Below are 83038 nucleotides of genomic sequence, written 5' to 3'. Positions count from 1 at the left end.
GCACGCTGTTGAGTTCTCAAGGAACGGACGCTTCCTTCGTACTCACCCTCTCGGGCTTTCCTCCGGGCGCTTCCCTTCGGTCTTTCGTGTTTCCAACCTTACCAGATCCTTTTTCCGTTCCGTTCCCGGTTCGGATTTTGTTTCCGGTGGCCGTTGGGGGCCTTTTGCCTTTCGGCTGCCTTTCGGCTTTTCCGACTTTATCAGAAGTTCTGAGTCAGAATTTCCATCCCGCCCGGGTGGACCCGTCCGCGCACATGACTGCGCTGGGTTCCCGTTGCGGTGGAGATGTAAACGTACTGGAGCGGGGCGCCACGATGCAAATCGAGGCGCCCCGCTCCCTGTTGGCTCCTCGTCAGACCTCGACGACGACCGGAAGGATCATCGGGCGGCGGCGGTAGGTGTCCGACACCCACTTGCCGATCGTCCGGCGGATCAGCTGCTGGAGCTGGTGGGGCTCCACCACGCCGTCCTGAGCCGAGCGGTTCAGGGACTCCTCGACCTTGGGGACCACCGCGTTGAACGCGGAGTCCTCAATGCCGGAGCCGCGGGCGTGGATGTACGGACCGCCGACGATCTTGCCGCTCGTGGAGTCGACGACGACGAAGACCGAGATGATGCCCTCGTCGCCGAGGATGCGGCGGTCCTTGAGCGAGGCCTCGGTGACGTCGCCGACCGAGAGGCCGTCGACGTACACGTAACCCGCCTGGACCTTGCCGACGATCCTGGCCTTGCCGTCGACCAGGTCGACGACGACGCCGTCCTCGGCGATGACGATGTGGTCCTTGGGGACGCCCGTCAGCGCGCCGAGCTCGGCGTTGGCGCGCAGGTGGCGCCATTCGCCGTGGACCGGCATCAGGTTCTTCGGCTTGCAGATGTTGTAGAAGTACAGGAGCTCGCCGGCCGAGGCGTGGCCGGAGACGTGCACCTTGGCGTTGCCCTTGTGGACGACGTTGGCGCCCCAGCGGGTCAGGCCGTTGATCACGCGGTAGACCGCGTTCTCGTTGCCCGGGATGAGGGAGGACGCCAGGATCACCGTGTCGCCCTGGACGATACGGATCTGGTGGTCGCGGTTGGCCATACGGGAGAGGGCCGCCATCGGCTCGCCCTGGGATCCCGTACAGACCAGGACGACCTCTTCGTCCGGCAGGTCGTCCAGCGTCCTGACGTCGACGACCAGGCCGGCCGGGACGCGGAGGTAGCCCAGGTCCCGGGCAATGCCCATGTTGCGGACCATGGAGCGGCCGACGAAGGCGACCCGGCGGCCGTACTCGTGGGCGGCGTCCAGGATCTGCTGGATGCGGTGGACGTGGCTGGCGAAGCTGGCCACGATGATGCGCTTCTGGGCGTTCGCGAAGACGTTGCGCAGGACGTTGGAGATGTCCTTCTCCGGCGGGACGAAGCCCGGGACCTCGGCGTTCGTCGAGTCGGACAGCAGGAGGTCGATGCCCTCCTCGCTGAGTCGCGCGAAGGCGTGGAGATCGGTGAGGCGCCCGTCCATCGGGAGCTGGTCCATCTTGAAGTCGCCGGTGTGGACGGCCATGCCCGCGGGGGTGCGGATGGCGACGGCCAGGGCGTCGGGGATGGAGTGGTTGACCGCGATGAACTCACAGTCGAAGGGGCCGAGCAGCTCGCGCTGTCCCTCGGCCACCTCGAGGGTGTACGGACGGATGCGGTGCTCCTGGAGCTTCGCCTCGATGAGGGCCAGCGTCAGCTTGGAGCCGATCAGCGGGATGTCCGGCTTCAGGCGGAGCAGATAGGGGACGGCACCGATGTGGTCCTCGTGGCCGTGGGTCAGGACGATGCCCTCGACCTGGTCGAGGCGGTCCCTGATGGTGGTGAAGTCCGGCAGGATGAGGTCGATGCCGGGCTGCTCCTCCTCGGGGAAGAGCACGCCGCAGTCGACGATCAGCAGACGGCCGTCGAACTCGAAGACCGTCATGTTCCGGCCGATCTCACCGAGCCCGCCGAGCGGGGTGACGCGCAGGCCGCCCTTGGGCAGCTTCGGCGGGGCGCCGAGTTCAGGATGCGGATGACTCAAAAGACTCTCCTCACCACACACGCCACGTACCGCTTGGGCACGTGGCGCGCGTGACATTCGTGCACTTGCTGTTGTCAGTTATTGATCTCTAGTTGTTGATCTCTTACGAAGATCTTTTATTCAGTTGTGAAGTCTGTTGGCTAGAGCTGTACCCCGCCTGCGGCGAGATCCAGCTTGAGCTGGGCGGTTTCCTCGGGGGAAAGCTCGACCAGGGGCAGGCGCAGGGGGCCGGCCGGGAGGCCCTGAAGGGCGAGGGCGGCCTTGGTGGTCATGACGCCCTGGGTACGGAACATGCCGGTGTAGACCGGGAGCAGCTTCTGGTGGATCTCGGTGGCCTTCTGGACGTCGCCGGCCAGGTGTGCCTCGAGGAGGGCGCGGAGCTCCGGGGTGACGACATGGCCGACGACGGAGACGAAGCCACAGGCGCCCACGGAGAGCAGCGGCAGGTTGAGCATGTCGTCGCCGGAGTACCAGGCCAGGCCGCTGCGGGCGATCGCCCAGCTGGCGCGGCCGAGGTCACCCTTGGCGTCCTTGTTGGCGACGATGCGGGGATGCTCGGCCAGCCGGACGATGGTCTCGGTGTCGATCGGGACGCCGCTGCGGCCGGGGATGTCGTAGAGCATCACGGGCAGCTCGGTGGCGTCGGCGATGGCCGAGAAGTGCCGGTACAGGCCCTCCTGCGGGGGCTTGTTGTAGTACGGCGTGACGGCGAGGAGGCCGTGTGCGCCGTCGCGCTCGGCGGTACGGGCCAGCTCGATGGAGTGGTGCGTGTCGTTGGTGCCGATCCCGGCGACCACATGGGCCCGGTCGCCCACCGCTTCCAGGACGGCGCGTACGAGCTCCGATTTCTCCGCGTCGCTGGTGGTGGGGGACTCGCCGGTGGTGCCGTTGATGATCAGGCCGTCGTTGCCTGCGTCCACCAGGTGGGCGGCGAGTCGCTGGGCACCGTCGAGGTCGAGTGCGCCGTCCGCCGTGAACGGCGTGACCATGGCGGTGAGGACCCGCCCGAAGGGGGTCTGCGGAGTGGAGATCGGAGCCATGGGTAACACGCTACTCGCTGCTCAGGGCCCGGTGCCCCCTCGGGGGATGTGGAGAAAGGGATCCCGGCACTGCCTGCTCGGGGGTTCAAGCAGTGCCGGGTCCGTTTGATCAGCCTAGATGAACTTCACGAAACGTCGCAATACGGACACTTCACTCCGCTCACCCGTACATCTGTCCGTACATTTGTGCCTTATGGGGCCACACGGCCGTTCTTGTTGAAGGCCGCATGGGTGAGAGGCATGAGCCGCGCCCAGTGCTCCTCCATCTTCTCGCCGACCATCTCGATCTCACGCTGTGGGAAGGACGGGACCGTCGCGAGCTCGTGCTGGGTGCGCAGGCCGAGGAAGTGCATCAGCGAGCGAGCGTTGCACGTGGCGTACATCGAGGAGAACAGACCCACCGGCAGCACGGCCCGGGCCACCTCGCGGGCGACGCCCGCGGCCAGCATCTCCTGGTACTTCTCGTACGCCTGGACGTAGGAGTCCTCCATCGTGCGCTCGACGAGCTTGTGCTGCTCCTCGGTGCCGCCGACGAAGACGTACTTGCCCGGGCGGCCCTCCTGGACCAGCTTGCGGTCGGCGCCGGGGACGTAGAAGACCGGCTCGAGCTCCCTGTACCGGCCCGACTCCTCGTTGTACGACCAGCCCACGCGGTGCCGCATGAACTCGCGGAAGACGAAGATCGGGGCGCTGATGAAGAACGTCATCGAGTTGTGCTCGAAGGGGCTGCCGTGGCGGTCCCGCATCAGGAAGTTGATCAGGCCCTTGGAACGCTCCGGGTCCTTCGACAGCTCGTCGAGCGACTGCTCACCCGCGGTCGAGACGCGGGCGGCCCACAGCACGTCGGAGTCGCCGGCGCTGTGCTTCACCAGCTCCACCGTCACATCGCTGCGGAAGCTGGGCTTGAGGTCTTCGGCGGGGGTGTCGGTCACCGCGGGTCCTTCCAATTGCATCGCTCAGGGCGGCGCCCACTCTACGGGGAGCCACTGACAGCGCGGCCTTCGCACAAGCCGTCACGGTCTTCTTCGGCCAATCCGGGGAAAAGGGGCACCAATGAGCGCTGCCATGCGTCTGTACCAATAACAGCCATCCATCACGGAGTCAGGGAGAGTGACCCATGTTCAGCCGGCGAGAGGCCGTCCCGTTCTCGTTCGTCGCCGAGGCCGACCGCTTCCGCAGTAACGTCACTCCCCCGCCGCGCGAGCGCCTCAAGGCATCCCAGCTCGCGGGCCATACGCTGATCGGGCTGACCGTCGTGGCCGGTCTCGTCGGCTCGCTGCTGTTCGGTATGCCGGCGATGGGCGCCGGCCAGTCGCCCGCCCATCAGCAGCAGCAGTCCGAGGCGTCCGACGGGCGGTGAGCCGGACGGACCCCCTGGGGTGGCCCGGTGGGGGACCGCTGGGTAGCCTCACCGGGCACAGCCCGATCGAGTGTGCTTGTGAGTGAGGATCAGTCGTGCCCCTGCCCTTTCTGACGGCCGACCGCGCTTTTGACGCGCACCCCGATGATGTCGCCCTGCCCTTCGACGACCACGACCACTGGCGCCGGCCCTACCGGCCGGGACCCTGGCGGGTGGGGGCGGCGGCGCTCGTCCTGCTGCTCGCGTCGTTCGTCCTGCTGGCCGCCGTGATCATCGCCGCCGCGGGTGCCCTGCCCGGCGCCGGAGTCTGCTTCGGGGTCGCCGTGCTCCTGATCGCCGGCGCGCTGCGGATGCTGCGCGTGGGCGTCTGGGTGAGCGCGCGAGGCCTGCGCCGGGTGGGCTTCCTCACCACCACGACCCATGCGTGGGCGCAGGTGGCGAGCGTACGGACGGTGCAGCAGCCGGTGCGCTGGCTCGGTCTGCCCCGGACGGTGCAGGGGCAGGCGCTCGTGCTCGTACGCCAGGGGGCCGAGCAGCTGCCGCTGTTCACCGACCACAGCGCGGACTTCCTGGCGCGGACCGAGGCGTTCGACCGCGCGGCCGACACGGTCGAGGCGTGGAACGCCGAGTACGGCGTCGTGCCGGCCTGATCCGGCCCGTGGATCACGGGCCGGACAGTTATGCGCCGGCCTGTCGGCCCTCGTGGAGGGCGATCGCCCGCTGCATCGCCTTACGGGCGCGGGGGGTGTCGCGGGCGTCCTGGTAGGCGACCGCGAGCCGGAACCAGCAGCGCCAGTCGTCCGGCGCGTCCTCGGTCTCGGCCTTGCGCTTGGCGAAGACCGCGTCGGCCGAGTCACGGTCGATACGGCCGCTCGGAGTGCGGACCAACTCGTCGACGGGCAGGCCGCCTTCGGCGTCGAGCTGGGCGGCGAGCTTGTTGGCCTTGGTCACGAACCGGGTGTTCGCCCAGAGGAACCAGATGCCGATCAGCGGCAGGACGAGCACCGCGGCGCCCATCGTGACGGTGATCGCGGTGCCCTGTTCGATGAGCATCACGCCACGGCTGCCGACCAGGACGAAGTAGACGACCAGGACGGCTGCCGTGACGAAATAGGTGAGCTTGGCGCGCATCAGCCGAGGTCCAGGAAGTGTTCCAGGCCGAAGGTGAGACCGGGGGTGGTGACCACCCGGCGGGCGCCGAGCAGGATGCCCGGCATGAAGCTGCTGTGGTGCAGCGAGTCATGACGGATCGTGAGGGTCTCGCCCTCGCCGCCGAGCAGGACCTCCTGGTGGGCCAGCAGGCCGCGCAGCCGGACGGCGTGGACCGGGACTCCGTCGACGTCCGCGCCGCGCGCGCCGTCGAGGGCGGTGGTCGTGGCGTCGGGCTGCGGAGCGCAGCCTGCCTTCGACCGGGCCTCGGCGATGAGCTGGGCGGTGCGGGTGGCGGTGCCGGAAGGAGCGTCGACCTTGTTCGGGTGGTGGAGCTCGATGACCTCCACGGACTCGAAGTAGCGGGCGGCCTGCGCCGCGAACTTCATGGTGAGGACCGCGCCGATGGAGAAGTTCGGCGCGATGAGCACACCCGTCTCCGGGGAGGCGTCGAGCCAGCCGGTGAGCTGCGCGAGGCGGTCCTCGGTCCAGCCGGTGGTGCCGACGACCGCGTGGATGCCGTGGCGTACGCAGAAGTCGAGGTTGCCCATCACCGAGGCGGGGGTGGTCAGTTCGACCGCGACCTGGGCGCCCGTCTCGGCGAGGGTCTCCAGCTTGTCGCCCCGGCCGAGCGCGGCGACCAGTTCCATGTCGTCGGCGGCCTCCACGGCCCGTACCGCCTCGGAGCCGATGCGGCCCTGGGCTCCGAGGACCGCCACGCGCAGCTTGCTCATTGCTCTGACTCTCTCTTCAGGCTCTTCAGGAGACGGATTCGTGCAGGCGGTCGGCCTGCTTGTCCTTGAGCGGGCCGATCACCGACAGCGAGGGGCGCTGCCCGAGGACGTCGCGGGCGACGGCCCGTACCTCGTCGGGGGTGACCGCCGCTATCTGGGCGAGCATGTCGTCGACGGACATCTGCTCGCCCCAGCACAGCTCGCTCTTGCCGATGCGGTTCATCAGGGCGCCGGTGTCCTCCAGGCCGAGGACGGTCGAGCCGGAGAGCTGGCCGATGGCACGGCCGATCTCCTCGTCGCTCAGGCCCTCGGAGGCAACCAGGTCCAGTTCGTCACGGCAGATCTTGAGGACGTCGTGGACCTGGCTGGGACGGCAGCCCGCGTAGACCCCGAACAGGCCGCAGTCGGCGAAGCCCGAGGTGTACGAGTACACGCTGTAGGCGAGGCCGCGCTTCTCGCGGACCTCCTGGAACAGGCGTGAGGACATGCCGCCGCCGAGCGCGGTGTTGAGCACGCCGAGGGCCCAGCGGCGCTCGTCGGTGCGGGCCAGGCCGGGCATGCCGAGGACGACATGGGCCTGCTCGGTCTTGCGGTTCAGCAGCTCGACGCGGCCGGCGCTGCGGATGGTGCGGTGGCCGTGGCGGGGGGCGACGGGGACCGCGTCCGTCCGGCTCAGGGCGCCGGCCCGGTCGAAGGCCTTGCGGACCTGGCGGACCACCGTTGCGTGGTCGACGTTGCCGGCAGCGGCAACGACCAGGTGTGTCGGGTCGTAGTGCTTCTTGTAGAAGCGGGCGATCTGGCCGCGGGTGAGCGCGTTGATCGTGTCGACGGTGCCGAGGACCGGGCGGCCTAGGGGGGTGTCGCCGAGCATCGTGTGCGCGAACAGGTCGTGCACGCAGTCGCCGGGGTCGTCCTCGGTCATGGCGATCTCTTCGAGGATGACGCCGCGCTCGGCGTCGATGTCCTCTTCGAGGATCAGGGAGCCCGTGAGCATGTCACAGACGACGTCGATGGCCAGCGGCAGATCGGTGTCCAGGACCCGGGCGTAGTAGCAGGTGTACTCCTTCGCCGTGAAGGCGTTCATCTCGCCGCCGACCGCGTCGATCGCGGACGAGATGTCGAGGGCGCTCCTGCGCTTGGTGCCCTTGAAGAGGAGGTGCTCCAGGTAGTGCGTGGCGCCGTTGAGCGAGGGGGTCTCGTCTCGGGAGCCGACATGCGCCCAGATACCGAAGGTGGCGGAGCGTACGGAGGGCAGGGTCTCGGTGACGATGCGCAGGCCCCCGGGGAGGGTGGTCTTGCGGACCGTGCCGATGCCGTCCTTGCCCTTGAGAAGCGTTTGGGTACGGGCGACGGCCCGCGCCTCCGAGGAGGTGCGGGCCGTCGTCCTGGAACTACGGGACGTCACTGGTCGGTGTCGTCCTTCTTGTCCTCAGCGGCGTTCTCCTCGTCCGCCATGACGGGGACGAGGGAGAGCTTGCCGCGCTGGTCGATCTCGGCGATCTCGACCTGGACCTTGGCGCCCACCGCGAGCACGTCCTCGACGTTCTCCACGCGCTTGCCACCGGCGAGCTTGCGGATCTGCGAGATGTGCAGCAGACCGTCCTTGCCGGGCATGAGGGAGACGAAGGCACCGAAGGTGGTGGTCTTGACGACCGTACCCAGGTAGCGCTCGCCGACCTCCGGCATGGTCGGGTTGGCGATGCCGTTGATCGTGGCGCGGGCGGCCTCGGCGGCCGGGCCGTCGGCAGCACCGATGTAGATGGTGCCGTCGTCCTCGATCGTGATCTCGGCGCCGGTGTCCTCCTGGATCTGGTTGATCATCTTGCCCTTGGGGCCGATGACCTCACCGATCTTGTCCACCGGGATCTTGACGGTGATGATCCGCGGGGCGTTCGGGGACATCTCGTCCGGGGTGTCGATCGCTTCCATCATCACGTCGAGGATGTGGAGGCGGGCGTCACGGGCCTGCTTGAGGGCCGCGGCCAGGACGGAGGCCGGGATGCCGTCCAGCTTGGTGTCGAGCTGGAGGGCGGTGACGAACTCCTTCGTACCGGCGACCTTGAAGTCCATGTCGCCGAAGGCGTCCTCCGCACCGAGGATGTCGGTGAGGGTGACGTAGTGCGTCTCGCCGTCGATCTCCTGGGAGATCAGACCCATGGCGATACCGGCGACGGGGGCCTTGAGCGGCACACCGGCGTTCAGCAGCGACATGGTGGAGGCGCAGACGGAGCCCATGGACGTCGAGCCGTTGGAGCCGAGGGCCTCGGACACCTGACGGATCGCGTACGGGAACTCCTCGCGGGTCGGCAGCACCGGCATGAGCGCGCGCTCGGCCAGGGCGCCGTGGCCGATCTCGCGGCGCTTGGGGGAGCCGACGCGGCCGGTCTCGCCGGTGGAGTACGGCGGGAAGTTGTAGTTGTGCATGTAGCGCTTGCGGGTCACCGGGGAGAGGGTGTCCAGCTGCTGCTCCATGCGGAGCATGTTGAGGGTGGTGACGCCCAGGATCTGGGTCTCGCCACGCTCGAACAGCGCGGAGCCGTGCACCCGCGGGATGGCCTCGACCTCGGCGGCGAGCGTACGGATGTCCGTGACGCCACGGCCGTCGATGCGGACCTTGTCCTTGATGACGCGCTCGCGCACCAGGGCCTTGGTCAGGCTGCGGTAGGCGGCGGAGATCTCCTTCTCGCGGCCCTCGAAGGCCGGGAGCAGCTTCTCGCCCGCGAGGACCTTGACGCGGTCCAGCTCGGTCTCGCGCTCCTGCTTGCCGGCGATGGTGAGCGCCTGGGCCAGCTCGCTCTTGACCGCGTCGGACAGGGCGGCGTAGACGTCGTCCTCGTAGTCGAGGAAGACCGGGAACTCGCCCTCGGGCTTGGCGGCCTTGGCGGCGAGGTCGGACTGCGCCTTGCAGAGGACCTTGATGAACGGCTTCGCGGCCTCGAGGCCGGCGGCCACGATCTCCTCGGTCGGCGCCTCGGCGCCGCCCTTGACGAGCTCGATGGTCTTCTCGGTGGCCTCGGCCTCGACCATCATGATCGCGACGTCGCCGTCCTCCAGGACGCGACCGGCGACGACCATGTCGAAGACGGCGTCCTCGAGCTCGGTGTGCGTCGGGAAGGCGACCCACTGGCCCTTGATCAGGGCGACACGGGTGCCGCCGATCGGGCCGGAGAAGGGCAGGCCGGCCAGCTGCGTGGAGCAGGAGGCGGCGTTGATCGCGACCACGTCGTACAGGTGGTCGGGGTTGAGCGCCATGATCGTCTCGACGATCTGGATCTCGTTGCGCAGGCCCTTCTTGAAGGAGGGGCGCAGCGGCCGGTCGATCAGGCGGCAGGTGAGGATGGCGTCCTCGGAGGGGCGGCCTTCCCGGCGGAAGAAGGAGCCGGGGATCTTGCCGGCCGCGTACATCCGCTCCTCGACGTCGACCGTCAGGGGGAAGAAGTCGAGCTGGTCCTTGGGCTTCTTGGAGGCGGTGGTGGCCGACAGCACCATGGTGTCGTCGTCCAGGTACGCCACGGCGGAGCCGGCGGCCTGCTTGGCCAGGCGGCCCGTCTCAAAGCGGATGGTGCGGGTGCCGAATGCGCCGTTGTCGATGACGGCCTCGGCGTAGTGGGTCTCGTTCTCCACTAGCGATTTCTCCTACGTTTCGTCTTTTCGTCCGCGCGCCCGTGTGGCGGGCGGACGGGCGGAGAAGCGCCTGTGTGCGGGCCGGTCTTCGATCGAAGCACCCGGGGTTTGGTTCCGGGGGCCACTACCGAGGACCGGCGGCGAGCCGGCGGCTTCTCGCTCGGTTGGTGTGACGTTGTGCGACCAGACTAAGTGCCGGTCGGCACATCGCGCACGTACAGCAAAGGGAGCGGCCCCCTAAAAGTGGGAACCGCTCCCTTCACGGCGTCTTACTTGGCACCGCCGGCCGCACCGCGGCGGATGCCCAGGCGGTCGACCAGCGTACGGAAGCGCTGGATGTCCTTCTTGGCCAGGTACTGCAGCAGGCGGCGGCGCTGACCGACGAGGATCAGCAGACCACGACGGGAGTGGTGGTCGTGCTTGTGGGTCTTGAGGTGCTCGGTCAGGTCCGAGATACGGCGGGAGAGCATCGCGACCTGGACCTCGGGGGAGCCGGTGTCGCCCTCCTTGGTGCCGAACTCGGCCATGATCTGCTTCTTCGTAGCGGCGTCGAGAGACACTCGGTACTCCTCAGTGATGTTCGATGCGCCCACGAGTGCCCCTGGTCTTGGTCTCAGGGGAGCTTCCGTGACTCGGAGGCGAAGGCGCGATGGGCGCTGCTCCCAGAGATTTCCGGGAGCGCGTACACAAACGGCCGTCACACAGCGTACCAGCCCGCCCGCCGCGCCTGTCCCGCGGGCTAGCTGGTCAGCGCGCGGGCTGCGGAGAAGACGTCCAGGACGGCCAGGCAGAGCGGCACGAGGGAGAGCAGGACGGCGCTCTCGGCGAGGTCGAGCAGGCGGCCCCAGAAGGGTGAGAGGCCCTTCTTCGGGATGACCAGGCCGATGGCGGTGATCAGGGCGGCGCCGGCGGCGACGGAGGCGGTGAGCCAGATCGTACGGATGTCCAGGCCGCCGCGGTCGCCGTACATCAGCAGGTCCTGGACGAGGTCGGCCGGCGGGTTCAGGGAGAGGCCGAGGACGAGCAGCGCGATGGCGGCGATGCCGGCCACCAGGACGCAGGCGACCTGCGAGGTGTAGCGGAAGAGCCGGGCCCGCAGCAGCATCGCGAGGCCGGCGGCGAGGGCCAGGAGCTGGCCCCAGACGTTGCCGGCGAAGCCGAGGACGGCGGCGGAGCCGACGACGACCGCGGCGCAGCCGCCGACCAGGCCGAGGAGCATCTCGTGGCCGCGGCGGGCCTGCATCGCGATGCGCTCGGCGTCGACGGGCTGGGCCTCGGGGGTCTCGTTCGGGTCGGCGTGGAAGTCGTCGGCGGCGCCGCGCGGGGCGGCGTAGCCGATGGGGAGCCGGGCGAAGCGGGCGGAGAGGCCGGGCAGGAAGGCGACCAGGCCGATGGCGACGGGGGCGCAGACGGCGGCGGTCGAGGTGGCGGAGGCCTCGGTGAGGATGGCCAGGAAGGTGGCGAGGGTGCCGACGACGGCCAGGAAGGTGGCGGCGACGAAGGGGGCGTCCCCGCTGGGGGTGAGCGCGACCAGGGTGACGGAGGCGACCAGGACGGTCACGCAGCCGAGCAGGAACTGCAGGCGGCCGGGGCCGTGCCCGGCGTCCGGGCCGATGATGCCGGAGCCCGCGATGAGCAGCAGCGGGAGCGCGCCGAGGCCGAGGGCGACGGCGGTGGCCCGGTCTCCGTACACCCGGGCCCGTACGCCGGCGAAGGCGGTCAGCAGGACGCCGGCGGCGCCCGCGACGACTCCGGGGAGGCTGTGCATGTCGTGGCGGACCGGGTCGGCGAACCAGAGCACGAAGCCCATGAGGACGAGCAGCAGGACGCCGCCGACGAGGCCGGCGCCGCGGAGCAGGTCGTCGCTCCACAGGTGGCGGTCGCGGGTGACGGCGGAGGCGACGGCGTCGGAGACGTCGTCGAAGACGGCCGGGGGCAGGGACTGCGCGAAGGGGCGCAGGGAGAGCACCTCGCCGTCGAGGACCTGCTGGGCGGCGAGGGTGCGGGCGCCGTCGAGGACGGTGCCGTCACGCCGGACGAGGTGGTAGCCGGTGGGGGTGCCGGGGGCCTGCGTCTGGCCGGTGAGCCGGAGGATCTCCGGGTACACGTCGGCGACGGCGATGTCCTCGGGGAGTGCGACATCGATACGGCTGTCCGGCGCCACGACGGTGACGCGGCAGAAGCCGGTCGTTGCGGTCGTACTCACTGTCTGGACCCCCTGATTCGCGGTTGCGCACACTGCGCGCGACACCCTACCGGGAGGCGGTGTCATTGCCTGCAAGTAGGATCACCGTCTCGCGGAGGGAAGTCCGCGAGTTGAGGCAGCCACGGGGGCGCCGCTGCGGAGCCGCCCGCCCGTCTTCCGTCCGTATCGAGGGATTGATGCTCCGGTGAGCCAGATCGTCGTCAAACGCCCGCCGAGGTCCCTGCCGCCGGAAGTACCGGCCGAGCAGCTGGTTCTGGAGTCGCCGCCCGAACTCCCGAGGGGCCAGCAGGAGTCCATGCTGATGCAGCTCCTGCCGATGCTCGGCATGGGTTCGTCGGTGGTGTTCTTCTTCATGCCGAACGCCCATCCCTTCATGCGGATCATGGGCATTCTGATGCTGGTGTCGACCGTCGCGATGGCGATCGCGCAGCTGGTCAGATTCCGTAAGGGTACGCAGGGGCAAATTGCCGATGTCCGGCGGGACTACCTCAAATACCTCGCGCAGACGCGGCGTACGGTCCGCCGGACGGCGCGGGCCCAGCGGGACGCGCAGTTCTATTTGCACCCCTCGCCCGAGCAGCTGTGGTCGGTGGTGGCCGAGGGTTCGCGGCTGTGGGAACGCCGGGTCGGTGACAAGGACTTCGCGCAGGTGCGGGTCGGTCTGGGCGCGCAGCAGCTCGCGACGCCGCTGGTGGCTCCGGACACGGCTCCGGTGGACGAGCTGGAGCCGCTGTGCGCGGGTGCGATGCAGCAGTTCCTGGCGGTGCACGGGTCGTTGGACGGGCTGCCGATGGCGGTCTCGATGCGGGCCTTCTACCACGTGACGGTCTCCGGTGAGCCGGAGTCGGCGCACTCGGCGGCGCGGGCGCTGGTGGCGCAGCTGGTGACGCTGCACTCCCCCGAGGACCTGATGGTCGCGGTGGTCGCGGCGCGTGGCGCGCAGGAGCGCTGGGACTGGACGAAGTGGCTGCCGCACACGCAGGCGCCCGGGCAGGTCGACGGCGCGGGCACGAAGCGGCTGTTCGGCGACGACCTGATCGAGCTGGAGCAGCTGCTGCGCAGCCGGCTCGACGGGCGTCCGCGGTTCAGCCGGGACAATCAGCCGGTCCTCGACCAGCCGCACATCCTGCTGGTGCTCGACGGCGGGATGGTGCCGCCGGACTCGCTGTTCGCGGCGGCCGAGGGGCTGCAGGGTGTGACCATCGTCGAGGTGGTCTCCGGTGAGCTGGACGAGCCGCGTGGCGGACTGTCGGTCGTCGTACGGCCGGGGAAGCTGTGGCTGGAGTCGGGCGGCGGTTTCGGGTACGAGGGTGTGCCGGACGGGATCTCACTGCCGGCCGCCGAGGCGCTGGCCCGGCAGCTGGCGCCGCTGCGGATGGGCGGCGGGGACGACGACGAACCGCTGCTCGCCAACCTGGACTTCACGGATCTGCTGAATCTGGGCGACGCGGCGTCGGTGGACGTGGCGCGCACCTGGCGGCCGCGGTCGACGGCGGAGCGGCTGCGGGTGCCGATCGGTGTCGGCGAGGACGGCATGCCGGTGATGCTGGACCTGAAGGAGGCCGCGCAGGAGGGCATGGGCCCGCACGGGCTGTGTGTCGGCGCGACCGGTTCCGGCAAGTCGGAGCTGCTGCGGACGCTGGTGCTGGGTCTGGCGGTGACGCACTCCTCGGAGACGCTGAACTTCGTGCTCGCGGACTTCAAGGGTGGTGCGACGTTCGCGGGTATGTCGCAGATGCCGCACGTGGCGGCCGTGATCACCAACCTGTCGGACGATCTGACGCTGGTGGACCGGATGGGCGACGCGATCCGCGGTGAGCTGCAGCGCCGTCAGGAGCTGCTGCGTTCGGCGGGCAACTACGCCAACATCCACGACTACGAGAAGGCGCGCGCGGCGGGCGCGGCGCTGGAGCCGCTGGCCTCACTGGTCCTGGTCATCGACGAGTTCAGCGAGCTGCTGACGGCGAAGCCGGACTTCATCGACATGTTCATCCAGATCGGCCGGATCGGCCGTTCGCTGGGTGTGCATCTGCTGCTGGCCTCGCAGCGTCTGGAGGAGGGGCGGCTGCGCGGTCTGGACACGTATCTGTCGTACCGGATCGGTCTGCGGACGTTCTCGGCGGCGGAGTCGCGTACGGCGATCGGTGTGCCGGACGCGTACCACCTGCCGTCGGTGCCGGGTTCGGGTTATCTGAAGTTCGGTACGGACGAGATGACCCGGTTCAAGGCGGCGTACGTCTCCGGTACGTACCGTACGGGCGGGCCGCAGCTGTCGTCCGGGTCGCTGCCGATCGAGCGCCGGCCGGCGCTGTTCACGGCGGCTCCGGTGCCGGTGGTGTACGCGGCGCCGGACCCGGCGTATCTGGCGGCGCAGCGCGAGGAGGAGGACGACGCGCTGGCGGACACCGTCCTCGATGTGATCGTGCGGCGGCTGGAGGGTCAGGGGGTGCCGGCCCATCAGGTGTGGCTGCCGCCGCTGGACCGGGCGCCGTCGCTGGACCAGCTGCTGCCGGGTCTTGCGCAGACCGCGGACCGCGGCCTGACGGCGACCGAGTACACGCGTCCGGGCGGGCTGACCGTGCCGCTGGGGCTCATCGACAAGCCGTTCGAGCAGCGGCGTGAGGTGCTGTACCGCGACTTCTCGGGTGCGGCGGGCCACATGATGGTGGTCGGCGGTCCGCAGTCGGGCAAGTCGACGCTGATGCGGACGCTGATCTCGTCGTTCGCGCTCACCCACACCCCGCACGAAGTGCAGTTCTATGCGCTGGACTTCGGTGGTGGCGGTATGTCGTCGCTGGCGGACCTGCCGCATGTGGGCGGGGTGGCCTCCCGGCTCGACCCCGAGCGGGTGCGGCGTACGGTCGCGGAGGTCCTGGGCGTGCTGAACCGGCGCGAGGAGTTCTTCCGGGCGAACGGCATCGACTCGATCGCGACGTACCGGCGCAAGCGGGCGGCGGGTGAGCTGCCCGGTGAGGCGTGGGGTGACGTCTTCCTGGTCATCGACGGCTGGGGCGGCTTCAGGAACGACTACGACATGCTGGAGCCGGTCGTCTCGGACATCGCGGCGCGGGGTCTGGGCTACGGCATCCATGTGGTGATCACGGCGGCCCGGTACATGGAGGTCCGGGCGGCGCTCAAGGACCAGATGCTGGGCCGACTGGAGCTGCGGCTCGGCGATGTCATGGACTCCGAGTTCGACCGCAAGGTCGCGGCGAACGTGCCGACGGGTGTGCCGGGCCGGGGCCAGGTGCCGGAGAAGCTGCACTTCATGGGTGCGCTGCCGCGGATCGACGGATCGAGCGAGTCGGAGGACCTGTCGGAGGGCACGGCGGCGTTCGTGCAGGCGGTGAAGGCGAACTGGGCGGGTCCGGCGGCTCCGGCCGTACGGCTGCTGCCGCGGATGCTGCCGTCGGAGCAGCTGCCGAAGGGCTTCGAGTTCCCGCAGCACGGTGTCGCGATCGGTATCGACGAGACGAACCTGGAGCCGGTGTTCGTCGACTTCGAGACGGATCCGTTCTTCCTGATCTTCGGTGAGAGCGAGTCCGGCAAGACGGCGCTGCTGCGGCTGATCGCCAAGCAGCTGTGCGAGCGGTACACGCCGGAGCAGGCGCGGATCGTCGTCGGTGACTACCGGCGCACGATGCTGGAGGCGGTCGCGCCGTCGCATCTGCTGGAGTACGCGCCGATGGCGTCCGCGATGCAGATGCACATGGACGCGATCAACACGGTGATGACGAAGCGGGCGCCGAAGCCCGACATCACTCCGCAGCAGCTGCGGGACCGCAGTTGGTGGACGGGGCCGCAGCTGTTCGTCCTCGTCGACGACTACGAGCTGGTCGCCACGAACTCCGGCAATCCCTTGCAGGTGCTGGTGGAGAACCTGCCGTTCGCGCGGGACGTCGGCATCCGCTTCATCGTGGCGCGCAGCGCCGCGGGCGCCTCGCGGGGCAGTTACGAGCCGTTCATGCAGCGGGTCAAGGAGCTTGGCGCACAGGGCGTCGTCCTCTCCGGCGATCCGCAGGAGGGCGACATCATGGGCAACGTCCGGGCCCGTCCGATGCCGCCGGGGCGGGGCACGTTCGTCTCGCGCAAGCGCGGGACGCCGCTGGTGCAGCTGGGCTGGCTGCCGGATCAGTAGACGGGGCAGAGAGATGAATTTCGACGAACTGTGGGGCGAGGTCCGCGGCGCGTCCACGGAGCGGGTGCTCAAGGGCGAGGCGGCCGGGCCGTCGCGCCCAGTTGCGGGCGCCCCCGAGACCGCGCCGGTCGAGGCGAAGATGGACGAGTCCGCGATCGCGGCGGCGCGGGAGGCGGTGCTTGAGCGGCTCGCCGACTTCCGCTCGCGGGCGGTGCTCGTCCCGATGGACTCGGCCGGCGGCCTGTGGACCGCGGACCTCGGCGGGATCGCGTGGATCTGCGCGTTCACCGACGAGGAGAAGCTCGCCCGGTTCGCCGTGGCGCGCGGCGAGGAGACGGGCGAGTGGGCCTACCGCCGGGTGCTCGGCTCGCGGCTGCTCGACGAGGTGGTCCCCGCGCTGGCGTTCCCCTGCGGGGTGGCGCTGGACGCGGGTGGACCCGGCGGGACGGTGTTCCCTCCGGTGCAGGGGATCGTGCCCGACCGGGCGGCGGTCGACGTGGACGTCCATGGGGGTGGTAGGGCATGACGGATCCGGACCTCGCGGCATCGCAGCAGGCGCTGGCGCAGATCACCAAAGGCATCAACGGAACCCTCGCCGAGCTGAAGGAGCTCGGGATGGTCGGCGAGGCGGGCATGGGCCGGGGCTTCTCGGACCTGCAGCTGTCGGGCATGGAGTCGGGTCACGACGGCCTGACCTCCGCGCTGAAGACGTACTGCGAGCGCTGGGAGTGGGGCGTGCGCTCCCTGGTGCAGAAGGGCACGCTGTTCGCCGAGCTGACGGGGCTGTCGGCGGGCACGTTCCACGACCAGGAGCAGTACATCTCGGGCGCGTTCAAGGTGCTGACGAACTCCGCGATGGGCAACCCGTATGCGACGGAGGAGGAGATCACCCAGAAGAGCTGGGGCGATGTCCTGTCCAGCAACCCGGTGACGCACGTGATGAACGCGGACTACAGCGAGAAGTCGTTCGACACGGCGCGGGAGAACAGCAAGCAGGCGTGGAAGGACACGGCCTGGGACGTTTCCACGTCCAAGATGGTGCTCACCAACGGGATCATCGACGCGGCGGGCATGCGGGACGAGATGGACCAGGGGATGCGGGAGGCCTTCGGACCGTCGCCGGAGGAGCGGGCGAAGGCCGCTGAGCAGCAGGGTGGAGGCCAGGGCTGATGGTGGACCTCGGGGGCATAGTCAGCGGGGGCAAGAACCTCCTTGACAGTGGTCTGGAGAAGATCGAGGACGGGGTCGAGGCCGGGAAGAAGGTCATCGGTCACGGCATCGACCGGGGCACCGACATTGTCGGTGAAGGCCTGGAAAAGGTCGGTGCCGACGACTGGGCCGACAAGGTCACCGACTGGGGTGACGACACCGCCTCCGGGCTCGGGGCCAAGGTCGGTGAGCAGCAGCTCGGGCAGACCGAGGAGGCCAACGAGCTCATCCACGGCAAGCCCGACAAGATCCGCGAGGCCGCCAAGCACCTCACGGACTTCCACGCCGCGTTCGACCGGGTCGGCACCGGCATGCGGACGCTGGACTCCAACGGCTGGAAAGGCCAGTCCGGCAACGCCTTCCGCGCCAAGCTCGCCATGGAGCCGAAGAAGTGGCTCGAGGCAGCGGACGCCTGCGAGGCCGTCGGCACCGCCCTGACCCGCTACGCCGACACCGTCACGTGGGCGCAGGACAAGGCCAAGGAGGCGATCGCGCTCTACAAGAAGGGCGTCGAGGACTCCAAGAAGGCCGTCGCCGCCTACAAGACCAAGGCCGACGCCTTCGACGCCGCGGTCAAGGAAGGCCGCGACCCGGGCCCCGACCTCCCGCCGTTCAAGGACCCCGGCGAGGCCGACATCGAGCGCGCCCGCGACCTCCTCGAGGAGGTACGGCGCCAGCGCAACGCGGCCGGCGACGCGGTCCGGCAGGTCATCTCGAAGGCCACCGAGCTCGCCCCCGCCGAACCCCCCGCCTCCAACCGCCTCGCCTCCAACGCGATCGACGCGTACGGCGCGCTGAACATCGAGACACTCCACGTCGCGGGCGGTGTGGTCAAGGGCGTCGCCGGCATCGTCAACTTCGCCCGAGGCCTCAACCCCCTCGACATCTACAACATCACCCATCCCGCCCAGTACGCGCAGAACGTCAACATGACGCTCGCCGGGCTGGTCTCCACCGCCGCGCACCCCGAACGCATCCCCGCCGCGCTCATCGAATCCTTCAAGAAGGACCCCAGCGAGGGCCTCGGCCGGCTGTTGCCCGAGATCTTCGGTACGAAGGGGCTGGGCGGGGTCCGTACGGGCATCCGGGTCGGCGCGAAGGAGGGCGCGGAGGCGGCGCTGGAGAACGCCGGCAAGCACCTCGACGACGTGCCCCAGCAGAAGATCCCGGACCAGCCGAGCCACCCGCCGACGGTCCACGACAAGCTGCACGCGGCCGCGGACCGGTCCGTGGACCCGGACAAGGTCCCCGACCACGCCGTGTGGCGCACGACGGACGAGCCGCTGTGGCGCAACGACGACCGCAGCCCGGACGAGATCTTCCGCGACGGCTTCAAGCCGTGGAACAACCACAACTACGACCTGGACAACTACGTCCTGTCCAACCAGCACTCCGTGTACGTGGCGACCACCCGGGACGAGGCGCTCTCGTGGGGGTCGAAGTATCGTTACGAGGTCGACGCCCCCAACGGTATCGACGTCAACGCCTCCATTCCGAACAACATCCACGCCAGGGAGAGCGAGATCGCTTTCCCGGGCGGCGTCCGTACGGAGAACATCAAGGGCGTCTGGGAGAAGCTGCCCGACGGGTCGAGTCAGTTCACGCCCAATCCGCACTACAACCCGCATGCGGGGGCCGGCGGCGGCCCCGCACCCACCGCACCACCTTCTAGCCTGCTACCCCCTGGATGGACCCAATGAGCGAGACGCTCCTCGGCAGCCGCGACGACGCCACCGCCGTGCGCGGCACGGAGCGGGCACGGTGTGCCCTGCGCTGGTGGCGGGAGGACGGCGCGCCGCTGCCGTACGGGGTGGAGGCGGTCGGGCCCTGGGGGTCCGTCCAGGGCCGGAATCACGACCTGTCGCACGCGCTGGCCGAGGTGCGGCGGCAGCTGGAGGCCGCGGGCTGGCTGCTGGCCGTCAACGGAGCGCGGCCCGACGTACGGCAGAGCGGGATGGTGGCCGGCAGCGGCACCGACCGGGCCTACGTCATCACCCCGGGTGAGCCGACCGATCCGGGGAAGATGGTCGGCCTCTTCGACGACGCCCCGGTCGAGGCCGTGATGACGGTCGCCGATCAGGACGCCGCGTACCGCCGGCTGCTCGACACCCCGATGCGGCGGCCGACCGCGCAGGAGCCCTCGGGGCCGCCCACCCCGCGGCTCACCGACGAGCTGCGGGCGCAGGCCAAGCGAGCGCCCGGGACCTGGCTGTACTCGATCGACCCGATGTACGACCCGGCCGGTCAGGTGCCGCCGTTCGCGATCATCGGGGCGTGGCCGGTCAACAACTACGGGGACCCGGGGCCGTTCACGCACAATCCGAACTACCGCCCCTCCCCCGTGAGCCTGGGGATGCCCGCGCCGACCGATGCGGTGGACGCGGCGCTCCAGCGCGCCGCGACCGGGCACGGTCCGGACGAGGCCGTGGTCGAGGCGCTGGCCGCCGCGACCGTGTACCTGCCCGACGACGGGCCCGACATCGCGGTCTACACGGACGAGCAGGGCGAGTTCGTGCCCGTGCTGACGCATCCGGACCATGCTCCGGCGACGGTGCCGCGGCTGCGGCCCGTGGAGTGCGCGCAGTTGGCGCGGCTGCTGCCGCCGGAGATGGGCCTCAAGCTCAATCCGGGCGGCCGCGTCTCCGTCCGGATCCCGGTCTCGGACGTACGCGCCACGGCGGAGCGTCTCGGCAAGTAGGGTGCCTCACAGGCTCGTTCACAGCACCGGGAAAGGACCGCGCCGATGGCTGACGCCAGCGAGAAGGAACGTCAGAAGGAAGAGCTCTACGCCCTCGACATCTCCGGGGTGGAGTGGCACGGGGCGCCCGGGACCAGTGCGGACGAGGAGCGGGTCGAGATCGCCTATCTGCCCGAGGGGGCGGTGGCGATGCGGTCGTCGCTCGACAAGGACACCGTGCTGCGCTACACGAAGGCCGAGTGGGACGCCTTCGTGCTGGGCGCGCGCGACGGCGAGTTCGATCTGCGGTAGCCCAGGACATGCGTAAGGGGGGTGCCCGCTGGTGCGGGCACCCCCCTTACGCATGGTGGTGCTGGGTCACATCATCATGCGGAAGCGGGCCGCGTTGCCCTTGTCCGTGTCCTGGTAGCCGATGACGGACTCGTCGAGCAGCTGCGCGATGCGCTTCAGGTCGGTGTTCAGGCCGGTCTGGTCGCGGGTCAGGCGGTCCTGGATCTCACGGTAGGCGGTCTTCGCCTCACCGTCCCAGGCGTTCGCGACCCGGTTGACCTCGGCCATGAGGTCCTCGAGCTTCTGGTTGAGCTGGGAGGCGGTCAGACGGACGTCGCCCGCCGCCTGCGTCACCGTGTCGTAATTGACGGCAGTGGTCATGACTACTCCTTGTGGCGGATGTACGCGGAAGTCTCGGAAAGGGGCGACGCTCAGGCCATGCCGAGGATGGCGCTCTGGCCCTGCGTGGTGTCGTCCATCTTCCGGAAGGACTTGATGCGGTCCTCTTCCTCACGCGTGAAGCCGTCGGCGCTCATCCGCATGATCTCCTCGAGCTTCACGAGCTCGACCCGCATGTTCCGCAGACGCAGGTTCAGGTCGTTCTGGACCCGGTCGTACTCCTTGCTGGCCGCGCCCTGCCAGCCCGCCTGAATGCGGTCCACCACGCTGTTGAGCGAGGTGATGCGCGCCTGCAGCTCGTCGTGGAAGTCCTGGATCCGGCCGGCGAGCTTGATCTGTTCGGCACTAGTTACATTCAGGTCTTTCGACATCTTGCCCCTTCTTCGTTCGATGACGGCGGCCGCGTGGCCCCCGTGACCGGTCGTGATGCGGACGGGTATCTCGTGATGCCGCCCCCGTGCTGGATCACTCGCGCAATCCCAGCCGTCACTCTAGCCATTTGATACGACAGTTCCAACTGCAAAGTTCCGTATGGAGACTTGGCTCACCTGGCCCGTTTGCGGCGGCTGTCGCGGATCACCGTGGCGCTGCCCGCGACCACCGCGACGAGGACTCCGCCGATGCCCAGGGCATACGTCGCGAGGCGCTCGGCGCGCTCCTGGGGGGTCTCCGTCATCGCCAGATGCGCGGGCTCCGGGGCCGGCGGCCGGGGCGGTGCGGGGTCGGGGGTGGCGGCCTGCGGCGGACCCGCGTCGCCGTCCAGGGCGCGGACCGGGTCGACGACACCCCAGCCGACGTGGTTGTCATGGCCGTTGATGGAGCGTTCGGCGGTCTGCTCGATCTGGGCGACGACCTCGTGCGCCTTCCACTTGGGGTACTTGGCCCGCACCAGGGCGGCGACCCCGGCGACGTACGGGGCGGAGAAGCTGGTGCCGTTGTCGACGCACTGTCCGTTGCCGGGGACGGTGGAGACCACGTCCACACCGGGTGCGGCGACGCCCACGAAGGTGCCGGACTGGGAGAAGACGGCGCGTTCGTTGTTGCGGTCGGAGGAGGCGACGGCGAGGACCCCGGGGAAGGCGGCGGGGTAGGTGTTCTTCAGCTTGCCGTCCATGCCGTCGTTGCCCGCGGAGGCGACGACGACGATGTCGGCGGCGAGCGCCCGGGCGACGGCCTTGCCGAGGTCCGAGTTCTGGGTCAGCGACTGGGTGGTGTCCTGCGAGATGTTGATCACGCGGGCCTTCTTGGCGATCGCGTGGTCGATCGCCTTGGCCATCGTGTCCGACTTGCCGCTGTTCTTCTCGTCGTTCTGGCGGATCGGGATGATGGTCGCCTCGGGCGCCAGGCCCACGAACCCGGTGCCCTTGCGGGGGCGGGCGGCGATGATTCCGGCGACCTTGGTGCCGTGGCCGACCTCGTCGACGGTGCCGTCGGTCTTGCCCCGCTTGGCGTTCGCCTCGTCGGAGGCGTCCTTCAGCGGCTTGAGGAAGTCGGCCCCGGACTTCGCGTCGACGGCCTTCTTCAGCTGCGGGTTGATGTCGTCGACACCGGTGTCGATGACGGCGACCCGGATGCCCGCGCCCTTGGTGTCCTGCCACAGCTCGTCGAGCAGCACCCGCTGGAGCGGCCAGGGGGTGCCCTCGATCTGCTTCTTCATCGGGAAGGTGCACTCACCGCCGCCGTCGAGCGCGTACGGACCGGGAGCGGCCGGGGACGCGGCGGCGGGCGACGTCAGCAGGGCCGTGAGGGCCGTGGCGGCGGCCAGGACGGCAGGGGTGCGGTACGGCATGGCAGGCACTCCCCCTCACGAACCCTGCGGCTGGCGCGCGCTGTTGGTGTCGAGCCGCGGGCCCTTGGACAGGAACTCCGACCAGGCGATCGGCACGAGCGAGGGGACGACGTTCTGGTAGCCGAGCCGGATCTGCGCCTGGCTGGGCTCGGGGCGGCCGTCCTGCTGCTTCTCCTGCGCGCCCGCGCCGATGTCGGAGCGGGCCGCGTCGCTGTCGCCGTTGGCCTGCACGGCGTACCGCAGCCCGGTGTCGGTGACCAGGAAGAGCGAGCCGTCGGGCTTGGTCTGGGTGCCGCGGACCTGCGTGTAGAGCAGTCCGCTGCCGGGCGTGACGTAGGTGCTGGTGCCGCCGGCCGTGATCTCGGCCGGGTACTTCGTACCGGCCCAGGTGGACAGCGTCGTACGCCCCTTGGAGTCGACCTCGCGCAGCACGCTGCAGACCGTGTCGCGGGCGTCGTCGCCGCCGGTGGCGTTGGCCTGCTCAGCCTTCTTCTGCGGCCAGCGCAGGTCGGAGCCGAAGGTCGTGCCGTCCGGGGTGAAGGAGGCCGCGTCGACGGTGGTGGCCTTGCCGTCCATGTCGAGCAGGTCGGTCTGCGGGGAGTTGATGAGCAGCCAGGCCATGAAGTCGGAGACCGGCTGGACCTTGCCGGGGAGGACCACGTAGTGCTGCGGGCCGGATCCGGTCTGCGCCAGCAGGACCATGCCGACCCGGTCCTCGGTCTTGGTCAGGCCGCCGCCGATGCCGGCGTCGTCGCCGACCTTGCCGGGCACCACGGGGAAGTCGATGGGGCTGCCGGTGTGCAGGGTGTTCAGCCAGTCGTCGGTGACCTGCTGGGGTTCCTTGTTGAGGCCGACGAGGGCGGTGGTCAGACCGGCCGCCTCGGCGGGCTTGCCGCGGACCAGGTACTTCGTCCCCTCGGCGTCGACGAGATAGCGGGGCGAGCCCTTCTGGCCCTTCACGTACAGGACCTGGCCGCCGGTCAGCCGCTCCTTGCCGTCGGTGCGGGAGAAGTCCCGGTCGGCGAAGACGAACGTGGCCTTCTGCACACTGGCGCCCTTGCCGCCGCCGGGCTGCTCGCAGACCGCCCAGCGCTTGGCCTTGGCGGCCTCGGTGTGGGTGGGGAGGCGGTCGGGGGCGTAGGGGATGCCGAGGATCGGGCCGCGCGGCGGCTTGCCGGCGTCGAGGATGGAGTCCTCGACCTGGATCACGGCGAACTGCTGCGGGGTCAGCAGCAGCCGGGCGGAGGCCAGATTGAGCACCGGGTGCAGCAGGGTCTTCTTGTCCTTGCCCTTGCCGGTCTGCAGGACGACGTAGCGGGTGGTGGACTGCTTGCCCACGATGACCTTCGTGCCGGGCGCGTCCCAGCCTTTGGGGGCGTTGGGCTTGAACATCCCCCAGGCGCCGAACCCGGCCACGATCAGCGCGGCGACGATCAGGCTGGGCACCACCGCGCGCAACGGGCGCGGTGCCCCCTCCTCGGTACCCGAGGGTGAGGGTTGGAGGAATGCGGCCACCGTGCGCTTCTTCGCAAAGGTGTACGCGTTGAGCTCATCCCGCCGTGATGCCATGAGTCCCCATCTTCGAAAGGCACAGTCTCCACACGAGGGTCCGGGGAGCATGGCACCCGGGCCCCGGCTGTCGGACCGGCCCCCTACTATGCCTGCTGTCCGGTGGTGCTTGTGGGGCGGGTAGGGTGATCCAGCCGCCAAAGCCCTGGCAGGCCAGGGTGATCGGGACGAATTGGGGGGATTGCCCATCATGGCTTCCGCGACGCAGACGCGGCCTGCCGCGGCCGCGCCGAGCACGGTGCCGTCGCAGGGGACCGCCGCACCTCGCCTCAAGGCCCGTCCCGGGCATTTCGGATCGTTCCGATTGCAACAGCTCGTACTGGTCGAGGTCGCCGCGGCGCTGCTGCTGGTGGCCTGGGTGGTCGAGCCGATGCTGCTGATCCCGGCCGGTGTGGCCGCCACGCTGCTGGTGCTGCTCGCCGTCGTGCGCCGCCACCGCCGGTCCCTGCCGGAGTGGCTCGCCACCGTGCTCGCGCTGCGCGCCCGGACCCGCAAGGCGGCCTCGCAGGTCCCGCCGCCCGGTACGGAGCCGGGGCTCGCACCGGTCGTCGAGTGCGATCCGGCGCTGCGTACGTACACCTTCAGCGACCGCGACCGGCGGCCGGTGGGAATGATCGGCGACGGTACGTTCCTCACGGTCGTCCTCCAGGTCGAGTCGGACGCCACCGCGCTGCGCCCCGACCGCTCGGCGCGCCCGCTGCCGGTCGCGCTCGTACGGGACGTGCTGGAGGTCGACGGCATCCGGCTGGAGTCGGCGCAGATCGTGCAGCACACCCAGCCCGCGCCCGCACCGCATCTGCCCGAGCAGTCGATGGCCGCGCGCAACTACGTGCCGCTGCAGGCCCAGACGGGTTCCCCGGCCGTCCGCATCACATGGATCGCGCTCAAGCTCGACCCCGAACTGTGCCCGGAGGCGGTCGCCGCGCGCGGTGGCGGTCTTCAGGGCGCGCAGAAGTGCGTCGCACGGGCGGCGGACCAGCTGGCGAGCCGGCTGGCCGGGGCCGGTTTCTCCGCCACCGTGCTCACCGAGCAGGAGCTGACCGGCGCGATCGCCACCTCCTCCTGCGCCAATCCGCTGGCCATCGCGCAGGCGGGCCGCTCCCAGGCGCCGGGCCGCCGGACCCAGGAGACCGCCCGGACCTGGCGCTGCGACGACCGGCGGCACACCACGTACTGGGTGGGGCGCTGGCCCCAGCTGGGCGGCGGGGGTGCGCCGATGCCGCAGCTGGTCGCGCTGCTGACCTCGCTGCCGGCGCTGGCGACGACGTTCAGTCTGACCCTGGCCGGAGGGGACCGTCAGGAAGTGACGGTCACCGGTCACGTACGCATCACCGGTCGCAGCGACGAGGAGCTGCTGGCCGCCCGTCATGAACTGGAGCGCGCCGCGCGCGGGGTGAAGACCGGGCTCGTACGGCTCGACCGTGAGCAGCTGCCCGGCGTGCTCGCGACTCTTCCGCTCGGGGGTGCCCGCTGATGTCCGTCTCCTCTCCTTCCTCCGCTTCGTCGGCCCCTTCCGTACGGAGTACGGGTACGGGACGGCAGGGCCGGCCCCGGATCGGCTTCGGCCTGATCGGGCCGCGCCGCGACCGGCACGCCCTGCCACTGGAGCAACTGGACGCGCTGGCGCTGCCCGTCGGTGACGACGGCGTGGTCATCGGTGTCGACGCGGCCGGCCGGCCCGCCGTGCTCGGCATCAACCGCCCTTCGGCGTACGAGATCACGCTCATCGGCGGTCTGTGGACGGCGCAGGTGATGGCGCTGCGGGCGGCCGCGACCGGGGCCCGGGTGGCCGTGGAGACCGGCCGCGCCCACGCCTGGACGACGCTCGCGCAGGCGGCGGGCGGCGGCCAGCCGTGCATCACGCTGCACGACGTCGGACGGGTGCCGCCGCAGGGTGCCTCGGCGGGCAGTCCGGTGGTCGTGGTGCGGGACTGCGGTATGCGCCCGCCGCGCGGCCGTGTGGTCTCGGCGCCCTGGCAGTCGGTGGTGACGCTGCTGCCGTATCTGAGCCCGGTGGCGCCGCGGCTGATGGAGAAGTCGGGTCTGGTCGGGGTGCAGCGCGTCTCCCCGGACGAGGCCGCGCAGATCGGGCGGATCATGAATCTGCCGCAGAGTGAGTCCGAGGCGCTGTCCACGCTCGCGGACGGCGTGACGCTGTGGTGCACGCCCGGCGACCGGCAATTCGTGATGACGCAGGCGACCGACGCGGAGACCGGGCTGCTCGGGGCCGCGCGCCGGATGGACTGACCTGTCCCGTTTCGCCATCTGTTGGCCACCCGCAGGTCGCCTGCGACGGACCAGTCGGACAGCGGTCGACCGGCCGCCCTGCCGTGCGGCCGCGGTTGGCGATTAGGGTGGGAGCGGCGCGGCCAGAACCTGACTGTGGGAGAGCCGCGTCACCAGGGGAGAGCCGGGCGGCCCCGAGACAGGGACGGCCGCCCCGCCCACGACGGCACAAGGGTGCTCGACCACACCAGGAGGCAATAGTGAACGGCGATCGGGACGAGATCCGTGGGGGCTGGGACACGCCCGTCGACGATCAGTCCGACGCGGATCCCGCCGAGATGACGGGTGAGTTCACCATCGACTACACCCCGCCCGCCTGGTACACGCAGAACGCGTCGGGGGATGCTTCGGGGGCGGGGACGCCGGGCGGTGGTGCGACGCCGCCGCCGCCTACCGGTGCCCCCATAGCGGTGCCCGGGCTGCCGGCGGGCAGTGGCTTCGAGCCCAACTGGGCTCCGGCGGCCGGGGCCCCGGTGCCGCCGCCCGCTCCGGTAGAGCCGGCCGCGCCGGCGCCCGCACCCACGCCCACGCCCACGCCCGCTCCGGTAGAGCCGGCCGCGCCGGCGCCGGCGCCCGCACCCACGCCCACGCCCGCTCCGGCGCCCGCCGAGGCGGCCGCGGAGCCCTTCGGCGGCGGCGATGTGGAGAGCGGCGCGACGATGCGGTTCTCGCCCGCGGCGCTGAAGCGTGAGATGGCGAAGATCGCGGAGGCGAAGAAGGCGGAGGAGAACGGCGGCGGGGAGGCTGCCGAGGCGTCCCCCGTGGACCAGACCGGCGAGCCCGGCGACGCCACGGAGGCGCCCGAGGCCGCCGCCGCGGAGGTCCAGGACGAGGCGAAGGAGCCGGCCCCGGCCGGGGACGCCGCCGAGGACCCGGAGCCCGCGGAGGCACCCGCGCCGCCCCAGGCCGAGGCCGAGCCTGAGGCGCAGGCCCAGCCCGAGGCATCGGCGGACGAGCCGTCCGACGCGGCTCCGGCCGACGCCGCCCCCGCCGAGCAGCCGCAGGACGCCACGCCCGCGGCCCAGCCGTGGTCCGCCCCGGCCGCCCCGCAGGGCGGGGCCGGGCTGCCGCCGCTGCCGCCCGCGTTCCAGCCCGCCGCGCCCACGGCCGCGCCGCAGTGGCCCGTCCCGGCGCCCACCGCCGACCAGTCGGCCCCGCCGCAGTCCGCGCAGCCCCCGGCCGCGCCGGTGCCCGCGCCCGCGTGGCCGGCGCAGCCGACACCGGGCGCCGAGGTGGCCGTACCGCAGGGCGTGTACGGACCCCCGCAGCCCGCGGCGACCACTCCCCCGGCGCCGCAGGGCGGCTACGGCTTCCCGCAGCCGGACGCCAACGCGCCTGCCCCGCAGGGTGGTTACGGCTTCCCGCACCCCGGTCAGCCGCAGCCCGCCCCGCAGGGCGGATATGGATTCCCGCACCCCGGCCAGCCGAACCCGGCCCAGCCCGCGCTGCCCGCACCGGCCGCGCCGCTGCCGCCGCAGACCCCGGACGGCCACCAGGGTGGTTACGGCTTCCCCCACCCTGGACAGCCCCAGCCCGCCCAGCCGAACCCGGCCCAGCCCGCGCTGCCCGCGCCCGCCGCGCCCCTGCCGCCGCAGGTGCCGAACGCCGCCGCGCCCGCGATCCCGCTCCCGCCGCCGGCGCCGGACGGGCAGCAGGGCGGCCAGCAGGGCGCGCTGCCGCCGGGCTACCAGGTGCCGTCGGGGCCCGTGCCCGTGCCGCCGCAGGAGCAGCAGCACGCTCCCGTCGATCCGCGCACGGGGGCCGCGTGGCCCACGCCCGTCACACACGATCAGCGCGAGCGCTCGGTGCCGGGCGCCCCGCTCGGGTACACGGCCGCCGTCGAGCTGTCCTCGGACCGGCTGCTGCGCAACAACAAGCAGAAGGCCAAGTCCAGCCGGAATCCCGGTGCCGCCGCCCGTTTCAAGATCGGCGGCAAGAAGGAGGAGGCCGAGCGGCAGCGGAAGCTGGATCTGATCCGCACGCCGGTGCTGTCCTGCTACCGGATCGCCGTGATCTCCCTCAAGGGCGGTGTCGGCAAGACCACGACGACCACCGCGCTCGGCGCGACGCTGGCCACCGAGCGGCAGGACAAGATCCTGGCGATCGACGCCAACCCGGACGCCGGTACGCTCGGCCGCCGGGTGCGCCGCGAGACCGGGGCCACCATCCGTGACCTCGTCCAGGCGATCCCGTACCTCAACTCGTACATGGACATCCGCCGGTTCACCTCGCAGGCGCCGTCCGGTCTGGAGATCATCGCCAACGACGTGGACCCGGCCGTCTCCACGACGTTCAACGACGAGGACTACCGCCGGGCGATCGACGTCCTCGGCAAGCAGTACCCGGTCATCCTCACCGACTCCGGCACCGGTCTGCTCTACAGCGCCATGCGCGGTGTGCTGGACCTGGCCGATCAGCTGATCATCATCTCCACGCCCTCGGTCGACGGCGCCTCCAGCGCGAGCACGACGCTCGACTGGCTCTCCGCGCACGGCTACGCGGATCTGGTGCAGCGCTCGATCACCGTCATCTCGGGGGTCCGCGAGACCGGCAAGATGATCAAGGTGGACGACATCGTCCAGCACTTCGAGACCCGCTGCCGCGGGGTCGTCGTGGTCCCCTTCGACGAGCACCTGGCGGCCGGTGCCGAGGTCGACCTCGACATGATGCGCCCGAAGACCCGCGAGGCGTACTTCAACCTCTCGGCGATGGTCGCGGAGGACTTCGCACGGGCGCAGCAGGCGCAGGGGCTGTGGACCGGCGACGGCCAGGGCGGCCTGCCGCCGCACATGGCCCCGCCGATGCCCGGCCACGCGACGCCCGGCCAGCAGCAGCCCATGCCGGGTCAGCCCGCGCCCGGTCAGCCGTACCCGCAGCAGCCGTACGGGGGCCAGCCCTCGCCCGGCCAGCCGATGCCCGGTCAGCCGATGCCGGGTCAGCCCTATCCGCCGCAGCAGCCGTACGGCGCCCAACCCATGCCCGGCCAGCCCTACCCGCCGCAGCAGGCCCAGGCCGGTGTGCCGCAGCAGTGGCAGCAGCCCGGACAACAGCAGCCCCCGGCGCAGCCGGGACAGCAGCCCGGACAGCAGCCGCAGGCGGAACTCCAGGGTCCGGTTCCCCCGGTCGGCTGGGGCCAGCAGCAGCCTCCGCAGGCGCCGCCAGCCCCTCAGCAGTAAGGCGTCAAGGGCATAGACCAATGAGGGCCCGTACCGGTGTTCCGGTACGGGCCCTCGCTGTATTCCCGCAGTCCACAAGGGGTTTGTGACATCGTTGACGCGGCTGGTCACCGCTGATAAACCTTCGCTTCACCAGTTGGCGCCCCCAAGATCCACGACGCGAGGTCACGTCTCATGGTCACTAAGGTCACGCCCCGCCCGCCCCGGAAACGCCCCCTGATCCGACTGTTCCTCGCCTCCGGTGTCGCCGCCTCCGCTCTGGTGGCCGTACCCGCCCAGGCCGGCCACGCACAGCCCGCCACCGACGACGGCAAGGGCGGGAAGGACGGCAAGAAGGTCCTCACCATCGCCGTCTCGCAGAGCATCGACTCGCTCAGCCCGTTCCTCGCCCAGCGGCTCACCTCGACCACCGTCCACCGTCTGGCCTACGAGTACCTCACCAACTACGACCCCAAGGACGGCCGGCCGATCCCCGGCTTCGCCACCGCCTGGACGGCCTCGCCGGACAAGCTGACGTGGACGTACACGATCCGTACGGACTCCACCTGGTCCGACGGCAGGCAGGCCACGGCCGAGGACGCGGCCTGGACGTTCAACAAGATGATGACGGACCCGAACGCCGCCACCGCCAACGGTTCGTTCACCGCCAACTTCAAGAAGGTCACCGCCCCCGACCCGCGGACGCTGGTCATCGAGCTGAAGAAGCCTCAGGCCACGATGGTGGCGCTCGACGTGCCGATCGTGCCCAAGCACGTGTGGGAGAAGGTCGGCGACTTCTCCAAGTTCAACAACGACCAGAAGTTCCCGATCGTCGGCAACGGTCCCTTCGTCGTCTCCGACTTCAAGGTCGACCAGTACCTCAAGCTCACGCCGAACAAGAAGTTCTGGCGCGGCGCGCCCAAGTTCGACGAGCTGGTCCTCAAGTACTACAAGGACAACGACGCGGCCGTCGCGGCGCTGCGCAAGGGCGAGGTGTCGTTCGTCCCCAACCTCACCCCGGCGCAGGCGGCGTCGCTGAAGAACGCCGAGAACATCAAGGTCAACGACGCTCCGGGGCGGCGCTTCTTCGCGCTCGCCACCAACCCGGGCGCCCGGTCCAAGGACGGCAAGACCTTCGGCAGCGGACACCGGGCGCTGCTCGACCCGGCGGTCCGCAAGGCGCTGTTCCTCTCCGTCGACCGCAGGACCATCGTCGACAAGGTGTTCCAGGGACACGCCGTCGAGGGCGAGGGATACATCCCGCCGCGCTTCGGCTCGTACTTCTGGAAGCCGGCGCCCGCCCAGAAGCTCGCCCATGACCCGGCCAAGGCCGCCCAGATCCTCGACCAGGCCGGCTACAAGAAGGACGGCACGGGCCGGCGGACCGGCAAGGACGGCAAGCCGCTGGACTTCCGGATCCTGTGTCACGCCACCGACCCCAACGACAAGGCGGTCGGCAAATACCTCCAGGAGTGGTGGGGCAAACTCGGCATCGGACTGAAGGTCGACTGCCTCGACAACGTCTCCGACCCGTGGGCCAAGGGCGACTACGACCTGGCCTTCGACGGCTGGTCGGTCAACCCCGACCCGGACTACGTCCTGTCCATCCACACCTGCGGCGCGCTCCCCGCGACGCCGAAGGACACCGGCGCGACCGACAACTTCATCTGCGACCGGCAGTTCGACGAGCTCTACGCGCAGCAGTCGGTGGAATACGACGCCGCCAAGCGGGCGGACCTGGTCAAGCGGATGCAGTCCAGGCTGTACGACACGGGGTACATGAATGTCATGGTGTACCCGAACGCGGTCGAGGCGTACCGCACCGACCAGATCAGGTCGATCACGACCATGCCGGAGGACGGCGGAAACCTCTGGGGCCAGGACGGCTACTGGAGCTGGTGGTCCGCCGTACCGGCCGGTGACGGCGGTACGGGCGCGGGCGGCGGCTCGTCCTCGTCGGCCGGCGTGGTCGTGGGGATCGGCGCGGCCGTGGTGGCCGCCGTCGCGGCCGGGCTGTTCCTGGTGATGCGCCGCCGCTCCACCGCCGACGACCGCGAGTAGGCGATGACCACCGCAAGCACCCCGGCCGAGGTGGTGCGGCCCCGTGAGGTCCGCACCACCGAGGGGGCCTCGCGCACCACGGTCGCGTATCTGCGCCATGCGGCGGGCAAGCTGGGCGGCGCGGCCGTCTCGCTGCTCGCCGTGCTCGTCACCAGCTTCTTCCTCTTCCGGATCCTGCCCGGCGACCCGGTGAAGGCGATGACGCACGGCGTCCCCACCTCCGCCGAACAACTGGCCACGCTGCGCAGGCAGTTCGGTCTCGATCTGCCGCTGTGGCAGCAGTTCACCGACTACTGCGCCAAGGCGCTCACCGGCGACCTGGGGATGTCGTACCAGTTCCGCGCCCCGGTCGGCGAGCTGATCGCGCAGAAGCTGCCGGCCACACTGCTGCTCACGGGTGTGGCCGTGGTCCTCTACTCGGCGCTCGGGCTGTGGCTGGGCACCCGCTCGGCCTGGCGCCACGGCAGTCTCGGCGACCGGCTCAACACCGGCGTGGCGCTCACGCTGTGGTCCGTGCCGTCGTTCTGGCTCGGACTGCTGCTCATCATCGTCTTCGCGGTCGGCATGGGCCCGATCCCCGGGCTCTTCCCGACCGGGGGCATGGAGTCTGGGGACACGACCGGTTTCGCGTACGTCCTCGACGTCGCCCATCACATGGTGCTGCCGGTCCTCACGCTCGTCGCGGTCGGATACGCCCAGACGCTGCTGGTGATGCGCTCGTCGCTGCTGGACGAGATGGGCGGGGACTACCTGACGACCGCGCGGGCGAAGGGGCTGCGGGACGACGTCGTGCGCCGCCGGCACGCGGTGCCGAACGCGCTGCTGCCGACGGTCACCATGGTCTTCATCAACCTGGGGCATGTGGCGGCCGGCTCGATCCTGGTCGAGACGGTGTTCTCCTGGCCGGGTCTGGGCGGCCTCTTCTACCAGGCGCTGAGCGTGCCCGATCTGCCGCTCGTGCAGGGCCTGTTCGTGGTCTTCGCCGGCGCCATGATCCTGATGAACCTCCTCGCCGACCTGCTCTATCCGCTGCTCGATCCCCGGGTGGGCCGATGACGACCGTACCGACGACGACCTCACTGACCTGGGCGCGGCGCAGGAACGCCGTCGCCCGCTTCTGGCAGCGGTACCGCACGCACCGGGCCGGGCTCTACGGGCTGGCGGGCCTGGCCCTGATCGCCGCCCTGGCGCTGGCCGCCCCGCTCGTCGTCGGCGACGACGTGCAGAGCGTCACCGACGCGCCCGGCGGCGCCCTGGAGTCGCCGAGCGGCCGTTTCCCGCTCGGCACGGACCAGTTCGGGCGGTCCCTGCTCGGGCTGCTGGTGTGGGGCGCGCGGGTCTCGCTCGCGGTGGGGTTGCTCGCGGCGGCGCTCTCCGTCGCCATCGGCACCCTCGTCGGGATCGTCGCCGGGCACTACGGCGGCTGGTTCTCCACCGTGCTGATGCGGGTGACGGACTGGTTCCTGGTGATGCCCGCGCTGGTCCTGGCGATCGTGCTGGCGACCGTCCTGTCCCGGTCCATGTGGACGGTGATCCTGGCGATCGGCATCACCAGCTGGCCCACCACCGCCCGGCTGGTACGGGCCCAGACCATCGCGGTCGAGTCCCGCCCGTACATCGAGCGGGCCCGGGCCCTCGGCGGCGGCCACGGGCACGTCATGACCCGTCATGTGCTGCCCAATGTGATGCCGCTGGTGCTGGCCCAGACCACGCTCGGCATCTCCACGGCCATCCTGACCGAGGCGACCCTCGCCTTCCTCGGCCTCGGCGACCCGACCGTGGTCTCCTGGGGCGGGATGCTCCAGGACGCCCGCGAGGCGGGCGCGGTCTCGGCCGGGCACTGGTGGTACCTGGCACCGCCCGGCATCGCCATCGCGCTGGTCGCGCTCGCCTTCACGCTGTGCGGCCGGGCGATCGAGTCGGTGCTCAACCCGAAGCTGGGGGTGGGACGGTGAGCCTGCTGACCCTCAAGGACGTCCATGTCACCTACGGGACGGGGGCCGCGGCCGTCCCCGCGGTGCGCGGCGTCGATCTGACCCTCGAGGCCGGGCAGAAGCTGGGCGTCGCGGGCGAGTCGGGTTGCGGCAAGTCCACCCTGGCGCTGGCGCTGCTGCGGCTGCTGCCCCCGTCGGCGCGGATCCGCGGCGAGATCCTGCTCGACGGCGAGGACGTGCTCACCATGAAGTGGGGCCGGCTGCGGGCCGTGCGCTGGGCGGGTGCGTCGATCGTCTTCCAGGGCGCGATGCACTCCCTGAACGCGGTGCGGCGGATCGGCGACCAGATCGCCGAACCGCTGCTCGTGCACGGCCTGGCCACCCCCGCGGCCGCCCGCACCCGGGTCGGTGAGCTGCTGGAACACGTGGGGCTGCCGGCCGCCCGCGCGGAGGCCTATCCGCACGAGCTCTCCGGCGGCCAGCGCCAGCGGGTGATGATCGCGATGGCGCTGGCCTGCGGTCCCCGGCTGATCGTCGCCGACGAGCCGACGACGGCCCTCGATGTGATGATCCAGGCGCAGATCCTGCGGCTCATCGAGCAGCTGGTCGCCGAGGACTCCATCTCGCTGCTGATGATCAGCCACGATCTGGCGGTGCTCGCCGACACCTGTGACCGTCTCGCCGTGATGTACGCGGGACGGGTGGTGGAGGAGGGCCCGGCGCGGGCCGTGTACGACGCCGCCGAGCATCCGTACGGGCGGGCCCTGTCGGCGGCGTTCCCGCGGATCGGGGACCCGGCCGCGCGGCGCGCCCCGCGCGGGCTGCCGGGTGATCCGCCGGACCCGGCGGCGCTGCCGTCCGGCTGTACGTTCCATCCGCGCTGCCCGGTCGCGCTGGAGGGCTGCGCGGACGCGGCGCCGGAGCTGCGGGAGGCGGGGCCGTCCAGGCGGGCCGCCTGTGTCCATGTCGTACCCGTCGGGAGCCCCTCATGAGCACTCTGCTGTCCGCCGCCGGGCTGCGTGTCACCTTCCCCGGCCGGCGCGGCGCCCCGGCCGCCCGCGCGGTCGACGGGGTCGATCTGGACATCGGCGCCGGGGAGATCGTCGCCCTGGTCGGCGAGTCGGGCTGCGGCAAGACGACGCTGGCGAGGACGCTGCTGGGGCTTGTGACACCGACGGCGGGGCGGGTGACGTTCGCCGGGGAGCCGCTCGCGTACCGGGCGGCCGCGCTGAAGGCGTACCGCAAGCGGGTGCAGCTGGTCCTCCAGGATCCGAGCGGCTCGCTCAACCCGCGGCACACGGTGTACGACGCGGTGGCCGAGGGGCTGCGGATCCACGGCTACGCCGGGGACGAGCGGGAGGCGGTCGCCGGGGCGCTGGCCCGGGCGGGGCTGCGGCCGCCGGAGCGGTTCTTCCTGCGCTATCCGCACGAGCTGTCGGGCGGCCAGCGCCAGCGGGTGGTGATCGCGGGTGCGCTCGTGCTCGGGCCCGAACTGATCGTCGCCGACGAGCCGGTGGCCTCGCTCGACGCGTCCGTACGGGGCGAGATCCTGGCGCTGCTGCTGCGTCTGCGGGACGAGCTGAGCCTTTCCGCGCTGGTGGTGACCCACGATCTGGGTCTGGCGTGGAACATCGCGGACCGGGTGGCCGTGATGTATCTGGGCCGGATCGTGGAGACGGGCCCGGTGGAGACTGTACTGACGGCGCCTCAGCACCCGTACACGCGGGCGCTGTTGTCGGTACTGCCGGAGTCGCCGCTGCCGCCGGTGGTGCTGCGCGGGGAGCCGCCGGACCCGGCGCGGATCCCGGGCGGGTGCCGTTTCCGCGCCCGCTGTCAGGTGCTGGCCTCGGGCGAGGCGGCGGCGGTCGCGGACAGGTGCCGGGGCGAGGAGCTGCCGGTGCTCGGCGGCGGGGCGGTGGCGCAGGTGGCCTGTCACTGGTCCGCGGGGGCGCGTCCGGCGGAGGTCACGGCGGCCTGGTGAGGTCGGGGGCGGGGGCGGTGTTCATGGCAGGGGCGCCGTCACCGTCACCGGCGGCCGCCGGGTGGGCCGGGCCGCGTAGCCCACGACGCGCCGGGTGCCGAGGTCCGGGTCCTGGGCGGCGCGGGCCGTGCTCCAGCTGCCGAGGGCCATCTCGGCGGTGATGCCGGGGCCGAAACCGGCGAGGATGCCGCGGGCGCCGTCGGCCGGGGCGCCCTCCTCGAAGAGCCGGCGGACCGCGTCCAGGACGACGGCGCTGGCGATGTTGCCGTACTCCGTGAGGGTGGCCCGGCTGAACCGGAAGGACTCGGGCGGCACTTCGAGGTAGCGGCACAGGTCGTCCAGGATCCGCGGCCCGCCCGCGTGGATGATGTAGAAGTCCAGGTCGCCGGCGTCCCAGCCGTGGGCGGCGGACATCTCGCGCAGGGCGGGGGCGAGCGGCTCCATGGTGCCGGGGACCCGCTTGTCGAGCAGGAAGTGGAAGCCGGTGGCGCGGACGCTGTAGGCGATCCAGTCCTCGGTGCCGGGGACGAGGTGGGAGTGGTTGCGCTCCAGGGCGATACCGGTGCCACCGCGGCCCCGTACGACGGCCGCGGCCACCGCGTCGCCGAAGAGACCGTTGGAGAGCAGCGAGCCGACGCCGAGGTCGGTGGGCTGGTAGCAGAGCGAGCAGAACTCGCACGCCACGAGCAGCACATTGGCGTCCGGGTAGGCGGTGCAGAAGTCGTGCGCGCGGTTGACCGCCGCGCCGCCGGCCGCGCAGCCGAGCTGGGCGATGGGGACCTGGCGGGTGTGGCTGGGGAAGCCCATGGTGTTGATGAGCCAGGCGGTGAGCGAGGGCATCATAAAGCCGGTGCAGGAGACATAGACGATCATGTCGATGTCGGCGGGGCGCAGTTCGGCGTTGTTCAGGGCGTGCTTGATCACATCGGGGACGCGGCGCTTGGCCTCCCGTTCGTAGAGCGCGTTGCGCTGCTCGAAGCCGGGATGGCGCAGGGTCTCCTCGATGGGCTGCACGAGATGGCGGCGGGCCACCCCGGTGTTGCCGATCAGCCGTAGGGCCAGCGGGAGTTGGGGATGACCGGCGTGGCGGGTACGGGCGAGGGCGAGCGTCTCCTCCATCGTGATCACGTGCTCGGGCACCGCCACGGCCGGTTTGCACAGGGTCGCCACGACGCTCTCCTTCGTTCGCGTGTGCGGGGCTGCGGCCCACATTCATCCGTGGTCCCCGGCCCCGCAACCGGGAGCCCGTGACGGACCGTAAGGGCGGCGGCCGCCGAGTCGTCCGTTCAGGGGGCTGTGCCCTCGCGCCGCGCAAGGCCCCGGCCGGTTCGGGAAGGGATACGGCGCGGACCGTCCGCACGGGCGGCCCGGACACGCAGAGCGACCGCCGGACGGCCGTGACCGATCTACCGGGAGTTGTGCCCCATGACGTCCGAACCCACCACCGCAAGCCGGCCCGTCCGCACCTGGGCCGTCGACGACCTGCCCGCCCTGGACTTCGACCCGCTGCTGACCGAGCTGCTCACCGAGGAGCCGATCGCCCGCATCCGGCTCCCGTTCGCGGCGCACAGCGAGGCCTGGCTGGTGACGCGGTACGAGGATGTCCGGACGGTCACCTCCGACCCGCGCTTCAGCCGCACCGCCCTGCTGGACCGTGAGGTCACCGGCATGACCGGGCACCGGGTGGCCGCCAAGGAGTCCCTGAACTACGCCGACCCGCCGCACCACACCCGGCTGCGCAAGGCCGTGATCAGGACGTTCACCGGCCAGAACGCGCGGCGGCTGCGCCCGCTGGCCCAGCGCACGGCCGACGACCTCCTCGACACGATGGAACGGCACGGCAGGCCCGCGGACCTGATGCGCCATCTGCACGGCCCGCTCCCGCTCGCCGTCGTCTGCGACCTGCTGGGAATCCCCCATGAGGACCGCGCCCACCTGGCGTCATGGCCCGATGTGATCCTCTCCTCCGGGCCGGGCCCGCGGAACAGCGTCGCGGCGAAGGAGCAGATCCGCGCCTATCTGGTCCAGCTCCTGGAGCGGCGGCGCAGGGAGCCGCGGGACGATCTCGCCGGCGAGCTCTCCGAGGCCTGGTCCGAGGGCCGGATCAGCGCGGACGAGGCCGTGTCGCTCGCCACGGCCGTCCTGGTGAGCGGCGCGCACGCGGTCCGCAACAACAGCGCCAACATGGTCTATCTGCTGCTGACCCGGCCCGAGCTGATGAACCGGCTGCGGGCCGAGCCGCACCTGCTGCCGCAGGCCGTCGACGAGCTGCTGCGCTGGATCCCGCACCGCAACGGCGTGGGGCTGCCCCGGATCGCCACCGAGGACGTGGAGCTCGGCGGGGTGCTGATTCGGGCGGGCGAGGCGGTGTACGCGTCGTACCTCGCCGCCAACCGCGACCCGGAGGTCTTCGAGGACCCGCACACCGTCGACTTCGACCGGGCCGGCGTGGCCCATATGGCGTTCGGCCACGGACCGCACCACTGCATGGGCGCGATGCTGACCCGGATGGAGTCCGAGGTGATGCTCTCGACCCTGATGGCCCGCTATCCGGCACTGCGGCTCGCGGGCCCGCCCGAGGAGACGCCCTGGCAGTCGAAGGGCCTCATCCGGGGTCCCAGGGAACTGCTCGTCACCTGGTGACCCCGCTCCCCCGCGTCACCGGTCGAGGTCGTACGCCTCCGTCAGCTCGCGGCAGCGCTTGACGTCCGCCGCGATCGCTTCGAGCAGGGCCTCGATGGACTCGAACTTCTCCATGCCGCGCACATACGCGAGGAAGTCGACGGCCACGTGCATCCCGTACAGGTCGAGTCCGACCCGGTCGATCGCGTACGCCTCGACGGTCCGCTCGGTGCCGTTGAACTGGGGGTTGGTGCCGACCGAGATCGCGGCGGGCATGCGCTCGCCGTCGGCGGTGAGCCATCCGGCGTACACGCCGTCCGCGGGGATCGCGGTGTGCGGCAGGGTCTCCACGTTCGCCGTGGGGAAGCCGAGCTCACGGCCGCGCTGCGCGCCGCGGACGACGACGCCCTCGACGCGGTGCGGGCGGCCGAGGATCTCGGCGGCGCCCTCGACGTCGCCCTCCGCGACGAGCCGGCGCGTGAGGGTGGAGGAGAAGGGCTGGCCGCCGCCCGCCGCCCCGCTCAGCGAGAGGTCGATGACCTCGACCTCGTAGTCGTACGTGGCGCCCATCTCGGCGAGGAAGGCGACCGTGCCGGCGGCGCGGTGGCCGAAGCGGAAGTTCGGCCCCTCGATGACGGCGCGCGCGTGCAGCTTGTCGACGAGGACCTTCACGATGAAGTCCGCGGGCGACAGCTGCGAGAACTCCTGGGTGAAGGGAAGCACGAGCACGGCGTCCACGCCGAGCTCGGCCATCAGCTCGCAGCGCCTGCTGTGCGGGGCGAGCAGCGGAGGGTGGCTGCCCGGCCGGACGACCTCGCTGGGGTGCGGGTCGAAGGTGACGACCACCGAAGGAACGCCCAGCTCGCGGGCGCGCTCCACGGCCCGCCCGATGATCAGCTGGTGGCCGCGGTGCACACCGTCGTAGGAGCCGATGGTGACGACGCTGCGCCCCCAGTCCTGGGGGATGTCCTCCAAGCCACGCCACCGCTGCACTGTGACCGCTCCTCGCCCGAACCTGTGTACGTCATGACCGATTACGCAGGTCTAAGACTGCCATGCCCACGGCTCTCGGTCCGCATCGGCATGGGACTGCCGAGCCTCACGACGGTCCGCCGGGTGCTCGGACCGACCACACAGGCCCAGTCGCCGGGGTCCGCGACCAGCCATCCGGCCACCAGGGCGGCGAATCCCGGGACTTCGCGGGCGAGTTCCACGAGTCTGCGGTCGAAGCAGGTGGCGCCCTCGGGCGTACGCACCAGAAGGAGCCCGGTGCGGTGCACGAGCTCCCTCGTGCGGGTCTCGGGGCGGCGCGCGGCACCGAGCGCGGCGGCCCGCAGCACGGCGTCGAGCACGGCCAGGTCCCGGGTCTCGTACTGCTCGTACTCCAGGAGTACGTCGAGGAGCTCGGCGCGCAGCCCGCGCGAGGCGGCCGTGCCGGGGGCGGCGAGGACCGGCGCGAGGGCCCGCCTCACCTGCACCGGATGGCCCCGCAGCAGGCCCGTGACGAGCGGGAAGAGCACGGCCCGGGCGGCGGGGCCGTGCTCCAGGCGCAGATCGAGGTAGACGGCGGCGTGCCGGGCCCCTTCGGGGCGGCGGTCGACGTAGTCGAGGACCAGAGCGGCGGCGCGGCGGGCGAGCGCGGGTGTGGTGACCGTGGCCAGGGCGCGCAGGACTTCCCCCGCACCGTCGCCGGGCCCGTGCAGCAACCGGGCCTGGAAGGCTGCGAACACCGGCTCGGGGTGGGTGGTGAGGGCCGCGGCGAGGGCGTGGGCGGGCAGGTGGGGGTCGCCGGTGAGGTACGCGGCCAGGGCCCGCGGCAGATGGTGGGAGCGGGTGTGCGGGTCCCGTACGAGCAGGCCGAGGGCGGGGCCGTGCAGCGCGCCGTCGCCGGGGCGGGCGAGCAGTGCGAGAGCGGCGTAGCGCAGCAGCTCGCGGTCGGCGGCGGTGACGGCGTGAGCGGCGACGAGCGTGCCGTACGCGGCCGCGGCGACCCGGCGCTCGGGGCGGCCGTCGTCGTGGGCCCAGCGGTCGACGGCCCGGCACAGCGCGGACGGCTCGTCCTCGGCGAGGGCGGTCAGGAGCTCGTCGGCACGGGGGTGCGCGGTGGAGACCAGGGCCTCGCACAGGTCGTCGACGGCGAGGCCACGGCGGGTGTGCAGGAGCGCCTGCGCGGCCGCGGCGACGGTGGCGTCCGGCGCCGCGGACAGCGGGGTGTCGTCGGCGAACCAGCGGCACAGCAGCGGCTGCACCCCGCGGGGTTCGGCGGCCAGCCGCTCGGCGACCGTGTCGAGATAGCGGCGCCGGTCGTGGGTGCCGGGCGGCCCGTCGGCGGGCACGAGCCGGCGCAGCAGGTCGAGCCGTTCGTCCTCGCCGACCGGGAGGCGCTCCCAGAACCACGGCCCGAACTCCTCGCCGCGGCCGGGCCAGCCGGCCCGCGAGCCGACCCGGTCGGCGAGGACCCGGGCCACCCCGAGCAGCGGCCGGGCGTCGGGCACCCGCAGCAGCGCTTCCCGTACGAGCCGCACGCCCCACCATCGGGCGTCCTCGATCCGGGCTGCGGGCGCCCAGGGGTCCTGGGCCCCCGTCGGCCGCTCGCCCGCGCCCGGAACGGCGAGCCGGTCGACCGCGTCGATCAGGGCCTCCAGCCGGACGGCGAGCGCGGTCGGACCCTGCTCGCGGCTCAGGCGCAGCAGGGCCTGAAGGACCGGCCCGATGCGGTGGCGCGGCACGGGCAGCGAGCGGTGTCCCGGCGGAGGAGGGACGTGGCCGGTGACCACCGGCCGGTGGCCCGGCGCGGCCGTGTCCGAGCCCGGCGGCGGGGGGATGTGGCCGGTGACCACCGGCCGGTGGTCCGGCGCGGCGGTGTCCGGGCCCGGCAGCGGGGGGATGTGGCCGGTGGTCATCGGCTGGGACCCGGGGCGGGACGGCAGGCGCTCGGGTGGGCTGCCGTGCCAGCGGTGGACCAGGGAGTGCAGGGCGCTGTCCAGGTCGAGGTGGGCGCCCTGGATCCAGTCGGCGAGCTCCTCGTCGGCGAAGCGGTAGCCCGCGCCCGCCGGGACGATCAGTCCCTCGGTGAGGACCGCCGAGGCCCATCCCGTGCGCCAGGGGAAGACCTCCTCGAAGGATTCCCGGTCGAGCTCCCCCTGTCCGGGGCCCAGGCACCGCCGGGCGGCCTCGTGGACCTGCCCGGCGACCCGGGCGGCGAGACGGCGCACGGCGGTGCCGCGGAGCACAGGCCGGGACGCCGCCGCGATCCGTACGGCGACCCGCAGACACACCAGGTCCAGGTAGGCGGTGAGGATCTCGTCCCGGTCCGGCCGTCCGGGCACATCGCCGGGGAGCGCCTGGCGTACCTCGGCGAGCAGCCGCAGCGCCAGCGGATGGCGGGCGTCGCGGGGTGCGAGCGCGTCGTCGGGGAGCCCGTACGCCTCCCGGGCCCGGCGGGCCTCACGGGCCGGCAGGTCGCCGATCCGCAGGGCCGCGGGCAGCCGCTCGGCGGGCCGTACGGGACGGTGCAGGGAGCCGGGCCGGTAGAGCCGCCCGGCCTGCTCCCAGTGTTCGGGGCGGCAGCCGACGACGAGCCGGGCGCCGTGGGCGCGCAGCCAGCGTTCGGTGCCCGCGGTCCACTCGGGCAGCCGGTGGGCGAGGGCCGGGGGCATCTCCTCGGGGCCGTCGAGGATCAGCAGCAGGGGGCGGCCGGCGGCGCGGGAGAGGTGCGCGACGCGTTCGGGGGTGGCCTCGGTCATGTCGCCGCGGGCGCCGGAGGCGGCGGCGATCCGGCCGGCCTCGTGCAGAGCGCGGGCGGCGGCGTCGGCGACGGAGGTGTCCTCGGCCCGCAGGTCGGCGCCGCGCAGCCAGAGGGTGGGGGCCGGTTCGGGGCCGTGGGTGCGCCGGGCGCGCAGGGCGGCCAGTTCGGTGGTGCGGCCGCTGCCGGGGTCTCCGGTGAGGGCGAGGACGAGCGCGTCCGAGGCGCCGAAGAAGGCGAACTCCCGGATGCTGTCGGGACGTTCGACGGGCTCGGGGCAGCCGTCGGCGCCGTGGGCGGCCCCGGCGGCGGTGGCGGTGAGCTCCAGGGCGCCGGCGAGGTTGAGGTGGCGGCCGTGGCCGGGGACGGTGGCCGCGTTGCGGCGCAGCAGCGCGGCGAGCGGCCCGTGCGGGTCCCGGGCGGCGGACGCGGCGAGCGGCACGGCGAGACCGGCGACGGTCCGGGCGCTGTGCAGGGCGGTGCCGAGGACGGCGAGGACGGCGCCGGTCTCCGCGTCCAGGACGGGCCCGCCGGCGGCCTCGCCACCGAGCCTGAGGGCCTCGCTGCCGTCGAAGCCGATGGCCAGCTCCAGCGCCTCGGCGAGGAGGTGGAAGCGGTCGGTGGCGGTGTAGGTGACCGGGGAGGTGCCGAGCACCCGTGCCTCGCGCCAGCCGCGCGCGGCGAGCCGTACGTACGTGCCGGGGTCGACGGCGGGGTGCTCGGCGACCGGCAGCGGCGGAACGCCGAGGCCCTCGGTCCGTACCAGCGCGAGCCCGGACTCGGGGAGGGCGGTCACGGCCTCGGCCTCCACCAGGCAGGTCCGCACGCCGGGGGCGTCGGCCGGCCCTTCGGCGGGCGCGTGCAGCACGAGCCGGGCCAGCCCGTCGACGGCTTCGTGCCCGGTCACGACCGTGCCGCGGTCGTCCGCGACGAAGCCCGTCCCGCGTGGCCGGCCCGCCAGATCACAGATCTGCACCAGCGCCGACCGGTCCCCGTGTCCCATATTTCCGACATTAGGTGGGCGATGATCACCGGGAGAAGAACGCGTACCGAAAGCGCCCCCGTGTGCCCCCGCCCTTCACTCCGAGCGCCTGCTCGATGGGGTGAATAGCACAGAAAGGGCGGATAGACCCTTTGATGAGGGGGATCGTGGAGCGGGCGGGCGGGCCCGCTCCACGATGGACTCCCTGTCGGTCAGCCGAAGACCGCGAGGCTCTTCGCCTTGCCCTTGTGCTCCTCGACGAGGGCGACGAAGGTGCCGTCGGGGCCGAAGACCGCGACCGGCCCTTCGGGGTACGCCGGCATGTCGAGCCGGACGCCGTTGAGCAGCAGCCGGGCCCGCTTCTCGTCCACGTCCCAGCGGGGGAACGCGGCGGCGGCGGCCTCGGCGATCGGCATCACGGTCAGCTCCTCCTGGAGCTGATCGAGCGTGCGGGCCGAGTCGAGCTTGTAGGGGCCGACCCGGGTGCGCCGCAGCGCGGTCAGATGGCCGCCGACGCCGAGTCCGGCACCGAGGTCCCGGGCGAGCGCCCGGATGTAGGTGCCCGAGGAGCAGACGACGGAGACGACCAGGTCGACGACGGGGGTGCCGTCCTCGGCCGTGGCCTCCCGGACGTCGTACACCGTGAACTGCGACACGGTGACGGGACGGGCCGGGATCTCGAACTCCTCGCCGCCGCGCACGCGCGCGTACGACCGCTTGCCGTCGATCTTGATGGCGCTGACCTTGGACGGCACCTGCATGATCGCGCCGGTCAGGGCGGCGACCTGGGCGTCGATGGCCTCGCGGGTCACCTGGGAGGCGTCGGTGGACGAGGTGATCTCGCCCTCGGCGTCATCGGTGACGGTGTTCTGGCCGAGCCGGACGGTACCGAGGTACTCCTTCTCGGTCAGCGCGAGGTGCCCGAGGAGCTTGGTCGCCCGCTCCACACCGAGGACGAGCACGCCGGTGGCCATGGGGTCGAGCGTGCCGGCGTGGCCGACGCGGCGGGTCCGGGCGATGCCGCGCATCTTGGCGACGACGTCGTGCGAAGTGAAGCCCGACGGCTTGTCGACGATGACAAGTCCGTCGGGCGTCTTGTGCTGCTGGCTCATTCCGAGGCTTCGCCCTCGTCCTCGTCCTCGGGCTTGCGGTACGGGTCGGCCCCGCCGGCGTACGTGGCGCCGGAGGACGCCTCGCGCACCTTGGCGTCGGAGGCCCGCGCCTTGTTGAGCAGGTCCTCGATCGTTCTGGCGTTCTCCGGGAGGGCGTCCGCCACGAACGCGAGGGTCGGCGTGAACTTGGTGCCCGCCGCCCGGCCGACCGCGGAGCGCAGGATGCCCTTGGCGCTCTCCAGGCCGGCGGCCGCGCTGGCCCGCTCCTCGTCGTCGCCGTAGACCGTGTAGAAGACCGTGGCCTCCCGCAGGTCACCGGTGACGCGGGTGTCCGTGATCGTCACATGCGTTCCCAGGCGGGGGTCCTTGATGCCGCGCTGCAGCTTCTCGGCGACCACCTCCCGGATGAGGTCTGCCAGCTTCTTCGCCCGCGCGTTGTCGGCCACTGGTCCTTCTCCTTCTTGCCTTGCATTCAGTCTTCATCAGTGTGGAGCCTGCGTCGCACCGACAGCAGCTCCACTTCGGGCCGGGCCGCGACCAGCCGCTCGCAGCGGTCCAGTACATCCGATACGAACCCCGGGTCCCCGGACACCAGCGCGACCCCGAGCCGGGCCCTGCGATGGAGGTCCTGGTCGCCCACCTCGGCCGCGCTCACGGAGAACTTGCGCTGGAGCTCGGCGACGATGGGCCGGACGACGGAGCGTTTCTCCTTCAGCGAATGAACGTCGCCGAGGAGCAGATCGAAGGACAGAGTCCCCACGTACATGCGGTGCCGGATGTCCCGCCGGTTCGGGTTCGGTGGCCTGCCACGCCATCGCTTGGCAGGGACACAAGAACCGTACACGCAACGGCCGGGGCCGATCGACGGATTAACTTCCGCCGACCGGCCCCGGTTCAACGCTGGAGATCAGGCGCGAGGCTTCTCGCGCATCTCGTACGTCGCGATGACGTCGTCGATCTTGATGTCGTTGAAGTTTCCGAGGTTGATACCGCCCTCGAAGCCCTCGCGGATCTCGGTGACGTCGTCCTTGAAGCGGCGCAGACCCTCGATGTTGAGGTTCTCCGCGATGACCTTGCCGTCGCGGATGAGGCGCGCCTTGGTGTTGCGCTTGACCTCGCCCGAGCGGATGAGGACACCGGCGATGTTGCCCAGCTTGGACGAGCGGAAGACCTCGCGGATCTCCGCCGTACCGAGCTCGACCTCTTCGTACTCCGGCTTGAGGAGGCCCTTGAGCGCCGCCTCGATCTCCTCGATGGCCTGGTAGATCACCGAGTAGTACCGGACGTCGACGCCCTCGCGCTCCGCCATCTGCGCGGCACGGCCGGCCGCACGGACGTTGTAGCCGATGACGATGGCGTCGGAGCCCATCGCCAGGTCGATGTCGGACTCGGTGACCGCACCCACACCGCGGTGCAGGACCCGGATGTCGACCTCTTCACCGACGTCGAGCTGGAGCAGCGAGGACTCGAGAGCCTCGACCGCACCGGACGCGTCGCCCTTGATGATGAGGTTGAGTTCCTGGACCAGACCGGCCTTGAGCACCTTGTCGAGGTCCTCGAGGGACACCCGGCGGACGCGCTTGGCGAAGGCGGCGTTGCGCTCACGCGCAGCACGCTTCTCGGCGATCTGGCGGGCCGTACGGTCCTCGTCGACAACCAGGAAGTTGTCGCCGGCGCCGGGGACGTTGGTGAGACCCAGGACCAGGACGGGAGTCGACGGGGTCGCCTCCTCGACGTTGTTGCCCTTGTCGTCGAGCATCGCCCGGACACGGCCGTACGCGTCGCCGACGACCATCGTGTCGCCGATGCGCAGCGTTCCGCGCTGGACCAGGACGGTCGAGACGGCACCGCGACCGCGGTCGAGGTGGGACTCGATCGCAATACCCTGCGCGTCCTGGTCCGGGTTGGCCCGGAGGTCGAGCGAGGCGTCCGCGGTGAGGACCACGGCCTCCAGCAGGGAGTCGATGTGCAGGCCCTGCTTGGCGGAGATGTCGACGAACATCGTGTCGCCGCCGTACTCCTCGGCCACCAGACCGAACTCGGTCAGCTGACCGCGGACCTTGGTCGGGTCGGCGCCCTCGACGTCGATCTTGTTGACCGCGACCACGATCGGCACACCGGCCGCCTTGGCGTGGTTCAGCGCCTCGATCGTCTGGGGCATCACACCGTCGTTGGCCGCCACCACCAGGATCGCGATGTCGGTCGACTTCGCACCACGGGCACGCATGGCGGTGAACGCCTCGTGACCCGGGGTGTCGATGAAGGTGATGCGACGCTCTTCGCCGTTGACCTCGGTACCGACCTGGTACGCACCGATGTGCTGCGTGATGCCGCCGGCCTCGCCCGCGATGACGTTCGTCTTGCGGATGGCGTCGAGCAGTCGGGTCTTACCGTGGTCGACGTGACCCATGACGGTCACGACCGGCGGACGCGAGACCAGGGCCTCTTCGCCGCCCTCGTCCTCGCCGAACTCGATGTCGAAGGACTCGAGAAGCTCGCGGTCCTCCTCCTCCGGGCTGACGATCTGGACGGTGTAGTTCATCTCGTCGCCGAGCAGCTGCAGCGTCTCGTCGGAGACGGACTGCGTGGCCGTGACCATCTCGCCGAGGTTCATCATCACCGCGACGAGCGACGCCGGGTTGGCGTTGATCTTCTCGGCGAAGTCGGTGAGGGAGGCACCGCGCGACAGGCGAATGGTCTCGCCGTTGCCGCGAGGCAGCATCACGCCGCCGACCGACGGGGCCTGCATGGCCTCGTACTCCTGGCGCCTCTGCCGCTTCGACTTGCGGCCACGACGCGCGGGACCGCCGGGACGGCCGAAGGCGCCCTGCGTGCCACCACGGCCACCGGGGCCACCGGGACGGCCACCGAAGCCGGGACGACCGCCGAAGCCGCCGCCACCGCCACCGGGACCACCGCCACCGGGACGACCGCCGCCGCCACCGCCGCCACCGGGACGGCCGGCGAAGCCGCCGCCACCGCCACCGGGACCGGCCGGACGACCGGCGAAGCCGCCGCCGGGACGACCGCCGCCGCCACCCGGACGCCCACCGGGGCCACCGGGGCCACGGCCGCCGGGGCCACCACCGGGACGCGGGCCGGCAGCGGGACGCTGCGGCATCATGCCGGGGTTCGGACGGTTACCGCCGGGCGCGCCGCCCGGACGGGGAGCCTGGGGACGCGGCATACCACCGGGGGTGGGACGCGCGCCGCCCTGGCCCTGGGGACGCGGGGCGCCACCGGGGCCGCCCTGCGGACGCGGGGCACCCGGAACGGCACCGGGGCCGCCGGGACGGGGGGCACCGCCACCCGGACGGGGCGCCTGCGGGCGCGCCATACCGGTGGAGCCACCCGAGGTGAAGGGGTTGTTGCCCGGACGGGGACCGGCCGGACGGGCACCGGGACGCGGGGCCTGCTGGCCACCGGGACGCGGAGCGCCGGGACGGGCACCACGCTCGCCCTGACCGCCCTGGCCCTGCGGGCGCGCGGCGGGACGGGGACCGGGGGTGGCGCCGCCCTGACGGGGACCGGCGGCCGGGGCCGACGGAGGCGCGGTGAACTCCGGAGCCGCGGGGGCCGGGGTGACCGGCTTCGGCGCGGGCTTCGGACCCGGGCGCGGGCCCGGGGCGGCCGGGGCCGCGGGGGTGCTGCTCGCCGGAGCCGCGGGCGCGGCCGGGGCCGGCTTCGGCGCCGGGGCGCCGGGCTTCGGGGCAGCAGGACGAGCCGCCTGCGCCGGGGAGGGCGCGGGGGCGGCAGGCTTCGCAGGCGCGGCCTTGCGGGGCGCGCCGGGCTTCGCAGCGGACTTGCCGGCGGTGCCGGGCCCCTGCAGTGCGTCAGTCAACTTGCGTACAACGGGCGCCTCGATCGTCGAGGACGCCGAACGGACGAATTCACCGAGTTCTTGGAGCTTGGCCATGACGACCTTGCTCTCAACCCCGAACTCCTTGGCGAGTTCGTATACCCGGACCTTAGCCACTTCGCTCCTTTTAGGTCCGGGTTACCGCCGGACCGTTGCTACTTCATGGGCGTACTCATCGCGTACTCATCGAGTGCTCATCGCAATCTCGACCTACTTCCAACTCGCGAGGTACCTGACCGCACGGGGTGTTCCGTGCCGTTCTTTCCTTACCGTGCTGCCGTCTCAAGGACCTGCCGCAGTTCCGCGGTGTCGAGCGGACCCGGGACCCTGAAGGCCCTCGGGAGCGCGCGGCGGCGGACCGCCAGGTCGAGACAGACCGATGCGGGGTGCAGGTACGCACCCCGGCCGGGCAGCGTACCGCGAGGATCGGGGGCACATATGCCCTCGATCGCCACGATGCGCAGCAGATCGCGCTTGGCCGCTCGCTCCCGGCATCCCACACAGGTTCGCTCAGGGCATGCGCGGGCATGCGTCCGGCCAGACACGCTTAAGTCTACCTCCCCGTACCGACCTCACCCCTTTGGGGCAAAAATCGAACAGATGATGGCTCAAAAAGATCACGTGATCCTGTCGTGGCACAACGTGACCACGACGGGATCTATTCCCGCGCCCCGGGCCGGGCGGTGCCGCCCGGCCGGAGCCACGTCTCAGTCCCGGTCGGAGTCCTGCCCGGCGGGCTGCTCCGTGTCGGGGCGGATGTCGATGCGCCAGCCGGTGAGGCGCGCGGCGAGGCGGGCGTTCTGGCCCTCCTTGCCGATGGCCAGCGACAGCTGGTAGTCGGGCACGGTCACCCGGGCGGAGCGGGTCGACAGGTCGACGACCTCCACCTTGGAGACCCGGGCCGGGGAGAGGGCGTTGGCGACCATCTCGGCCGGGTCGTCGGACCAGTCCACGATGTCGATCTTCTCGCCGTGCAGCTCGGCCATGACATTGCGCACACGGCTGCCCATCGGGCCGATGCAGGCGCCCTTGGGATTGAGACCCGCACGGGTGGCCCGCACCGCGATCTTGGTGCGGTGACCGGCCTCGCGCGCGATGGCGGCGATCTCGACGCTGCCGTCGGCGATCTCCGGCACCTCGAGCGCGAAGAGCTTCTTCACCAGATTGGGGTGGGTACGCGAAAGGGTGACGGACGGACCGCGGACACCCTTGGCGACCCGGACGACGTACGTACGCAGCCGCAGACCGTGCGTGTACTCCTCGCCCGGCACCTGCTCCTGCACCGGCAGGATCGCTTCCAGCTTGTCGTCGAGGCGGACCAGGACGTTCTTGGGGTCCTTGCCCTGCTGGACCTGACCGGCCACGATGTCGCCCTCACGGCGGGCGTACTCGCCGAAGGTGACGTCGTTCTCGGCGTCCCGCAGCCGCTGCTGGATGACCTGGCGGGCGGTGCTGGCGGCGATCCGGCCGAAGTCGGACGGGGTGTCGTCGAACTCCTTGGGCTCCTGGCCCTCTTCGAGGTCGGCGGCGTCCTCCTTGGCCCACACCGTGACATGGCCGGTCTGCCGGTCCAGTACGGCACGGGCGTGACGGCGCGCGCCCTCCGTGCGGTGGTACGCGATGAGGAGGGCCGACTCGATCGCCTCGACCAGCAGGTCGAAGGGGATCTCCTTCTCTTGTGCCAAGCCCCTCAGGAGCTTCACGTCGATGTCCACGGCTACGCCTCCTCTTCCTTCTTGTCCTTGCGGCTGAACTCGATCTCGACACGCGCCTTGGCGATCTCGGGGAACTCGATCCGCCGGGCGGTGGGCTTGCGCCCCTTCACGCCGGGCACTTCGAGATCGATTCCCTCGTCGTCGACGGTGAGGATCCTGGCCACGAGCTCTTCACCCGCCTGCAGCTGGAACCTGGCCAGCCGGCCGGTGGCGCGTACGTAGTGGCGGTGCTCGGTGAGCGGACGGTCGGCGCCCGGGGAGCTGACTTCGAGGACGTACTCCTCGTCCCCCATCGCGTCGGTCTCGTCCAGCTTCTGGGAGATCTCGCGGCTCAGCTCGGCGCATGCGTCCAGCTCGACGCCCTCGTCGGAGTCGACGACGATCCTCAGCACACGACGCCGACCGGCCCGGGACACCTCGATCTCTTCCAGATCCAGGTCCATCGCACTGACGAGCGGCTCCAGCAGCCCGCGCAGCCTGTCGCTCTGGGTGGTGCTCATCCGGGTGACTCCTCGGCCGCGTGTGCTGTTGTGGGATCGTCGCGTGTCAGATCAAAGGGTATCCGGTCCCGAGGGGTGTTGCCGTCCACCTCGGACCGAGCCGCAGGTACGCTCGCCTGCGGTGATCTTCGTCAAGATCTTCCCGAGGTCCGAAGGAGAGACGCGTGGGGCGCACGGGGACGACACGCCGGCGCGCGCTGCTGGCCACGGGCGCCGTCACGGTGTCCGGACTGCTGGCGGGCTGCACGTCCGACGGCCCGGGCGGCCGGCGGAGCCGGTCCGCGGCCGAACGCGCCGCCCGCGCGGAGGCGGCCCTGCGCCGCCGGGCGACCGCGACCGCCACGGCGCTGATGGAACGTTACGACGCGGTGACCGCGGCGCATCCCTCCCTGGCCCCCCGGCTGGCCCCGCTGCGCGCGTCGGCGGCGGCGCACCGGCAGGCGCTGGGCGCCGACGGCCCGGCCGCCACGCCCTCACCGGCCGCCTCCGCCACCCCGTCGACCCGGCCGGCCGGGGCCGCGGCGCCCGTACCGGCCGATCCGGCCGCCGCGCTCGATGAGCTCGCCGCGACCGCCCGCCGGACGGCCGACAGCCATACGGCCGCACTGCTCTCCGCTCCGCCCGAGTACGCCCGGCTGCTGGCCTCGGTCGCGGCGTCCTGCGCGGCGCAGGCGTATCTGCTCGCGGACGCGGGAGCGCGGTCATGAGCGCACTGGACGCCGCGCAGGCGGCGCTGGCCGCCGAGCATGCCGCGGTGTACGGCTACGGGGTCGTCGGCGGGCGGATCGGCGCGGAGCGCCGCAAGGAGGCGGCCGCGGCGTACGACGCGCACCGGGCCCGCCGGGACGCGCTGGGGCGGACCGTCCGGGACCTGGGCGGGCAGCCGGGGGCGGCGCTCGCCGCCTACGCGCTGCCCTTCGCGGTGCCGGACACGGCCGCCGCGGTGCGCCTGGCCGCCGTCCTGGAGGACCGGGTCGCGGCGGTGTACTCCGATCTCGTACGCGCCGCCGAGGGGCCCCTGCGGCGGGAGGCCGCCGCGGCGCTGCGGGAGGCAGCGGTGCGGGCCGTGCGCTGGCGCGGCAGCGGCGTAGCCTTTCCTGGGCTCGCCGAGCGCGCCTGAGCCGGCCTCCGGTCCGGCTCCGACCAGGCTGTGAAAGGGAACAACGCGCGTATGGGTTTCGAACCGCCCCAGCGGCTGACACGTGTGCTCGGCGAGACGTACGGGGACGCGGCCGCTGCCGAATGGCTCGGGCGGCTGCCCGACCTGGCCCGGGAGTCGCTCTCCCTGGGCGAGGTGGAGGCCGAGCGGGCGGTGGTCCCGGGCGGGCGGAGCAGTCTGGTGATCCTCGTCCGAACGGCGGAGGGTGAGCCCGCCGCGCTGAAGATCGCCCCGCCGTTCGCCGCGCCCGAGCGGGAGCGCGACGCGCTGGCCCACTGGAACGGGTGGGGGGCGGTGCGGCTGCTCGCCGCGCGGCAGGACGGGTCGCTGCTGCTCGAACGGCTGCACCCGGAGGTGTCCCTGCGCTCGCTGCCGGAGGCGAAGGCGCTGCTGGAGGCGGCGGGGATCGTACGGCGGCTGTGGGTGGAGCCGCCCGCGGGCCACTCCTTCGAGTCGGTGGCACGGCGTACGGAGCCCATGGCCGGGGCGATGGCGTCGTGGGCGGCGGACCCGGTGGCCGGTCCGCTGGTCGCGGCCGCGCTCGCGGCGCGGGAGGAGCTCGTCGCGCACTCCCCCGAGACGCTGCTGCTGCACGGCTGCTTCCGGCAGGGCAAGGTCCTCGGCGGGGACCGCGCGCCGTGGCTGGCGGTCGGGCCCGAGCCGCTGGTGGGCGAGCGGGCCTACGACCTGGCGCGGCTGGTACGGGACCGGGTGGAGGACCTGGTCGCCTCATCGGCGGGCGCGTCGACGGCCCGGCGGCGGGTGAACCGGCTGGCGGACTCGCTGGAGCTGGACGCGGAGCGGCTGCGTGGCTGGACGCTGTTCCGTGCGGTCGAGAGCGGTACGCGCGCGCTGGCGGTCGGGCGCCGCCAGGACGGCGAGGTGCTGCTGGAGTTCGCCGGCTGGCTGTAGAAACCCCTATATCGGGCATACCGTAGGTGTAACGCCCGGCTCGGAGCTCAGGGGGCCGTGATGGTCGAAGAGCTGTTGTCCGCGGCGGCAGGTGTGGGAATGGCCGCCGCCGTCTATGTGGCCGCCGCCGCGCGTGTCGTGAAGCAGTACGAGCGGGGTGTGGTGTTCCGTTTCGGCCGGCTCATGGGCGAGGTGCGCCGGCCCGGCTTCACGATGATCGTTCCGGTGGTGGACCGTCTCCACAAGGTGAATCTGCAGATCGTCACGATGCCCGTGCCCGCGCAGGAGGGCATCACGCGGGACAACGTGACGGTCCGGGTCGACGCGGTCGTGTACTTCAAGGTCGTGGACGCGGCGGAGGCGCTGGTCCGGGTCGAGGACTACAAGTTCGCGGTCTCGCAGATGGCGCAGACGTCGCTGCGGTCGATCATCGGCAAGAGCGATCTGGACGATCTGCTGTCCAACCGCGAGAAGCTCAACCAGGGCCTGGAGCTGATGCTCGACTCCCCCGCGATCGGGTGGGGCGTGCAGATCGACCGGGTCGAGATCAAGGACGTGTCGCTGCCGGAGACGATGAAGCGGTCGATGGCCCGGCAGGCCGAGGCGGACCGGGAGCGCCGGGCGCGGGTGATCAACGCGGACGCGGAGCTCCAGGCGTCGAAGAAGCTGGCGGAGGCGGCGCATCAGATGGCCGACGCACCGTCGGCGCTTCAGCTGCGGCTGCTGCAGACGGTGATGGCGGTGGCGGCGGAGAAGAACTCCACGCTGGTGCTGCCGATTCCGGTGGAGCTGCTGCGGTTCCTGGAGCGTGCGGGTCAGCCGCCGCCGGCCTCGCTCCCGCAGCCGCCGGTGGCGCCGGCGCCGGCGCCGGCGCCGCTGTCCGCCGGCGACCTGGCACCTATGGCCCCGGAGGCCCCCCCGGGCCCCGCCCCGGAAGCCCTCCCGGGCGAACCGGGCGGCCCCCCGGCCCCGGAGCCCCCGCTGCCGGCGGGCGACACCCAGGCTTCTCAGGAGCCCTGAGGGCAACGGCCGAACGCGGCAGGGAGAATCCCCGCCCGGCCTCGGGGCACGCTACGTGCCCGGCCCTGGCACCGGGCGGCTCCGCCCACGCCGAAGGCGGAGCGACGCCGAGGGGCGGGCTCGGGAAGAGCCCGCCCCTCAGGGGTCGTCCTACGCGCTCAGACGGGCGATCGCCTCGTCGACCGTGAGTTCCTCGCGCTCGCCCGTGCGGCGGTCCTTGAGTTCCAGGACGCCCTCGGCCGAGCGGCGGCCCGCTACGAGGATCTTCGGGACGCCGATCAGTTCGGCGTCGGTGAACTTCACTCCCGGGGAGACGCCCGCCCGGTCGTCGACCAGCACCCGCAGCCCCGCGGACTTCAGCTTCTCGGAGACCTCGAGCGCCAGCTCGGTCTGGAGGGCCTTGCCGGCGGCGACGACGTGGACGTCGGCGGGGGCGACCTCCGCGGGCCAGCACAGGCCCTGCTCGTCCGCGTGCTGCTCGGCGAGGGCGGCCACCGCGCGGGAGACGCCGATGCCGTACGAGCCCATCGTGACCCGGACCGGCTTGCCGTTCTGGCCGAGGACGTCGAGCTGGAAGGCGTCGGCGTACTTGCGGCCGAGCTGGAAGATGTGGCCGATCTCGATCGCGCGGTCCAGCTTCAGGCCGGTGGCGCACTTCGGGCACGGGTCGCCCTCTTCGACCACGACGACGTCGAAGTAGTCGTCGACCTCGAAGTCACGGCCGGCGACGACGTTCTTCGCGTGCTTGTCGGCCTTGTTGGCGCCGGTGATCCAGGCGGTGCCCGGGGCGACGCGCGGGTCGGCGATGTAGCGGACCTTGTCCAGGCCCTGCGGGCCGACGTAGCCGCGGACCAGGTCGTCGCGGCCCTCGAAGTCCTCGGCGGTGACCATCTCGACGACGGCCGGGGACAGGTGGTCCTCCAGCTTGCCGAGGTCGACCTCGCGGTCGCCGGGGACACCGACGGCCACGATCTCGCCGTCGACCTTGACCAGAAGGTTCTTGAGGGTCGCGGAGGCCGGTACGCCCAGGTGCTCGGCGAGGGTCTCGATGGTCGGCGTGTCGGGGGTGTCGAGCTCCTCGACCGGGCCGACCGCCGAGCCGTCGGCCGCCTCGGCCTTGAAGGTCACGGCCTCGGTGTTGGCGGCGTAGTCACAGTTCGGGCAGTAGACGAAGGTGTCCTCGCCGGCCGCGGCCGGGGCGAGGAACTCCTCGGAGGCGGAGCCGCCCATGGCACCCGAGATTGCGGAGACGATCTTGTGCCGCAGGCCGAGCCGGTCGAAGATCTTGATGTACGCCTCGCGGTGCAGCGCGTACGACTCGGCCAGGCCCTCGTCCGTGGTGTCGAAGGAGTACGAGTCCTTCATCTGGAACTCGCGGCCGCGCAGGATGCCCGAGCGGGGACGCGCCTCGTCGCGGTACTTCGTCTGGATCTGGTAGAGGATCACCGGCAGGTCCTTGTAGGACGTGCACTGGTCCTTGACCAGCTGGGTGAAGATCTCCTCGTGGGTCGGGCCGAGGAGGTAGTCGCCGCCCTTGCGGTCCTTCAGGCGGAACAGCTCGGCGCCGTACTCCTCCCAGCGGCCGGACGCCTCGTACGGCTCCTTGGGCAGCAGCGCCGGCAGCAGGACCTCCTGCGCGCCGATCGCGTCCATCTCCTCGCGCACCACCCGCGAGACGTTCTCCAGGACCTTCATGCCCAGCGGCAGCCAGGACCAGATGCCGGCGGCGTTGCGGCGGACGTATCCGGCGCGGACGAGCAGCTTGTGGCTGAGCGTCTCGGCGTCCGCCGGGTCGTCGCGCAGTGTCTTGACCATCAACCGGGACATGCGCTGGACCTGGGCCATGGGGAACTCTCCTGCGGTGAAAAGTGTGATGGCTAGGAGGTTAGCCGGGCGGCGCCCGCGGGCGGTAATCAGTTCCGGCGCAGAAGGGGCAGCGGCGCACCCATCACCGCGTACGGCTTGGGCGCACTGGGGAACAGCACGCGGCGGGCCAGATCGGTGTAGCCGAGCGCGCGGTACAGGCCCCGGGCGGGGCTCTCCGTGTCGATGGCGGAGAGGATCGATCGGGGCTGCTCGGCCGCGTCGGTGATGCTGGTGATCAGCTCGCGGCCGATGCCGCGGCCCTGGTGGGCGGGGTGGACATGGAGCTCGGTGATGACGAAGGAGTCGTCGAGCCAGTCCTCGGTGCCGGTGGCCCGCAGATACGGTTCGACGACGGTGGACCACCAGTGGGTGCGGTCGTTGGGCATGCCGTAGACGAACCCGACGAGGCGGCCCTCGGGGGTGGTGGCGCCGTATGCGCACGCGCCGGGGTTGAGCAGATGGCGCAGCACGATATGGCGGCGTACGGCGATCTCGTCCTCGCTGAGCCCGAAGGCGAGGGCCTGCACGGCGAGGGCGTCGTCCACCCGTGCGGCGAGATTGACCGGTCCGACCACGACGTCATTCATGCGGCGAACCCTACAAGTGCCTCAGAAGAGCACGCTCATGAAGGCGCCGACCTCGCGGAAGCCCACGCGGCGGTAGGCGGCCCGGGCGGGGGTGTTGTAGTCGTTGACGTAGAGGCTGACGACGGGGGCCACGTCGGCGAGGGCGTAGCGGAGCACGGCGGCCATGCCGGTCTCGGACAGGCCCCGGCCGCGGTGTTCGGGGGCGACCCAGACACCCTGGATCTGGCAGGCCTGCGGGGTCGCGGCGCCGATCTCGGCCTTGAAGACGACCTTGCCGTCCTCGATACGGGCGAAGGAGCGGCCGGTGGAGACGAGCTCGGCGACGCGGGCCTGGTAGAGCAGTCCGCCGTCGCCGGCCATCGGGGAGATGCCGACCTCCTCGGTGAACATGGCCACGCAGGCGGGCATGATCACATCCATCTCGTCCTTGCGGATGCGGCGCACGAGCGGGTCGGGGGCGACGTCGGCCGAGGGCTGTTCGGTGACCATCAGGGGCTGGTGGGGGCGTACGTCACGGGCGGGGCCCCAGCTGGGTTCGAGGAGGCGCCAGAGCTGGGCGGTGGAGGAGGCGGGGCCGACGATCGAGGAGCAGCGGCGGCCGACGCGCCGGGCGCGGTCGGCGAAGGCGCGGACGGCCTCGGGGGTGGCGCAGATGGGGACGAGGTTGGCGCCGGAGTAGCAGAGCGAGCGCAGTCGTCCTCGGTCGTACCAGCCCCACATCTCGCCGCCGAGGCGCCAGGGGTCGAGCCCGGCGGCCTGGACGCGGGCGGTGACGAAGGCGTTCTCGACGGGGGCGCTCTCCAGGACGGCGAGCGCGGCGCCGAGATCGCCGGGTTCGAGGACCCGGGTGGGGGCTTGCGTCAACACGAGGGGGCCTCACACCATGCGGTCTGCTGATCTCCGCACTGTACCTGGCGTGCCTGGGGAGTGTCGGACGCAGCGGGAAGCCCCGCCCTCAGGGCGGGGCTTCGGTGGCCGACAAGTGCCGGTGGCGGGGTGTCAGCCGGCGACGGCGACGGTCGGTTCGCCGCTGGCGACGCCGTCCTTCTCCATCTGCTCGGCGATCTTCATGGCCTCGTCGATCAGGGTCTCGACGATCTTCGACTCGGGCACCGTCTTGATGACCTCGCCCTTCACGAAGATCTGGCCCTTGCCGTTGCCGGACGCCACACCGAGGTCCGCCTCACGGGCCTCACCCGGGCCGTTGACGACACAGCCCATGACGGCGACGCGCAGGGGCACCTCCATGCCCTCCAGGCCCGCCGTGACCTCCTCGGCCAGCTTGTACACGTCCACCTGGGCCCGGCCGCAGGACGGGCAGGAGACGATCTCCAGCCGGCGCTGGCGCAGGTTCAGCGACTCCAGGATCTGGATGCCGACCTTGATCTCCTCGGCCGGCGGGGCCGACAGCGAGACCCGGATCGTGTCGCCGATGCCCTCGGAGAGCAGCGCGCCGAAGGCGACGGCCGACTTGATGGTGCCCTGGAACGCCGGACCGGCCTCGGTGACTCCCAGGTGCAGGGGGTAGTCGCACTGCGCGGCCAGCTGACGGTACGCGTTGACCATCACCACCGGGTCGTTGTGCTTCACCGAGATCTTGATGTCCCGGAAGCCGTGCTCCTCGAACAGCGACGCCTCCCACAGCGCCGACTCCACCAGCGCCTCGGGGGTGGCCTTGCCGTACTTCTTCAGCAGCCGCGCGTCCAGAGAGCCGGCGTTCACGCCGATCCGGATCGGGGTCCCGGCATCGCCGGCCGCCTTGGCGATCTCCTTGACCTTGTCGTCGAACTGCTTGATGTTGCCCGGGTTCACCCGCACCGCCGCACAGCCCGCGTCGATCGCCGCGAAGACGTACTTCGGCTGGAAGTGGATGTCCGCGATGACCGGGATCTGCGACTTCCGTGCGATCGTCGCCAGCGCGTCGGCGTCGTCCTGGGTCGGGCACGCGACCCGTACGATCTGGCAGCCCGACGCCGTCAGCTCCGCGATCTGCTGAAGCGTCGCGCCGATGTCCGAGGTCCGGGTCGTCGTCATCGACTGCACCGAGACAGGCGCGTCACCGCCCACGGCGACCGAGCCGACGTGGATCTTGCGGCTGACGCGGCGGTCGGCGAGCTTCGTCGGAACGGACGGGATACCGAGAGAAATCGCGGTCATCTGCTGTGCAACCCCAAGGTGTGGATCGAGGTCCCGAGATCGGCGGGCTCCAGTTACCGAGATTACAGCCCCGACGGCGAGCGGCCGGACACCGCGGGGTGTCCGGCCGCTGTACTTCTGGTCCGATCGGGAGTCCGCTCAGGAAATCTTCACGGGGTTGACGATGTCCGCGACCAGGACGAGCAGGGTGAAGCAGATGAAGATCCCCGCCACCACGTAGGCGACCGGCATCAGCTTCGCCACGTCGAACGGTCCCGGGTCGGGGCGCCGGAAGAGCCGTGCCACATTGCGGCGTACGGACTCCCAGAGGGCCCCCGCGATGTGGCCGCCGTCCAGCGGGAGCAGCGGGAGCATGTTGAACAGGAACAGCGAGAGGTTGAACATCGCGAGCAGCATCAGGAACGACGCCACGATGTTCTCCGTGGGCACGTCCAGGTTCATGACCTCGCCGCTGATCCGCGCGGCGCCGACGACACCGACCGGGGAGTCGGCCTTGCGCTCGCCGTCGCCGAAGGCCGCGCTCCACAGGTCCGGGATCTTGCCGGGGAGGGCGACGACCGAGTCGACCCCGCTCTCGATCATGTCGCCCATCTTCACGAAGGACTCGCCGAAGGAGAGCGGCTGGATGACGGTCTTCGCCTCGAAGCCGAGATAGCCGGCCTCGACGAACTTCTCCGGGATGATCTCGCCGTCGGAGTCCTTGGCGGCCACCAGGTTCTTGGCGAGGTTGGCCATGAGGACCTTCTCCTCGCCGTCGCGCTGGACGGTGAGGGTGGCCGGGCCGATGGTGGCGCGGATCCGGTCGGAGAGGTCGCCCCAGGTGCTGACCGGCTCGCCGTTGAAGGCGACGATCTTGTCGCCGACCTTGAGGCCGGCGGCCTGGCCGGGTGAGATCGCGTCCTTGGCGGCGCAGGTCTCGCGCTTCTCGCTCTGCGCGATCACGCACTTCTGGACGCCCGCCACCTCGGTGGTCTGCTTGGCGAAACCGAAGGTCATCGCCACGCCGAGGAAGATCGCGACGGCCAGGACCAGGTTCATGAAGGGCCCGGCGAACATCACGATGACGCGCTTCCACGGCTTGCGCGTGTAGAAGAGCCGCGTCTCGTCGCCCGGCTTGAGCTCCTCGAAGGAGGCCTCGCGGGCGTCCTCGATCATGCCGCGCCAGGGCGAGGTGGAGCGGGCCTCGATCCGGCCGTCCGGGCCCGGCGGGAACATGCCGATCATGCGGATGTAGCCGCCGGCCGGGATGGCCTTGATTCCGTACTCCGTCTCGCCCTTGTGCCGGGACCAGAGCGTCGGTCCGAAGCCGACCATGTACTGGGGCACGCGGATGCCGAAGAGTTTTGCCGTGGAGAGGTGGCCGAGCTCGTGCCAGGCGATGGAGAAGAGCAGCCCGACGGCGAACAGCGCTATGCCGAGGACCGTCAACAGAATCGTCATGCGCGCGCCTCCGCGGTCCGCTGGTCGAGCTTGCCTGCCAGTTCACGGGCCCGGGCCCGGGCCCAGGTCTCCGCTTCCAGGACGTCTGCCACCGTCAGTGAGGTTCCCCGGGCGGGTGTGCCGTGTTCGGTGACGACTGCGGTGACCGTATCCATGATTCCGTTGAACGGCAGCCGCTGGTCGAGGAACGCGGCAACACATTCCTCGTTCGCGGCATTGAACACCGCGGGGGCAGTGCCGCCCAGTTCCCCGACGTGCCGGGCGAGTCCGACGGACGGGAACGCGTCGTTGTCCAGCGGGAAGAACTCCCAGGTGGAGGCGGTGGACCAGTCGAAGGCGGGGGCCGCGTCGGGGACCCGTTCGGGCCAGCCGATGCCGAGGGCGATCGGGCCGCGCATGTCGGGCGGGGTGGCCTGGGCGAGGGTCGAGCCGTCGGTGAATTCCACCATCGAGTGGACGTAGGACTGGGGGTGGACGACGACCTCGATGCGGTCGAAGGGGATGTCGTAGAGGAGGTGCGCCTCGATGACCTCCAGGCCCTTGTTCACCAGGGTGGCGCTGTTGACCGTGATGACGGGGCCCATCGCCCAGGTGGGGTGGGCGAGGGCGTCCTCGCGGGTGACGTGGGCCAGCTCGGCCTTCGTACGGCCGCGGAAGGGGCCGCCGGAGGCGGTGACGACGAGCTTGCGGACGTCGGCGCGGGTACCGGCGGCGAGGGCCTGGAAGAGGGCGGCGTGCTCGGAGTCGACGGGGATGATCTGGCCGGGCTTGGCCAGGGCCTTCACCAGCGGGCCGCCGACGATCAGCGACTCCTTGTTGGCGAGGGCGAGCGTACGGCCCGCCTCCAGGGCGGCGAGGGTCGGCGCCAGGCCGATGGAGCCGGTGATGCCGTTGAGGACGGTGTGGCAGTCGGAGGCGGCCACTTCGGTGGCGGCGTCCGGGCCGGTCAGGATCTCGGGCAGCGGCTCGGAGCCGTACTGCTCCTTCAGCGCCTCCCGGAGCGCGGGCGCCATGTCCTCGCGGGCCACCGCGACCGTACGGACCCGCAGCCGGCGCGCCTGCTCGGCCAGGAGCGCGACCCGTCCGCCGGCGGCGGAGAGCGCGGTGACACGGAAGCGGTCGGGGTTGCGCAGGACCAGGTCGATGGCCTGGGTGCCGATGGACCCGGTGGAGCCGAGGACGACGATGTCCCGGCGGCCTTCTGAGGGGTCGAAGACGATATGCGGGTCGGCGAGAGGAGAGGGGCTGTCGCTCATGCCCCCCATTCTTGCCGCATCCGCGCCCGGCTCTGACAGCGCGGGCCCTCGCGCCGTATGCGGGCCGTGCCCGCCGTGCTCAGAACGTGCCCGCCGTGCTCGGACCCTGCCCGCCGTGCTCAGGCCGTGCCCAGGGAGCGGAACTTCTGCCACTGGGCGTTGACGACCTCCGCGGGGACGCCGCCGACGTCCTTGGTGTCGGTGATCTCCGCGCGGAAGGCGAGCGTGGTGGAGCCGGAGCGGATCACGGTGAGGTATTCGTACAGCTTCACCTCGCCCTTGACGTCGAGGATCGTGAAGCGGAAGGCCTTGGCCTCGTCGCCGAGGGCGGGTGCCTTGGCGGGTTCGACCTTGAGGTACCTGGCCTGGGCGACGGCGCGTTCCTCGGTGAATCCGGCGGCGCAGCCGGTGCCTGCGGCGGTGAGGTTCTTGAGGACGGTGGCGGCGCCGCCGTCGGCGTACGAGCGGAGCTGGACGGCGACTTCGAGGCCGAACATCTCGTCGGGGACGTCGACCTTGCGCTGGACCTCGGCGGCCGGGTCGGGGTCGGCGACCTCCTTGGCAAGGCTGACCAGGGGCTGGCAGACGGCGGGCTGGGCGGTGTAGCTCTCGCTGAGCGGGGCACCGAGGGTGTATTCGGAGGCGGTGTACTTCCCGACCTTCTCGCCGTCGGTGAAGGCGGCCGCCTTCAGCTGGGCCTCGGTGAGGGCGCCGGCCGCGGCGGGGGCCTTCGGCGTCGGCGAGGCGGCGGGCTTGTCGTCGGAGCCGCCGGCGGGGGTGCCGTCGGGGGTGCCGGCGCAGCCCGTGAGCATCACCGCCGCCAGGAGGAGCGCCGCCGTGTGCGCCGCCGTGTGCTTCGCCGTGCCGAACATCCCTGCCCCCATCGGTAGTGATCGCGACCGCCTGCCGATTATGGGCGCTCAGGCGGTGGCGTGCCGGAACTCCTCGAAAACGTGATGGAACTCGGGGAACGTCTTCCGGACGCAGCCGGGGTCGTCGAAGGTGATGCCGGGGGTGCGCAGGCCGGTCACCGCGAAGGACATCACGATGCGGTGATCGCCGTGGGTGGCGATCTCGGCGGGGGTGGGGGTGCCGGGGTGGATCTCGATCCAGTCGGGGCCCGTGTCGACGGTGATGCCGAGCCGGCGGAGGTTCTCGGCGCAGGCGTCGAGCCGGTCGCATTCCTTGACGCGGGTGTTGGCGACGTCCTCGATCCGGACGGGTCCGTCGGCGAACGGCGCGATGGCGGCGAGGGTCGGCATGGTGTCGGAGATGTCCCGCATGTTGACGGTGAGGCCGTGGAGGCGGCCGGTGCCGCGGACGATGGTGCCCTCGTCGGTGATCTCCACGTCGGCGCCCATCCTGCGCAGCACGTCGACGAAGCCGAGGTCGCCCTGGAGGGCGCCGGTGCCCAGGCCCGGGACGGTGACGGTGGTGCCGGTGAGGGCGGCGGCGGCGAAGAAGTAGCTGGCGGTCGAGGCGTCGGGCTCGATGGCGTAGGTGGTGGCGCGGTAGCCGGTGGGGGCGACGGTGTAGGTGCGACCGTCCCGGGTCACCTCCGCTCCGAAGGCCCGCATCATCGCGAGGGTGATCTCGACGTACGGCTCCGAGACGAGGTCGGTGACGGTGATCCGCAGGCCTTCGGCGGTGAGCGGGCCGAGCATGAGGAGCGCGGTGAGGTACTGCGAGGACTGCCCGGCGTCGAGGGTGAGGTCGCCGCCCCTGATGCCGTGCGCGGCGACGGTCAGCGGGTGGTGGCCCTCGGCCTGTTCGTGGACGAGGTCGACGCCGAGGGCGCGCAGCGCGGTGGTGAGCGGGCCGAGCGGGCGGCGTCGCATCTGGGGGGAGGCGTCGAAGCGGTACGTACCGTGGCCGGCGGCGGCGAGGGTGGGCAGGAAGCGGGCGGTGGTCGCGCCGTCCCGGCAGTAGACGTCCGCGCTGTCGGCGGCGGGCCCCTGGGGGCGTCCCTCGATGTGCCAGGCGTCCGTCGTCCGCTCGACCCGGTAGCCGAGCGCGCCGAGCCCTTCGGCGAACCCCTCGGTGTCGTCGGACACGAGGGGCCGCAGGAGGGTGGTGGTTCCGTCGGCCGCGGCGGCGAGGAAGAGGGCGCGGGCGGTGACGGACTTGGAGCCGGGGATGTGGGTGACGGTCACGGGGCCATGGTGCCGGACGGGCGCCGGGTGGCGGGTGGCCGTCCCGCAGGACGGGACGGCCACCCCTTGGATCACTCGATGGTGCGGTGGACGTTCTCGTGGGTGGAGGGGCCTGGGGTGGCGTCCGCGATCCAGGCGCCTTCGCCGCTCGGGTCGATGATGCCGTCTTCGAGCCAGGTGTAGGTGCCGGCCAGGACGCCGTTCACGATCTTGCGGTCGTCGTCGTCGGTGTTGGCCCACAGGCGGCCGAAGAGCTCCTCCACGCGCAGCCGGGACTGGCGGCAGAAGACGTCCGCGAGCTGGGTGGCCTCCCGGCCGTGGTCGCCGGTGAGGCGCAGGTGCTCGGCGCGTACGCAGGCGGCGCTCATCGCGAAGAGTTCGGCGCCGATGTCGACGATCCGGCCGAGGAAGGCCTGCTTGGTCTCCATCCGTCCCTGCCAGCGTGACATGGCGTAGAAGGTGGAGCGGGCGAGCTTGCGGGAGGCCCGTTCCACGTACCGCAGATGTGTGGCGAGGGTGCCGAACTCCGCGTACGAGCTGGGCAGTTGCCCCGGTCCGGCGACGAGCTTGGGCAGCCAGCGGGCGTAGAAGCCGCCGGCCCGGGCGCCCGCCCTCGCCTTGTCGGAGAGGGACTTGTCGGGGTCGATGATGTCACCGGCGACGGCGAGGTGGGCGTCGACGGCCTCGCGGGCGATCAGCAGGTGCATGATCTCCGTGGAGCCTTCGAAGATGCGGTTGATGCGCAGGTCGCGCAGCATCTGTTCGGCGGGGACGGCCCGCTCGCCGCGGGCCGCCAGCGAGTCGGCGGTCTCGTAGCCACGGCCGCCGCGGATCTGGACCAGTTCGTCGGCCATCCGGCAGCCCATCTCGCTGCCGTACAGCTTGGCCAGCGCCGCCTCGATGCGGATGTCGTTGCGGTCCTCGTCGGCCATCTGGGAGGCGAGGTCCACGACGGCTTCGAGGGCGAACGTGGTGGCGGCGATGAAGGAGATCTTGGTGCCGACCGCTTCGTGCCGGCCGACCGGCTTGCCCCACTGCTCCCGGACCGCCGACCACTCGCGGGCGATCTTCAGGCACCACTTCCCGGCGCCGACGCACATCGCGGGCAGCGAGAGGCGGCCGGTGTTGAGGGTGGTGAGGGCGATCTTGAGGCCGGCGCCCTCGGGGCCGATGCGGTTGCTCGCGGGGACCCGGACCTGGTGGAAGCGGGTGACGCCGTTCTCCAGGCCGCGCAGGCCCATGAAGGCGTTGCGGTGCTCGACGGTGATGCCGGGCGAGTCGGCCTCGACGACGAAGGCGGTGATGCCGCCCTTGTGGCCCTCGGACTTCGGCACTCGGGCCATCACGACGAGGAGGTCGGCGACCACGCCGTTGGTGGTCCAGAGCTTCACGCCGTCGAGGACGTAGTCGTCGCCGTCGGGCACGGCGAGGGTGGCGAGCCGGGCCGGGTCCGAGCCGACGTCGGGCTCGGTGAGCAGGAACGCGGAGATGTCGGTACGGGCCAGCCGGGGCAGGAAGGTGTCCTTCTGCTCCTGCGTGCCGAAAATTTTCAGCGGCTGCGGTACGCCGATCGACTGATGGGCGGAGAGCAGGGCGCCGAGGGCGGGGCTGGCGGATCCGACGAGGGCCAGGGCGCGGTTGTAGTACACCTGGGTGAGGCCGAGGCCGCCGTACTTGGGGTCGATCTTCATACCGAGCGCCCCGAGCTTCTTGAGCCCGTTGACGGTCTCGTCGGGGATTTTGGCCTCGCGCTCGATCCGGGCGCCGTCGATCTTCGTCTCGCAGAAGACCCGCAGCTTGGCGAGGAACTGCTCGCCGCGCCGGGTGTCCTCCTCGGAGGGCATCGGGTGGGGGTGGATGAGGTCCAGGCGGAAGCGGCCGAGGAAGAGCTCCTTGGCGAAGCTCGGCTTGCGCCAGTCCTGCTCGCGCGCGGCCTCGGCGACCTGCCGTGCCTCACGCTCGGTGACCTTGGGCTGCTGGGGCTTCTGGGTAGGGGCGGACATGACAGCTCACCTCGCCGCGGTTGGGGGGCTCGTGGCTACTCGTCCGTAGTACCCGATTTCGGAGCGTACGGAAAGACGAAAAGACGGCCGGAGCCCCCGCACAGTGATCCATCACAGTGCTATGACCGGCTTTTTCTCCCACGTGCGCGAACCCCGGTGCTTTGGCCCGCGTCTTCACTCCTCTGCCCGCGTCCTCGTCCACCCGTGTTCCCGTGCTTCTTCAGCGCAGGGCTTTGAACACTCGAGTCCGCAGGGTCTCGTTCTCGATTTCGTCTGCGTAGCGCCAGGCCGCCGCCATGACCTCCTCTTCCTGGAGCTCGACCGCGCCGGAGGACGTGCGGAAGAGGAAGCGGAAGTCGAAGTGGCGGTGGCTCGGCTCGTCCTTGGCCGGGCTGGCGGGGATGTGGTGGGCGTCGATGTGGAGGGGGCGGTGGCTGGTCGGGATCACGACCGAGGCCGGGATGCCGGTCTCCTCGGTCAGCTCGCGCTGGGCGGCTTCAAGGAGAGTGCCGTCCTGCGCCTCCAGGTGACCTCCGGGGAGCAGCCAGCGGCTCAGCGCGCGGTGCTTGATCAGGAGGACGCGGCCGGCGGGGTCGGCGAGGATCGCTCCGGCAGTGACATGACCGTCGAAGGTCTTGCGACTGGTGAGATCGCGGCCGGCGTCGAGGAGCTCCCCGATGGACGAGAGGCGCCACTTCTCGTCGGGATGGGCGTCGAGGTACTCGTCGAGCGTTTCGCGGATTTGGTCGGGCTTGATGGGCAAGGTGTCTCCTCAGTGGTGGAAGTGGTCGAGCCACGTCGCGGCGATGGCGGCGCGGTCGGTAGGGCTGATCTCGTGCATGCCGGGCTCCAGGCCCCCGCGAGCGAGGGCGGCGGAGGCGGCGAGTATCTCGGCCTGGACGAGGAAGATGAACGGGCCCACGCTGGCGCCGTGCAGGAAGTTGACGGCGTTGCCGCCGTTGAGCAGGTCGAAGTGGTGGTGCGCGGTCAGGTAGCGGGTGACGTGCTCGCCAACGTGCACGCGCTGGTAGATCGGCGGCAGCCCGGCCAGGTCGAGCTCGTCCTCGCTGCTGGTCACCGTGGCGACGTAGGCGCCGGCACGCAGGCGCGGGAAGTCCTGGCCCCGGAGCGCCAGGGAGCCGGTGGCGCAGACGACGAGTCCGGCCTCGGCAAGGCTGGCGTCCTGGTCGGCGGTCACCGCGAAGCCCTGTGAGAGGGCCTGGGTGCGCTTGACGGGGTCGATGTCGTGGACGGTGACCTGTACGCCCTTGCCGTGGAGCAGGCGGGCGATGCTGGAGCCGAGCTTTCCGAAGCCGATGACGAGAGCGGAGCGGCCGATCAGGATGTCGCCACGGGTGCGCATGAGCGCCTCGGTCGAGAAGACGATCGACTGTCCGACGAGGTAGTCCTCGGGATCCTTCAGCGGCGAGCGGGCCACGGAGACGACTGGACAGGGCAGCTTGCCAAGCTCGGCGTACCGGCGATGGCCGTTCTCCGTGTCCTCGACGACGCCGAGGACTTGGCCGGAGAAGCGGTCGCAGAGCGCGCCGAGCGTGTGGGCGAAGTAGCCGCCGACATCAAGAAGGACGACCGGTCGGCCTGCGGCCCGTGCCTCTATGAAGCCGAGCGCCCGGTCGGGGTCGGCGAACAGCTCACGGGACAGTGCGGCGCAGTCGTACCCGTCGTCCTCGATCTGCCGCAGGGCGTGCGGGTCGACCGACTTCGGCTTGGGCAGGACGATCCGCAGGTCGGTGACCGTGCCCACGCCGCGGACGAAGGCAGGCCGCTCGGCCAGCACGTGCGTGATCAGGACCGACGCAGGGCGCTCAGCGGGCGTGAAGCAGCTGGCGATGCGCTCGAAGTACGTGTCGAGACGGGCGCGTTCCAGGGTGTCCATGTCGGTGTCTCCTCCGGTACGGCGGTCAGGTGGCGCACGGGGTCGGTGTTCGGTGGCTCCAGGGCGCGGCGGAGGGCGGCGGGGTCGGTCAGCGTTTCGTTGTCGGGCAGCTCGCACCATCCGCCGGTATGGCCGTCCGAGCAGGTCGGGTCCGGTGCCACGAGCCAGGAGCCGGCGCCCAGCAGGTGCACAGGCAGCGCCTGCCAGAGGCTGTCGCTCCCCGTGGGTACGGCGAAGTACAGGCGCTGGCTCAGGCGGTCGTACAGCACCGGGCCGAGTTCCTCCTCGGCGGCCCGGAGCCGGGCGAGTGCGAGGAAGCCGGTCTCTGCCGGTACCCGCACCACGTCCCAGTCCTGGCCGAGAGGAAGGAGGCGGAGATCGGGGAGCTTGTCGACGTGGGCCGCGCCCCTTAGAGCGTCACGGAATGACATCAGACCCCTCCTCATTGCCCGACGACCGGCCGTGCCTCGGCCGGGCGTTCTCCCCAGTCGGGGGCTGCTTCCGCGGACGGCGATCAGGGAGGCCCCGGCGTCCTTGATGCGGCGCTCGCGCTCGGCGGCGAGCCCCTTGGGCCCCAGGTGGCTGCGCGAAGGCACGACCACGCCGTACGTGCCGGCCGGGGCGAGGACGTCGAGGAGGCCGACGAAGGCCGGGGCAAGCGGGTTCGTGGTCGCCTCGCGCTCGGTGAAGACGCCGTGCAGCGTCAACTCGTGCTGGACGCAGTATTCGGCGAGGGAGTCGACCAGGGCCGCGTGCCGGGCCACCGAGCCAGTCGTATGGCGCAGGTAGCCGTAGACATGGACCTCACCGACCTCGCGGTGTTCCGTGATTCGTTCCATGCACTGAGCGTCCCGGTGACTGAACGGCCTCGAAATGACCGTCTGTTGTACTTCCGTTGCACTTCCCGCCCCTCGCATGCGATCGGCGTGCTTCGATACGCGGCGGAGGGAGGCAGCCCGTGGTCAGCGTGCAGCAATGGACCGGCCGCGAGGCCAAAGCACTGCGCTCGGCACTGCGGATGAGCACCCGCGCCTTCGCCGAGCACCTGGGTGTGGCGCTGCGCACCGTGGCCAAGTGGGAGAAGCACGGTGCGGACACCCACCCGCGCCCCGACACGCAGGCCATCCTCGACACCGCTCTCGCCCGCGCTGACGAGGCTGCGCACGCGCGCTTCGAGAAGGCGTTGCACGGCCGGCGGACCGACCCGTCCGTAGATCACGAGGCATGGACGGAGGACATCGACCGCGCCATCGTCTGCCTCAGCCATCAGCGGTTCACCTTCGCCTCGGACCTGCTGAACAGGTGGCTGGGCCGCCACGAGCCGCGCGGCCTCGACGACAAGGGCGCCTATCTCTATGGCCGCTCCCTCGTCCTTCTCGGAGACTTACAGCGCGACCAAGGCGCCATCCTCGGTCCGCTCTCCGCGCGCCACTCCTACCTGCGCGCGCACCGCCTGTTCCACGACCTGGCCATCCCACGACGCACGGCACAGATCGAACTCTCTCTCGCCGTGGTCACGGAGATGGCCGGGCAGCTCGAAGCCTCGGCCCACCAATACGAGCAGTTGGCCACCGACGACCGTCTCAGCCACCGCGACCGGGCCCGCGCCCGCCTCTGGGTGGGCACAGCCCTCAGCAAGCACGGCGACAACGAGTACGCCACCAAGGTCATGCGTTCCGCGATCAGGGACTTCGAGGAGCTGGGCGAGCCCGAGGACTGGTCGGTCGCCCACCAGAAGCTCGCCTTGGCGCATCGCGGGGCCGCCGAGCTCGGTCAGGCGCTGCACTACATCGACATCGCCCGCTCGACCGGATCCGTCGACTCCCCCATGCAGCGCGTCCGGCTGGACACCGCGTACTCGCACATCCTTCTGTCCGACCCGGCCACCCGCGATGATGGGTTGACCGTCCTCGACGACGCGGCGCGCATGGCCTCCCAGCACGGCCTGAGCCACCAGCTCCGCAGCATCGAGGGAATCCGGCGGTCGTCCCAAGACCCGCGGACCCTCGTGTCGAGGTGAAGGCAGCGATGATCGAGGGAGTCCCCGTGCCGGACCATGCACAGCGCACCATCACCGACGAGCAGTGGAACGACGCCGTGCTGATCTGGCGCTATCACCAGATGGGCCACGAGGTACGCCCCTGCTCGGCGGCAATCGGCCTGGGCAGCCATGATCTCGGTGTCGCCACCGCCACCGCCGACCTCTATGGGGCCGGCCTGTTCCCCGTCGTCGTCTTCAGCGGCGGAAACAGCCCGACCACAGCGGCCCGCTTCCCGTGCGGCGAGGCAGTCCACTACCGCGAGCACGCCCTCGACCTGGGCGTGCCCGACGAGGCGATCTTGTTGGAGACCGAGGCCGGGAACACCGGCCAGAACATCACGCTGTCCCGAGAGGTGTTGCGCGAGGCCGGCGTGGAGGTGGAGTCGCTGCTCCTGATCTCCAAGCCGTACATGGAGCGCCGCTCATACGCCACGTGCCGCAAGCTCTGGCCGGAGGTCGAGGTCGTCTGTACCTCTGAGCCGCTGGAGTTCGACGACTACATCAAGTCCATCGGCGACGAGAAACTCGTCGTAGACATGCTCGTGGGCGACTTGCAACGGGTCATCGAGTACCCGGCGCTCGGCTTCGCCGTCGAGCAGGACGTACCGGAGGATGTCCATGACGCGTACGAGCGCCTCCTGCGCGCCGGTTTCGACAGCAGGCTCATCAGCTCCTGACACCGACACCGCTCCTCCGGGGGCGGTGTGCTCGATCCACCAGCCGAACTTCTTCCCACGGCTGTCCACGCTGGCGAAGCTGTTTGCATCGGACGTGTGGATCGTCCTGGACGACGTCCAGTTCGCCCGCCGGGACTACCAGCACCGGGCCCGGCTGGCCGCCCTGGCAGACCCTGGCGACAGGCGGTGGCTGTCCCTGGCCACCCACCTGCCGCAGGGCCGCAGCACGCTGATCCGCGATGCGCGGCTCGCCGATCCCGAACGCTGTCGACGGCGGGTCCAGCAGCTCACCCACCAGGCGTACGCGCGGAGCTCGAACTGGCCCGCCGTGAAGGCGGTCGTGGACCGTGCTCTGGAGGAGTTCAACTCCACGAAGCGGACGGCTGCTGTCGCCGAGGCATCGACGTTGGCGCTTCTGGCGGCCGTGGGGTGGTCCGGGACGGTCGTCCGCAGCAGTGCACTGACCGCTCGCACCGGTCGATCCACGCGCCTCGCGGACCTCACCGTGGCAGCGCGCTGCAGGACGTACCTGTGCGGCCGCGGCGGCATGCGCTACGTCGAGCACCGTGCCTTCTCGGATGTCGACGTGGCCGTCGTGCCCTTCCTGCCACCGCAGAGGCCGGAGCCGTCGTGGGAGCATGCGCAATCCATCAGCGCCCTGTGGGCCTTGGCAGCAGTGGGCACTCGTGGAGTGCGCCAAGAGTTGCGGGACGCTGCTTCCCGCGCACGTGGGGCCTAGCGACCAGTCGCGGAAGAACGCTCACCTTGGCCAAGAGCTTTGAGCCGGTGTTCCCAAAGGGTGACGGCCGGAGCCCCCGCACAGTGGGCTCCGGCCGTCGGTCTGTGGCGAACGGGTTACAGCGCGAGGCCCGTCAGGACCAGCACCCGCTCGTAGGTGTAGTCGTCCATGGCGTAGCGGACGCCCTCGCGGCCGACGCCGGACTTCTTGGCGCCGCCGTACGGCATCTGGTCGGCGCGGTAGGACGGGACGTCGCCGATGATCACGCCGCCGACCTCCAGTGCGCGGTGGGCGCGGAAGGCGGTCTGGAGGTCGTGGGTGAAGACACCGGCCTGGAGGCCGAAGTCCGAGTCGTTGACCGCGGCGAAGGCCTCGGCCTCGCCGTCGACCTTGGCGATGGTGAGGACCGGCCCGAAGACCTCGGCGCGGGCGAGGGTGGTGTCGGCGGGCAGCTCGGTGAGGACGGTGGGGGCGTAGGTCGCGCCCTCGCGCTTGCCGCCGGTGAGCAGGTTCGCGCCGGCCTTGACGGCCTCGTCCACCCAGGACTCGACGCGCTTGGCGGCGTTCTCGTCGACCAGCGGGCCGACGTCGGTGGCGGCGTCGTTCGGGTCGCCGGTGACCTGGGCCTCGACGGCCGCGACGATCTTGGGCACCAGGCGGTCGTAGACCGAGGCGTCGGCGATCACGCGCTGCACGGAGATGCAGGACTGGCCGCCCTGGTAGTTGGAGAAGGTGGCGATACGGGTCGCCGCCCAGTCCAGGTCCTGCTCGGACGCCCAGTCGCCGAGGACGACGGCGGCGGCGTTGCCGCCGAGCTCCAGCGTGCAGTGCTTGTGCGGCACCGACTCCTGGATGGCGAAGCCGACCTTGTCGGAGCCGGTGAAGGAGATGACGGGGAGGCGCTCGTCCTGGACGAGAGCGGGCATCCGGTCGTTGGGGACCGTCAGCACGGACCAGGAGCCGGCCGGCAGGTCGGTCTCGGCCAGCAGCTCGCCCAGGATCAGGGACGAGATGGGGGTGGCCGGGGCCGGCTTGAGGATGATCGGGGCGCCGACGGCGATGGCCGGGGCCACCTTGTGGGCGCTGAGGTTCAGCGGGAAGTTGAACGGCGCGATGCCGAGCACGACGCCCTTGGGGATGCGGCGGGTGAGCGCGAGCCGGCCGACGCCGCCGGCCTCGGTGTCGAGGCGCTGGGCCTCGCCGCCGTTGAAGCGCCGGGCCTCCTCGGCCGCGAAGCGGAAGACGGAGACGGCACGGCCGACCTCACCGCGGGCCCACTTGATCGGCTTGCCGTTCTCGGCGGAGATCAGCTGGGCGATCTCCTCGGTGCGCTCGGCCAGCCGCTTCGACACGTGGTCGAGGGCGGCGGCGCGGACATGGGCGGGGGTGGCGGCGAACTCGTCCACGACGGCATGGGCGGCGGCCACGGCCTCCTCGACCTGCGCCTCGGTGGGCACGCTGACCTGTCCGACGAGCCGGCCGTCCCAGGGGGAGGTGACGTCGAAGGTGGTCTCGCCGGCGGCCTGGCGGCCGGCGAGCCAGAAGCCGTGGGTGACAGTCATTGCGTGTCCCGGCCCTTTCCGCGGTGGTGGGTTCTTCCTCGTCACACGGTAGGGCCGAGTGGGCGAACGGTCGTTTGTCCGGGATGGAGTGGTCAAGGCCGTCGGCCCGCCGGTTTGGAGGAGGCGGGCCGATGAGGCCTCAGCCGCGGCGCTCGGTGGACACGATGCGGCGGACCGGCGGGGCTCAGCCGCGGCGCTCGGTGGACACGATGAGACAGACGCCCGCGACGACGACCGCGCCGCCGACCGCGATCGGCCAGCTGAGCGCCTCGCCGAGGACGAGGGCGCCGAGGAGGACCGCGACGACCGGGTTGACGTAGGCGTACGTGGCGACGAGCGAGAGCGGCGCGCGCTGCAGGAGCCAGGCGTACGCGGTGAAGCCGACGAGCGAGCCGAGCAGCACGAGACCGGCGAAGCCGGCCCAGGAGCGGGCGGAGAAGGCGGTCAGGTCGAGCCCGCGCTGCTCGCCCCGGACGAGACCGACGGCGAGGCAGCCGAGCCCGCCCGCGACCATCTCGTACGCGCTGGCGGTGAAGGGGTTCTTCGGCATCGGGATCCGGGAGGCGGAGAACGACCCGATCGACCACATGACGGAGGCGGCGACGACGGTCAGGACGCCACCGATCCGTACGTCGCCGCTGAGTCCGGGCAGCGTGAGCACCGCGAGCCCGGCGAGGCCGGCCAGGACGCCGCAGACCGCTCCGGCGCCCGGCCGCTCACCGGCTCCGGCCCGCAGCAGCACGACCCAGGCGGGCACCACGGCAATGAGCAGAGCGGTGAGACCGGAGGGGATGGAGGTCTCGGCGAGGACGACCAGCCCGTTGCCGCCGAGCAGCAGGAGCAGTCCGACGACGGCGGCGGAGAGCAGCTGGGCACGGTCGGCCTTGAGTACGCCCGGGCCGTGGCGCCAGGCGAGCAGTCCGGCGAGCAGCAGCCCGGCGGTGACGAAGCGGGCGCCCGCGGAGAGGAACGGCGGCATCGTCTCGACGACCAGGCTGATGCCGAAGTACGTGGAGCCCCAGACGACGTAGACGATGGCGAGGGCGCCCCAGACCGCCCCGGAGATCCGCCGGGGGGTCGGGCCGGGCGGGGTGTCGGAGGGGGCGTGAGTGTCGGATGCCGGGTCGACGGCGGGGCGTGTCATGTCCAGGAGGTTAGAGATCCAGAACCTCAAATGCCAACGATTTTGCCCGAGTTCGGGCAGGATGTGGGGCGAACTCGGGCAGGAGTGGGGGCGGGCTCGGGCAGGATTCGGGCGGACTCGGGCCGATCGCCTCCCAGCTCGGATACGGGTCACATCGGGCCGATCGCCTCCCAGCTCGGATACGGGTCACATCGGGCCGTTCGCCTCCGGCTCCGGTATGGGCCCCACTCGGGGCCGTCCGCCTCCGGCTCGTATACGAGCCGCACTCGGGCCGTTCGCCTCCGGCTCCGGTACGGGCCGTATTCGAGCCGTTCCCGGCCTTCGGCCTTCCGGCCCTGGGCTACTCCGGCTGTTGCGGCTCGCCCGTCGCCTTGAGGGCGAGCCAGAGCTCCATCCGGACGTCCGGGTCGTCCAGGGAGCGGCCGAGGATCTCCTCCACCCGGCGCATCCGGTAGCGCAGGGTGTGGCGGTGCACGCCGAGGTCGGCCGCGGCGGCGTCCCACTGGCCGTGGCGGGAGAGCCAGGCGCGCAGGGAGGCGACCAGGTCGCCGCGGCCGGTTGCGTCGTGTTCGCGCAGGGCCCGCAGCATGCCGTCGGCGAAGGCGCGGACGGCGTCGTCGGCGAGGAGCGGGAGTACGGAGCCGGAGGCGAGCTCCTCGTGCTCGACGAGGGCCCTGCCGCGGCGGCGGGCCACCGACAGGGCCTGCTCGGCCTGCTTGTAGGCGGCCGCGGCGGCGATCGGGCCGGTGGGCGCCGACAGGCCGACGACCAGCTGGGCGTCCTCGGCCTCCTTGTCGGCATACATCTCGCAGGCCGTGACGACCGCGCCGCCGTCCCCGGCGAGCACGATCAGCCGGTCCTCGCCCTCCGGGACGGTCAGGACGGCCTCCCCGGCCCGGGCGGCGGCGGCCTCCAGGGCTTCGGCGAGGGCGGGCAGCGGAGCCTCGGCGGCCGGGTCCTTCTCCCCCGCGCTCTCCGCGATCAGGAGCCGGAACGGCGCGTCCAGCAGGCCCCCGTACAGATCGCCGGCCACCGCACGGGCGTGGTCGGGCTGGCCGGAGAGCATCATCCGCAGGACGGCCGCGCCGAGCCGCTGCTCGGCGGCCTGGAGGGAGCGGGAGCGTTCCGTGGTCAGGGTCAGCAAGGCGATCGCGGAGTGCACGGCGTACCGCTCGGCGGTGCCCAGCGGGGCGCCGGTGCCGACGGCGAGCGCGCCCCGGACCCGGCGGCCGGTGCCCAGGGACTGGAGCTCGACCCGGTCGTCCGTGCCGCCGACGACGGCGCTCGCGGGCGCGGGGCGCTCGCGCAGCCGCTCCACGTCGGAGGTGAGCCGGGCGGCGCGCCGGGCGGCCCATTCGGGCGAGGCGGCGAGGACGGTGCCGGAGGCGTCGTACAGCGCGGCCCAGCCGTCCACATGGGCGGCGAGCCGGGCCACGACCGCGTCGGGCCCCTCGGCGAGGGCTGCGCGGGTCAGCTCGCGCTGGGCCTCGAAGCCGGCGGTGACCGCGCGGTACTGGTCGGCCGCGATCGCCGCCGACACCGCCTTGCTGATCGCCAGGAACGGCGTACGGCGCGGGACCTCCAGGAGCGGCATGTTCTCCCCGCGGGCGGCGTCGAGGAGGGCCTGCGGGATCGCGTCGTAGTTCACCCCGACGGCGAACCCGATGCCGACGACACCGGCGCCAGCGAGCCGCCGTACGTAGCGGCGCATCGCCTCCGGGTCCTCGGCGTCGAGGGTCATGGCCGTGACCAGGAGCAGCTCACCGCCCTCCATGTACGGGACGGGGTCGGCGAGCTCACTCACATGCGCCCAGCGCACGGGGGTGTCGAGCCGGTCCTCACCCGCGCGCACGGTGAGCTTGAGCGCCGAGTGCTGCACGAGCGAGGCGAGCGTGGGGGGCATGGGGACCGTAGGCCCTTCGGGCGGCGGGGACGGAGGGGAGGTGCTCCGATTCTGCCAGGGCCCGGGCCGGGCCGCGCCGGGCCCGGGCCGCGCGGGCTCAGCCGCGCCGGTTCAGCCGCGTACCGCGTCGGCCCTCGGCGAGGGCCGTGGGGGCGGCGAGGGCGGCGAGGGTCAGCTCGCGCCGGCCTCGAAACCGCCGATGACCGGGAACGTACGGGTCCGGGCCCCGTACCGGCTCAGCCGCGCAGGTCCACGAGGAGCGGCGGGGTGGGTTCGCCGCCGACCGTGGTCAGGGACAGGACGGCGTGCCCGGCGGGTACGGCGTGCGCCAGGTCCGAGGCGGACCAGCGCTGGCGCTCCACCTCGCGGACGGTCACGGCCTCCGCGGTGGCGGCCCGGCCGGTGACCAGGCGCCGCATGAAGTGCAGGGCCTTGGTGAGGGGCTCGTCGGAGATGATCTGCCGGTTGGTGACGTCACGGGTCTGGACCCATTCGGTGCCCCAGGTCTCCGCGAACCGTCCGCCGTCCCACGGGGTGAGCCCGGCGAACGCCATCCGGCAGCCGACCGCGCCGAGCAGCGGCCCGCGCAGGTGCTCGGGCACGTCCTCCAGGCTGCGCAGGGCCAGCACGGCACCGGCGTGGGCGGAGCGGAGCCGTTGCAGGGCGCGCACGGACTCGGTCGTGACGGTGTACGTGGCGTCGTCCAGGACCAGGCAGGCGAAGAGCGACCGGTCGGTACGGGCGAGGGCGGCCTCGGCGAACTGGGCGAGCAGCAGCCGGGAGACGATCCGGGCGGCTTCGGCGTGCCCCCGCTCGGGCAGGTCGACGCGGACCCGCAGCGGGTGGGCGAGAGTGCGCAGAGAGAACTGGCCGGTGCGGACGTCGGTGCGGAAGAACGACGCGAAGGCGGGCCGGTCGAGGAACGCGACCCGCTCGGCGAGGAGCACCCCCACCTCGTCGCCGCGCTCCGCCTGCCGGGCGCGGGCGTCGAGCTCGCGCAGCTGGGCCGGATCGTGGGCGACGGCGGCGCGCAGGGCGGCGAGGGCCTCGGGGGCGCCGTCGAGGAGTTCGCGCAGCGCGGGCACGCCGGGGTAGTGGCCGTGGGCGGACTGGTACGGCCCGATGAGCTGGGCGAGCGCGGTGGCGGCCCGGCGGGTGTCGCCGACCAGGTCGCCGACGAGGGCCTCGGCGAGGATCCGGGCGGCCTCGTCGGGGTCGTCGGCGCCGCCGTACAGGTCGAGGTCGTGGGTGGAGTCGGCGCGCCCGACGGAGACGACGACGTCGAAGGCGGTGTCGGGGGCGAGGGCGGTGCCGTGGGAGGTGACGGCGACGACGGCGGCGCGGTTGGCGAGGGCCTGGAGGCAGAGCGACTCGACGACGGGCCGCACGAGCCGGACGGTCTTCCCGGCGCCGGCGGGCCCGACGGCGAGCAGCGAGGTGCCCAACAGAGTGGGTTCCAGGGCGACGCCGGTGGTGCGGCGGGCGTAGGGGTTGCGGGGGTGGTCGGCGGCGGTGCCGATCCGGACCTGGCCGACGGCGAGGTCGTGGGTGGCGGTACGTACGGGCAGGTCGCGTACGCCGGAGGGGTGGGCGCAGGCGGCGGCGCCCTGGGTGCGGACGGCTTCGGTGAAGGCGGCGAGCCGCTCGGGGCGGGCCCGTACGCCCTGCCAGGCGCGGGTGATCCGGGCGTAGTCCACGTCGCCGAGGCTGCCGTCGCGGGTGGCAGCGGCGAGGCTGCGGGCGGTGTCGTCGAGACCGGCGGCGCGCAGCTCGGGCCAGTCGGCGGGGTCGGCTTCGGGGGCGGGCGGGGGCGGGGGCGCGGTCTTGCGCCGCAGGGCGTACCGGCGCCAGATCTCGGGGAGGTGGCCGACCCGGGCGAAGAAGACGAGCAGTCCGCCGCCGACCAGGGCGTAGTAGGTGTAGCTGGCGGTGGCCCAGGTCTCGGCGTCGGTGCGCCAGGAGTCGGGGGTGAGCACGAGCAGCGGCCACAGCCAGTAGCGGCCGAGGTAGCCGTTCCACAGCAGGGACCACAGCAGCCAGCCGCTGAGCAGCGAGATCACGGCCCCCGCGAAGAGCCGCCGGGCGGGCACGAGCTCGGGCTCCTCGTCGGGCCGCGGCCGGTGCCCCAGCCGCCAGATACCCGGCTCTGCGACGGGCCGCGGTGCCCGCAGCCACTCCAGAACGGAGGCACGGGCGGGTGCGTGGGCCGGAGGCGGCGGGAGGTGGCCGGGCAGCGGAGGCGCGGGCGCGGTCCGTGCCGCGCGAGCGACGGCGGGCGCGGCAGGCGCGGGAACCTCCGGCGCCCCGGTGGGCACGCCGGCCGCCGCACCGCGCGGCGCGGCGGGCGCGGCAGATGCCGCAGGTGGGGCGGCCCGCTCGGCAGGCGCGGCAGGCGCCGGAACCTCCGGCGCCCCCGACGGCACCCCGGCGGGGTCGGCAGGCGCGGCGGCCCGCTCGGCGGGGTCGGCAGGGGCGGCGAGCGCCGGCACATCCGACGACGGCCTCTCCCGCTCCCCCGCCTCCCCCGTCGCCCTCGTCGGCCGTGGCACCCCTGCGCCCGCCTGGGTGCCGCGTGCGTCGTGTGTGCCGTCGGTGTCCATCTACCCCTGCCCCCTGACCAGCCAGGTCGCGCGTCCGTAACCCCCGTCAATCTAGTGCGGTTCGGCGCCCGCGGGCCCGATTTGGCGCCGTCGCCGGGCGGGCAGGCTTGCCCCTCCCCCGCGCCTCCTATGTCCGTGGCGGACAACGACACACTCCCACCACTCCCGATCGGCGCATGCCTGCCCCCGGCCCCCACCCCTAACCTGCGGAAAGAAACTCTGAAAGCGTCCGGAAACACCCCCAGGAGCCCTCATGAGCGCAATTCCGCAGGAGCGCCGCGTCGTCACCGCGATTCCCGGCCCGAAGTCGCAGGAGCTGCAGGCCCGCCGTCTCGACACGGTGGCCGGCGGTGTGGGCTCCGTGCTTCCCGTCTTCACGGCGCGCGCCGGCGGCGGCATCATCGAGGACGTCGACGGCAACCGTCTGATCGACTTCGGTTCCGGTATCGCCGTCACCTCCGTGGGCGCCTCCGCCGAGGCCGTCGTACGCCGCGCCACCGCCCAGCTCGCCGACTTCACCCACACCTGTTTCATGGTGACGCCGTACGAGGGCTACGTGGAGGTCTGTGAGGCGCTCGCCGAGCTGACCCCGGGCGACCACGCCAAGAAGTCCGCGCTGTTCAACTCCGGCGCCGAGGCCGTCGAGAACGCGGTCAAGATCGCCCGTTCGTACACCAAGCGCCAGGCCGTCGTCGTCTTCGACCACGGCTACCACGGCCGTACGAACCTGACGATGGCGCTGACCTCGAAGAACATGCCGTACAAGCAGGGCTTCGGTCCGTTCGCGCCCGAGGTCTACCGGGTGCCGGTCGCCTACGGCTACCGCTGGCCCACCGGCCCGGAGAACTGCGGTCCCGAGGCCGCCGCCCAGGCCATCGACCAGATCTCCAAGCAGATCGGCGCCGAGAACGTCGCCGCGATCATCATCGAGCCGGTGCTCGGCGAGGGCGGCTTCATCGAGCCCGCCAAGGGCTTCCTGCCGGCGATCGTGAAGTTCGCCAACGACAACGGCATCGTCTTCGTCGCGGACGAGATCCAGTCCGGCTTCTGCCGCACCGGTCAGTGGTTCGCCTGCGAGGACGAGGGCATCGTCCCGGACCTGATCACCACCGCCAAGGGCATCGCGGGCGGTCTGCCGCTCGCCGCCGTGACCGGCCGCGCCGAGATCATGGACGCCGTGCACGGCGGTGGCCTGGGCGGCACCTACGGCGGCAACCCGGTGGCCTGCGCCGGTGCGCTCGGCTCCATCGAGACCATGAAGGAGCTCGACCTCAACGCCAAGGCGAAGAAGATCGAGTCGCTCATGAAGTCCCGGCTGTCGGCGATGGCGGAGAAGTACGACATCATCGGCGACATCCGCGGCCGTGGCGCGATGATCGCCATCGAGCTGGTCAAGGACCGCGCCACCAAGGAGCCCAACCCGGAGGCCGCCGGCGCGCTGGCCAAGGCCTGCCACGCCGAGGGTGTGCTGGTCCTGACCTGCGGCACCTACGGCAACGTGCTGCGCTTCCTGCCGCCGCTGGTCATCGGCGAGGACCTGCTGAACGAGGGCCTGGACGTCATCGAGGCGGCGCTGGCTGCGATCTGACGGTCCGTGTGACGGGTGACCGTCACTCTGTGAAGAGGTTGTGGGGGGCCGATGGCGGGATGGAGATCCGGCTGTCGGTCCCCTCGCCTCTGCCGTACGGTTTCTGCAGATGAGAGAAACACCCCGCTCGCAGGTGACTGCGGGCGACCACAGGGCGGGGCCTCCCCAGCATCGCCCTGATCGTGCCCTCGCGCACACCCCCGGGGCCTCCGGTCCCGGAACTCCTCACCGATCGGACGGCCGCCCGCCCCACACCCCCCGGGGCGCGCGGTGCACCGGTCAAGCCGGCCGCCTCGGAACCACCCCCCCTGTTCCGGGGCGGCCGGCTTATCTCCTTCTCGCCCTCTGCGGGCTCCTCTTCGGACTCACCACCTGGCAGGTCGCCGTCGGCGGCCCCCTCGCCCGGCTGGACGAACGGGTCTCCCGCCATCTCGCCGGCCGTGGCCCGCGGTGGCTCACCGAACTCAGCGCCGATCTCGGCAACATGCAGGTCGCCCTGCCCGTGCTGGCCTGCGCGCTGGCGTACGCGCTGTGGCGCGGGCGGCGCCGTCAGGCGCTGTACGCGGGCCTGGCCATGGTCCTCGTACCGGCTCTGGTCGTCCCGCTGAAGCTGCTGCTGGAGCGGCAGGGCCCGCTCACCGAGGCGACCGGCTACTACCCCTCGGGCCACACGGCCACGGCGCTGATCGCCTACGGCGGGGCAGCCCTGCTGGTGGCCCGGCGCTGGGCGGTCGCCGCCGCCGGGGCGCTGACCGCGGCGACGGGCACCGGTCTGGTGCTGCGCGGCTACCACTGGCCGTTGGACGTCCTGGCCAGCGTCTTCCTGTTCTCGGCGGTTCTGCTGCTCAGCTCCATGGGTATGCGTCGAAGTTCCGGCTGAACTCCCAGCTGAACTCCCACTGGTTGTAGCGGTCAGGGCGTGGATGACCGGGAGGGCGAGACCTCTGGCGTCTCAGCGGCCCGGCTCCCCCCTCTCCTCGCGGGCGAGCCGGCCGGCCGCCTCGTGCATGGCGAGTTCGAGCAGCGCGGCGTCCGTGAGGGTCCCGGTACCGTCCGGCGCGATCAGCCAGCGCACCCCGCCGGTGGCCCGGCCGGGGTACGGCACGACGATCCAGGTGCCCCAGCCGGCGCTGCGCACCCCCGTACCGAGCCAGCGCGCGGCCGTGCCCGGCGGCACGAAGAAGCCCATCCGGGCATCGCCGAAGTCGGCGAGGACCGGGCCGGGCCGGTCGACGAGCCGGGTGAGCACATCGAGCGTCGGATAGCCGAGCTCCCCCGGGAGGATCAGTACGTCCCAGCGCCGGCCGGCGGGCAGCAGCGCGACCCCGAGGGGGTTGCGCTCCCATTCCCACCGGCAGGCGTCAGGATCCGGTGCGACCGACACCAGCCATTCCACTGCGGTCTTGGCCCCCGAACCTGTCATTGCCAACGGCCTCCATGTCCGTGTGCGGACGATTGCGTCCACGCGGGGAGAGCGGAGTTGGCGACGATCATTACGCGGGTTCGGGCCAATGGTTGGTGGTGAACTGGGTCATATCTTGATCGATTGGTGTGCGCCCCCGGCGTGCGGTCGGCGCACACTGACGAAATTTGGCGGGATCCAGCGGTGTCTAGCTGTCGAAACCGAGGCCCAGACGGTCCATCGCCTTCAGCCACAGATTGCGGTGGCCGCCGTGGGTGTCGGCGTGCGCCAGGGACCACTTGGTGATCCCGATCCCGGCCCAGGCGAACGGCTCGGGCGGGAACGGCAGCGGCTTGGAGCGCACCATCTCCAGCTCCGTACGCTCCGTGCGCCGCCCCGACAGCAGATCGAGCATCACATCGGCGCCGAACCGGGTGGCGCCCACACCGAGCCCGGTGTAGCCCGTGGCGTAGGCGACCTTGCCGCCGTGCGCGGTGCCGAAGAACGCCGAGAAGCGCGAGCAGGTGTCGATCGCGCCGCCCCAGGCGTGGCTGAAGCGGAGCCCCTCCAGCTGCGGGAAGCAGGTGAAGAAGTGCTCGGCGAGCTTGAGGTAGGTCTCCGGGCGGTGGTCCATCTCGGCGCTGACCCGGCCCCCGTAGGGGTAGATCGCGTCGTAGCCGCCCCACAGGATGCGGTTGTCGGCGGTGATCCGGAAGTAGTGGAACTGGTTGGCGGAGTCGCCCAGGCCCTGCCGGCGCTTCCAGCCGACCGCGGCGAGCTGCTCCTCGCTCAGCGGCTCGGTCATCAGGGCGTAGTCGTAGACCGGGACGACGTAGTGCCGCACCCGCTTGACCAGCGACGGGAAGACGTTGGTGCCGAGGGCGAGCCGGCGGGCGAGGATCCGGCCGTAGGGAGTCCGCACGGCCATGCCGGGGCCGGCCGCGGCCAGGTCCAGGGCCTGGGTGTTCTCGTAGATCCGTACACCCAGCTCCAGGCAGGCCCGCTTGAGGCCCCAGGCCAGCTTGGCGGGGTGCAGCATGGCGACGCCGCGGCGGTCCCACAGCCCGCCGAGGAAGGTGGGCGAGTCGACCTCGGCCCGTACGGCGTCCTGGTCGAGGAGCTCCAGGCCACCGGCGAGCCCGAGCCGCTCGGCCTCCGCGTACATCTCGCCCAGCTCGTCGAGCTGGTGCGGCTCGGTGGCGACGTCGATCTCGCCGGTCCGCTCGAAGTCGCAGTCGATGCCGTACGCCGCGACCGCCGCCTCGATGGCGTCGAGGTTGCGCTCGCCCAGCTCCTCCAGCGTGCTCAGCTCACCGGGCCAGCGGGCCAGGCCGTTGCCCAGCCCGTGGGTGAGGGAGGCGGCGCAGAAGCCACCGTTGCGGCCCGAGGCGGCCCAGCCCACCTCGCGGCCTTCGATCAGCACGACGTCGCGCCCGGGGTCGCGCTCCTTGGCGAGGAGCGCGGTCCACAGTCCGCTGTAGCCTCCGCCGACCACGAGCAGATCGCAGCGCTCGGCGGAGGTGAGGGCGGGCAGGGCGGCCGGCTTGCCGGGGTCTTCCAGCCAGAAGGGGACGGGCCGGGCGTCGGAGAGAGAGTGTGCGGCACTACGCATGGCGACTGGGGCCATGGTTTCCAACTCCTTCGAGCTTTCTCAGGTTGTCGCGGTGCGCTTTCGCCGGTTGGTGATGATCTGCCCGGCGACGACCACCAGTACAGCGATGATGAACATCGCCGTGCCGATGACGTTGATCTGCACGGGCGTGCCGCGCTGCGCCGATCCCCAGACGAACATGGGGAAGGTCACGGTCGAGCCCGCGTTGAAGTTGGTGATGATGAAGTCGTCGAACGAGAGCGCGAAGGCGAGCAGCGCGCCCGCCGCGATGCCGGGTGCGGCGATCGGCAGCGTGACCCGTACGAAGGTCTGCACCGGCCCCGCGTACAGGTCGCGGGCGGCCTCCTCAAGGCGCGGGTCCATGGACATCACCCGGGCCTTGACGGCGGTGACGACGAACGACAGACAGAACATGATGTGGGCGATCAGGACGGTCCAGAAGCCCAGCTCCGCGCCCATGTTGAGGAAGAGCGTGAGCAGGGAGGCGGCCATCACGACCTCGGGCATCGCCATCGGCAGGAAGATCAGCGAGTTGATCGCGCCGCGCGCCCGGAAGCGGTAGCGGACCAGCGCGAAGGCGATCATCGTGCCGAGCGCGGTGGCGCCGAGCGTGGCCCACGCGGCGATCTGGAGGGAGAGCGTGAGCGAGCCGCACAGGTCGGCGACGCCGCAGGGGTCCTTCCAGGCGTCCAGCGAGAACTGCTGCCAGGAGTAGTTGAACCGCCCGGCCGGCTTGTTGAACGAGAACACCATCACGACGATGTTCGGCAGGATCATGTACGCGAGCGTGAGCAGCCCCGCGATGACGACAAGGTTCCGACGGATCCAACGCATCAGACCAGATCCTCCGTTCCCGCCCGGCGGATGTAGACGGTGACCATGAGCAGGACGACCGCCATGAGGATGAACGACAGCGCCGCGGCCGTCGGATAGTCCAGGACTCGCAGGAACTGGGACTGGATCACGTTGCCGACCATCTTGGTGTCGGTGGAGCCGAGCAGTTCGGCGTTGACGTAGTCGCCGCTGGCCGGGATGAAGGTGAGCAGCGTGCCCGAGACCACGCCGGGCATGGAGAGCGGGAAGGTCACCTTTCGGAAGGTGGTGGCCGGCGAGGCGTAGAGGTCCTTGGCGGCCTCGTGCAGTCG

General features: G+C 71.6%; 69 protein-coding genes (1 of these 69 cut by a window edge). 26 read left to right on the top strand and 43 right to left on the bottom strand.

Features of this window, described 5'->3' with window-relative positions:
- Positions 1-352: 352 nt before the first annotated feature.
- The 3 genes from ACZ7LT_RS31940 to thyX form a co-directional block, all read right to left on the bottom strand.
- On the bottom strand, positions 353-2038 hold the full coding sequence (locus ACZ7LT_RS31940) for a ribonuclease J (protein WP_471239598.1): 1686 nt from the start codon (positions 2036-2038) through the stop codon (positions 353-355).
- 140 nt (positions 2039-2178) lie between these two features.
- Positions 2179-3078, bottom strand: coding sequence for a 4-hydroxy-tetrahydrodipicolinate synthase (dapA, locus tag ACZ7LT_RS31935; RefSeq protein WP_471239597.1), 900 nt, complete (start codon positions 3076-3078; stop codon positions 2179-2181).
- A 191-nt stretch (positions 3079-3269) separates the two neighbouring features.
- The gene (gene thyX, locus ACZ7LT_RS31930; protein ID WP_471239596.1) at positions 3270-4010 is read right to left on the bottom strand and encodes an FAD-dependent thymidylate synthase; all 741 of its coding nucleotides are present in this window, start codon (positions 4008-4010) and stop codon (positions 3270-3272) included.
- 185 nt (positions 4011-4195) lie between these two features.
- Here thyX and ACZ7LT_RS31925 point away from each other — a divergent pair, with 185 nt between their 5' ends.
- Together ACZ7LT_RS31925 and ACZ7LT_RS31920 are read left to right on the top strand one after the other, a co-directional pair.
- A complete protein-coding gene (locus ACZ7LT_RS31925; protein WP_471239595.1) occupies positions 4196-4438 on the top strand; it encodes a hypothetical protein in 243 nt (80 codons plus the stop codon).
- 95 nt (positions 4439-4533) lie between these two features.
- Entirely contained in the window at positions 4534-5088 is a 555-nt protein-coding gene (locus tag ACZ7LT_RS31920; protein ID WP_471239594.1) for a hypothetical protein, read from the top strand.
- Positions 5089-5116: 28 nt separating this feature from the next.
- Here the strand turns inward: ACZ7LT_RS31920 and ACZ7LT_RS31915 are convergent, their stop codons facing one another.
- The 6 genes from ACZ7LT_RS31915 to eccD form a co-directional block, all read right to left on the bottom strand.
- Complete coding sequence (locus ACZ7LT_RS31915) at positions 5117-5569, bottom strand: hypothetical protein (protein WP_471239593.1); 453 nt, start codon at positions 5567-5569, stop codon at positions 5117-5119.
- Positions 5569-6321 carry a 4-hydroxy-tetrahydrodipicolinate reductase gene (dapB, locus tag ACZ7LT_RS31910; RefSeq protein WP_471239592.1) on the bottom strand — a complete coding sequence of 251 codons (753 nt, stop codon included), beginning with the start codon at positions 6319-6321 and terminating at the stop codon, positions 5569-5571. Before dapB ends, ACZ7LT_RS31915 begins: the two co-directional genes overlap by 1 nt.
- A 25-nt stretch (positions 6322-6346) precedes the next feature.
- Positions 6347-7726 carry a M16 family metallopeptidase gene (locus ACZ7LT_RS31905; RefSeq protein ID WP_471239591.1) on the bottom strand — a complete coding sequence of 460 codons (1380 nt, stop codon included), beginning with the start codon at positions 7724-7726 and terminating at the stop codon, positions 6347-6349.
- Positions 7723-9945 carry a polyribonucleotide nucleotidyltransferase gene (locus ACZ7LT_RS31900; RefSeq protein WP_471239590.1) on the bottom strand — a complete coding sequence of 741 codons (2223 nt, stop codon included), beginning with the start codon at positions 9943-9945 and terminating at the stop codon, positions 7723-7725. Before ACZ7LT_RS31900 ends, ACZ7LT_RS31905 begins: the two co-directional genes overlap by 4 nt.
- A gap of 269 nt (positions 9946-10214) precedes the next feature.
- A complete protein-coding gene (gene rpsO / locus ACZ7LT_RS31895) occupies positions 10215-10505 on the bottom strand; it encodes a 30S ribosomal protein S15 (RefSeq protein ID WP_006346214.1) in 291 nt (96 codons plus the stop codon).
- A 179-nt stretch (positions 10506-10684) separates the two neighbouring features.
- A complete protein-coding gene (gene eccD, locus ACZ7LT_RS31890; protein ID WP_471239589.1) occupies positions 10685-12151 on the bottom strand; it encodes a type VII secretion integral membrane protein EccD in 1467 nt (488 codons plus the stop codon).
- Positions 12152-12335: 184 nt separating this feature from the next.
- Here eccD and eccCa point away from each other — a divergent pair, with 184 nt between their 5' ends.
- From eccCa to ACZ7LT_RS31860, 6 genes are read left to right on the top strand one after another with little or no spacing between them, the layout of a single operon-like run.
- The gene (gene eccCa / locus ACZ7LT_RS31885) at positions 12336-16289 is read left to right on the top strand and encodes a type VII secretion protein EccCa (protein WP_471239588.1); all 3954 of its coding nucleotides are present in this window, start codon (positions 12336-12338) and stop codon (positions 16287-16289) included.
- A gap of 13 nt (positions 16290-16302) precedes the next feature.
- The gene (locus ACZ7LT_RS31880) at positions 16303-16815 is read left to right on the top strand and encodes a hypothetical protein (protein ID WP_471239587.1); all 513 of its coding nucleotides are present in this window, start codon (positions 16303-16305) and stop codon (positions 16813-16815) included.
- Complete coding sequence (locus ACZ7LT_RS31875) at positions 16812-17459, top strand: hypothetical protein (RefSeq protein ID WP_471239586.1); 648 nt, start codon at positions 16812-16814, stop codon at positions 17457-17459. Before ACZ7LT_RS31880 ends, ACZ7LT_RS31875 begins: the two co-directional genes overlap by 4 nt.
- A complete protein-coding gene (locus ACZ7LT_RS31870; RefSeq protein ID WP_471239585.1) occupies positions 17459-19198 on the top strand; it encodes a putative T7SS-secreted protein in 1740 nt (579 codons plus the stop codon). Before ACZ7LT_RS31875 ends, ACZ7LT_RS31870 begins: the two co-directional genes overlap by 1 nt.
- Positions 19195-20196, top strand: coding sequence for a type VII secretion system-associated protein (locus tag ACZ7LT_RS31865; RefSeq protein WP_471239584.1), 1002 nt, complete (start codon positions 19195-19197; stop codon positions 20194-20196). Before ACZ7LT_RS31870 ends, ACZ7LT_RS31865 begins: the two co-directional genes overlap by 4 nt.
- Before the next feature lie 45 nt (positions 20197-20241).
- The gene (locus tag ACZ7LT_RS31860; protein ID WP_471239583.1) at positions 20242-20487 is read left to right on the top strand and encodes a DUF397 domain-containing protein; all 246 of its coding nucleotides are present in this window, start codon (positions 20242-20244) and stop codon (positions 20485-20487) included.
- A gap of 66 nt (positions 20488-20553) precedes the next feature.
- On the opposite strand, the gene ACZ7LT_RS31855 is transcribed toward ACZ7LT_RS31860, so the two are convergent.
- The 4 genes from ACZ7LT_RS31855 to eccB form a co-directional block, all read right to left on the bottom strand.
- On the bottom strand, positions 20554-20847 hold the full coding sequence (locus ACZ7LT_RS31855; protein ID WP_471239582.1) for a WXG100 family type VII secretion target: 294 nt from the start codon (positions 20845-20847) through the stop codon (positions 20554-20556).
- Between the two features lie 50 nt (positions 20848-20897).
- A complete protein-coding gene (locus tag ACZ7LT_RS31850) occupies positions 20898-21236 on the bottom strand; it encodes a WXG100 family type VII secretion target (RefSeq protein ID WP_471239581.1) in 339 nt (112 codons plus the stop codon).
- A 173-nt stretch (positions 21237-21409) separates the two neighbouring features.
- Positions 21410-22654 (bottom strand): type VII secretion-associated serine protease mycosin, encoded by a 1245-nt coding sequence (mycP, locus tag ACZ7LT_RS31845; RefSeq protein WP_471239580.1) that lies wholly within the window; start codon positions 22652-22654, stop codon positions 21410-21412.
- Positions 22655-22669: 15 nt separating this feature from the next.
- Positions 22670-24223, bottom strand: coding sequence for a type VII secretion protein EccB (gene eccB / locus ACZ7LT_RS31840; protein ID WP_471239579.1), 1554 nt, complete (start codon positions 24221-24223; stop codon positions 22670-22672).
- A 190-nt stretch (positions 24224-24413) separates the two neighbouring features.
- Between eccB and eccE the strand changes: the two genes are divergently transcribed.
- The 8 genes from eccE (at position 24414) to ACZ7LT_RS31800 (ending at position 35640) form a co-directional block, all read left to right on the top strand.
- Positions 24414-25697: a type VII secretion protein EccE gene (eccE, locus tag ACZ7LT_RS31835; protein ID WP_471239578.1), complete on the top strand. Its 1284-nt coding sequence runs from the start codon at positions 24414-24416 to the stop codon at positions 25695-25697.
- Positions 25697-26470 (top strand): hypothetical protein, encoded by a 774-nt coding sequence (locus tag ACZ7LT_RS31830; protein WP_471239577.1) that lies wholly within the window; start codon positions 25697-25699, stop codon positions 26468-26470. Before eccE ends, ACZ7LT_RS31830 begins: the two co-directional genes overlap by 1 nt.
- Positions 26471-26709: 239 nt before the next feature.
- Positions 26710-29685, top strand: a complete 2976-nt coding sequence (locus ACZ7LT_RS31825; protein ID WP_471239576.1) for an SCO5717 family growth-regulating ATPase — start codon at positions 26710-26712, stop codon at positions 29683-29685.
- Positions 29686-29859: 174 nt separating this feature from the next.
- Complete coding sequence (locus ACZ7LT_RS31820; RefSeq protein ID WP_471239575.1) at positions 29860-31725, top strand: ABC transporter substrate-binding protein; 1866 nt, start codon at positions 29860-29862, stop codon at positions 31723-31725.
- Between the two features lie 3 nt (positions 31726-31728).
- Complete coding sequence (locus tag ACZ7LT_RS31815) at positions 31729-32781, top strand: ABC transporter permease (protein WP_471239574.1); 1053 nt, start codon at positions 31729-31731, stop codon at positions 32779-32781.
- Positions 32778-33680, top strand: a complete 903-nt coding sequence (locus ACZ7LT_RS31810; RefSeq protein WP_471239573.1) for an ABC transporter permease — start codon at positions 32778-32780, stop codon at positions 33678-33680. Before ACZ7LT_RS31815 ends, ACZ7LT_RS31810 begins: the two co-directional genes overlap by 4 nt.
- Positions 33677-34651 carry an ABC transporter ATP-binding protein gene (locus ACZ7LT_RS31805; protein ID WP_471239572.1) on the top strand — a complete coding sequence of 325 codons (975 nt, stop codon included), beginning with the start codon at positions 33677-33679 and terminating at the stop codon, positions 34649-34651. The genes ACZ7LT_RS31810 and ACZ7LT_RS31805 overlap by 4 nt, the downstream gene beginning before the upstream one ends.
- On the top strand, positions 34648-35640 hold the full coding sequence (locus ACZ7LT_RS31800) for an oligopeptide/dipeptide ABC transporter ATP-binding protein (RefSeq protein ID WP_471239571.1): 993 nt from the start codon (positions 34648-34650) through the stop codon (positions 35638-35640). The genes ACZ7LT_RS31805 and ACZ7LT_RS31800 overlap by 4 nt, the downstream gene beginning before the upstream one ends.
- A 21-nt stretch (positions 35641-35661) precedes the next feature.
- Here the strand turns inward: ACZ7LT_RS31800 and ACZ7LT_RS31795 are convergent, their stop codons facing one another.
- On the bottom strand, positions 35662-36810 hold the full coding sequence (locus tag ACZ7LT_RS31795) for a type III polyketide synthase (protein ID WP_471239570.1): 1149 nt from the start codon (positions 36808-36810) through the stop codon (positions 35662-35664).
- Between the two features lie 255 nt (positions 36811-37065).
- On the opposite strand from ACZ7LT_RS31795, the gene ACZ7LT_RS31790 reads away from it, so the two are divergent.
- A complete protein-coding gene (locus ACZ7LT_RS31790; RefSeq protein WP_471239569.1) occupies positions 37066-38283 on the top strand; it encodes a cytochrome P450 in 1218 nt (405 codons plus the stop codon).
- A gap of 15 nt (positions 38284-38298) precedes the next feature.
- Here ACZ7LT_RS31790 and ACZ7LT_RS31785 read toward each other — a convergent pair whose 3' ends face one another.
- The 9 genes from ACZ7LT_RS31785 to rimP form a co-directional block, all read right to left on the bottom strand.
- A complete protein-coding gene (locus ACZ7LT_RS31785) occupies positions 38299-39255 on the bottom strand; it encodes a bifunctional riboflavin kinase/FAD synthetase (RefSeq protein WP_471239568.1) in 957 nt (318 codons plus the stop codon).
- 41 nt (positions 39256-39296) lie between these two features.
- Positions 39297-43010 (bottom strand): trypsin-like peptidase domain-containing protein, encoded by a 3714-nt coding sequence (locus tag ACZ7LT_RS31780; RefSeq protein ID WP_471239567.1) that lies wholly within the window; start codon positions 43008-43010, stop codon positions 39297-39299.
- A 191-nt stretch (positions 43011-43201) separates the two neighbouring features.
- Positions 43202-44101 (bottom strand): tRNA pseudouridine(55) synthase TruB, encoded by a 900-nt coding sequence (truB, locus tag ACZ7LT_RS31775; RefSeq protein WP_471239566.1) that lies wholly within the window; start codon positions 44099-44101, stop codon positions 43202-43204.
- Positions 44098-44547 carry a 30S ribosome-binding factor RbfA gene (rbfA, locus tag ACZ7LT_RS31770; protein WP_471239565.1) on the bottom strand — a complete coding sequence of 150 codons (450 nt, stop codon included), beginning with the start codon at positions 44545-44547 and terminating at the stop codon, positions 44098-44100. The genes truB and rbfA overlap by 4 nt, the downstream gene beginning before the upstream one ends.
- Positions 44548-44573: 26 nt before the next feature.
- Positions 44574-44867 (bottom strand): DUF503 domain-containing protein, encoded by a 294-nt coding sequence (locus ACZ7LT_RS31765; RefSeq protein WP_019889861.1) that lies wholly within the window; start codon positions 44865-44867, stop codon positions 44574-44576.
- 141 nt (positions 44868-45008) lie between these two features.
- Positions 45009-48077 carry a translation initiation factor IF-2 gene (gene infB / locus ACZ7LT_RS31760; RefSeq protein WP_471239564.1) on the bottom strand — a complete coding sequence of 1023 codons (3069 nt, stop codon included), beginning with the start codon at positions 48075-48077 and terminating at the stop codon, positions 45009-45011.
- A 149-nt stretch (positions 48078-48226) separates the two neighbouring features.
- Complete coding sequence (locus ACZ7LT_RS31755) at positions 48227-48505, bottom strand: YlxR family protein (protein ID WP_471239563.1); 279 nt, start codon at positions 48503-48505, stop codon at positions 48227-48229.
- 162 nt (positions 48506-48667) lie between these two features.
- A complete protein-coding gene (gene nusA / locus ACZ7LT_RS31750; RefSeq protein WP_471239562.1) occupies positions 48668-49675 on the bottom strand; it encodes a transcription termination factor NusA in 1008 nt (335 codons plus the stop codon).
- Between the two features lie 2 nt (positions 49676-49677).
- Positions 49678-50175 carry a ribosome maturation factor RimP gene (rimP, locus tag ACZ7LT_RS31745; protein WP_471239561.1) on the bottom strand — a complete coding sequence of 166 codons (498 nt, stop codon included), beginning with the start codon at positions 50173-50175 and terminating at the stop codon, positions 49678-49680.
- Positions 50176-50339: 164 nt separating this feature from the next.
- On the opposite strand from rimP, the gene ACZ7LT_RS31740 reads away from it, so the two are divergent.
- From ACZ7LT_RS31740 to ACZ7LT_RS31725, 4 genes are read left to right on the top strand one after another with little or no spacing between them, the layout of a single operon-like run.
- On the top strand, positions 50340-50882 hold the full coding sequence (locus ACZ7LT_RS31740) for a hypothetical protein (RefSeq protein ID WP_471239560.1): 543 nt from the start codon (positions 50340-50342) through the stop codon (positions 50880-50882).
- Entirely contained in the window at positions 50879-51295 is a 417-nt protein-coding gene (locus ACZ7LT_RS31735) for a DUF4439 domain-containing protein (protein WP_471239559.1), read from the top strand. Before ACZ7LT_RS31740 ends, ACZ7LT_RS31735 begins: the two co-directional genes overlap by 4 nt.
- A 51-nt stretch (positions 51296-51346) precedes the next feature.
- Positions 51347-52246 carry an aminoglycoside phosphotransferase family protein gene (locus ACZ7LT_RS31730; protein WP_471239558.1) on the top strand — a complete coding sequence of 300 codons (900 nt, stop codon included), beginning with the start codon at positions 51347-51349 and terminating at the stop codon, positions 52244-52246.
- Between the two features lie 60 nt (positions 52247-52306).
- Positions 52307-53266 (top strand): slipin family protein, encoded by a 960-nt coding sequence (locus ACZ7LT_RS31725; RefSeq protein WP_471239557.1) that lies wholly within the window; start codon positions 52307-52309, stop codon positions 53264-53266.
- Between the two features lie 150 nt (positions 53267-53416).
- On the opposite strand, the gene ACZ7LT_RS31720 is transcribed toward ACZ7LT_RS31725, so the two are convergent.
- From ACZ7LT_RS31720 to ACZ7LT_RS31665, 12 genes are all read right to left on the bottom strand, one after another.
- Positions 53417-55111, bottom strand: coding sequence for a proline--tRNA ligase (locus ACZ7LT_RS31720; protein WP_471239556.1), 1695 nt, complete (start codon positions 55109-55111; stop codon positions 53417-53419).
- Between the two features lie 68 nt (positions 55112-55179).
- Positions 55180-55719 carry a GNAT family N-acetyltransferase gene (locus tag ACZ7LT_RS31715; protein ID WP_471239555.1) on the bottom strand — a complete coding sequence of 180 codons (540 nt, stop codon included), beginning with the start codon at positions 55717-55719 and terminating at the stop codon, positions 55180-55182.
- A gap of 21 nt (positions 55720-55740) precedes the next feature.
- Positions 55741-56586, bottom strand: coding sequence for a GNAT family N-acetyltransferase (locus tag ACZ7LT_RS31710; protein ID WP_471239554.1), 846 nt, complete (start codon positions 56584-56586; stop codon positions 55741-55743).
- A gap of 132 nt (positions 56587-56718) precedes the next feature.
- Positions 56719-57876, bottom strand: coding sequence for a flavodoxin-dependent (E)-4-hydroxy-3-methylbut-2-enyl-diphosphate synthase (gene ispG / locus ACZ7LT_RS31705; RefSeq protein WP_019889847.1), 1158 nt, complete (start codon positions 57874-57876; stop codon positions 56719-56721).
- A 138-nt stretch (positions 57877-58014) separates the two neighbouring features.
- Positions 58015-59316: a M50 family metallopeptidase gene (locus tag ACZ7LT_RS31700; protein ID WP_471239553.1), complete on the bottom strand. Its 1302-nt coding sequence runs from the start codon at positions 59314-59316 to the stop codon at positions 58015-58017.
- The gene (dxr, locus tag ACZ7LT_RS31695; protein WP_471239552.1) at positions 59313-60572 is read right to left on the bottom strand and encodes a 1-deoxy-D-xylulose-5-phosphate reductoisomerase; all 1260 of its coding nucleotides are present in this window, start codon (positions 60570-60572) and stop codon (positions 59313-59315) included. Before dxr ends, ACZ7LT_RS31700 begins: the two co-directional genes overlap by 4 nt.
- Before the next feature lie 119 nt (positions 60573-60691).
- Complete coding sequence (locus ACZ7LT_RS31690) at positions 60692-61444, bottom strand: hypothetical protein (RefSeq protein ID WP_471239551.1); 753 nt, start codon at positions 61442-61444, stop codon at positions 60692-60694.
- A 48-nt stretch (positions 61445-61492) separates the two neighbouring features.
- Positions 61493-62725, bottom strand: a complete 1233-nt coding sequence (aroA, locus tag ACZ7LT_RS31685) for a 3-phosphoshikimate 1-carboxyvinyltransferase (RefSeq protein ID WP_471239550.1) — start codon at positions 62723-62725, stop codon at positions 61493-61495.
- 71 nt (positions 62726-62796) lie between these two features.
- Positions 62797-64728: an acyl-CoA dehydrogenase family protein gene (locus tag ACZ7LT_RS31680; protein WP_471239549.1), complete on the bottom strand. Its 1932-nt coding sequence runs from the start codon at positions 64726-64728 to the stop codon at positions 62797-62799.
- Positions 64729-64948: 220 nt separating this feature from the next.
- Positions 64949-65491 (bottom strand): NUDIX hydrolase, encoded by a 543-nt coding sequence (locus ACZ7LT_RS31675; protein ID WP_471239548.1) that lies wholly within the window; start codon positions 65489-65491, stop codon positions 64949-64951.
- 9 nt (positions 65492-65500) lie between these two features.
- Entirely contained in the window at positions 65501-66625 is a 1125-nt protein-coding gene (locus ACZ7LT_RS31670) for an adenosylhomocysteinase (RefSeq protein WP_471239547.1), read from the bottom strand.
- The gene (locus ACZ7LT_RS31665) at positions 66535-67464 is read right to left on the bottom strand and encodes a hypothetical protein (protein WP_471239546.1); all 930 of its coding nucleotides are present in this window, start codon (positions 67462-67464) and stop codon (positions 66535-66537) included. The genes ACZ7LT_RS31670 and ACZ7LT_RS31665 overlap by 91 nt, the downstream gene beginning before the upstream one ends.
- Positions 67465-67583: 119 nt before the next feature.
- Between ACZ7LT_RS31665 and ACZ7LT_RS31660 the strand changes: the two genes are divergently transcribed.
- The 3 genes from ACZ7LT_RS31660 to ACZ7LT_RS31650 are packed head-to-tail and all read left to right on the top strand — an operon-like array spanning position 67584 to position 70082.
- A complete protein-coding gene (locus ACZ7LT_RS31660; RefSeq protein WP_471239545.1) occupies positions 67584-68645 on the top strand; it encodes a helix-turn-helix domain-containing protein in 1062 nt (353 codons plus the stop codon).
- Positions 68646-68653: 8 nt separating this feature from the next.
- On the top strand, positions 68654-69343 hold the full coding sequence (locus ACZ7LT_RS31655) for a YdcF family protein (protein ID WP_471239544.1): 690 nt from the start codon (positions 68654-68656) through the stop codon (positions 69341-69343).
- Positions 69285-70082, top strand: coding sequence for a WbqC family protein (locus ACZ7LT_RS31650; protein ID WP_471239543.1), 798 nt, complete (start codon positions 69285-69287; stop codon positions 70080-70082). Before ACZ7LT_RS31655 ends, ACZ7LT_RS31650 begins: the two co-directional genes overlap by 59 nt.
- Before the next feature lie 116 nt (positions 70083-70198).
- Here the strand turns inward: ACZ7LT_RS31650 and ACZ7LT_RS31645 are convergent, their stop codons facing one another.
- The 4 genes from ACZ7LT_RS31645 to ACZ7LT_RS31630 all read right to left on the bottom strand — a co-directional run bounded on the left by ACZ7LT_RS31645 (position 70199) and on the right by ACZ7LT_RS31630 (position 77291).
- Positions 70199-71644 carry an aldehyde dehydrogenase family protein gene (locus ACZ7LT_RS31645; protein WP_471239542.1) on the bottom strand — a complete coding sequence of 482 codons (1446 nt, stop codon included), beginning with the start codon at positions 71642-71644 and terminating at the stop codon, positions 70199-70201.
- 184 nt (positions 71645-71828) lie between these two features.
- Positions 71829-72788, bottom strand: coding sequence for an EamA family transporter (locus tag ACZ7LT_RS31640; RefSeq protein ID WP_471239541.1), 960 nt, complete (start codon positions 72786-72788; stop codon positions 71829-71831).
- A 340-nt stretch (positions 72789-73128) separates the two neighbouring features.
- Positions 73129-74691, bottom strand: a complete 1563-nt coding sequence (locus tag ACZ7LT_RS31635; RefSeq protein ID WP_471239540.1) for a PucR family transcriptional regulator — start codon at positions 74689-74691, stop codon at positions 73129-73131.
- Positions 74692-74927: 236 nt separating this feature from the next.
- On the bottom strand, positions 74928-77291 hold the full coding sequence (locus ACZ7LT_RS31630; protein ID WP_471239539.1) for a type IV secretory system conjugative DNA transfer family protein: 2364 nt from the start codon (positions 77289-77291) through the stop codon (positions 74928-74930).
- Between the two features lie 253 nt (positions 77292-77544).
- Here ACZ7LT_RS31630 and gabT point away from each other — a divergent pair, with 253 nt between their 5' ends.
- Together gabT and ACZ7LT_RS31620 are read left to right on the top strand one after the other, a co-directional pair.
- On the top strand, positions 77545-78879 hold the full coding sequence (gene gabT, locus ACZ7LT_RS31625) for a 4-aminobutyrate--2-oxoglutarate transaminase (protein WP_471239538.1): 1335 nt from the start codon (positions 77545-77547) through the stop codon (positions 78877-78879).
- Positions 78880-78988: 109 nt separating this feature from the next.
- A complete protein-coding gene (locus ACZ7LT_RS31620) occupies positions 78989-79759 on the top strand; it encodes a phosphatase PAP2 family protein (protein WP_471239537.1) in 771 nt (256 codons plus the stop codon).
- 72 nt (positions 79760-79831) lie between these two features.
- Here ACZ7LT_RS31620 and ACZ7LT_RS31615 read toward each other — a convergent pair whose 3' ends face one another.
- The 4 genes from ACZ7LT_RS31615 to ACZ7LT_RS31600 form a co-directional block, all read right to left on the bottom strand.
- The gene (locus tag ACZ7LT_RS31615; RefSeq protein ID WP_471239536.1) at positions 79832-80302 is read right to left on the bottom strand and encodes a hypothetical protein; all 471 of its coding nucleotides are present in this window, start codon (positions 80300-80302) and stop codon (positions 79832-79834) included.
- Positions 80303-80489: 187 nt separating this feature from the next.
- Positions 80490-81908 (bottom strand): NAD(P)/FAD-dependent oxidoreductase, encoded by a 1419-nt coding sequence (locus ACZ7LT_RS31610; RefSeq protein WP_471239535.1) that lies wholly within the window; start codon positions 81906-81908, stop codon positions 80490-80492.
- A 24-nt stretch (positions 81909-81932) separates the two neighbouring features.
- Positions 81933-82520 (bottom strand): ABC transporter permease, encoded by a 588-nt coding sequence (locus ACZ7LT_RS31605; RefSeq protein WP_471239606.1) that lies wholly within the window; start codon positions 82518-82520, stop codon positions 81933-81935.
- A gap of 206 nt (positions 82521-82726) precedes the next feature.
- Positions 82727-83038, bottom strand: partial view of an ABC transporter permease gene (locus ACZ7LT_RS31600; protein WP_471239534.1) — the final stretch only. 615 nt of this gene lie beyond the right edge of the window; only the last 312 of its 927 coding nucleotides appear in the window; its start codon lies off the right edge, out of view; the stop codon is at positions 82727-82729.

It is taken from the genome of Streptomyces sp. NPDC039465 (assembly GCF_055639315.1).
This window is presented reverse-complemented; position numbering and strand designations above follow the sequence as displayed.

What these genes read in the sequence shown, in the direction of transcription:
- dapA (WP_471239597.1), bottom strand. Translation starts at nt 3,078, where the DNA reads ATGGCTCCGATCTCCACTCCGCAGACCCCCTTCGGGCGGGTCCTCACC.
- ACZ7LT_RS31925 (WP_471239595.1), top strand. Translation starts at nt 4,196, where the DNA reads ATGTTCAGCCGGCGAGAGGCCGTCCCGTTCTCGTTCGTCGCCGAGGCC.
- ACZ7LT_RS31915 (WP_471239593.1), bottom strand. Translation starts at nt 5,569, where the DNA reads ATGCGCGCCAAGCTCACCTATTTCGTCACGGCAGCCGTCCTGGTCGTC.
- dapB (WP_471239592.1), bottom strand. Translation starts at nt 6,321, where the DNA reads ATGAGCAAGCTGCGCGTGGCGGTCCTCGGAGCCCAGGGCCGCATCGGC.
- ACZ7LT_RS31880 (WP_471239587.1), top strand. Translation starts at nt 16,303, where the DNA reads ATGAATTTCGACGAACTGTGGGGCGAGGTCCGCGGCGCGTCCACGGAG.
- ACZ7LT_RS31875 (WP_471239586.1), top strand. Translation starts at nt 16,812, where the DNA reads ATGACGGATCCGGACCTCGCGGCATCGCAGCAGGCGCTGGCGCAGATC.
- ACZ7LT_RS31870 (WP_471239585.1), top strand. Translation starts at nt 17,459, where the DNA reads ATGGTGGACCTCGGGGGCATAGTCAGCGGGGGCAAGAACCTCCTTGAC.
- ACZ7LT_RS31865 (WP_471239584.1), top strand. Translation starts at nt 19,195, where the DNA reads ATGAGCGAGACGCTCCTCGGCAGCCGCGACGACGCCACCGCCGTGCGC.
- ACZ7LT_RS31860 (WP_471239583.1), top strand. Translation starts at nt 20,242, where the DNA reads ATGGCTGACGCCAGCGAGAAGGAACGTCAGAAGGAAGAGCTCTACGCC.
- ACZ7LT_RS31855 (WP_471239582.1), bottom strand. Translation starts at nt 20,847, where the DNA reads ATGACCACTGCCGTCAATTACGACACGGTGACGCAGGCGGCGGGCGAC.
- ACZ7LT_RS31850 (WP_471239581.1), bottom strand. Translation starts at nt 21,236, where the DNA reads ATGTCGAAAGACCTGAATGTAACTAGTGCCGAACAGATCAAGCTCGCC.
- mycP (WP_471239580.1), bottom strand. Translation starts at nt 22,654, where the DNA reads ATGCCGTACCGCACCCCTGCCGTCCTGGCCGCCGCCACGGCCCTCACG.
- eccB (WP_471239579.1), bottom strand. Translation starts at nt 24,223, where the DNA reads ATGGCATCACGGCGGGATGAGCTCAACGCGTACACCTTTGCGAAGAAG.
- eccE (WP_471239578.1), top strand. Translation starts at nt 24,414, where the DNA reads ATGGCTTCCGCGACGCAGACGCGGCCTGCCGCGGCCGCGCCGAGCACG.
- ACZ7LT_RS31830 (WP_471239577.1), top strand. Translation starts at nt 25,697, where the DNA reads ATGTCCGTCTCCTCTCCTTCCTCCGCTTCGTCGGCCCCTTCCGTACGG.
- ACZ7LT_RS31820 (WP_471239575.1), top strand. Translation starts at nt 29,860, where the DNA reads ATGGTCACTAAGGTCACGCCCCGCCCGCCCCGGAAACGCCCCCTGATC.
- ACZ7LT_RS31815 (WP_471239574.1), top strand. Translation starts at nt 31,729, where the DNA reads ATGACCACCGCAAGCACCCCGGCCGAGGTGGTGCGGCCCCGTGAGGTC.
- ACZ7LT_RS31810 (WP_471239573.1), top strand. Translation starts at nt 32,778, where the DNA reads ATGACGACCGTACCGACGACGACCTCACTGACCTGGGCGCGGCGCAGG.
- ACZ7LT_RS31800 (WP_471239571.1), top strand. Translation starts at nt 34,648, where the DNA reads ATGAGCACTCTGCTGTCCGCCGCCGGGCTGCGTGTCACCTTCCCCGGC.
- ACZ7LT_RS31790 (WP_471239569.1), top strand. Translation starts at nt 37,066, where the DNA reads ATGACGTCCGAACCCACCACCGCAAGCCGGCCCGTCCGCACCTGGGCC.
- ACZ7LT_RS31780 (WP_471239567.1), bottom strand. Translation starts at nt 43,010, where the DNA reads ATGGGACACGGGGACCGGTCGGCGCTGGTGCAGATCTGTGATCTGGCG.
- truB (WP_471239566.1), bottom strand. Translation starts at nt 44,101, where the DNA reads ATGAGCCAGCAGCACAAGACGCCCGACGGACTTGTCATCGTCGACAAG.
- ACZ7LT_RS31765 (WP_019889861.1), bottom strand. Translation starts at nt 44,867, where the DNA reads ATGTACGTGGGGACTCTGTCCTTCGATCTGCTCCTCGGCGACGTTCAT.
- rimP (WP_471239561.1), bottom strand. Translation starts at nt 50,175, where the DNA reads ATGAGCACCACCCAGAGCGACAGGCTGCGCGGGCTGCTGGAGCCGCTC.
- ACZ7LT_RS31735 (WP_471239559.1), top strand. Translation starts at nt 50,879, where the DNA reads ATGAGCGCACTGGACGCCGCGCAGGCGGCGCTGGCCGCCGAGCATGCC.
- ACZ7LT_RS31730 (WP_471239558.1), top strand. Translation starts at nt 51,347, where the DNA reads ATGGGTTTCGAACCGCCCCAGCGGCTGACACGTGTGCTCGGCGAGACG.
- ACZ7LT_RS31725 (WP_471239557.1), top strand. Translation starts at nt 52,307, where the DNA reads ATGGTCGAAGAGCTGTTGTCCGCGGCGGCAGGTGTGGGAATGGCCGCC.
- ACZ7LT_RS31720 (WP_471239556.1), bottom strand. Translation starts at nt 55,111, where the DNA reads ATGGCCCAGGTCCAGCGCATGTCCCGGTTGATGGTCAAGACACTGCGC.
- ACZ7LT_RS31715 (WP_471239555.1), bottom strand. Translation starts at nt 55,719, where the DNA reads ATGAATGACGTCGTGGTCGGACCGGTCAATCTCGCCGCACGGGTGGAC.
- ispG (WP_019889847.1), bottom strand. Translation starts at nt 57,876, where the DNA reads ATGACCGCGATTTCTCTCGGTATCCCGTCCGTTCCGACGAAGCTCGCC.
- ACZ7LT_RS31700 (WP_471239553.1), bottom strand. Translation starts at nt 59,316, where the DNA reads ATGACGATTCTGTTGACGGTCCTCGGCATAGCGCTGTTCGCCGTCGGG.
- dxr (WP_471239552.1), bottom strand. Translation starts at nt 60,572, where the DNA reads ATGAGCGACAGCCCCTCTCCTCTCGCCGACCCGCATATCGTCTTCGAC.
- ACZ7LT_RS31690 (WP_471239551.1), bottom strand. Translation starts at nt 61,444, where the DNA reads ATGTTCGGCACGGCGAAGCACACGGCGGCGCACACGGCGGCGCTCCTC.
- ACZ7LT_RS31680 (WP_471239549.1), bottom strand. Translation starts at nt 64,728, where the DNA reads ATGTCCGCCCCTACCCAGAAGCCCCAGCAGCCCAAGGTCACCGAGCGT.
- ACZ7LT_RS31670 (WP_471239547.1), bottom strand. Translation starts at nt 66,625, where the DNA reads ATGGACACCCTGGAACGCGCCCGTCTCGACACGTACTTCGAGCGCATC.
- ACZ7LT_RS31665 (WP_471239546.1), bottom strand. Translation starts at nt 67,464, where the DNA reads ATGGAACGAATCACGGAACACCGCGAGGTCGGTGAGGTCCATGTCTAC.
- ACZ7LT_RS31655 (WP_471239544.1), top strand. Translation starts at nt 68,654, where the DNA reads ATGATCGAGGGAGTCCCCGTGCCGGACCATGCACAGCGCACCATCACC.
- ACZ7LT_RS31650 (WP_471239543.1), top strand. Translation starts at nt 69,285, where the DNA reads ATGACGCGTACGAGCGCCTCCTGCGCGCCGGTTTCGACAGCAGGCTCA.
- ACZ7LT_RS31645 (WP_471239542.1), bottom strand. Translation starts at nt 71,644, where the DNA reads ATGACTGTCACCCACGGCTTCTGGCTCGCCGGCCGCCAGGCCGCCGGC.
- ACZ7LT_RS31640 (WP_471239541.1), bottom strand. Translation starts at nt 72,788, where the DNA reads ATGACACGCCCCGCCGTCGACCCGGCATCCGACACTCACGCCCCCTCC.
- ACZ7LT_RS31635 (WP_471239540.1), bottom strand. Translation starts at nt 74,691, where the DNA reads ATGCCCCCCACGCTCGCCTCGCTCGTGCAGCACTCGGCGCTCAAGCTC.
- ACZ7LT_RS31630 (WP_471239539.1), bottom strand. Translation starts at nt 77,291, where the DNA reads ATGGACACCGACGGCACACACGACGCACGCGGCACCCAGGCGGGCGCA.
- gabT (WP_471239538.1), top strand. Translation starts at nt 77,545, where the DNA reads ATGAGCGCAATTCCGCAGGAGCGCCGCGTCGTCACCGCGATTCCCGGC.
- ACZ7LT_RS31620 (WP_471239537.1), top strand. Translation starts at nt 78,989, where the DNA reads ATGAGAGAAACACCCCGCTCGCAGGTGACTGCGGGCGACCACAGGGCG.
- ACZ7LT_RS31615 (WP_471239536.1), bottom strand. Translation starts at nt 80,302, where the DNA reads ATGACAGGTTCGGGGGCCAAGACCGCAGTGGAATGGCTGGTGTCGGTC.
- ACZ7LT_RS31610 (WP_471239535.1), bottom strand. Translation starts at nt 81,908, where the DNA reads ATGGCCCCAGTCGCCATGCGTAGTGCCGCACACTCTCTCTCCGACGCC.